Origin of the sequence: Marinomonas arctica (assembly GCF_003259225.1) — a bacterium.
In the GTDB taxonomy this organism is placed as follows: Bacteria; Pseudomonadota; Gammaproteobacteria; order Pseudomonadales; family Marinomonadaceae; genus Marinomonas; species Marinomonas arctica.
In genome coordinates, this window is record NZ_QHJF01000001.1 from 115,343 (window position 1) to 230,685 (window position 115,343).

Below are 115,343 nucleotides of genomic sequence, written 5' to 3' on the forward strand. Positions count from 1 at the left end.
GTCGTCTTTTTAGTAGAAGAACCACCTTCACCATGAAGTTTATCAAGCAACTCCTCGAACTCATCTTCCGTTATTTCATCTGAAGGAGTATTCGACTGCGCTTTTTCATCTTGGCTATCATTTATGCCAGGCGCACCACTTCCATGAAGCTGGTTTAACAACGCATCAAATTCGTCTTCAGTGATTTCATCGTCAGACTTTGGCTCTGCCTGACGTTTATCAGTAGCCTCATCTGCAGAAGTGTCACCAAGCGCATCCAACAATGACTCGAACTCATCATCAGAAATGTCAACAGATTCATTAGAGCTAGACGACGTATCTTCATCGTCCTCTTCTTCTATCTCATCTTGTTCTTCAGCAACATCGTCAATGTCATCAAGTGCATCCGTCTCTTCTTTCCCGGCAAGCTCTTCCGCTGTTGGAGGTTTTGCGTATACGCTCAACGCAGCAATCAGTTCTGGAGACGCACGCTCTGGCTCAGCACCAGCACGTACTGCATCAAACATTTCGTTCACAGCATCGAGTGCCTGTAGAACAATATCCATTAAATCAGAGTCTATTTTACGCTGCCCGTTTCTTAAAATATCAAAAACGTTTTCAGCATAATGACAACAATCAACCAACGCAGTTAACTGTAAAAAACCCGCACCGCCTTTGACGGTGTGAAAGCCACGAAAAATCGCATTCAATAGCTGTTTGTCATTAGGGTTTTGCTCTAAATCTACTAGCTGTTCGGAAAGCTGTTCTAGAATTTCACCAGCTTCTACCAAAAAATCTTGTAGAATCTCTTCATCGACCTCGAAACTCATCCTCAGCTCCTTCTAGAAACCAAGACTTGATAGCAAGTCGTCTACTTCGTCTTGACTATTCAGTACTTCAGGGTTGTTTTGTTTATTAATAGCTGGGCCATGTCCACGAGTGTCATCGTGTTCAGACTTTTTCTCTTGATGTTTAATTCCGGAGATACTATCAACGCGTCCAGCAACAGCAACGAGATGCACAAGTTTGTCTTCTACATCCCGAATTAAATCATTCACTCTAGCGATAACTTGACCAGTGAGGTCTTGATAACCTTGCTCTAGAAGAATTGTGTTGAGGTTTGAATGCAAGGTGGTGGCACTTTCATCAGCATATGACAAAAACACATCAATACGCTTATATAAGTCTCTAAACTCTTGTGGCGTTAAATCACGTTGAATTAACCGACTCCAGTCTTTTCGCAGCTCTCTCGCCTGATTTTGCAATTCACTGGCTACAGGAACACTACTGTCTACCATATCCATGGTTTTATTAGCAGCTGCACTAGTCGTTTCAATAACATAATTTAATCGATCTGACGCGTCGGTAATTTTAGTGGCAGAATCATGCCCATCCTCACCAACCACCAGATCCATTGAATCAATTTGAAAATCACGAATAGCATCATGCAGACTTCGAGTCAAACAACCCACTTCGTTGTAAAAGCTATTATGACGAGCCTCGCTCAACTCTTGGATTATTTTAATCGCCCCACTAAAGTCACCGACTTCAATGTGATTCAAGAGCTCTACCGCACCGTCTTTTACTAGGCTTTCAAATTCTACTAGTCCAGATCCCAATACATTTGACATCTAAATTCCCTATTTAGCAGCGTCTATGCGTTCGAATATCTTCTCAATTTTTTCTTTGAGAGCCACTGCGGTAAACGGTTTAACAACATAACCATTCACTCCAGCCTGAGCCGCAGCAATAATCTGATCACGCTTTGCTTCTGCCGTTACCATTAGAACAGGAATACTTTTCAGTTTTTCATCAGCCCGAACTGCACGAAGCAATTCAATTCCTGTCATACCTGGCATATTCCAATCAGTCACAAGAAAGTCAATTGTCCCACCTTGAAGTATAGGTAAGGCTGTCGTTCCATCATCTGCTTCGACTGTATTGGTAAACCCTAAATCCCGCAGCAAGTTTTTAATGATTCGTCTCATTGTCGAGAAGTCATCAACAATCAGGATCTTCATGTTTTTATCCAATGCAACCTCCACACCCCAAAGGTAATATTTCACAACTCATAATTAATCTCGCCAATCACTTAACCGAGCTCTCAATCTCATCGCCGCTTGGCTATGAATTTGACTCACTCTTGATTCACTGACACCTAATACAGCACCAATTTCTTTCAAGTTAAGTTCTTCATTATAATAAAGAGACAAAACCAACTTTTCCCTCTCCGGTAAATTATCAATTTCTTGTGCCAATTGATGCTGAAACCCTCCTTCCTCCACTAAGGAATAAGGTGCGTTTTCAACTTCCGGATCTACACTTTCTAAATTACTTGTATCAGAGTCTAGCATTTCTTCATAGCTAAACAACTGCGTCGACATAGAGGATTGAATCATTTCGTGATATTCCTCAATGCTTATCTCCATGTGAGCAGATACTTCCATATCAGACACTTCACGACCCAGCCTTGCCTCTAACTCTTTAATCGCATGAGCCACGGCTCTACCGTTTCGCCGCACTGAACGGGGAGCCCAATCACTTTTGCGCACTTCGTCCATGATCGAACCGCGGATGCGAATACCAGCATAGGTCTCAAAGCTCGCCCCCTTGGTTGACTCAAAACGCTTATACGCTTCAATTAGCCCCATCATGCCAGCTTGAATTAAGTCGTCAATATCAACGCTGTCGGGAAGACGCGCCAATAAGTGGTAAGCAATTTTTTTTACCAAATACCCATACTGCTCAACAATCGCATCAATCGAAAGCGTCGCTTTTTTAGAGTATGTGTCATATCCATTTTTGGTCTGCATAAAATAGTCTAAGCAACCTTTACCATTTAAGTTAGTTGCGCTAACTAACTGTACTACATAGTTTGGCGCAACGCTTTCAGTAATAACAAAATTTTACTAACTACCATACTTTAGTGACCCATAAAGCTGACTGTAATGCTCCGCAGTATAAACCGCCCGACTAATCAGGTTATGTGCCCTAGCTGGCTCAATATCATCCGGAATTCTTTGACCATCCGCTATATAGACAACAGGCAGACCTTCCTCAATAACTACACTAATCGCTTCACCAAGTGAAGCAGATTCGTCTAACTTACTTAAAACACAACCATCCAACTGAATTTGAGAATACACCTCAACCACTGTCTTCAATACTTGTCTCTGACTTGTGCAAGGCAACACCAGCAATTTTTTAAGGCTTGCTCTCGCACGCTTCATCATCAAGAGCTGCCTTTCGAGATTAGAATCTCTTGGATTCATACCCGCGGTATCAACAAGCACTAAAGAATAATGTGCATATTTTGCTAACACCTCATTTAAATCTGAATATTCATTAACCACTTCAACAGGAACATTTAAAATGCGACCAAAGGTTCTTAGCTGCTCATGAGCGGCGATCCTGTAAGAATCTGTGGTAATCAACACCACCCCATCAGAGCCATGCTTCAAAACGTGCTGAGCCGCAATTTTACCAATGGAGGTTGTTTTGCCAACCCCAGTAGGCCCCATAAAGGCAATACACCCCTTGAGCTCTGAAGAACTTGAGCGAACCGGAATGTAATCGGCTAAATGCGCAAGCAAACGATTCCAATCATCTTCTCGACCTTTTAAATCGATATCGTCGATTAAACGTGAGACAACAAATTCTGATAATCCCAGACCTTTTAGTTTTTCACGCGCTCGCAATTCGATGATATTTTCTTTTGGTTCCGCTCGACTCTCTGCCTGCTGACGCTGCTCGAGCATCGCTCGTACATTTTTTAACTCTAACTCCATGTCACGCAGCTGTTTGGCGCTATCGTTATTACGTATGGACAAGGTTTCTTCTAGAACAGGGTCTTCTTTATCATTGGATAAAGGCGGCATTTCAAACTGTGTTATTGGACGCTTAATCGCTTGAGGAGGTGCATTATCTGCTGGCGGAGTCTGTAATTTTGCTTTTTCTATACGCTCTAAGTAATCTGCGCTAGGGTCAGCATATTTATCAGGATGAGGCGTTGCTGGGCGCTTCGAGGTCATACTCGAAGGCAAAGAGCCGTCATAGTCCAAAGCGGCGACAATTTCTATCTCGCCAGTAGGCAGACGCTGATTTGACAAAATGACCGCATCAGGGCCAACAGCATCGCGAACCTTCCGTATCGCTTGCCGCATGTCAGGTGCTCGAAACCGCCTAATTTGCATGAATAACTTAATCCTTACAGTGTATTTTTCTTACAAATCCATAGCTTACCCGAAAGATCCAAATAAATATAGACACAATACATCACGTCAATAGCTAGTTTTTATTGGCCAATGACTCCTACCACAGTGATGCGTTTATGATCAGGCACTTCTTGATAAGAAAGAACGGACATATTGACCATACCATAACGCATAAAACGCGCCAACATTGGTCGTATGGGCGCAGATACGATCAAAATAGGCGTATTCCCCATTGCCTCTTGCTGTTCAGCAGATTGTCGCAACGACGTCTGTAATTGCTCAGCCATTTTGGGCTCTAAAATAAGCGCCTCTTCGTTTTTAATCCCCGATTGCTGACTCTGTTGCACCGTTTGCATTAGCATTTTCTCCAGCTGAGGCTCCAACGTCAAAACCGGAATCTCTTCCACACCATCCGCCAACGTTTGAATAATCAGCCTTGATAAAGACGTTCGCACTGCCGCTGTCAATATCATAGGATCTTGTGTTTTAGGCTGAACCCCCATAATGGCTTCTGCAATAGTACGCATATCCCTCAGCGGCACCCCTTCGATCAACAAATTCTGCAATACTTTTAACAGCACACTAAGGGGCACGGTATTCGGCACAAGCTCTTCTGCTAACTTAGGGTTGTATTGTTTTAGCAAGCTGAGCAATTGCTGAACTTCGTCATGACCAATCAGTTCGTAGGCATGCTTATGCATAATTTGATTAATGTGCGTCGCCACAACCGTACTCACATCCACCACGGTGTACCCATAGGTTTGCGCCTGATCTCGTTTCTTAGGATCGATCCAAACGGCATCGAGCCCAAACGATGGGTCTTTGCCTGCAATCCCATCAATTTTGCCAAACACCTGTCCAGGATCAATCGCCAAATCTTTATCGGGATGCACTTCGGCCTCAGCCAAACTCACCCCCATCAGGGTCACTCGATAAGCATTTGGCATTAAATCCAAATTATCACGAATGTGTACACTTGGTACTAAAAACCCCAAATCCTGAGAAAGCTTTCTGCGCACACCTTTGATACGCGCCAGTAGTTCACCACCTTGGGTTTTATCAACCAGTGGAATCAGGCGATACCCGACTTCCAGCCCCAACATATCCACAGGTGCCACATCGTCCCAGCTCAGATCTTTGGCTTCGGCAGGCATTGGATTGTCAGACGTTGCTTTGCTAGAACTTTTTTGCCCCTGCGTGGACTTTTTCTTTTTGTTGTATTCAAGAAAATAAGCCAAGCCTCCCAAGCACGCCGCTAGAGATAAGAAAGAAAAGTGCGGCATACCAGGCACAATCCCCATAATCGTCATGACACCTGCCGCGACATACAAGGCTTTGGATGAACCAAACATTTGACGAACAATTTGCGAGCCCATATCGCCAGACTCATTGACACGAGTCACCATGATGGCCGCCGCAGTAGACAACATTAGAGACGGCAATTGCGCTACCAAGCCATCACCTATCGTCAACAACGAATAAATCTCAACAGCCTCTCTAAAAGAAAGACCATGCTGCGCCATCCCGATGGCCAAACCACCGATAATGTTAATGCCCAGTATCAACAAACCAGCAATGGCATCCCCTTTAACAAATTTTGAAGCACCGTCCATAGAGCCATAAAATTCTGCTTCGGAAGCGATTTCCATCCGTCGTTGCTTTGCTTGTTCAGCATCGATCATACCGGCATTAAGGTCTGCATCAATCGCCATCTGTTTACCGGGCATAGCGTCCAAAGTGAAGCGTGCACTCACTTCGGAGATACGACCCGCACCTTTCGTTACAACGGCGAAGTTAATAATCATCAAAATAGCAAAGACCACAAAACCAACAACGTAGTTACCACCAATGACGACTTCACCAAATGCCTGAATAACCTTACCAGCCGCATCACCACCTTCATGACCATCCAGCAGTACAACACGCGTTGAAGCTACGTTTAAGGCCAACCTCATCAGTGTTGAGACCAGCAAGACGGTTGGAAAAACAGCAAAATCCAAAGGACGAAGGGAATACACAGCCACCAGCAGCACGACGATGGCCAAGGCAATATTGAAGGTGAACAGCACATCGAGCAAAAAAGCTGGAATGGGTAAAATCATCATCGCCAAAAGCGATAATAACAAAATAGGAATACCTAAATTCCCACTAAAAATCCCTTGAACTTGTCCTGTAAGCCGACCACGGTCAAAGTTCACACGGCATTCCTATGAAAAAACAAAACATAATTAACGACCATCCCACTGAAACTCATCAGGCACATCTAAATTTGGCATTGATTCAGGCCTTGGAGCGCCAGTACGGGCATTACGCAATTGATATACATATGCCAATAACTGAGCCACCACTTTAAATAGCCCCTGCGGTATTTCATCACCTATTTCGGTATGATGATAAATTGCCCGCGTCAACGCTGGGGATTGTATCACAGGGATATCATAGTGATTGCCCACTTCACGAATTTTCAACGCAATAAAATCACCACCCTTGGCAAGCAATATCGGAGCGCTTCCACCAGTTTGATCGTATTTTAACGCCACAGAAAAGTGTGTCGGGTTGGTGATAATAACATCCGCATTGGGCACATCCGACATCATCCTGTTCATGGCGGCTTGCCGCTGCATCTGACGAATACGCCCTCTCACTAAAGGGTCACCTTCTTGTTGCTTAAACTCATCTTTCACTTCCTGCTTGGTCATTTTGAGCTTTTCTTTATGAGACCAAACCTGAAAAGGCACATCAATCGCAGCAATTAATGCCAAGGCGAGACTGACAAAAATAAAAGACCAAATAACAATATCAACACCATGAGCAATCGATAATTCAATAGATTGAAAAGTAAGCCCCAGTGTTTCTAATAAAAAATAGTTGAGCACCAAATAAGACACGACACCAACCAATGTCACTTTGGCAATCGCCTTTAAAAGCTCAACCAAAGATTGCACAGAAAACATTCTTTTTAAGCCAGCTATTGGGTTCATTTTACTGAGTTTGGGCAGCAAGGGTTCCCAAGAAAAATTGAGGCCACCTAAAGCAATACTCCCAACGATACCAGCAACCGCTAAAACAGACATAAGCAGAATCATTGAGTCCATCATAGCCACAACAGACTCATAAAGATGAAAAATCATCCGACTCAGGTCAAACACATCTTCTCGCGCAACCAAGAAATTAAAGTCAAAGATAACCGCCAAATCTCGAACCAATAAAGTACCGGTTCCATACAAAGTGACTGCTGCGACAATCAATAGCAGAGCCGAACTTAAATCTTTCGATCGGGCAATGTTGCCCTTATCACGTGCATCCTGAAGCTTCTTACTACTGGCACCTTCGGTTTTTTCGCTGCCATCTTCGTTCTCAGCCATTTAACTGGATCCCCCATGTTGTTTTCATCCAGTCGATCATTTCTGCAAAAAACAACAAATAGATATTCAAAAAATCATCCAACATAATCCAGAAAAAGAACAATGAAAATAGCATGATAATCGGAAAACCCAGTGCAAAAATATTCAACTGAGGAGAAGCCTTAGCCACGATTCCAAATGACAAGTTAATCACCAATACAGCAATAGCCAAAGGCATCACAATAAGCAAGGCTTTTTCAAACATCCACCCACCTAACAACACCAATTGCCAATAGCGCTGACTATCAAAGCCACCACCAATCGGCCAGTAAGTAAAACTCTCTGCTAGATACTCTATCATCACTAAATGCCCGTTCGTACCCAAAAAGGCCAGTGCGACCATCGACAAATAATACTGACCAAGTGTGGCAACAGAAATACCGTTCGCCGGGTCGTTAGACATTGCAAAGCCCAATCCCGCTTTCATTGCTGCCAACTGACCTGCTAGGGAAAACAGTTGGAACAAAATCGTCACCACAAAACCCAGTACAAAACCAATCACCAACTGCTCAGCAATCAACACAATATAAGCAGGTGAAATTGGGTCATAATCAGGCACTTCGATGACTGGAGTAATAATGATGGCAACAACGAATGAAAACGCAATACGCACCCTAGGACTGACCAGACGACTGCCAAACAGAGGAAGTGCCATAAAAAAGGCGCCAATACGAAAAAATGGCAAAAGGAAACTGATCGTCAAATTGAGCAGCTGATCAGGATAAATCTCTAACATCAGCCTATTATCGTGGGAATATTAATGAATAAACTGGTCGTAAAGTCCATCAGCTTCGTTAAAATCCATGGACCTAACTGCATAATAACCAAAATGGTCACAATTAATCGAGGCAAAAAAGACAAGGTTTGCTCGTTAATTTGAGTCGCGGCCTGAAAGACACTGACAATTAAACCAACAAGCAAACTAGGCATCATCACCACACCAACAATCAGCACAATGAGATAAAAACCTTGCCCATATAAATCTAGTACTACTTGAGGATCCATAATTAAATCCCAAAACTCGCCGCTAAAGTACCCATAATCATAGACCAACCGTCAACCATCACAAAGAGCATGATTTTAAAAGGCAAAGAAATAATAATCGGCGATAACATCATCATACCCATTGCCATCAACACACTCGCCACCACCATATCGACGATCAAAAAAGGAATAAAAATCATAAAACCAATCTGAAAGGCGGTTTTCAGCTCACTGGTCACAAAAGCAGGCATCAATATGGTGAAAGGAAGTTCCTCCATGGATTGAATTGTGCCCTCTCGGCCGGCAAGCTTCACAAAAAGCGCAATATCATCTTCCCTAGTTTGCGCCAACATAAAATCCCGAACAGGAACAGACGCGGCCTCAACAGCTTGAATGGAAGTCATTTCTTCTTTTAGATAGGGCTGTAAAGCCACTTCATTCACTTTATCCAATGTCGGCGTCATGATGAAAAGCGTTAAAAACAGCGCCATACCTATCATAATTTGGTTAGATGGTGTCTGCTGTAAACCAATCGCTTGACGCAAAATAGCCAACACAACCACGATACGGGTAAAAGACGTCATCATCATTAACGCGGCAGGCAAAAGCGTTAATGCGGTCATAATAAATAGAATCTGCAGTGAAACGCTGTAATCCTGACTGCCGTCAGGGTTGGTTACCACTGTTACCGCAGGCAACCCTACTTCCGCCCATGACAATACCGGAAAGGCTATTAAAAAGAGTAGTGCATAACGAATCACAGACTATCCCCATTACTCTTATTGTCAGGCGTGTTTTCTCTATCGACTTCTTCCATCATAGAAGCAAACGACTTACCTTTAGGTGAAAAACTTCTCAAATGAGTAATTGATTGTGGCGTCACGCCAATCAATAAACGCTCCCCCTCAACTTCAACTAGCATCAGTTTTTCTTTTGTACCTAAAGATTGAACATTTACAATTTTTATCTCAGATTGCCCCAACTTCATCTGGGCAAACTGAAAGCGCTTCATCAACCAAAGACAAGCGGGTATGAAAGCAATAACAACAATCAAAGAAATGACAATTTTCCAAATAGAGGAAGCCACAAACATCTCTTGCATACCTGCGGCATAAAGAGAAGAGAAAGCCATAGAAGATATGGCAACAAAAACACATCGGATAAGAAAAGAAAAAATCAATGGCTACTACTTAAGTCGTCGAATTCGCTCACTAGGACTCACAACATCCGTTAAACGAATGCCGTACTTATCATTCACTACTACTACCTCACCGTGTGCAATCAAAGTACCGTTTACCAGTACATCCAACGGTTCCCCAGCAAATCGATCCAGCTCAACAACAGAACCCTGTGTCAACTGCATTAAGTTACGGATAGCAATTTCGGTATTCCCCAATTCCATTGAAAGCACTACAGGAATGTCCATAATCAAATCAAGATCTGACCCGACACCACCAGTTGGCACAGAGGGGTTAGACAATGTTTCAAGCTTCACTGGCTCAACTTTTTGCTCAGACATAGCAGCAGCCCATTCATCCTCAAGTTCTTCACCATCATTAGCGTCACCAGACTCCGACATCGCTGCCGCCCACTCATCCGCTAAATCGTCATCCATCCCTGCTGCATCTGGATTTTGTTCTTCTGCCATGTTATTTCGCTACCTTCGTTTTAAAACTTTCTTTCATTTGCACTGAATAACGCTCATTACTCACACCCAACTTGCCTTTGAACGTTGGCACACCATTGGCCCTAACGGTGACAAACTCCGGCATTTCTATCGGAATGATATCACCCGCTTTAAATTTTAGTACCTCACCAAGTGAAATTTTCCGATTGGCGACATTGACTGATAATTTAACATCAATGTCTTTTACATCCTGCTCCAACGATTTACCCCAGCGATCATCTTTTTCATCGACATCACTCTGCACCCCCGCATCCAATAACTCCCTTACCGGCTCAATCATTGAGTAAGGCAACGTAATGTGTAGCTCTCCACCACCGCCATCTAATTCTATATGGAAAGTAGATACCACGACGACTTCACTTGGACTTACGATGTTTGCCATCGCTGGATTCACTTCTGAACTAATGTATTCCAGTTCTAACTTTAGCACAGGTGCCCAAGCCTCAGTGAGATCCTTAAAGACCTGTTCAAGCATCAATTGCACAATACGAATTTCTGTCGGCGTAAATTCTCGCCCTTCGATTTTAGCGTGACGACCATCACCACCAAAAAAATTATCCACCAATTTAAACACTAGCTTAGCATCGAGTATGAAAAGCGCGGTACTTCTTAAAGGACGAAACTTCACCAAATTCAAACTGGTCGGTACATAGAGCGTATGAACGTATTCACCAAACTTCATAACCTGAAGACCGCCTGAGGATACATCCGCTGTACGCCGCAACATATTAAACAAACTAATACGAGTATAACGCGCAAAGCGTTCGTTGATCATCTCCAGGGTGGGCATGCGCCCACGTACAATGCGCTCTTGACTGGTAATATCGTAAGATGCCACACCGTTAGCATCTCGATTATCCTCTTCCGCTGGCTTTTCATCGGCACCATGTAAAAGCGCATCGATTTCATCTTGGGATAATAAGTCTTGAGCTGACATAATCTTATTGCATCACAAAGTTAGTAAATAATACGGCATCAATACCACCCTGCCCTGTTTCTTGCTCTAGAATACCGTTGATGGCATCAAGAGCCGCCGTTTTTAAAGCAACTTTGCCCTCAGCAGTTTGCAACTCGTCAAATGACTGACTGGAAAAAAGCAAAACAAGACTGTTACGAATCAGTGGCATATGTAAGGTTACCGCGTCAACTTGCGAGGCATTTTTTGACTTAACAGTCATATTAAGCTGTACGTATCGCTGACGACCTTCGACCATAAAATCTATGGTAAAAGCCGGGGCCAAATCCAAATAAATAGATGGCTCATTCGCTAACGCTGCGGCTTCCGCTTCAGCAGAGCTTCCACCACTACTCGGCCCACTCAATAAAAAAAAGTAGGCAGCAGCTCCTCCTCCCATTAAAACAAGAAGAAGGGCGACAATAATAATGAGCTTTTTCTTACTACCCGATTTCCCTTCTTCTGCACCAATATCTAAACCATCTTCAGCCATATCAACAAACCTTAGGTATATCAAATTCTTTCTATAAAACGAACGCTTATAGCATCCTTATTCTCGAACAGCACTCTATTCTACAAAGAATCATACGCAGCACCATCAATTTCTCGTAAGTTTACGCATAGTAGTCAACACCCGAGGCAGAAACATAAGAAACATTGTTCGTAACTGACTCATTCTCAAGATCATCATTGGCAGCTATTCCACCTTGATTCGCACCACTATTTCGGTAGTTTCCACGCTCCTGTGCACCCGACGTATCCTGTTGTGACACATCAACATCCGCTCGACTTAAATCCATACCTTGTTGCGCTAACATTTCACGCAGCCGTGCCATTTGACCTTCTAGTAAATCCCTCGCCTGGGGCGTCGCGGCAATAAAACTCACTTGAGTGTTTGAGTCACTGTCTACCGAAATTTTCACTGTGAGGCTACCAAGCTCGGGGGGGTCCAATCGAATATGCGCGGTATGACCACCATCACGGGCAATCCAAGCCACTTTTTGCGTCATTTCTCCGGCCCATCCTGGGTGCCCAGGCGGCACACTCATTGCCAGGTTCTGCTGTGGATTTTGTGCCGCAACCGTGGCCGCGGCCACTCCCACAGCGGCTCGACTAGCATTATTTTGCAAAGAACTATTTAAACCACCTGCAGCATCATCTACGGCCTTACCATCCAGCTGCGCAGACATGCGACCTATCATCGCTTCCTGTTCTTTCTTACGCAATTCAATTGGCTCATTGATTAACACGCCATCCTCCCCTAACAAAGTCTCTGCAGAGTCCGTCGTGACCTCGGAAGATAAAGAGGTATCAGTCGCAGAGCTCAATAAAGCAGATGGAGCGACGTCTGCGCGACTTTCTTTATTAGCCACATTAACCAAAACACCTGCCGCTAAAGCCGCTGAAGCGGTTTTCCCCGCGTCTAATACCGCACCTTCTGCTGTCGCTTCTTTTGGCACAGCCTTAAGCGCCGACGCGTCCATTTGAGACAACACCCAAGATAACTCACCATTACCCTGTTCTAAAGACGGATCAAGAACACTATTATCGGCATCAACAAGTGGCAGGCTGGCTTTGCCTAACAGCTCCGACGGCATTTGCTTGACGGCACCGCTGCCTAATACGCCCTCACTACCAGCCACCGCTCCCGACACTACAACCAACCCCGTCGCTTCCTTTTGCCCCACCAAAGAATCGTCCATCCCCGGAACATTGTCACCAATTGGCAACGCAGAGAGGGGATCAACATCTACTTTTTGCGACTCTTTAGGCCCACGTTGCCATTCGTTTGATTCAGGCTGCCATTCGTTTGATTCAGGCTGCCATTTTTTTGATTCTGGCTGCCATTCTTTTACTCCAGATAAAGGGGCAACTGACGCTTCAGCAGACACACTGGCACTTTGATCAGGTAATTTTTCACCTTCAAGCTGCAAAGCCTTGCCGCTTTCAGTCGTCGAATTTGTCACCGTGACGGTGTCATCCGAAGACCCTGATGCTGAATCAGCGCCTTTGCTTTCACCCTTAACCGATGAGGAAGCTTGATGTGTGGATGTTGTGGATGTGAGAGAAGATTCCGAAGAGGATGGCGTCGATGAAGCCTCGCTAGAGGCCGAAGAATCATTCGCTATTGGGTCTTTTTTCGCACTGCGAGCGTCTTTCGCATGATTAAAATCTTTTGCAAAAGCAGCACCGCTTTCTGAGGAAGCTTTAGCCAAGGCTGCTTTTTTAGGTGGTACACTTGGCGATAAAGACAATACTGTATTTGAATCTGTACGCATAATTTTCTCCGACAATGGAGAACAGTATGCAATTGCAAGGCCAATTTAATTGCTGACCTTATTTAACTATCCAGCCCCACTTGCCAATCATAATAAGCGGTCACAGCTCGCCCACCCTTGGTAAACTCCAACTTAGAGCAAAGCTGATCCAATAAAGCCAAACCGCGATTATACAATAATTCCGTATTGGATATATCGAAATTCACGCTCTTAAAATCAAACCCTGAGCCACTGTCTTCAACATACAAAACAAGTGATCGGCAATGATGGTCCGACGTTACTTTGACTGAAATCTTCACATATCCATTGGTCAGTTTAGCCAGACGACTTTCACGTTCCTCATAATATTCAGAGAAACCATCACTTGAACTTTTCTTTTCTGAATTAAGCTGCAAAACACCGTGTTCAAGGGCATTTGAGTACAACTCCGATAAGATCATGAATATCTGACTAGAAAAACTACTTAGCCCTGGCACGGTCGTCAAAATTTGCAACACGTAAGGCAAAGGATCTGTATTGCGTAACGAGTCGGCGTTTAAAACATATTCAAAGGAAAAGTCAGCAGGGGCTTCATGGTGCGCTTGTAAATATCCCCCTTCTAAAGAATCAATACCAATACTGGCATCCAGACGAACGCTAAGACAGGAAATATCATCATGGGGATTTTTCAATACTCCTTCTTTTTCTAATTGCTCAATCAACCAATCCACCGAACGGTCTGCATCAACATGACCATGGTAAAGAGGTGTGAGCACAGAATGGCAAAACATTTGTCCAGAGACATCCAGTGCTTCATAAACGCCATCCGAAAACGCCATTAACCTATCACCAGGAGAAAAGGAAACGGCTTCGATCTGAGACTCAAAGGCATCAGGAGACAAGACACCTAAAGGCAAATTTTTTGAAGTGAACCTGACGGGCTGCTTCGTGTTTTTAGAAAAAAACAACACATCTGGCAAACCACCATTCCATATTTCAATGCTTTTATTATTAACTTTAATATCAATAAACACCGCACTGCAGAACATATTGGCAGGTAAAACCCGCTTCAGACGCGCGTTTATCTCGGGAATAATCTGTCGCATCAAAAATCCCTTCTTAGTCCAATCAAAGAAAATATCAGCGAGAGGTAACGCACCAATGGCGGCCGAGAGCCCGTGTCCCGTAAAATCCCCTAACAATAGATGCATTCCGCCATTAGGCTTGTAAGCCGCCAGAATAACATCGCCATTAAAAGTATGTGTTCCATAATGAAAAGTCGATAGCGCTGGATCTTCCAAACAATTCGAGTGCGTTATATTTTCATAGACGACTTTTGCTATGTCCTGATCATTCAGCAACTGTTCATTATACGTTCGCATCGCATCACGCTGCTCTTCGAGAGTTTTTTGCATGACCAACAAACGCACAATAGCATTTAATTTTGCGGTAATAAGTGCAGGACTGTAAGGCTTAGAAATAAAGTCTGTCCCCCCAATACGCAAACAATTAGACAAGGCAATAGGATCGGACACACCAGAAAGAAAAATGATAGGAACAAACACGTCGCCAGCAATACGCTGAATTTCAAAGGCCGCCTCCCAACCATCCTTGTAAGGCATTTTAATATCCAAACAAACCAGCTGAATAGTGTGAGGATCAAACTTATCAATCGCATCCTGACCATCAACAGCAGACACTACCTTGTGACCAAATTGACTTAAAATAGCTTTTAATAAAATACGGTCAGACGGGTTATCATCTGCAATCAATACGGTTAAAATTTGCTCCATACAACATTACTCAGTGATATCAAAAAGGCGATGGAAGTTTGCAATTTTAAGAATGTCTATCACAGCCCCATTAGCATAAAGCAAACGAACCTGAGCCTTATCTCCACCCGCGTGATCCCTTAACAACAACAACATACCAAGAGCAGAACTATCTAAATAACTCACATCTGCCAAATTTACGTCATAAGACGTGGCTATAGTCACACTCGTAAAGGCTTCTTTAAACATTTTATGACAGCTGTAATCGAATCGACCATTTACTTTAATAGTCAGGCATCGTGTTGTTTTATCAAAAAAGCTTTCAACCACAGCATACTCCTTAAACCAGAGAGGAAGATTACAACCCACGCCACTCATCGTTAGATTTTTTTATTGATGCCTCTGCGTCTACCTCAATAGAAACATCAGCAGGCATTTTTTCCACCAAATCATGAATACGCTCAATCATCTCAGAGACAGACTCCCTGGCTCTTTCCAAACGTGCTATGCCTACGCTACGGTCTGACTCCAACAAAGACAAGGTCGAAGCGGCCATAGACTTCATACCCTCAATTTGCTCTTGAACCTGACTAATATCATGCTCTATATCAACAGCGAAGCGACGGCGAACAGTTTCGCTTTCTCCTTCCGTTGCAGCAAGACTATTTAACACACCTGCGCGCACTTCATTCAGATAACGATCCACCTCGCCTAACAAAAACACATCGGATGAGAGATCTTTCTCAACCAACGCCAAACGTTGCAAGACCAATTCATAACCCAATATAAAAGAGTCTCTAACCTGCCCCGAAAGCCAAGCCATTGCATTCAGCTCAGCCTTCACACTATCAAGAGCGAAAGGATTCACCGAAACAACCTCTTTAACCGATGCCTCATTGTGATCTGTTTTTTCGTCAAGTAGGGATGCTATTTGTTGTAGTTTAGTAATTTTTTCAATGGAATTTGTTCGTACTGAGGCGGCATTAAGCAAATCGAATAGTGAGGTGACTTTTCGACGCACCGCCTCTAAAGAGACCGCAAAACTTGCATAAGGAGAGTCTTGGCGCAAAACACGAATAGGCGCATTCCATACATCTTGCCCAAGTAATTTCAAACTCTGGTGCAAGACATCCAATTCCGCGATGTCTGATTTTGAGCGAATAACAATAAAACGTTGCAAGTTCTCCACTTCAACGGCTCTATCAACCCCAAAAGACGCAACACTTAACCAGTACACACCACCTGATAGATTTAACTTTAATGCTTCATCAGACAATAAAATCGAATCCGCAATACGTTCGCCTGTCGGATCATCTAGTCCCGCATCGATACCAAACAAAGATTCAAACACAGCCGTGTTGCGGAACCACAGGCGTTCAGCCCCAGCACTCAGCCAAGCGATATCACCCTGTAGGTTGGTGACCAAAAACGGCTCATCAACTTTGGCCAAGGCTTTTTCGATTAAGTTGAGATTGTCACTTTGTTGCTTGATATCGAAATCTCGCGATGCCAATTCGTTATCTACCAAATGACTTAAATCGGTAAATTCATCAACCACATTACGGGGCGGAAGTGCTGAAACATGACCGCGTTTTCGATGATCAACCACATAATGCAAAGTAGAAAACCCAGAACGCAACTGCCGACCAAAGCGAATAGACAAGGCCAAAATAACCATAGCAAGCACTAAGAAGAGCGCAATATGAATCCAAATTAACTGCTCGGCAAATACTTGACGCTCATACTCGACATCAACACGAATTTCTAGCAAAGCATCGCTCACCGCCTCTAACGTTTCAAAAGCACGATAAACCGAACGCCGCTCTTCATTCGTCAAAGAGGAAGTGTTCAGCTCCCTCTGCGATAACGTCTCCAATAGCGCAAAGGACGATGAAATATCTGCTCCAAGACTCGACTCAAAACGTTTGAGATTGAGCTCAATCAACTGATATTCACTGACCAAGACCTGATATAGGTAACTCGGGGAGTAAAAAGAATCATTATTGGCGTCATGAGCTTGGCGATCTTCCACCAGCAACCACTGCAGCCAATGCTCCTCTGCACTGTGCACCAAACTCAATAGTTCACTCAACTTTCCTTGCTGAGCATTCTGTCGCTCTAAGTTGCCATTCACTAGAAAATACATGCCAGCAAAAGTCGATAACAACACAAACAACACAATAACAACACCTTTCTGCAAGCCACTAATCAGCTCTTTCCGTGGTGCACCAAATGGTAAATGTCGTGTATTCATAATCTATAATCACTTTTAAACTAATGATAAAGAGGCTGATAATCCAGCAACAAAAGACAAAAAATTCTTCTTATCAATAATCACTGCATCCTCTTGTAAGGACATCCAATGACGTTTCTCAGCGCTGTAACAAAACTGCTCAAGAGGCAAAGCAAACTCTCGAACGTAACGAGCCTCTGGTAACGATTCGCACCAATCACAACACCAAAAAGGCAACACAATGGATTCCCCCATCCTATCAAGAATCATGGAAAAACTTGCTTTCCCACCTGAAGGCCCGAATCCATCACTTACAAAATCTTTCGAGAGCACTTTATCAAAACAATGACCGTCATGAATAATGAAAGATTTCGAACGGAATGTATCTTCGTCAATATGCACAGCAGAAAAAGGCTTCTGGTATGGCAATATCGCCAACACCAATTCCGCTTCCACCCAAAACATCCTGCCATAGACCTTGCCAAAATAATAACCATTCTTAGCAAAGCCTAGTGAATTGTCTTTTCCAGACCCACTAATCGCTGCGGGTAGACTATCAGAACGGCACAACCAAGGCTCTATCAGCGGACGATTCTCTCGACTCAGCCAAACATTTTTTACCCACGCTCGCGGTGTCGACATAACGGAACACACACCTTCTACTTCACAAATAGCGAAATAAGGCAATGCAAAGTATTGTCCTCCCTGCCTAACCACCAAAACTTGATCAATGTACTGGGGCAACAAACAAAACGCCGTCTCGATAGAACGCAATAAACATGCCGTCAACACCACTTCAGCCTCAACATCAGCGGCCACACTAAACAATAATAATGCACCGTGAGTACGCAAATCGCACTCAGTAACCGTATATGTACCAAGGCATTCTTCACGATCAAATACAAAACGTCCGAAACTGGTATCCAGTTCGTATAAAAAACACGCTAAAAAGTCACGCCCTAATCGACTTAGATAAGTCATTTCTGAATGCCTCTGCTCTGGCAAACAGGACCCAATATAAAAGGCTCCACCGTGGCGCAAAGGAAAGCATTTGGCATTGTCATCCAGCTTAATCAGTGCGTTGTCATTCGACATCGGCACCAAACGATCCGGCGACTCAAGGATACACTCGTCAGATGCGAATAGTCTGTTAAAAGGCTGATAGAATAGACGCTCAAATGTCTTTTCATACGCGCCTAACAACCGATAACGGGCATCCCGTTGCATTGATGAATGCTGAAAAATCGGCAAAAAGCTTAATTCACATAACGCTCTTAAAGACATATCCTCATTAACTGACGCTATTTGCCATTGTAATTGAGGATATTTCCTCTGAAGCCAATCCAGCGACTGCGCAGTGGTTAACCTAAACAGTCCTTTCAGCGCTCCTTCTTGGACAGCATCCAAATCAAAAGACACTCGTCCAGCGCCAGCAAGCGCCTCCAAATAAGCATCCACACCCACAGATTCAGCTTGCCTAACGTTGAATCGAGCTAGATAACTTACTTGACTAGGTAGTACCGTTTCTTCATTAATAATAGACAACACATCTTGCCAACAAGAACGCTCAACAAGCAACAGATGATACAGTGGCTCTGCACGACCTTCACCGAACTGACCCGCTATCGCTACTTGAGCAAGTGCATCAGCTGAAGACAAAAGCGCCTTATGGTAACGCGCCACATAGGGCGAGCCAGATACCAGAAGTTGCTCCGTCGCCGCTATTAGAGAAACAAGTCGCTGATGATAAAGCGAATCAGAGAGGGAGGCCTGAGTGTTTTTTTGGAAAGATAAGAGCGCTAAGTGAAGTGCTTTTAAACCACGCAGGGGAGAATGGGCATAGTCGTACAACGCCTTTTCTATCTCCGAAATTGGCAAAGACAAATCGATGATTCCATTATCCTGTCGAGCCATATTTCACCCTAGCAATAGGCTAAGCAGTTATGATAAATAACGTTTTAAGACTCGTTACATAGAGTCTAAAAAACGCCGCATGGCAAATTCGTCACTCTGACGTTGCTCTTGTTTTGCCTCAACCGCTAATTCGGCTTTGTGGCTTTTCTCTTTCAACCAGTCCATACTTTTGGTTTTCGTACGAGTTTGCAACCAGCGGCGCATACTCATATCCGCTTGCTGCTCCGCTCGACCCACTGCCGCTTCTTGCTGAACAATAGCCTGCTGAACCCGGTCTACGAAGTGCTGATAATTGGTCGTCAGGTACGCACTTAATCCAAGGAGGTTACGCTCTGATTCATATTGCCCTGCGTAATCTTTTAACTCATTCAACTTTTGCAGATCATGTTGCACTTTTGCTTTGTCGCGAGCAAGCTGCTGGGCGGCGACATCCTCTTTGCGTTTAGCAAGATCGACTAAAATTTGCATCCGACGGGATTTCTTCATTCCCCTCCCCCTATATAGACCTCATTAAGCAAGTGACAAGCAACGCAAATACAAGAGAAAACAGACCTCTGTGTTGACTGTGCAAAAATCTCTTATGAACGAAATGAATGGTAGACGTTTTTGTCAGCGTTCGTCTACTGCCCTTTTGTCATCGCGGCAACTAACGCGCCTAAGCTTTGATCAATGGTAAAACTTTCTGTCAACGACTGCTGTAAAAAATGACGAATTTCGGGCATTTGTATAATCGCTTGATCCAAGTCTGGATCACTGCCTCTGGCATAGGCTCCTACAGAAATAAGATCCTGATTTTGCTGAAACTTAGAATAAAGCTGCTTCACCCTCATAGCACCATATAAATGATCTTGGCTAACGATATGCGGCATGGCTCGAGAGATAGACGCCTCAATATCAATCGCAGGATAATGACCTTCTTCCGCTAAGCGCCTAGATAACACAATGTGACCATCCAAAATGGCCCTAGCGGCATCTGCAATAGGGTCTTGCTGATCATCCCCTTCCGTCAGAACGGTATAAAATGCCGTCACCGAACCACCACCTTCACAGCCATTACCAGCGCGCTCTACCAGTTGAGGTAATTTAGAGAACACGGAAGGTGGATACCCTTTTGTCGCAGGTGGCTCCCCAACAGACAAGGCTATTTCTCGCTGCGCTTGGGCATATCGCGTCAGAGAATCCATCAGCAACAACACACTCTTGCCTTGATCTCGATAATACTCGGCAATGCGCGTCGCCAGCATCGCCGCTCGTAATCGCATAAGAGCAGAATCATCCGCCGGCGAAGCAACCACAACTGAGCGAGCTAAGCCTTCTTCACCAAGAATTTGGTCAATAAACTCTTTTACTTCTCGCCCCCGCTCTCCGATGAGACCAACAATGGTAATGTCTGCTTCAGTAAATTTTGTCATCATACCAAGCAGCATACTCTTACCGACACCACTGCCAGCAAACAGTCCTAACCGTTGCCCTTTGCCTACGGTTAGCAGGCTATTAATAGCTTTGATGCCAACATCTAAAGGTTCACTGATTGGCTTACGTTGCAATGGATTAATAACATTACCATGCAGTGTCACCGAATCTTTGGTTTTAATGGGCCCCTTGCCATCAAGTGGCTTGCCTAATCCATTCACAACGCGACCTAATAACTCATTCCCCACTGGCATTCTACTGTCCCCAAGTAAAGGACGAACTCGTGCCCCGGGCGATATCCCTTCAATAGCTTCTGTCGGCATTAGGTAAGTCAGGTCACCTGTAAAGCCAACCACTTCTGATTCAACCCAACGATCTTTTCGAACCTGAACAGAACAGCGATCGCCTAAAGCAACCACACAACCTACCGCCTCCATGGTCAAACCAACCATACGGGTAACCTTCCCTTCAAGCTGCGGAGGTAACGCGGAAACGGACACACTGCTGAGTTTATTAAGACGTTCGGAAAGGGTTGGCATGGCAGCTAGCTATCAAGTAATGAAAGGTGACGAAGCTCTTCAAAAACCGCTTCCAGTCTTTGTTCAAGGCGCCCATCAATGTGAAAAGATTTAGAGTCAATGACAAAGCTGCCACTGACAAGTGAATCATCGGCTTCGACTTGCAAAGTGAGTCTGTTTTTCACGCCAAGCTCTTCTAGAACGACAATATCATTTGGGTGTAACCTTAAGCGAATACGCCCTTCATATTCACCAATCTCATTAAAGACTCGAGCTAATTGCTCTTTTAAAACCCGATGACCTTCTTGATGCATTTTCAGCAAACAAACATTTTCGATTATTCTTGTCATAGAGTGATACAAAATATCTTCAGCCGCAGCGCGACTTTCCTCTAGAGGTGAGGTTATTTCTTGCGCAATGTTCATCAGTAGGGCCTCGATAGACTCTAATTGAGTTTGAGCTAACTCTCGAGCCTGCGCCTTTCCCTCTTCAATCCCCAAGAGTCGACCTTCCTCGTGGCCTTTCTCAAAGCCATCAACCTCTCCCTTCGCAAATCCATCGGAATGGCCCTTTTTATGCCCTTCTTCTTCCCCTTGAATAAAACCTTCGTCATAAGCCGCGCTGCGAATTTCTTCTAGCTGAGAAGCCGTAAGTGGCTCATACACCAAAGAGTCCTGATCCACTTCTTCAGTAGTTACGACAGTATCTCTTTGGATAAGTATGGCAGGACCGGAGTGATCACTCGGTGTATTGTTCTCTAAATGAGGGAGCTCCCAACGCTCGTAAGCTGTCAGCTTACGCTCATTTTTTTCTTGTTTATCAGACATACCCTAACTAAACCATCTGCTCACCGCCGCCACCGAGGACTATCTCCCCGTTTTCAGCAAGGCGTCTGGCCACGGCCAATATTTCTTTTTGAGCTACTTCTACTTCACTGACCCGCACAGGACCTTTTGCTTCTAAATCATCCCTCAACATATCAGCCGCACGAGTAGACATGTTTTTGAAAATTTTATCTTGCATATCTGGGTCAGCCCCTTTAAGTGCAAGAATCAAGGTTTCAGATTCCACTTCCCGCAGGATGATTTGGATACCACGATCATCTACTTCTAGCAAATTATCAAAGACGAACATCAAATCCTGAATCGTATTCGCCAAGTCTTCATCCACATCACGAATAGACTCCATCAGTTCAGATTCTACCGAGCTATCGATGAAGTTCATGATGTTAGCCGCGGTTCGAACACCACCAATCGTCGTTGACTGAGTTGAATTATTTCCTGAGAACTGGCGTTCCAATATATTATTTAATTCTTGTAGCGCAGCCGGCTGCACTGTTTCCAACGCCGCCACACGTAACACAATGTCTAAACGTACTCGCTCATCAAAATTGGCAAGGATATCAGCCGCTTGATCAGGGTCTAAATAAGAAATGACAATCGCCTGAATTTGCGGGTGCTCATATCGAATCACATCCGCGACGGCGCGAGACTCCATCCATTTTAGGGTATCCAAACCCGTCGTATTACCGCCCAGCAAAATTCGGTCAATGAGACTGCCCGCTTTTTCTTCACCCAGCGCCTCTCGAAGCATATTTCGAATATACCCATCAGCGCCCAAACCTAACCCCGTTTGGTCACCCACTAACACCAGAAAATCATCCAAGACTTTTTCAACCTGATGGCGCTGAATATTGGAGAGCTGCGCCATCGTTTGACCAATCTTTTGGACTTCTTTTGGCCCCATATGCTTCAAAATTTGCGCAGCGTCCGATTCCCCCAGCGACATCAGAAGTACGGCTGCCTTTTGAACGGAACTTAACTCTGCGCCTTGGTTTTCACTCATTTACTTTCCATTACCCATTGTTTAACCACTTGAGCAACACGCTCTGGCTCTTCTGCTATCAAACCACGAATCGCATTTAACTGGCGATCAATTTTCTCAGGAGAACCGGGCACCAATATATCTTCTGCACTAACAAGAGAGACTTGATCATCTGAAATTTCATCCGTCTCATCGGAAAAAATAGCCGCTTCGGTGTCTTCGGTAACCGCAATCTTATTTTGGTCGCTAAGGGCTTTCAAGATTGGACGAACCACGACCAACAGCAATACAAGTACAAATATACCAACCAAAGTAGGCTGTATTAAACTCAAGAACCACGCCTGCTGATAAAACGGCAACTCAACCTCTGGCTCCTCTGGATCTGGCAAAGCAAAAGGCGAATTAATAACACTCACACTGTCGCCCCGAGATGGATCGTAACCAACGGCATCACGAACCAATAACGTTAAACGCCCAAGTTCATCATCGCTCCACGGTGTTCTCACAACCGCAGAGGTATCAGGGTTCAGGCTGACCAAATCATCCACCACCACCGCCACTGACAGTCGTCTCACCATACCTTGCTGACGCTTGGTGTAACTGATACTTCGATCAAGTTCAAAGTTTCGCGTTGTTTCCTCACGAGACTGTCCATTTGCTCCAGTCGAATTTCCACCTATCGGTGCCCCATTCTCATCGACCGCTTCTGGGATAGTAACTGCCCCAGGAGGCTGATTAGTTAATGCGCCCGGTACACCACTGGTATTGGCGCCAGCCGCACGACTTTCTCTTAACGTTTGCTCACTGCGTAACGCTAATAAATCAGGATTATATTGCTCATCTGTCTTTTCGATAGCGGTAAAATCAACATCTGCTGACACTTCCGCTTTAAAACGCCCCTGACCAATAACTGGCCCAAGAATGTTGTTCACTCGCTGCAATAGAACATCTTCTACCTTACGGGCATAATCAAACTGTTTGCCCGCCACAGACAACTCAGAATCCGTATCTTTTTCCGTCAATAACGTGCCTCGTTGATCAACAACGGTGACATCTTTATCGCTTAACTGGGAAATACTTGACGCCACCAAGTTCACTATCGCTTCCACTTGGCTGCGATCTAAACGTCTCCCAGGATAAAGCTCTAGAAAAACCGATGCGGAAGGTTTGCGAGTGTCTCGAACGAATACCGATTCTTTAGGAATAGCCAAATGCACGCGAGCACTTTTAATGCTCTGTAAACTTGAAATAGTACGACTTAACTCGCCTTCCAAACCGCGACGATAACGCGTTGTTTCGACAAATTGAGAGGTACCGAGCCCCTGTTCCTGATCCATGATTTCCATACCAACAATGTTGTCGGAAACAATGCCAGAACCCGCTAGCTTAAGACGTGCTTGATGGTAATAATCGGCTTCTACCAGCAAAGCGCCGGTATTCTGATCTAGTTTAAAAGGGATATTATTAACACTGAGGATTTCAACAATTTGATCGGCGTTATAGTCCGTAATACTGCTCAAAACGGGCTTATAGTCTGGCCCATTGCTCCATAAAACAGCCGCCAAGCCAATTGCGATAGATGCAGCCAAACCGACCATTAATGCAAGCTGACGGATGACGGTCAACTTGTTAAAGCCAGTCACTAACTCTAAGTAGAGCTTTTGCTCCGATTGTTCTGCAGGGACATTATCCATTAAAAAGCGCCAAGCGGTTTATTACGCCTAAATAGGCATATTCATGATTTTTTCATACGCGTCTACAAGTTTATTACGCACCTGAGTCATTGCTTCAAATGACACACTCGATTTCTGTAGACCAATCATAACTTGAGGTAAATCAACCCCTTCGTCACCGCGCTCATAAGATTGGGCTAATTGTGTAGATTCTTTTTGCAAAGCGTTTACGTTATCAACAGCATTTTTCAACATTTCTGCGAAATCGGCACGTTCAACCGTTTGGCCGCTTCCCTCTTCACCGCCCGCCTTGGCAATGTTAGACGCAGCAGAGCTCGGCGCTTGAACTTGCGACCGCATCTCCCTCATCTGGGACAACACTTGATTAATGTCTGGCCGACCAGAAATCATGTTATTCACCTAAAAAATCACATTTATATTACTGAACATAACGCACATACACAGTTTAGCATAAAGCGAATGAAAACAAGACACAAAAATCAATCGACATCTATACCGCTTTCACGCATTTTGGCAATTTTATAGCGTAAAGTTCTAGGACTAATGCCTAATTTATCTGCCACAACTTTACGTTTTCCATGCGCATCAAGCAAGGCTTGCGCAATGATACGGAACTCATGTTGCTGCACACCTTTTCCAAGAATCGAGGCCGCACTGTCTTCTTCTACCTCTGACACACTCATAACCGGTGCCAAGCTCATCATATCAAACGCGATATGATCTTCATTTATTTGTGCATTAGGGCTTAAAATTAACGCACGCTGAATGACGTTATCCAACTCCCGAACATTACCAGGCCAAGGATGCGCTTCTAATTTACTTTGAGCTGACGGCTTTAAGACCGCACCGTTGATTCGCATTTTAGCGGCATGTTTGGCCAGCAAATGTTGTGCTATCGGCAAAATATCACCTTTACGTTCACGAATCGGCAACCAACGCAGCGGAAACACATTCAAACGATAATACAAATCCTCCCTAAATCCTCCTTCGCGCACATATTCAGCCAAATCACGGTTTGTCGTGGCAATAATTCGAACATCCAACGGAATCGATTTTTTGCCACCCAGACGCTCAACTTCCTGCTCTTGTAAAACACGTAACAGTTTCGCTTGTAACCCCACGTCCATTTCAGTGATTTCATCTAGCAACAAAGTACCGCCGTTGGCTTGTTCAAACTTACCCGCCTGGGAAGACACCGCCCCCGTATAAGCGCCTTTTTCGTAACCAAAAAGAATCGCCTCCAGCATATTCTCGGGGATAGCAGCGCAGTTAATGGCAACGAAAGGTGCATTAGGACGGTTAGAATGCTGATGAATATAATGCGCGAGCACTTCTTTACCTGTCCCACTTTCACCGCAAATTAACACGGTTGAATCGGTAACAGCGACACGTTTAGCCAATTCTAACAAGGCAATACTTGCCGGATCTTTCGCAATGGGCCTAGGCGTTGATGAGGTTGCGACCTTCACTGTGTACTTAGCAATGGCGTTCAGTAACTCTTCTTCTTGAAAAGGTTTAAGAAGATAATCAACAGCGCCATCACGCATTGCCTCCACAGCATGCGCGATATCACCATAAGCCGTCATTAACATGATGGGCAATTCTGGGTAGGTATCAATAACATGACGCAACAACCCATAGCCGTCCATTCCAGGTAAATTAATATCCGAGACAACCATATCAAATGCATTATGCTTGAGGGCTATAATTGCCTCCTCCGCACTGTACACCATTTTACATTGATAGCTTGCCAGCATTAGCGTGTCTTCCAGTGCCTCAGCAAGCCCTTTGTCATCTTCTACTATTAATAACTTAACATCAGACATTTCATACCCTTACAAGAGGAAGTGTCAAACTGGCTGTCGTGCCAGCACCCTCTATACTGTCTATTTCAAATTTCCCATGATGGGCTCTTGCGATGGCTTTCACAACCATCAACCCCAACCCTGTCCCATGTTGTTTCGTGGTGACAAAGCCTTCTTGCACATGCTCTAAATGCGCTTTTGACATACCAATTCCGCGATCTTTAAAAGTCAGTGTCACATAGCCTTCATGATGACGCCAATGCAATCGCACCAAATCCCCTTCTGACTGAGCGTCAATCGCATTGTTCAATAAATTAAGCAGCGCCCCTAATAATGTTTCTTTATTGCATTGAATACAATCTGTCACCAAAAAGTCACAACCTTCCGCTTCGAGACGCATATTTTTTGGTTCACAAATTTCTTCGCAATGCTGGATCAGTTCCTTAATAAACTCATCGACAGTCAGCGTTTCGTCTAACTTTATTTCACTGCGCGAAAAGATCAACATATCCCGAATTTGTTTTTCAATATTCGCCAATCTATCCGCCAGTTTATTCGCAAAAGTTTGGCGCATAACAGGAGGAAGATCCGGCTTTTGCAAATGGCCAGCGTACAAGGTGGCTGAAGAGAGTGGTGTTCTAATTTGATGAGCTAACGCCGCAACCATTTTGCCCATATTGGACAATCTTTCGTGGTGACTCAACTTTTTCTGCAACAAATACGCTTCCGTCAAATCAACCAGAATCACCAACTGCCCTGGTACATTTCCCAACGAAGCGGTTTCTACACGAACACGACGCCCTGTCACCATACTCACATCATGACCATCGTCTTTTTGCGGGCGAAAACTTAATGGTACAATTTCACTCCAAGACTGCCCAATAAGAGAGAGATTAAACAGTCTGCCAGCTACAGGGTTTGCCATGACCACCACACCTTCTTCGTTTAACAATAAAACACCAACCGGCATGGATTCAAATAGCTGCTGAAATTGCAACACAAGTACACGATTCTTATCTTGCTCTTGGCGCTTATCCTGCTCTGACTTTTCCAGCTGTTCGTATAATCGAACCACTTCCTGTTGAAGATCTAGATAAGATTTAGCCAACACATCTGAAGACTCGGAAAACGCTTTAAACGCGGCTTTTAATTCCGCAATTTCTTCATCTTTTGTCACTAAAACTCCGATTTATCAATATTATAGCGACGCATTTTTTCAATAAGAGTGGTGCGTTGTATTTGAAGATTTTGAGCCGCTTTAGACACCACACCCTGAGTGGACACCAAGGCTTGACGAATCAGCAACGCCTCTAGATGACGAACATGTAAATTCAAATTCACCCCAGAGGCCTGAGGAAACGTATGCAACTGTTTAATCTCTTTTAAAACAGACGACAACGTTTGTGACCGCCAAGGTAAAGGGCAAAACCAGACATTATAATCCCCCTCAACCTCCATAGATTCATTCAAAGAAATCACGGGCACCATTTCATCCAATTCAAAAGACGATATTGCTTTCCCTAATACGACAAAATCAGGTAAGTGAAACGCTGTCAACGACGTACTGTGTTCGATACCAATAAAAGTTAAGATGCTGGAAACACTCGAAATTTCGTCGTCATCTAAACCACACAACCAAGCCTTCACACCATCACCTCAACCCTAAAAATGCACTTGTGATAATGTGTTTTCATCACCCATTTACAAGCCGCATCGCCAATTTTCACCATAAAAATTTTATAATTTTGACAGCATTTCATCAAACGCTTGCTGCGAATCAAGTGGATTCTCATACCAAGGCAACACCCCTAATAAAGGCGCCGATAACATATTGGTAAGGCTAGCAAGATTCTCTTCAAAACAGGGCATTTTTTCTTTACCTGAGTTTGCAACCCAACCAACCAAAGACACCCCATCACGGACAATTGCTTCCGCGGTCAAAATAGCATGATTCAAACAACCAAGCTTCATATTAACAACCAGAATGACAGGAAAACGCAACGACTTAGCCAGATCGGACAAAAACTCCCTATCATTTAAAGGCACTCTCCAACCACCCGCTCCCTCAATCAGTGCAAAATCATGGGGAGTCAGCAATGTACCTTTTATAAACCCTTCTAATCGAGAAGCCGTTACCAGCCGCCCCTCTTTCATCGCTGCAATATGGGGCGCAATCGCAGCCTCTAACACCACAGGATTTATTTGCTCATAGGACAAATTAACACTACTTGCTCGCTGCATCAGCAATGCATCACTATTACGCAAGTGATCTTCGATAAGCTCAGCACCGGCTGCAATCGGCTTTAATCCTATTGACTTAAGGCCAGCCCGTTTTGCCGCCTCCAGCAGCCCCACCGTGACATAAGTCTTACCTGCATCGGTATCAATACCCGTTACAAAAAAACGTTTTTTCACTCACTACTCCTGAATTCTAATAGGCCGATGCGCCACAACAAACGAGACTTGATAACTCAGTGGGATACCAAACTCACGACGTTGTTTTTCATATTCGCGCAAAAATGCTTTCCACTTACTGGGTGAGACAGAGGCATTAGCAGCCTCTGCAATCAGACTTGCCCCCACTTTTTTTAACGAATAAACCGCCGCCTCTGGTGAATCAAACCACATTAAAATATCAGATAACGGAGAAGACAAAAGGTTCAACCCTGACGCTTTAACACATGCTACAAGCGCATCTGATGACATATAGTCATGAATATGCTTTTTATCATCTAGGCCACACCAAGCTTTAGTAATCTCTGGCATAGAACCTTGCGAAAGTGTTGAGAAAACCACATAGCCACCAGGCTTTACGACACGATAAAGCTCTGCAAACAGATCCACAGGGCTAAGGCACCACTGAATAGCCAGACTCGAAAAAACCAAGTCACAAGACTGATCCTGAAGTGGCAATCGCTCAGCGTCAGCACAAACGTAATGGATATTTGACAAAGAGGTCGCGCCCTCTCTCGCAACAGCCAACATCTGTGGTGCCAGATCAAGCGCTATCGTGCATTTAGGCGTTAATTGCTCTGACAAGGCCGCCAATGCCTGACCGGTTCCCGTACCAAGATCCAGTACGACATCCGCCTGACTGAGAGGCAACATGGCCAAAAGTCGATTGAGAACAATTTTTTGAAAATCCGCATAAGAATCATAAGATTGCGAAGCACGATCAAAACGCTTAGCCAATTGCCGCTTATAGCTAAGCGTCGATATATCAGGGGTTATTAGCATCGATAAAGTTTTCTATATGACGTACACACGCCTCTTCATCTTCAAGAAAAGACTGATGCGCACAATTGGACAGTACAACACAGTGCTGCAAAGGGTTTACATCAGCTTGTTGTTCAAATGACTTGTTCGAAACCAACACATCCTTACCACCAAGTATGTGTAAATTAGGACGATCTAAAAGCGACCACTCACGGCGCACATCAAGCCCTTTTAGCAACCGAAGACCACCAATTAAAGCCGGTCGGCTCAAGGTTTTCACGGGTAAAAAAGCCTGTAGTTGTTTCACCAAAGCCCGTTCATTATCGGCGCCCTTGGCTTGCAACATCACAAAACGCTTTAGACCCTCTTCCGGTGATTGATCAACCAAGCTTGCAAAAGTATCGAAGTCCTCGACAGACATCGCATTGTCCCAGCCCTCTCGCTTTATAAAGCTCGGCGAAGACGACAAGGTAATCAACCCTGTCACACAACTAGAGCGACGCGCGGCGACATAAGCCGATACCATGCCACCTAAAGACCAACCAATCCACCACGACTCTTTTGGTGCGACATCAATCAATTGCTCAGATAACGCATCAATATCGTAATTAGGGCCAATGCGAGAGCGAGAAATCCACTGTTCGTCCAGCGAAATACCAGGTAAATTGGCAACAACAACATAAAAGCGCTCACTTAGACGTAAAGCAAACGAACGCATTACTTCTTTCGGCATAGCCCAACCAGATACCATAAAAATAGCTTGATTAGACGCGTCTCCAAACGCTTCTGTTTCAATACGTGCTCGCATGCTGCCCCTCTGTTACTTTGGATTTAAACGTCTTGCATTTCAAAGTGTCGCTGTTAACACCTTTTCGAGTGAATCACATAATAACACTAAATCGTCATCAGAGTGGGCGGCACTTAAGGTAATTCGCAAACGCGCACGGCCGACTGGCACCGTCGGCGGACGAATCGCCGTACACCAAATCCCAAGTGTTTTTAACTGCTCGCCAATATCGAGCGCGGCTTTACTGTCGCCCACAATAATTGGCTGAATGGCCGTATTGGAAGGCATCAGCTCAACCGGAAGCGACTGAACTCTTTGGCGAAAATACTCAATATGTCGAGCTAATCTCTCGCGCCTATCCTGACCTTCTGCTGACTGAATAATCTGCAACGACGCCAACGTCGCACTCGCAATGGCTGGCGACATCGATGTGGTATACACATAAGGCCGAGCAAACTGCGTCAGATACTCAGCGTAGTCATGAGACGTCGCCACGAACGCGCCAGCGGTGCCAAACGCTTTACCAAAGGTACCCACTAAGATAGGTAGACTATTGGCATTCAAACCCGACAGAGATAAACAACCTTTACCCTGTTCCCCTAGGCAGCCCAAGCCGTGAGCATCATCCACCATAAACATCCATTCATGCTGACGCGCTAATCTAGACAGTTCAAGCAACGGCGCCACATCGCCATCCATACTAAATACACCGTCTGTGACCAATAGCCCTGGCGTGGCAGATTTAGCCAACAGTCTTTCCGCGCTCACCACATCGCCATGCAGATAACGACGCAGCGAGGCCTGCGCCAACATTGCACCATCAATCAAGGAAGCATGATTGAGCTTATCTTGTAATACTGGGCGATTTTTATCCGCCAGCGCCGATATCACGCCTAGATTCGCCATATACCCCGTACTAAACAACATCACTCGATCGTAACCAAGCCAATCCGCTAACGCGTCCTCGAGCGCTTGATGGGGCGCTAAATGCCCACATACCAAATGCGATGAACCACCACCAACACCATACTTTAGCGCACCAAGCTGCAATGCCTGAATAACATCAGGATGATCTGCCAACCCAAGATAGTCGTTAGAACAAAAGGCGGTATAAGCTTGGTTATTAATACGAGTGTGGGGGGTTTGTGCACTGTCCAGCGTAATGGTACGACGCATCAGATTGTGTTGGCGGCGCTCTGCAAGCGCCACCAATACCCAATCCGGTGTATTAAACACTGGCTTCATAAAATAACTTCGACTCTTCTTGCTTCACAACTTGTGCCGCAATGGCTTCTACAACCGCCTCATCAGAATGTGCTTCACGTTTCTCAGGGTTGATGCCTAAAGTGGCAAACAAAGCCATATCTTTATCGGCTTCTGGGTTGCCTGTCGTTAGCAACTTCTCGCCATAAAAAATGGAATTTGCCCCTGCCATGAAGCACAAAGCTTGCGTCTGTTCATTCATTCCTTGACGGCCTGCTGATAAGCGCACGTGGGACTTTGGCATCAAAATACGCGCCACTGCGATGGTGCGAATAAACTCAAAAGTATCCAGATCTTCAACGTTTTCTAATGGTGTTCCTTCTACCTTGACCAGCATATTAATTGGCACACTCTCAGGATGCGGAGACATTTGAGACAGTTGACGCAACAGACCGACACGATCTTTTTGCTCTTCACCCATGCCCATAATGCCACCACAGCAAAGCTTAATGCCGGAGTCACGGACTCGGGATAAAGTATCAAGACGGTCTTGGTAAGTTCGCGTGGTGATTATGCTATCGTAAAACTCAGCTGACGTGTCTAAGTTGTGGTTGTAATAATCAAGCCCTACTTCCGACAAGCGCTTGGCCTGATCGTCGTTTAACGACCCTAAAGTAACGCAGGACTCTAACCCTAACGATTTAACACCTTTGATCATTTCAAGCACATAAGGAAAGTCTTTTTCTGATGGATGCTTCCACGCCGCTCCCATGCAAAAACGGCTTGCACCTTTTTCTTTCGCCAACGCCGCTTCTTCAAGCACCTTTTGCACTTCCATTAACTTTTCTTTTTCAAGCTCAGTATTGTAATGACCGCTTTGTGGGCAGTATTTACAATCTTCTGGACAAGCGCCGGTTTTGATCGACAACAGCGTACTGACTTGCACTTCGTTAGGCGCAAAGTTTTCTCTATGGACCGTCTGAGCACGAAACATTAAATCCATAAAGGGCAAATCAAATAAGGCTTTTATTTCGGCATGAGTCCAGTCAAAACGCGGTGCACTGATATTACTGGCAGACATATTCGCTACAGACACATTTGTAGACGTACTTAAAGACATAGTATCCTCGATCCATAAAAATTAATGGAGCAATACTAATGGACTGGAAAAAACTGTCAACTGAAAAAATAACAGAGGTTTACTACAGTGTATTTTTAAACCAATGCTATCTTTGTAACACAAAATGCAAAAATACCGTATGCCAAGCCTGCCTCGAAGGCCTCCCACTCAACGTAATTCACTGCCACCGCTGCAAACGCCCCACTCACCACACCAACATGCTATGCGGAAGCTGCCAGACCACTTCTCCAACATACCAACGGTGCATCGCACCTTATCGTTTCGAGGGGATTATAAAAACACTGATTCATAGCATTAAGTTTCATCAAGGAACCCACTACATACGACCACTCACCTATTTACTCAGCGAGCATCTTATTGAGTCATATGCAGCTGAAAGCTGGCCAGATCAAATCCTCTATGTACCCAGCCATCCAAGTCGAATTAAAGAGCGTGGATTTTGCCAAACAAACACGATGAGCAACCAGTTAGCAAAAAATCTCAAACGGCATCTGGGGGAAAAATGTCCCACCATCCCGAAACACAATCCATTAAAAAAAGTAAAAAATACCCAAGCCCAACATTCACTCAGCCGCAAAGAACGCTTAACAAGCCCTCAAAGCAGCTATGAGATTAATGCCCCTATCAGTAAGCATGTGGCGCTATTCGATGATGTCATGACCACGGGAAGTACAATAGAAAACTGCACCACATTACTATTAAAAGCAGGAGCAGAGCGCGTTGATGTTTGGGTGATCGCTCGAACACCCGACAAAGCACATTAAGCCGCCACTGCTATGACAATCTAGCCATCTGACCTCGCTTTGCTTTAGTATGCGCTGAACAAAGCAAGGTGGACCTTATGAAAACAGATCAAGAATACTTGGATTTAGACAAACAACTTCTCTGGCACCCGTACACATCCATGAGCCAACCCAGCCCACACTTTTTGGTCAAAAAAGCGGTTGGCTGTGACATTACACTGAGCGATGGGCGCATATTAATTGATGGCATGTCATCATGGTGGAGTGTTATTCACGGCTACAATCACCCTAGAATCAACACAGCCATTCAGCAACAACTGACACAGCTCTCCCACGTTATGTTTGGTGGACTCACTCACAAACCCGCTATTGACCTTGCCGAAACACTCATTGCCATCAGCCCAGGCGATCTACAACGGGTCTTCTTCTCTGATTCAGGTTCAGTTTCCGTTGAAGTGGGGCTAAAAATGGCCATCCAATATTGGCATACTCAAGGACAACCAAGTAAACAATTTTTTGTCACGCCCAAAAGCGGCTACCATGGAGACACATTTGCCGCCATGTCCGTCTGCGACCCTGATAATGGTATGCACCATTTATTTAGTGGCGCACTGACACAACAGTTCTTTATCTCTGCCCCCCCTACCGGACTGGAAGCTCCGATCAAACCAGAATATTTACACGAAATAAGAGCCATGTTTGAAGCGAACCACGCACAGTTAGCAGGCTTCATCATCGAGCCTGTTGTGCAAAATGCCGGCGGCATGCGCTTCTATAATCCAGAATATTTAAACCACATACGCGCTCTTTGTGACGAATTCGACATCCTTCTAATCTTTGATGAAATCGCGACAGGATTTGGCAGAACTGGAAAACTTTTTGCGACCGATCACACCAACATTTGCCCAGACATTATGTGCGTTGGTAAAGCGCTAACGGGGGGATATATGACGTTGGCAGCCACCCTAACCAATGACAAAGTTGCCCTAGGTATCAGCGAAAATGATGGCGTCTTTATGCATGGCCCAACCTTCATGGGCAACCCTCTCGCCTGCTCCGCTGCGAATGCCAGTCTATCCCTGCTGATGAGATACAATATTCCAGAAAAGATTACTCAACTCGAAAACTGGATGAAGACCGCTCTTGCCCCTTGTGCAAAGCTTGAACAAGTTGAAGAGGTTCGATGCTTTGGCGGCATTGGCGTTGTTGAATTGAAAAACTCAGTTAACTTACACAAAATACAACCAAAATTCGTCGAACTTGGTGTATGGATACGGCCTTTTGGCAAGCTCATCTACCTAATGCCGCCTTATGTTATTAGCCAACAACAAGTGCAAACATTGGCTAAAGCCATCTACCAAGTAGTAAGTGAAGAGCCTTGTTAACCCACCAGACCAGAAGGTTGAATAATAAATTGTAGGTCGGCATTTATGCCGACAAAAAGCTTATTCACTGAATCAAGCATTGCCGGCCCAAAGGCACGATCTACAAAATATTCTTTTTTACGACTTACTGCTTCATGCGTTCTGCAAGATTACCTTGCTCATACGCCTCTTCTTCAATATGGCTAATGTTGATCACGATATTTTCTGCCCTTTCAATACTGTTGATACTCAGCGCATCCACTTCTTGCATTTTATCGTTAAGATCACGTGCCACACTTGCCTGCTCTTCTGACGAAACATTAATTTGCGCCGTCATCTCAACAACACGCTTAATAGCCGCTTCGATATCACTCATCTTTTGCGCAACATCATTAACACTATCAACCCCTTGTTGAGCAACCGCCGTCCCTTTATCGATCGTACTGGTCACATCCGCGGTATTTTTCTTCAGCTCTTCTGTCATGCTGTGAATACTTTGTGTTGCACTCTGAGTTCTGATTGCCAAAGCACGAACCTCATCCGCGACAACCGCGAAACCACGCCCAGCCTCACCAGCACGAGCCGACTCAATGGCCGCATTAAGCGCCAATAAGTTGGTTTGTTCCGCAATACCACTAATGGAATTCACCACTTCATTGATACTGTCACTGCGCTCTGCCAGCACCGCCACCACTTTTTTCGCATCGGATATGTCTTGATAAACCTGACGCATAGTTTCACCCGTTTGCTGGGCAAGCAAGCGACTACCTCGAGACAACTCACCAACCGACTCCGTCGCCTCAACCGCCACATGAACGTGCTCAGCAACATGTGTCACGCTAGACAATAATTGAGAACTGGCCGCGACAACATCTTGGAAAGTATTGCGCTGCTTATTAAAGTTACTTAAATTCGCTGTCACACTGGCTTTTGCTTCAGACGCTCGTTTACGAAGTTGTTGCGCTCCTTCTTTTAGACGGTATCTAAAGGTGTTACCTGCTGCCTCTTGGTGAATTCTAGCAAACTTAATGGCCGCCTTAGCGCCGATAGTTTTACAATATAAATACTGACCTATAGGATTATGTGCCTCAGAGGACAACCCCGACACCACCGCACTCAACGATTGACTTTGATGATAGGTCAACCAAATGCCCAGCAAAGCCAAAACTTGACCGACAATCTTTAGCTCTAGACTATTTGACATCAACCCAAGCAAAGCCAATAAAACAAAACAAGACATCAAAGGCCAAGAGGAGTTAGCTAAATACGCGGCGACTTTCGTCGACATAGGCACCAAGGCCTTACCCGCATTAATACGATCATAAACCGATTGAGCGTGCTGAATTTCATCTCGAGACGCCTTGCGACGCACGGACTCATAACCCACCACCTTACTGCCATCCAACAGCGGGCTCACATGTGCACTCACCCAATAGTGATCGCCGTTCTCGCAACGGTTTTTCACCAACCCCATCCAGCTTTTACCTTGCTTTAAATTCGACCACATATCGGCAAACACAGCCGCTGGAACATCAGGGTGGCGAATGATATTGTGAGCCTTACCAATCAGCGCCTCGCGCTCAAAACCAGCCACCTCGCAGAAAACATCATTAACAAAGGTAATACGTCCTTTCACATCGGTACTGGAAACTAGAACATAGCTTTCAGGAAAATCATTTTCTTTATTTGTTACTGGCATTTTTCGCATAAATAACTCTCGATTTTATAATCATTATTTTTATCACATAGTGTGTGATTTATTATTTTTTGTTAAGCACTAAAAGTACACTAATAATGGCTTATTCGTCATCAAAATCTCGATACGCATCCGGCGCTAAATCCTCAAAGCGGGTATATTTACCCACAAACGCCAATCGACAAGTACCTATTGGACCATTACGCTGCTTACCTATGATAATTTCTGCAATGCCTTTATGAGGCGTATCTTCATGATAAACTTCATCACGATAAACAAAAGAAATCACATCCGCATCCTGCTCGATCGCACCAGATTCACGCAAATCTGAGTTTACCGGACGCTTATTCGGACGGTTCTCCAAACTACGGTTAAGCTGAGATAAGGCCACCATAGGACACTCCATTTCCTTCGCTATGGCCTTCAGAGATCGCGAAATTTCCGAAATTTCATTGGTTCGCCCTTCAGTAAAGCCTGGAATTTGCATCAACTGAAGATAATCGACCATGATCATAGCAACGCCACCATGCTCTCGAGCAATACGACGCACACGAGAACGCATTTCTGTCGGACTAATACCGCCAGTATCATCAATGAAAAGTTTACGGTCTTTTAACATTTTCACCGCAGACATCAATTTATCCCAGTCTTCTTGAACCAATTGCCCCGAGCGCATACGAGTCTGGTCAATTCGCCCCAGAGAAGACAACATACGCATCATCAAGGCTTCGGCCGGCATTTCCAAACTGAATACTATGACGGGTTTGTCGCTGATCATGGTGGCATTTTCCACCAAATTCATAGCAAAAGTTGTTTTCCCCATCGACGGACGACCGGCGACAATAATCAAATCCGATGGCTGCATACCCGCCGTCATTGCATCTAAATCCGTAAACCCTGTACTCAAACCAGTAATCGCGCCTTCTTGATGATACAGCTCATCAATTTTATCAACCGTGGCACTCAAAATATCCGCAGCAATTCGAGGCCCACCTTTCTTCTCACCACCTTCCGCGATCTGAAATATTTTTCGCTCGGCTTCATCCAGCACCTCTGCCGCAGTCATGCCTTCTGGGTGAAACGCCCGCGCAGAAATCTCATTGGTCGTAGAGATAAGTCGGCGTAAGATGGAACGCTCTCGGACAATATCGGCATACGCTGCGATATTGGAGGCACTAGGTGTTGCTTCAGCCACCTCGATAAGATAAGCCATGCCGCCAATGGATTCTAAGTCACCACGCTTGTCGAGGCGCTCACCAATGGTCACCACATCAATCGGTTCCGATTCATCGGCTAAACGTGCAATAACAGTAAAAATTAACTTATGTTCTGGACGATAAAAATCATCCGCAATGACCAGCTCAGAGACTCTTTCCCAAGCCTGGGGATCAAGCATCAAGCCACCAACAACTGAACGCTCAGCTTCAATGGAATATGGCGGTAATTTAATAGAAGCGACTTCGGAATCATTTAGTTGCACGCAAAACACCCATACAGAGACAGAAAAAACAGGAAGATTAGCTTATCACGCTAATAAAAAAAGGGCATCTTGCAATAGCAAGACACCCTTCTCTTATTCAAGAAAGATTCGCATCTCTCTTAAGTAATTTATCGAAACAAATTACTCAGCGATTACAGACAAAGTAACCGTTACAATCACTTCAGCGTGAAGTTGAACGTCTACTTCGAAAGAACCTGTGTGACGAATCGCGCCTTCAGGAAGACGGATTTCTGCTTTCTCTACCGCTACTTGCGTAGAAATAGCATCAGCGATGTCACGAGTACCGATAGAACCAAAAAGCTTACCTTCGTCGCCAGCATTCGCAGCGATAGTGAAAGTTTTACCTTCTAGCAATTGAGCACGAGCTTCAGCAGCCGCTTTACGTTCTGCAGCTTGAGCTTCAAGTTCAACACGGCGCTCTTCAAAGCTAGCCAAGTTAGCTTTAGTAGCCATTACAGCTTTTTTGTTCGGAATCAAAAAGTTACGAGCATAGCCTGGCTTAACAACTGCAACGTCACCAATACCGCCTAGCTTGTTTACTTTGTCGAGTAGAATAACTTCCATCTCGATCACCTCTAATTAATCATTAGCTATCACTTGAGTTGGACGCCTTACCTTGGATTCTAGAGCGAATATTCACAAAACTATCAATCACACAAAGTGCGACCAACACGTTCGCGAAATACACATTCAAAACAAAAAATCCCACAAGATAAAATGCGATCAGTCCAACAACCCCAATTTCTTTTTTTGCTAAAATACCATGCACTAAAGCAAGCCCCGGCAACACTAACGCAGGAATAGCAGCTTGAGACAGAATAGCAAAGGACCCACCTAAGGATTCCCCCACAAGAATCATTCCACCCAACGCCAAACTAAACGCGATCGGCAGCCTTAATTGATGAAATTCTGTGCGTAAACCGCCAGGATTATAGAGCCCTGCTTGCCACTTTCTCGCCAAAAACAGCGAAATCACAGCAATCACCACTTGAAAGATGGACACAGCCATCACCGCCTGGTTAAAGATCAAATCTTTATCGGGAACTTCAACACCTTCCGAAACCAATACTTTTTGAACCAAGGCAACAGCCAGATTCAAAACATCAGCCATCAAAAGAGGCTGAAGCAGAGTGCTAATGACTGCTAAAAAGCTGCCAGCTAATAACACCCAACTCCATGACATGGTTGATCTAAGCAAATAGGCCAACAACATCACATCGACTAACACCATAAGTGCCGTAGCATCGCCTTGGTATATCCACAGCACAAACGCTGGTAAACATCCCCAAGCTAATACAGGTATTCCTTCTTTTACACCTTTGCGAAGCACTACCAACCCTAAGATTGCAGCGGCCAGCCAAAACATCATAGGAATTAGACCAAACACCATAACACCTATTATGGCATTAAGACGTTTTTTCATTACCCAATTTGCTAAACCACTCATATAAAGCGCTTCTTCAGCCTATTAATTAAAATGGCTATCAGTGTAAGGAAGCAAAGCAATGTAGCGAGCGCGTTTGATTGCAGTCGCTAGCTGACGCTGGTAACGAGCCTTAGTGCCAGTAATACGGCTAGGAACGATTTTACCAGTTTCAGTGATGTAACCTTTCAGTGTGTCTAGATCTTTGTAATCGATCTCTTTAACGCCTTCTGCTGTAAAACGGCAGAACTTACGACGACGGAAAAAACGAGCCATGAGTGTCTCCTAATAAAAATAGATTAATCTTCAGATTCTTCAGATACTTCGTCAGAATTGTCGTGGTGACGCTCTTCACGTTGAGGAGCAGAACGACGATCTTCACGACCTTCAGAAGCTTTAATAGGAGATACGTCAGTTACCGCATCTTTACGACGAATCACCAAGTTACGGATGATGGCATCGTTGTAGCGGAACGTGTCGTTTAGTTCAGACAAAACACTGTCAGAACACTCAATGTTCATCAGAACATAGTGTGCTTTGTGAATTTTGTTAATTGGGTAAGCAAGTTGACGACGGCCCCAATCTTCAAAACGGTGAACTTGACCACCATCTTCAGTGATTAGGTTAGTGTAACGCTCTACCATTGCTGGTACTTGCTCGCTTTGATCTGGGTGAACCAGAAAGACGATTTCATAATGACGCATTTAAGCTCCTTATGGGTTCTTAGTCTCCACGCTTGCTTCCCCTGTGATAAAGCTGTGAGACAAGGAGTATTGATTTACAGGGACGCGCATTATATAGCACGAGTGGACGATAAGTAAACGAAATCAACACATCAACTCTGAAAACCATAAGAAAAGTCGCTTTCAATGGCACCATTTAAACCAAACAAGCAATAAATACGCACACTACGAAAATGTTTTACAGCTCTAATCAAAGACCATAAAATCAAATGGATTTTTGTTTGCGCTCATTTTGCTTAACCCTTTTGATGGACACCGTTTTCATGAAAAAAGTATGTTTAACACTGCTATTGGCTATTCCAGTCATTGCACAGGCCGATACCAATTTAGGCATCATTGCGGTCAAGTCAGAGCCTCTCTATAAAGACATGGACTCAGAGTCCACTTTTTTACCTAACGTTGGTTATGAGGGCGAACACTTCTTCCTTCGCCTACCGGAAATCGGCTATCGCTTTTTACCCAAACAGTCGACCCAAAACATGTCAGTGGGCTTATCTTACGAAAGCACGGGATTCGATCCCGATGACTCAAATAATGCCAATATTAGACAACTCGATGATAGGGACGCCGGCATTATGGCATTTGCATCCTATCAGCTAGGCCCAGTTACCACGAAAATCGCACAGGATGTGAGTGGCGAACATGATGGCTACTACGCACAAATATCGGCAGGATACCCTATTGCTGCTGGCGCTTGGACCGTTATCCCATCCATCGCTTATCGCTATATAGACAGTAAAATGAGCAATCACCTATTTGGTGTATCTCAAGCAGAATCAGCGAGAACAGGCGGTGCAATTAATGCCTATGATACAGATGCTATTTCTTCCGTTCGTTATGGAGTAAGAGGGATCTACCCCATATCGAAAAGCCTTAGCCTCATGCTTGGCATCAACCATACACAATTCGATAAAGACATTCTAAAAAGTCCTATCGTAGAAGATAACGCCATTACCTCTGTGTTAGCGGGTGTGAACTTGGCCTTTTAAAATAGTCGCCACTTGAAACCACGGACTAAAACGCCTTACCACAAGCCAAGGCTTCGGAATAAACCTAATGAGCAAACTTTCCAACAATAGCCAAGCCATGCTCTTTGGGCTTGGCGCTGTTTTACTCTGGTCTACGGTCGCAACAGCCTTTTCGCTGTCTCTTAGGCATTTTTCCCCGACACAACTCCTACTTGTCGCCAACATGGTGTCGCTGCTCTTTTTAGTTAGCCTAATTGTGTATAAAGGCGAAATAAAGCCGTTAATGACTGTGGCAAAACAAACGTGGAAGTCCTCTTTGTTTTTTGGTGCCATTAACCCATTTCTTTATTACTTAATATTACTGCAAGCCTACAACACCCTTCCCGCTCAGGAAGCACAAGCTATCAACTATACTTGGGCAATCATGTTGAGTTTTATGGCCGTACCCATTCTCAAGCAGCGCCTTAAACCTGCGGACTATCTCGCCGCTGGAGCCTGCTATTTTGGTGTCTTATATATTTCAACCCGTGGGCAGATTGGCTCATTAGAGTTTTCCAATGCTTCTGGTGTCGCGTTCGCTCTATTTAGCACCATTATTTGGGCACTTTATTGGCTACTCAACACAAAAGATAAGCGCCCTAGCCTAATAGGTATTACGCTAAACTTCGCCTTTGCATTGCCATTAATACTTATTTTTGCGGGTGTCACTGGAGAGCTAACCCAGTGGGATAATAATGGCTTGTGGGGCGCCATTTATATTGGCTTGTTTGAAATGGGATTAAGTTTTGTTTTATGGAACAAAGCAATGAAATTAACAACAAACGCCAGCCAAGTGGCTAACCTCATATTTTTGTCCCCTTTGCTGTCCATTATTTGGCTGTCACAATTTGCAGGAGAACCCATCCTAAACTCCACTCTCATTGGTCTAGCGTGTATTCTTGTTGGGCTGTTTGTACAAAACGTAGCGAAAAAAACCAAACAATCTACATAGGACTTTCCATGCCAGCGTTTGTTTATTTACTTTTGCCCATTTTTTTCTGGTCAGGCAACTACATTCTAGGGCGTATTACTGTCTCAAGCGGCATAGATCCCTTCTCCATTTCATTTTTACGCTGGTCCCTCGCTTGCCTAATCATTTTGCCTTTTGCTTACAAAAAACTTTGGTTAGAACGTCACATCATCATTAATAACTGGCCATTACTGACACTATTCGGGTGGCTTGGTATCTGTAATTACAATTTATTTTTGTATATTGGACTCACCTCAACCACAGTAACCAATGCCGTACTATTAAACTCCATTATGCCGGTGATGATTCTAATTACTGCCCGCATCTTGTTGGGTAGCAAAACCTCTTGGCGCCAAAACACTGGCATTTTAATCTCCACGCTTGGCGCCATCACCATCGTCAGTCGTGGCAGTTTGGAGACCTTTTTGCACCTCAGTTTTTCACCAGGCGACCTATGGATTATCACGGCCGCCATCAGCTGGGCCATTTATTCAGTACTAATCATTAAACGACCACAAGGCATGTCTTTAATCGGTTTCTTTGCTTGCACGGCACTCATCGGTACCGCCTTTCAAGCACCGCTGTTTTTTCTTTTCTCAGACAGTACCCTTGCTGATTTTAGTCTCAGCAATTGGGTCACCATTCTTTATATGGGATTGTTTGCATCCATCGGCGCATTCCTATGCTGGAATACCGGAGTACAAAAGTTGGGCGCTGCTACAGCAGGACACTTTATTCATTTACTCCCTGTTTTTAGTATTGGCCTGTCCGTGCTTTTTTTAGATGAGATCCTGCTAAGCTTTCACTATATCGGCATCCTATCAATCTTCTCAGGAATCTTTGTGGCAACCGTGCTGAATAAGAAACAGCAAAAAACAACCTAACCTCTATTGCGCGCCATTCTGGTACTGATCAATATGCTGGAAAAAATAAACAGCATCCCCAGAATGGCGTAAATATCCGGCACATGGCCCCAAATAACCCAGCCCCAAAAGCCGCTAAACACCACACCAACATAACTGACTGGTGAGACGATACTGGCTGGCGCATAGGTGTAAGCCAAATTATAAAGATACATGCCAACATACAAGGTGACAGTCACAGCCGCCACCAATGGCCACACCTCTACAGGTAAAACCAACGACTCACCTTGCAGCCACAACAAAGGCAAAGACAATATCGTCGACACGAAAAAATACACGAATAGCGTTTCTTGCCCAGAAACCTGCTGAGACAACATCCGCGTCGTCACCATGGACAGCGCCAACCCAAGAGCCGATACAAAACCGACAAGATGCCATGGGTTCAAATGATCTGGTGTTGGCTGAATAACAAATGCCACCCCAATAAACCCAATAATCAAGGGCAACCAACGCGTCTTCGGAATGCGAATCCGATGCAGCATCCACACCACAAATGGCACACACAATGGCGCGCAACTTCGAAGCAAAGATGCTTCAACAAGGGGGATGTGGTTCAACGCCCAGTAGTAAAAAAGAAAACCAATAAAGCCACCAAAGCTGCGTAGAAAATGAATTTTCCACACAGCAAAAGAACGCTTTTGCCAACGTCCGCGCATCTGCGGCAATAATATGAGGGCGCAAAAGAGACTTTGCCAAAACACTAAGGTTGATACCGCAATCATGGTTTGAGCCTGCTTGGCAGCCAATGCGGTAAGCGACATAACAAACGCATAAGCGATTGTCATTATGATGCCTTTCTTTAACAACTCGTTATCATCTAACACTAAATCGCTCTTTCTATAAACGTGAAGCGGAATGACTGTTTAACCCAATCAAACTAGATTGTCGAGCGACTGGATACGCCGACACCAAGATAATTAGAAAAAAGCGCATGAGGTTCTGGTTGAGACAATACGGACACAGGTTCATGAGCGATCACCTCTCCCTGTTCGATCAAGATCACACGCCCTCCCACCAAACACGCCTCTTGAGGCAAATGGGAAATCAGCAAGGTCGTTAAACCTAACTCATCAGTAACCTCATTGACCAAATAAAGCATTTCTTCCCGCAAAGCAGGGTCCAAGGCACTAAAAGGCTCATCCAGTAATAAAATAGGCTTCTTTCTAACAAGGGCCCGAGCAATCGCCACTCGCTGGGCTTGGCCGCCTGATAGTGCCTGAGGAAAACGTTTCACCTTATCAACAAGCTGTGTTTTTTCCAACGCCCAACTCACCTTTTCCTTTTGCTCTCGATTCAAACTCAACGAAGGCGACACCCCAATGGCAACATTCTGCCAAACGGTCAACTGCGGAAACAGATTATCGCTCTGAAACAAAGTAGAAATAGGACGTTCATAAGCCGGTAAAGACAGCAAAGACGCCTCATGAAAATACAGCTCACCGCGTCCTTCTAAATACCCTCCCAGCAAATGCAGAAGTGTGCTTTTCCCTTCACCACTACCTCCCAATAAGGTGGTCATCCCCGGCTTAATATTCACGCAATAATTGGCGTGAAAACGCTCCCAATCATATTGAAGGTTAATTTTTAACATTCACACCCCCTACTTTTCCGCCAACAAAGCGAGATGAGCCATAAAACAGCATCAAGCAAAGTAAAATCAACACCACCGCCACACAGGAACCCTCTGCCAAACGATAGGAGCCAATGAGCTGAAAAAGATACAAGGGCAAAGACACCAACCCCTGACTGCCGAACAAAGCAATCACCCCCATGTCTCCCAAAGACAGTAACAGCGCGTAACCTAAAGCCTGAGCCACATTCACGCGCACTAAGGGCCACTCAAGTCGCCACCGCGACCAAGACTGAATACCTAAGCTCAGATAGACATTTCGAAAGCGCCGCTCCTGTTGATACATCACCGGCATTAAAGCGCGCAGCACAAATGGCAACGCCATCACCGCATTCACCCACACGACAATCCAGTAGCTCGACGGCAGCCCCCAACCAACATCTCGTAACGCCAGAAACAGGCCTGTGGCTATTACCAACCCTGGTACCATTAGGATCAAATTGCCTAGATGTTCAATTTTATTTGGTAAAAAGGCCAAATATGGACGCCCCATGCAAAACCGTGCAAGCACGGCAAAGCAGATACCAAGCAACACACTCACCAAGGCGGCAGGAAGCGCAATCTGCAACGATACCAACACCGCCTGCCAAAGCGCCAGAGACTGCAAAGTTTCAAAAAATAGAGGGGAGAAAATAGGACCGAAAATGGCCACAAAAGGTGGGATTACCAGTACAAACACACACAGCAAGGCCACGCCATCGGCAAACCTTGCCCAATAAGAATCTTTGAGCGGATAACGAGTCAGCGCCAACAAGCTCACATCTTGGCGATTAACCGGTGCTATACGGTATACAAGCAACGCAAAGAGCGAACATATCATCACCTGCAGCAAAGCTAAAAAACTGGCTTTATTGAGGTCAAAATCAAACCTGAGAGCTTGATAAATCGCTACCTCCAAGGTGCTAAACTTAGGTCCACCGCCTAGACTCAACACCACAGCAAAGCTTGAAAAGCACAACATAAAAATAAGCACAAACGCTCCCGGTAAGACTTTTTTCATGTAATGCCATTCAATCCAACGAAAGGCTGTCCAACGAGTAAAGCCCAACTGCGTAGCCTGACGCCACTGACCTGCAGGAATCAAATCATACCCTTGCAACAAAAGACGCACAGCCAAAGGCATATTGAAAAACACATGCGCCAATAAAATGCCCGTTAAACCATACAAGGGAACTTGAATACCCAAAAACTGACTTAACCAACCTGAACGGCCATACACTACGACCAGTCCCAAGATGGCCACTATGGTTGGCACCACCATAGACACAGAAAACAACTGTAAGAGTGCACCTCGCCCATAAAATCGTCGGTGCATAAGACAAGAAGCAACAGGAATGGCAATGAGCAAACTAATACCACTGCTTAGCAGGGCTTGCCATAAAGAAAAGCGCACAACTCGCCAAAGATAAGGCTGCTGCAAATAGCCAAGCCAAGCATGTAATTCGCTATAGCGCAAAAGAGCCACCAAGCAGGCCGCTCCCATCAATAGGAAAAAACCGACGCCTAACAGCGCCGGTAACAACCCTTTAATAGATCGAAAAAACAACGATATAACGCCTGTTATCGCGTCGTGGCGTTTAGCCACTCATCCACCCAAGCACCACGGTGTTCAGCCACGTCTTTTGCGGACAACACTAAGTTTTTACTAGGCTTTAACGCGCTGTCAAAAGCAGCAGGCAAGGTTTCATCCAACTCAATCACTGGTAACATCCAATTTCCAGTCGCTACCGTAGATTGAAAACCAGGCTGAAGGATAAATTGCATGAACTGTTGCGCCAGAACAGAATTAGGGGCATTTTTCATCATAGCGGCGACTTCGATCTGCGGATACAGCCCTTCACTGGCCATTGCAGCCCGATACTTAGTTTCACCTTCCACAACGATATGATAAGCAGGGGATGTGGTGTAACTCAACACCACATCCGCCTCACCTTTCAAAAACATACTATAAGCATCCGACCAGCTTTTCGTCACCGTGACCGTATGGCCCGCTAAACGTGCCCATGCATCTGCAGCGTCTTCACCGTAAACTGACTTCATCCATAACAATAATCCAAGACCTGGAGTGCTGGTCCTTGGGTCCTGGTAAATCACGCGCAAGTTCGTATTATCCACCACGTCTTTCAAACTGGTTGGAGGATTTTGCAGCGTGTCAGAGTTATAAATAAAAGCAAAGTGGCCTTGATCAAAGGGCACAAAAATTTTGTCTGACCAGCCTCCAGGGACAGTAACGTTAGACGTATCGACAGAATGCTCTAGCAATAATCCGCTTTTCTTGGCCGCTTCCATCAAATTCAGATCCAGTCCCAACAGAACATCCGCTTGCGAAGACTGCCCTTCCAGCTGAACTCGAGACAAAATTCCTACAGAAGAATCTAACGCGACAAAATTCACCTCACAATCACATGTCTTCTCAAAATTGGCTTTAATCTTTGGCCCCGGCCCCCAATCCGACGCAAACGAATCGTAGGTGTATACATTGAGCGTGTCTTTAGCCAACATCAGAGGCGAGAAAGTAACGCCGACACTGACGATAGCAGCCGAAAAAAGAGTACTGAATGAGAATGTGTTCAAGGTGTCGCTCCTAAAAATAAGTGAGCGGCGTACAGGAGAAACGGCAAGATACGATTGTTTAGCTTGCTACCTCAATTCCTACGCCAGCATGATCTGGATCAGGTTCAGTGGGTTAGCGGTCAATCCGCTTCTCAGCTCTAGCCTTTAACAACCAAAGCACCCCATGAGATAAAGAGTCATTATTGTAAAGAGTCGTTCAGCGGAAGTCTATTTCCGTAAGCACTCGCGTCACTGCCCCTTGATTTTTTTCGGCAAAACGCAACGCAGTCTGCCCAAGTCGATAACGTTGTGACGATTGCCCAGCAAGATCCACCACTACACTCTCTAATTGCGCTTCGTCGTGACAACGAACAGCACCATTCACCTGTAAAAGCTGTTCAGTGATGTCTAAAAAATTAAACGTATAAGGCCCCACCAAAACCGCCTTGCCCAGCAGAGCAGGTTCAATCGGATTGTGCCCTCCTCGTTTAATCAGGCTTCCGCCAACAAAGGCTAAATCGGCAGCCTGATAATAATACATCAGCTCTCCCATCGAATCGCCAATCACAACATCGAAGTCAGACCACTGGTCTGGGGGTATTTGACTACGAAGAGCAACCCGCTCAAAAGACTGTTTGGCCAAGGCATACACCGCCTCAAACCGTTCCGGGTGACGAGGGACAAGCAACAACAACGCATTAGAAAACTTCTGCATAAGGGTTTTATGGATGCGCAATAGCGCTTCATCTTCCCCTTGATGAGTGCTCCCCCCTACCCAAACAAACCGCGAACCAAGTTGACGACGCCAATTCGCCTGCAACACTTCAGGAGGAACAGCCAAATCAAATTTAATACTGCCAGTCACCAAGACTTTTTTTGCCCCTAACGCTTCAAAACGCAAAGCATCAGCTTGAGCATGAGCCAAAAAACAATCAGGTAGCGCAAACAAAGGACGCGAAACGAGGGGAAACTTCTGATAACGCTGAAAAGAACGATCACTCAACCGCGCATTGACCACCTCAACTCGCAAACCTTGCCGCTTGGCCAGCTGCAACAAATTTGGCCAAAGTTCAGTTTCGACAATCAATAAATGCTTACAGGCAATTTTATTCAATGCACTTTTAACACTGCAACGCCAATCCATCGGCAAATAACGATGCTCCGCGAAAGGAAAAGCCTTCGCTACCTGTTCCGCCCCCGTTGGCGTCATTGTTGTCATTAAAAGACGGCGAGTTGGAAACTTTTCACGCCATTGAAGTACCAGTGGCCGAACCGCCAGCACCTCTCCCACAGACGCACAATGGATCCATAAATCAGCCTCGACAGAAGGCCAGATACCAAATGCCTCTTTTGCCCGATAATCCGTATAGGTTTTTTTAAAACGCCGAATTTTAAACAACACAACTGGCGTTAATAGCAGCAAAGCGATTCGATAAAACCACATAATTAAACTGGCGTCTCACTAAATTGCTGGTTATGAAGCTGAGCGTAAGCGCCATTCATCGCCAATAACTCACTATGAGAACCTTGCTCAATAATTTCACCGTGATCTACAACCGCGATAATATCCGCATTCTCGATGGTCGATAGTCGATGCGCAATAGCAATGGTCGTTCGATTCGCCATCAAACCATCCAACGCAGTCTGAATCGCTCGCTCAGACTCGGTATCCAATGCCGACGTAGCTTCATCCAAAATAAGAATAGGCGCATTTTTCAAAATAGCCCTCGCGATGGCAATGCGCTGGCGTTGCCCACCGGATAGCAGCACACCATTCTCGCCAACCATGGTATCTAAGCCATGATCAAGCTCCTGAATGAAATCCCAAGCATTGGCTGCTTTAGCAGCTTCTATCACACTTTCCTCAGCGGCGTTACGCAATGAACCGTAAGCAATATTCTCCTTAATGGTGCCATTAAAAAGCACCACTTGCTGATTAACCAAAGCAACATTAGAGCGCAACTCAGTTAACTTATAATCATTGATAGCCACACCGTCTATGCTTAACGAGCCATCATCAACATCATAAAAGCGAGCAATTAGATTTGCCATAGTGGACTTACCACTGCCAGAACGCCCAACTAAAGCCAACGTTTTTCCGGCGGGCAAAGACAAATTAATATTCGTAAGCGTTTGTTTCTCCGCACCGGGATATTTAAAGGACATTGAACGCCATTCAATATTACCTTTTAAAGAAGTGGCAGTGGACTGGCCTTTATCAACCTCTTCAGTCAAATCAAGAAAATCAAAAATACTGTAGGAAGCCGCAATGCCTTTTTGCAAAATACTATTTACATCCGTCAACTGACGAATCGGCTTCCCCAACATCCCAGCGGCTGTCAAAAAAGCAATAAAGTCACCAGGTGACATATGCGAACTGATAGACGGGCTCAGCGCAAACCAAATCAAAATCGCCATCATGACAGCCAGAATAAACTGCACAATAGGTATGTTCAGAGATTTGGTCATTTCCATTTTTAACTGAGAGCGGCGGTTTTCATGAGCCGCTTTATGAAAGCGCTCAATCTCGTATTCACTGCCACCAAAAATCTTGACGACTTCGTGCCCTTTAATGGCCTCTGAGGCAACATCTGTCACTCCCCCCATGGCATTTTGGATGCGAGTACTTAACTTACGAAAACGTTTTGAAGCATAAGAAACCACTAAACCAATTAATGGCACGACCAACAAAAACAACAATGACAAACGCCAGTTCATGTAGATCATATAACCTAACAAACCAACAACCGTTAAGCCTTCGCGCAATAAAACCCGTATTGCTTGCGTGATAGAACCGATAACTTGCTCTGTATCATAAGTCAACTTGGCTAACAGACGTCCCGTGGGAATCGAGTGGTAGTAACTCGAAGGCAATAGCACAAGTTTGTTAAACATGTCGGTGCGCAGATCAAAGACAACGTTATTGGCGACCTTCGCCATAAAATAGTTACCTAAGAAAGTCCCCACTCCTCGCGCAATAAAAACCCCCAAAATAGCCATCGGAATTAACAGACGGCTCTCGGAAATATTACCTGCAGAAACAATATCAACAATATGTTTTAAAAGCGCTGCCAAAGCAGGCTCCATGGCGGCATAAATGACATAGCCAATCACACTCAGCAGCAAATATATCCAAGACGAGCGTACATAACCTAATAGACGAAAATAGATTTTAACACTCGATGCTGGAGCTTTTTGCAGCGAATTTTCAGTCTCAATATTCTCTTTATCTTGCATTTATAAATTCGCTTTCTCGATAATCGCCGTCGTGGAGTATCCGTCAACAAAGGTTAGAACTTTGACCTCACCACCATGAGCCAACACATGCTCAGCGCCAACAATGGTTTCTATGGTGTAATCACCGCCTTTAACCAAAACATCAGGCGTTAAAAATTCAATAATTTCCTTGGGAGTATCTTCATCAAACCAAGTGACCCAATCAATCGCTCCCACCCCCTCAAGTACCGACATGCGGTGAATCAAGTTATTAATGGGGCGCTTCTCCCCCTTGAGGCGTTTCACTGATGCATCTGTATTCACTGCGACAATAAGTCGATCACCAAGAGCTTTGGCCTGCTTCATATAAGCAACATGTCCCGGATGAAGAATATCAAAGCAACCATTAGTGAAGACAATTTTCTCACCATTCATTTGCGCCAATTTTATTTGCGCTAATAAATCTTCTGGAGACAACACTCCAAAGTTTGTGCTGTGCGAACGTTTAAACATAATCGCTTCAAGCTGGTCTGCGCTAATCGAAGCCGTACCTAGCTTTCCAACCACATAACCCGCTGCTTGATTAGCGTATTCAACCGCATCAATGAAACGTTTACTGGTCACATACACGGCCGTCAGAACAGCGACCACAGTATCGCCCGCTCCTGTCACATCAAACACTTCTTTGGCCGCTGTGGCTAATGAGAAAGGCGGCTTGCCTTCACTAAACAAAATCAACCCTTCTTCACCACGAGTCACCAATAAAGCTTTCCAACCAAATTGTTCACGTAGTGCCTTGGCTTTTTCTTCTAACTCTTTATTCGAATGGCATTTACCTACAATAGTTTCGAATTCAAGCAGATTTGGCTTTACTAGGGTAGCGCCTTGGTAAATAGAAAAATCGTTGCCTTTCGGATCAACAAAGCTCGGAACTTTCGCAGCGTTAGACAGTTTTATGAGGGTCTGAACGTCTGCTAAACAGCCTTTTGCATAATCAGAAAAAATGACGGCGTCAGATTCTGGCAAACATTCTTCAACCACGTTCGCCAACGCCTCATTTTGTGAAAGACTGTCTTCACGCTCTTCAAAATCCAAACGAATAAGCTGTTGGTGACGACTCATTACTCGCAATTTCGTAATGGTTGGCAAGGTTTTCGAACGAATAAACCGGCAGTTTACTCCCTCTTTTTCTAAACACTGGGTAAGAATATCAGCATTTTCATCCTGACCGACCACTCCAACTAAGGTGACCGACACCCCCAGTTTAGCCAAACCAAGGGCCACGTTAGCCGCACCACCAGGGCGATCTTCAATGTTGGAAACCTTTACCACTTGTACAGGCGCTTCCGGTGAAATGCGTGAGGTACCACCATGCCAATAGCGATCCAACATAACATCCCCAACAACTAGGATGTGTTTATCTTTAAAATTTAGATACGAAGAGTTCATAGCCACATAATAATCGATTTTTAGAGACACTCATCTTATCATACTCCCTCAACAAGTTGGACATACCTAAAACATACGAAATAAGGCTTTTACACAATGCTGAATTCCGCTCTACTATCTAGCCAATCTTTTTTATTTGATGGGCTATTAAAGAATTGGTCGCTTCATGGCATCAATACAGAACAGGGTTTTAGCTATGAGAGTATGAATCATGACTGGACAATAAACGCCATTGACCGTATTCGCTTACTTACTCAATGCCGCCAACTTTATACTTTTAGCCATGCCTGCCAACGCCATCACACCAAAGATTGGCAAGCATTACTAAAGCCGCTGTTCGATTTTATTACTTCTCGATACTTCGTTGATGGTCGTTGGATTTTTTCCTTAAATGACGATTTATCGATCAAAGATCAACACTCTGACGCCTATGCTCTCGCCTTTGTTCTACTGTCCTTTAGCCACTACTACAAAGTGACAAACGATGACAGAGCACTTTTTTATATGAAAGAAACACATCAGTTTCTCTTGAACAATATGCAGGCTGAATCCGGCGGCTTTTATGAATCTTTTCCCGTTGATGTTGAACAGACTCGCCGTCAAAACCCGCACATGCATCTTTTAGAGGGCTATATTGCGGCCTTTGAAGTCACCCAAGATGCTGACTACAAAGCAACCATACAATCCCTTCTTACCTTAGCCTTAGCGCATTTTTACGATAAAAAATCCAAAACACTGCGTGAGTTTTTTAACTCAGACTGGCAACCACACCCAACGACGGGACATCTGGTAGAACCTGGCCATCACTTTGAGTGGGTATGGTTGCTTTATCAAGCTAATAAAATTTTACCTAACTCAGACTATACCGACCTTGCACAGCAACTCTGGCTAACGGCTAGCCGACATGGACTGGCAAATAACGGGGGAATTTACAACCAGATCGACGGCAACGACTACCACCCCATCGACAAAGAGAAACGTATCTGGCCGATCACTGAATACCTGAAAGCCATCACGGTTATGCCCATCGGGAAAGAAGAAAAAGTAGATCGTTTAGAAAAAGCGCTCGACTTTGTGCAACAGCACTATTTACAGCCAAATGGGTGCTGGAATGAATACCTTAATGCCGATAATACGCCAAAAGACTTTCCACTCCCAGGCACGAGCAGCTATCATATTTTTCTAGGCCTGACAGAAGTGATAGCATGGGCAAAAGCAAATAATGATTTAGAAGATTCTTTTTAAGTAAAAAAGTCTGCTTTTCAAGAGACTCTTAACAAAGACAACATAGGACATAAGTTATGTATATAGTCACTGGTGGTGCTGGATTCATTGGCAGCAATATCATTAAAGCCTTAAATAAAAAAGGCATCACAAACATCCTTCTCGTCGACGACCTGACAGACGGAAAAAAGTGTCTGAATCTATCTGACCTTGATATAGCCGATTACATGGACATGTACGATTTTTTAGAGGCCATTAAAAATGACACCTTGGGTATGAACCCGATGGCTGTTTTCCATGAAGGTGCTTGCTCAGCCACCACAGAATGGAACGGCAAATATGTGATGGACGTCAATTACCAATATTCAAAAGCCGTATTGGATTTTTGCCTAAAGCATGAAGCGGCCTTCTCTTATGCATCCTCTGCTTCGGTTTACGGTTCTGGTCCGGTTTTCCAAGAATCTCGTGAAAACGAAAAACCGCTTAATATGTATGCCTACTCTAAATTTCAATTTGATCAATATGTTCGTGCTGTGTTGCCGAAAGCGAAAAGCCAAATAGTAGGTTTCCGTTATTTCAATGTCTATGGTCCTCGTGAACAACACAAAGGCAGCATGGCCAGTGTGGCTTTTCATCTTCGTAATCAAGTACTGGCAGGCGAAAATCCGAAATTGTTTGGTGCCTACGATGGTTATGAAGCAGGCGGTCAAAGCCGAGATTTCATATATGTTGAAGATCTCGTAAACACCAAACTTTGGTTCCTAGAAAACCCAGAAAAATCCGGAATTTTTAACCTTGGTACTGGCAAAGCAGAGCCTTTCCGCACCATCGCGGAAACGGTTATCGCCCATTATAAAAAAGGCGAAATTGAATACATTCCTTTCCCTGAACACTTGAAAGGCGCTTATCAAAGCTTTACACAAGCAGACATCAGTAAACTGCGTGATGCAGGCTACAAGGGCAATTTTCGTGGTTTAGCACAAGGTGTCCAGGATTACTTAGGTTGGCTTGATACACATGGCTAAATATTTAATAGTCGGCCCGTCTTGGGTGGGTGACATGGTGATGGCTCAAAGTCTCTTTATTACACTAAAGCAGCGTGATGAAGAAGCAATTATTGATGTCATTGGGCCGAACTGGTCGCTGCCTATTCTAGCCCGAATGCCACAAGTTAGACGGGCTATTTCTCTCCCTACAGGTCATGGGGAGTGGGGCCTCAGCACACGTCGCAAGTTAGGACATTCCCTTCGTTCAGAAAAGTATGATAATGCGATCGTGATGCCAAGGTCATGGAAATCAGCACTAGTCCCCTTTTTTGCCAAGGTACCGCATCGCGTTGGCTTTACAGGTGAGCAGCGCTATCTATTACTTAACGATCGTCGCAAGCTCGATAAAAGTATCTTAAACCAAACCGTAAAACGCTTTACGTCTTTGGGATTGCCCAAAGAGCTAGCGTATCCACCTTTGAATATTCCACCTCCTACTTTAAGCGTCCATCCAGATAATCAGAAAAGTCTTTACCAACAACACAATTTATCCAATAGGCCAGCCATTGCACTGATGGCTGGGGCGGAATTTGGCCCCTCCAAACAATGGCCTATTGGCTATTTTCACGAATTAGCGAAAAACGCCATTGACTCGGGTTACCAAATTTGGGTCTTAGGTGGCCCAAAAGACGCTTCGGATGGCGAAATAATAACAAAAGGATTAGGCGAATTTGCCCATAATTTATGCGGTAAAACACAATTAGTCGATGCGATAGACCTACTTGCCGCTGCAGAAAAAGCGGTGAGCAATGATTCTGGTTTGATGCACATCGCGGCCGCTGTAGGAACAGAAGTTCACGGCATCTATGGCTCAACCAGTGAAGCGTTCACCCCACCTCTGACAGACAACAAGACCATTCATAACCTTCATCTTGAGTGCTCACCTTGTTTTAAACGGACTTGCCCATTGGGGCACACGAACTGTCAAAATCAATTAACGCCAGAAAAAGTCATCAACGCTTTAAATCTAATGCCTTCGGAATCATCACTATGACGAGCAAAATCTCAAAAGCCACTTTATCTGCGGCACTCATTGTCAAAAATGAGTCTAAAAATTTAGAGTCCTGCTTAAATAGTTTAACAGGATGGGTGGATGATATTGTCATTTTAGACTCCGGCAGTGAGGACAATACTCGAGAAATTGCAGAAAAATACACAGAACATTTTTATTTGAAATCAAACTGGCAAGGGTTTGGTTTACAACGACAAGCCGCTCAACAATATGTAAAAACAGACTATGTATTATGGATTGATGCCGATGAAATCGTTACTGAAGAGCTTAAAAACAGCATTTTAAAAGCCCTTAGTGATAACAAGACACAAACGGCCTATAGCATTAATCGTAAAAGCTGGGTATTTGGGCGCTTTATTGAGCACTCTGGCTGGTATCCGGATCGCGTCACTCGGCTTTATAAAGTCAGTGAAGGTCATTACTCAGACGATTTAGTACATGAAAAGGTACTGTTAGCAAAGGACGTGAAGCTCGAATCGTTAAAAGGTGATTTAACACATTACACTTACGATGATCTGCAGCACTACTTAGTTAAATCGGCCTCTTATGCAAAACTATCAGCAGATCAAAAGGAAAAACGTGGCAAAAAAACATCGCTAAGCAATGCTACGCTACATGCTTTTGCCTGCTTCGTAAAAATGTATTTAATAAAGCGTGGATTTTTGGATGGAAAGCAAGGATTTCTTCTCGCGGTATTGTCGGCGCACTCCACTTTTGTGAAATACGCCGACCTATGGATACGCTCTCAACCTAAGCGCCCCAGTTAACTATCAGCAAGTCCGATATATTTCTAACAAGGTATCAACGTGCTTTTTCTGATCAAAAAAATCACAAGCACGTTTTCTTGCCAAAAGAGACAAACGCTCTCTTTCATCAGCATTAGAGCTAAGGTTGTCTATCGCATGAGCAAAGGCCTCAGTATCAAATGGATCGACAACCACACCAGTATCTTCCAAAAGCTCAGGAATCGCACCATGACTTGAACCAACAATCGCTTTTCTCGCTGCCATGGCTTCAATAACCGTCAACCCAAAGGCTTCATTGTGCGAAGGGATCACTACGATATCAACGGTCTTCAACAAAAGATCAGGCTTGTTAGTGAAACCATAAAACGTCACTTTGTCTTGCAAATCGTTTTCGATCACATAAGACTCAAGCATCCGCACATATTCAGTAGATCCGCCCGTTTCAGCAGTAAGCCCACCAACAATGATTAGGTGCGCTTGACTTAATCTTAGCTGTTTAAATGCCTTCAATAGCTCTAAATGCCCTTTACCATTGGATAAACGCCCAACAATACCGATCAAAATGGCATCTAGAGGAAGAGATAACTCAGCTTTTAAATTAAACTCAATGTCTTCAATATCAGCAATTTCGGTTCCATACCACAATCTTTTTATTTTACTTTCTGGCATAGGGAGGGCTTTAACATTTCTCGCACGAGTAAAATTGCTAATGGATAAAACCAAGTCGACATTTCGATATATAAAACGATGATAAAAGTCTCTTTTTGATCGCTTAGCCCCCATGTGATCTGTATAAATCAGTTTAAAACCACACAATTTTTTTAATAAAACAGCAAGCGTCAAATCACTAGATTTGTGACAGTGAACAACATCAATTTCGCGCTGCTTAATCCACTGGGCAATACTAAACAGTTTTCGATAACCTTCACCGCGGCTCGCTAACGATAAAGTACTATCAAATGTTTCAACCATACGAGCATTCGTTGGCGTTCCAGCTTGCCCTATACCATAAACATGACAACCCTGAGACATCATGGTCGCCCCGACTCGCATAGGGTACATCTCCAACCCACCAAAACCAGTTGAAAGGCAAATATGCAGCACATTCATCTTATTAGACATTTTCAATGTATTTCCTTGATTAGAGATTCATATACCAAACTTTTATTTCTTCAAACACACTGGTCACATCAAGATCTGTCAAAGATGAATTTGGATCACTCGTGGTAAACGGCAACCAACGACCTTCTGTATTAAGCGTTTTCCAGCGTAAAGGTTTAGAAGAACGCTTATTAGGATAAAAACCAATAGTTGGTACATCTATCGCGCCAGCAATATGTAATGGCCCTGTTGACCCAGCAACAAACAAAGCAGCAGTGGCAATAGAACACATAAAATCAGCAATTCCATCATTCTTATCATACAAGCTTACATGGCCAATCAAGCCTTGCAATGCTTCAACTAAAGCTTGAGAAACAGGTGCTTCACCGGGACCGGCAGTAATCACAAAATGAAAATGGTCGAGCCCGTCTAAAAAAATAATCAATTTCACCCATTGAGCTTGCGTAAGCGTATTAGATGATCCACCAGTCACTGGATGAATAAAGCACAACTTACGATCAACGCTAACACCAATGGCATCAAGTTTATGTAACTGCTTAGTTAAATCCTCTGATGCATAAGAAAACATCGGTGAGATGGCTTTTTGAACTTTCCCTCCCAACAATTCAATAAAATAGTGAGCAAGGTCTACATTGTATTCAAATTCGGGTTTAAGTGACTTTGAACGACGCTGACTCAATCTGTGAGTATATAAAAACTGCACCCACTTCGTGGCCGGAGCAACTCTCATCGGTATCTTCGCTTGCCGAACCAAGGTGGCATTATAAGCATCTGAAAACAAACAAATCACTGCATCAAAATTATGATTTTTAAGCTCTGTAACTAAGGCTTTTTTGTTTTTGGGGTCCTTAGGATCAATAATAATGTCATCAATCCATGCGAAAGCTTGGGCTATCTCTTTTGTGTAATCAGGTACTAAAGCAATCAACGTAGCATTAGGAAAGGCACTCTTTATAGCTTGTATTGCCGGTAAAGCAAGGACAAAATCGCCAATTTTATCGTTACGCACTACTAAAATCTTATTCACTTCCGACATAAACAAATTTCCTGACATTAAGCTCTTGGCATTTGCCTAATAATGGCCTATTAATGAGTAACCATATTAGCAAGGTTTACGCTTTCACTATAAAAAAATAAGAGCTAAATCGAGTAATTAATGCTCTGCAGACAAAATCACACATATTTTAAGTAGGTTCTTTAGCGCTTTCAATAAAAAGTGTAGCCAAAACCCTCTAAGCCACACTAGTCTATTAAAGAAACAACAAGGAGTTCCACATGAAATTTGAACTGGTCGATCGTCAAGGCTACATCCCTGATCTCAACTATGGCGCGGCAGGACAAGAGCTTGCCTGCTTTATTCCCAGCGATTATCCGTTTGAGCAAGTCAATTACAATAATGGAGAAGGTGAAGCGATTATAGACAAGCACACCTGGTACTTTTTCTTTACCCAAGAAGGCATTGGCATCAAATTAATGGACGGCATTGTCACACTAAAAGAAGCAGAACATTTTTTGCACGCCATTAAGTCACACATCTGGGGGGAAACACACCAACAAGTGCAAATTTTTATGGCTGGCGCAACACCAAACTAAGCTTAATAACCTTATAAACCACTTAGCCTCTATTCGATAGAGGCTAAGTTTTGTTCGTATCAAGTCGCTAACGCTCTCAGCATTCTCTTAGACCATTGGCTCCATGATCCCACGTACACTTGTTTTGCTTCTATACCCGCATGATTTAAAGCCAAAACATTGTGGCAAGCCGTGACACCGGATCCACAATAATACACATAAGCATCACCATTATCAGACAGCCAATCTTGCCACTCAACATGCAACTGCTCAGCGGGTTTAAAGTACCCCTCAGGGTCTAAATTATCGGAGAAAGGACGGTTGATCGCACCTGGAATATGGCCCGCAACAGGGTCTATCGTTTCATTTTCGCCATTAAATCGATCTGCTGCCCGCGCGTCCACTAACTGAAATTGATTGGTTTCAAAGTTTTCCACAATGGCTTGCTCACTAATAGCCCAAGGAAATGACACCTTTATTTGAGTTGATGTTGGCGTGGCAATACTGGGGGTCACAGAGACGTCTTTGCATTGTTTGCACCATGCTGGAAAGCCACCATTCAAAACGCGAACATTCACATTTTGCTGACTGAGCATCCACCAAGCACGAGCGGCAATGGCGCCTCCCATATCATCATAAACGATGACTTGAGAATTCATATCAATACCCCAATTTTGCAACTGCTTAGAAAAAACCATTTCCTCTGGCAAAGGATGCCGGCCAGTCAACGCGGTTTCTGGCGAAGCCAACTCATGATGGACATCCACAAAAATAGCACCGGGAATGTGACCCTTGTCGTACTCTGACCTACCCTTGGAGTGATCGGTCAAATAAAACCGACAATCTAAAACAACCACATCTGGCAGCCCAAGCAGTATGGCCAGTTCATTTGTATTTATTAACGTTTTTAATAACACAGGCTTTTCCTCAGACAGTCATCCACGGTCATAAAACAGACCTTTTCTATTGGTTTAAATCTACTTTGATTCTGTAATTTTTGCTAATATTCACGACCGTTATCTTACTATTGAGTGTTTCTATGTTACGTATCGACCTAATTCTCACGGAGCAAGGCCTGGCCAAATCACGCTCACAGGCACAAACCTTTATCAGTGAAGGACGAGTATCATACAAACAAAACGCACAGTGGATAAAAGTCACCAAACCTAGCTTAAAACTCTCCTCGGATATCGAACTTAGCCTTACTGAGGATGAAGCCGATAAGTATGTCTCACGCGGGGCATTAAAGCTTGAAGGCGCTTTATTGCACACTCAATTAAACATCGAAGGCTTTCATGTCCTAGATATCGGCCAATCTACCGGAGGCTTTAGTGACTGCGCTATTCAACACGGCGCGGCAAAAGTGGTCGGAGTTGAAGTGGGTCACGACCAATTAGACCCTAGACTGCGCCATCATCAAAAAATTGTCTGCTTAGAAGGCATCAATGCACGTGACTTGTCAGCAGCAGATTTACAGGGACACTTTCCTCAAAAGGGTTTTGATCTTGCTGTCATGGACGTCTCTTTTATCTCACAAACTAAGATTCTGCCTCAGTTGCCAAATTTACTGACTAAAAATGGCCATATTATTACTCTAGTAAAGCCACAATTTGAGGTAGGAAAAGAATTTATTGGTAAAGGGGGAATCGTCAAAAACAAACCCCGTGTCGATCAGCTTGAACACGACATGAAAGCCTTTATTACATCGCTCGGTTTTGAAGTGAAATGCTATATTGAAAGCCCAATAAAAGGCGGGGATGGCAACCAAGAATTTTTACTCTGGGCGATAAAAGTATAACGGGTCAAATAATCTCATCGAAGCTAAGATGATTACTTGGTAGGATTTCTTTAGCTTCCTTCTCTTCTAGCTCAGTGATGTAATTTCTTGCCATATAGAAACCCAAACAGCCAAAAATCACCGAACCAATAGCTTGTCCAAACAATATTCCCTCTGCTCCCATAAAAAGAGAAAACACCGTAATAAGCGGCCAAGTTCCAAGCGTCGCGCGTCCGAAGTTCAGTAACGTACTATTTAAGGGCTTACCCAAATTATTAAACACCGCAATGGCAATAAACAACAAACTTTGAAAGAAAAAACTAAAGGAAACAAAGGTCGCAAAAAAACGAATAATATCAGCGCTGCCTTGTGTGGCATTGAAAGTGGCCACCAGCCAATCCTGCATCTGATACAACACAACACACAACAACAAACAGTAACCAAAAGCATAAACGACAGCGCTACTAATCGTACTGTGCATTCGATCAAACCGACCTGCACCGTAATTTTGCCCTAATATCGGCCCGACCGCCCCAGATAAAGCAAACACCCCGCCAAAGACAACGGGAATAATACGTCCTATCACTGCCACAGCGGCCACCGCATCATCGCCAAATGACGAGGTATGCTCCATGACAATCGCGTTTGCTAGCGGAGACGACATATTGGTTAACATCGCAGGAACGGCAATCACAGAAATGGACCTCACATCCTTAAAAAAGTCTATAAGGTCGAATTCACCCAACATTTTATGGATATAAACGACACCGTAATAAGACACGGCCACCATGGAAAAGCGCGCAATCAACGAGGCAATAGCAGCACCTTGCACCCCTAATCCAAAAGCAAAAATAAAGATAGGATCTAACACGGCATTGACCAGCCCACCCACTAGTGTAGCGTACATCGCACGACGCGCATCCCCTAAGGCACGCATGATTCCAGACCCTATCATGCCAATCATGACGGCAGGCATACCGATCACTAAAATCTGCAAATAGTCTGTCGCTAAGTCAAGAGTTCGACCCGTCGCACCAATGTACAACAAAATATGAGGAATATTTGACCATAAAAGCCAGACAACACCTGACGAAAACAGGATACCAAACGCCAATACATTAACGGCTCGACGCTTAGCTAATTCGATATTTCCTTCACCGATGGCTTTTGATACCAATGCGGTCGCCGAAATCGACACAGCAATGCTCAAGGAAATGGTAAAAAACATGATGGTACTGGCAAACCCCACTGCCGCCACCGCTTCTTTCTCTCCCAACATAGAAAGAAACAGCATATCGACAAGGTCTACCAAAAACATACACATCAAGCCTAACGCGCCAGTAACAGACATGCTAACCACATGCTTAAACGTTGAACCTTGCGTAAGCTTTGCCGGACCAGGCATTCGTTTCCCCTAAAAATGGCGTATCCACTATGCAACATCACAAAAGCAACGCCAAACGATACGACAAATAATAAAAAACCGGACAAGCACCCGCTCGTCCGGTTCCATATTTTCTCATGTATGAGGTTTTGAGAAAATGCTTACTTTGTGAATAACTTAATGAAGATGATTATTTGAGCGATTAAAAACGATCTTTTCAACATCAGCAAAACGCTCGGCAAAATGCACCGTCATACCGTCTTTAACGGATTCAGGCAGCTCCTCAAAATCACGACGATTCGGCTCAGGCAAAATCACTTCACTAATTTTACTGCGTTTTGCGGCAATGATTTTTTCACGAATACCGCCAACAGCGAGCACTTGACCCGTTAAAGTAAGCTCACCTGTCATCGCCAATCCTCGACGCACGGGTTCGCCTTTGGCCAAAGATAGCAAAGCTGTCGCCATCGAAATACCCGCGCTTGGGCCGTCTTTTGGCGTTGCCCCTTCAGGCACATGCAGATGCACAAGGCTCTTATCAAAAAACTCAGGGGCTTTTTGATAACTCTTCGTATGAGAAAATACGTACGAATAAGCAATTTCGGCGGATTCCTTCATCACATCACCCAGCTTGCCTGTGAGTTTCAAGCCTCGCGTTAATTCATGTACCTTGTTGGCTTCAATCGGTAACGTCGCTCCCCCCATGGAAGTCCAGGCTAAACCTGTCACCACGCCTACCCCTTGCAAGGTTTTCTCAGGTCTAAAATATGGCATTCCCAACAGCGTTTCGACATCTTTCACGCCGATATTAATACGCTCTTTTTCGCCCGTCATCAGCTCGACCACGCATTTACGCAATACCTTTTGCAGCAATTTATCTAAGCCTCGAACACCTGCTTCACGGGCATAATGCTCGATAATATGGCGCAAGGCCGCATCGGTAATGTTTAACTGCTTTTTAAGCAGCTTGTTTTTCTTTAGCAATTTTGGCCATAAATGCTGCTTGGCAATCGCCAGTTTTTCATCGCCTATATAACCAGACAAGCGAATAACATCCATTCGATCCAATAAAGGAGGTGGAATGGTGTCAAGCTGGTTAGCGGTACATATAAACAAGGCTTTCGACAAATCGATACGCATATCTAAATAATGATCTAAGAACTCACTATTTTGCTCAGGGTCCAACGCTTCTAATAAAGAAGAAGCCGGATCGCCTTGAAAAGAAGAGCCAATCTTGTCGATCTCATCCAACATGATGACAGGGTTTTCAACCTCCACATCCTTCAGGGCTTGTACAAACTTGCCTGGCAATGCGCCTATATAGGTGCGTCGATGACCTTTTATCTCCGCTTCGTCTCTCATGCCACCAAGACTAAAACGATAAAACTTACGATTCAACGACTCAGCGATCGATTTACCAATTGACGTTTTACCAACCCCTGGAGGGCCCACTAACAACAAAATAGAGCCGCCCATTTCACCGCGATGCGCACCAAGAGCTAAGAACTCTACAATGCGATCCTTTATATCCCCTAGACCCGCATGATGAGACTCAAGTACATCACGGGCTAAGGCAATGTCTAGGTTATCTTTTGAATGCACACCCCAAGGTAAGGCTGTTGCCCAATCTAAATAATTACGCGTCACACCGTATTCAGGCGAACCGGTTTCAAGAATACTCAGCTTATGCAGCTCTTCTTGAATCTTATCATTCACGGCTTTCGATAAGGTTTTTCCTTCCAATCGAGCCTGAAATGTTTCCACATCTGAGGTGCGATCATCTTTCGAAATGCCTAACTCTTTCTGAATGACTTTCAACTGCTCTTTTAGAAAAAAGTCTCGTTGATGCTTACTAATCTTATCGTTCACTTCAGCGCTTATTTCGTTCTGAAGACGCGCAATTTCTAACTCTTTTCTTAGCAGTGTCAGAGACAAATGCATACGAGCAGGAATAGATATGGTCGCTAACACATCATACAAGTCTTCCGCTTCTGCCGAGGTAATCGACGCGGCAAAATCCGCCAATAACCCCGATTCATTAAACGAGAATCGTCCCAAATATTGTCGTAGATCCTCACTAAACAATGGATTCAAACGAATCAGCTGCTTAATCGCATCCAGTATGGCAATAGAATAAGCCTTCGACTCGTCATCGTTTGACTTCACATCATTGATATAACGCACACGGGCAAGATAAGGCGCTTCTTCACTCAGCCATTCAATCACCTCAAACCGTTTCACGCCTTGTGCCAAAAACGTTAATTTATCATTTTGCTTCTCTGCTCTATGGACTCTAGCGACGCAACCTATCGCTCGAAACTCGTCAACAGAAGGCGTTTTTTTGGCTTTTTTGTCAGCATAGACCAAACCCACAGCAGCCTGAGGATGCTCCGCAATACGTTCTAATGTGTTTTCCCACTGCTCTGCATCAACCATAACCGGCTGAACTTGCGCCGGAAAAAAAGGACGACTTGAAATAGGTAAAATAAAAAGTGTGTCAGGCAACACATCATCAGGAAGTGCAAGACCTCGTGGATCACTGATCACCACACTCTCCTCTTCTGATATGACTTCATTTCCTTCTTGTGCATCTGAATATTGTTCGTCATCGTTCATACTATATTTCTCAATGAATCTAAAGGTTCAAACTTCAAAAATAGACATTCGCTACTTCTTACTGGTTATTCCATATGTAATGACAATATTTCTGAAAACAACACCACCCCTCACTTTTCCCAATCCTTACTTACTTCACCAATAACTAACCGTACAGACAGGATTAGTTATTTGGTCAATACCAACTTAGTGTTATTATAGCCGCCATGACTTACACACAACTCGATCAATCTCACACTTCCAAAGTGATCAAAAAAGGAAAGGCTAATGACCCGCGATGAACTCCTTAAGGCTTACAACGATATATTTGTGATCAAACACCCTTTTGTGAAGCACAAACTCACTAGTCTTCGCGACAAAAACACCAGCACACGTGAATTCCGAATGCTGGTAGAAGAACTCGGCACACTAATAGGCTACGAAGCAACACGCGATTTAGAAACGACTGACGTTGAAATAGAAACCCCTCTTGAAAAAGCCATGTGCCCAGTTTTAAAAGGTAAAAAGCTTTGTATCGTTACCATCATGAGAGCAGGAAACGGCTTGGCTGAGGGGGTATTGAAACTGTCGCCTTCCGCTCGAGTTGGACACGTTGGCTTGTATCGTGACCCAGAAACGAAACAACCAGTTGAATACTATCTAAAAATGCCACATTCCGTTAACGAACGTACCATTATTGTGGTCGACCCTATGCTCGCAACCGGTAACTCTGCGATCATGGCAATCGAAAAAATGAAAGCGATGGGCGCCACTGACATTCGTTTTATCTGTTTGTTTGCAGCACCTGAAGGGATTCAAGCGTTTAAAGCGGCACACCCTGATGTGGCTATGTACATAGGCTCTATCGATCGTGGCCTTGATGAACATGCTTATATTCGTCCAGGTGTTGGTGATGCAGGCGACCGCATTTACGGCACGCGTTAATCGTTAGCAACCAATATAAAACAATAAGCCGCCTTATTGATCTAAAAATAGGCGGCTTATATTATGTTGAGCAATGGCTATTACGTTGAGTAACAGCCCTTGTTTGATCATGGAAAAAGGGCTAGCTTTTTAGCGCAAGAAACGCCCCCGCACTAGCCATAATCCCCCCGGCTGTTCGGTTTAATACCTTCATTGAGCGCTCTGATTTCATAAAACGTCGCGCCTGTGAGGCGCTCACAGAAATAATCGTCAACCCCAACATAAGTCCAGCCGACGCCAGCACCGAAGCCAACACAATATCAAAGCCGCTCAATACAGTCAGGTCCATAAAGGTCGGTAAAAAAGCCACATAAAACAAAATCACTTTGGGATTAGACGCCGATATCATAAAGCCCTGAATAAAACTTGCGATTTGATTCGTTTCTGTATGCGCATCGTTTTCTGAAGAGGCGGCGGCTACTGGTGACACCCACATTTTCCAACCCAGATAAATCAGGTACGCCGCACCGGCATAACGAATCACTAAAAAAAGATCTTCCCAAGCAGACGCAATGGCCGCCAAACCAAAACACGCCATCACCAAATAGACAATATCACTCAATACCATTCCAGCACTCAAGGAAATACTGGCTCGCGCGCCTTTAGACATGCTTCTAGCCAAAATAGCAAACACACCAGGGCCTGGGGTAATGCTAAAAATAAAGATGGCCAAAAAGAACGTAATCCCACTTTCTAATGTCATAACCTGTCCTCAATTAATGCTCAACCACACCACAACCCGCTAATACCATACGAGTAATAAACTGCTTCGCCTCATCAAAGTCACTCTCGTCTAGCTCGTCTTTTTGCAGCATTATTTTCACTTGGGCATCAAAATCGGCATAAGTCTGCGTCATCGCCCAAATACTGATAAAAAGATGCTCCGTCGATACTGGCGCCATTAATCCCTTCTCAACCCACACTTGAATAGTGGCTTTCTCTCGCTTCAACTCAGTGACAAATAAGTTTCGTAGATAATCCAAAACAAAATGCTCTTCACCGATCAGCGCCATAGCAAAAATTTTCGAGGCGTTTTTATTGATACGAGATTGATCTATTTTTTCGCTAATGTAACGCGTTAAATTGCGCTTGGGGCCTTCTTCAAGATTAAACTCACTGACAGAATCCAGCCATAAGCGCAGAATGCGCTCCAACACTGCTTCTAGTAAATCTTTTTTAGAGCGATAGTAATAATGCACATTGGCTTTAGGGAGACCCGCTTCATCAGCGATCATTTGCGTCGTTGTTTTCGCAAGCCCCTGTCGCGCAAAAACACGCTCAGACGTTTCCAGAATAAGAGCTTGATTTTGCGCACGAATATGCGCTTTTAACTGATCTTTTGGTCGTTTATCTTCACTCAATGGTTGGCCTCACAATGTATTTTTTACTAAAGGGGGGAAAGTAATAGATATCGACTTATCATCCTGCGCGATACCAGCGGAAGGATAACATTCTTTAGAATTGACACGAAGCGATAAGAAAAATCAGCCTAAAAAAAAGGGAGCCGAAGCTCCCCATTTCCCCTCGTAGCAGAGACCTTCATGACTATAGGCATTCGTCACTGGGCTAACTGCTACACCACGTTGGCACTGTAATCGAGGCGCATAAAAAATGCGCATCTCAATGTTCTTTAAGGTTACTTCTGACAGCAACCTTAAGTGAAGGTATGAAGATTAAAGCCACATACACTCACTTTTAAATAAGTAGATTCATTATTAAACAAGAGACATTGCGGTGCAATAGGTGGAATGAAAATAATTGACCGATTGATCAATTATTTTAGATTACGGTATTTTTCTAGGCAAAGTGGACTTGGAAACACGGTTTCTTCCTTTCTTTTTTGACTGATACAAGGCGTCATCAGCTCGTTTTAGCACAGAATCTGGCGACTCACCTTGGCCCGCAAAAGCAACACCAAGACTGGCTGTCACGTTAACCTCTACGTCCTTTTTCTTTTTAGGGTCAAATACCTTAACAAAAGTGGCCTCAATATTCTTACGCACCAATTCTAAAACATGCTCAACATCCCCAAGGTGTCGACCTCGGAATACAATCGTAAATTCTTCCCCACCATAACGAAATGCCCGACCAGGGCTAGCATGTTGCTTCAACACAGACGCCACGCTTTTCAGCACTTTATCGCCCATATCATGGCCATAAGTGTCATTGAATGACTTGAAATGATCCACATCGACCATTGCAATAGCGTATTGTTTAGGCAGCCCAACAAGTTGCTCATTTAATGCGCGCCGACCTGGTAACTTAGTCATATCGTCTAAATACGCCATTCGGTGACTTTCCATCAGTAAAAACCAAATCCACAACAGAAACTGCGCAGACAATAAAGCATCAAACTGAACACTGGATGAAACAAAGTGACTAATGATCAGCAGACTGACGATACTCACCAACCCACTAGCCAGAAAGACCTCCCCACTCAACCACCAAGCGAGACCTATCGCCGACAAGCTAACAATCAATACACACCAGAGTAAAATAGTTGACCAACTCACGCTGGTGTTAAAAAAAGTACTATCCAAAAAGGCAAAAGACACCCAGCTACGTTCTATCGCATAGCACCAGCAAACCAACATAAACACAAACAGAATACGATTTGCCGCAAAGCGATTAAAAAAACCTCTTTCTGGCACAAAACTTAGCAAGGCAATGCAAAAACACGACACCACCAAATACGCTGTTAGTGACGCCTGTTGATCAAAATCCCCATACAGTTTGGGAATCAAAAGCAACAAGATAAGGATTAACACTCGGCCTTTGTTAAAGTGCCAAGCAAGGAGAATCGCAACACCGGATAAGATAAACGGCAATAAAGGCAGCAAACTAAACCACAAAGGTGGCAACGCACTAACATACAAACTAGCGTAGATACTGACTAGAAGAATGAAGCAAGGCACTAACAATGAACTTAAACGTTCGGACATAAAAAAATCAAACCCATCGAATCATTCGATTAAATACGACCAATATATTGCCCCGAAAACGATTCATTTTCATCAATAATAATGTGAATTCTAAATTAAAGGAAAAAAAAATGGGATTACTTGTCGACGGAAAATGGGTTGATCAGTGGTATGACACAAAAGCAAATCAAGGTAAATTTGTTCGCAGCGAGTCGGCGTTCAGAAATTGGATTTACCCAAAAAATACGTATAACTCAAATGATGCTGGTCATTTTCCTGCTCAAAAGGGACGCTACCACCTGTACATTTCACTCGCCTGTCCATGGGCGCACCGTGCCTTAGCATTCATCAAGCTCAAGCAGTTAGAAGAGATTATCAGCATCAGCTGCGTGCACCCTGACATGCTCGAAAATGGCTGGGAGTTTAAGCAAGATCGTCATTTTGACGACCCAAACGTGACGATGGGCGACCCATTGCATCATTTTGATTTTGCTTATCAGCTCTATACCAAAGCAGAACCCAATTACAGCGGTAGAGTCACCGTTCCGATTTTATGGGACAAAGAGCGTCAAACTATAGTGTCTAATGAATCGGCAGACATCATCCGCATCTTTAATCATGCATTTAATGACATCACAGGCAATACCCTCGATTTTTACCCCGCAGAAAAAGCGGCAGAGATAGATGAGATCAACGAACGTATTTACAACACGGTCAACAATGGGGTGTATAAATGCGGCTTTGCCACAACTCAAGACGCTTATGAGGAGGCATTAACGCCTCTGTTTGACACACTGGACTTCTTGGAAATACGTCTATCAGATCGCCTTTATTTGCTCGGGGATGAACAAACTGAAGCAGATTGGCGGCTCTTTACCACCCTCATTCGTTTCGATGCGGTCTATTTTGGTCACTTTAAATGCAATATAAAGCGCATTTTAGACTACCCACATCTTAATGCGTATTTGAAACGTCTTTACGAGGTGCCCAATATAGCGAGCACGGTCAATTTACAGCATATCAAACGCCATTATTACTACAGCCATAAAACCATCAATCCCACCCAGCTTGTTCCTGCCGGACCTGCTACACTCTTTAATTGAGAGTGAGAGGACTAAAAAGGGAATTAAGGTAAATTCAAGAAGCCTAAGTTTAAAGTCTATTAAAGTGAGTGCTTTTTAAGGATAATACGCTCACTTTTTATTCGCTTTAGCCAGCCATAAGTAGCGCTTGCTAGAAAAATATAAATACTTGAGAGTTGTGGCTTATGGAAAAAAGAATACTGTGGACTATCTCCTTTGCACTGATATTTATTCTGTGGATAAAAGCAGGCCCTTTTAAAAGTGATGCCGAACGCTCCTATAAAGAAGAAGCCCCAGAATCAAGAGAGTCATCTCAAGACGCTGAAGAAGCAACCTCGAACGAAAAAAGCTACTTTAAATCACACCCCATAGAAACCAGCCGCCCAGATTTTGCGGCTATCACAGACATCAGTGAACGCAAAAACGCATTTTTTGACTACTTGTCTCCGTTTGTAAATGAAAAAAACAACCTTATTTTAAAAGACCGTGAACGCTTAATCGCTTTACTCAACAGCAGTAAAAAGTTGTCAAATAAAAATAGAAAATGGATCTCTTCTCTTCGGCAAGACCTGAAACTAAAAAAACTTGATAATTATTCAAAAGAAGACATTAAAGTTCTGCTGAGTCGACTAGATATTATTCCTGTTTCCCTAGTATTAGCCCAGGCCGCAAATGAATCCGCGTGGGGAACTTCCCGCTTTGCGACAGAAGGAAGCAACTATTTTGGACAATGGTGTTTTCGCAAGGGCTGTGGCCTAGTGCCAGAATCAAGGGACAGCGATGCGGATCATGAAGTTCGCAAGTTTAACGATGCCCGTGAGTCTGTCTTTGCGTACATAGACAACTTAAATACAAACGCAGCCTATAAAGAATTGCGAGCGGCGCGCGCCGAATTACGTGACAACAACGAAGAAATTACAGGCCTAGGCCTAGTACATGGTTTACAACGTTATTCAGAACGTGGCCAAGCGTATGTTGAAGAAATAGAAGGTTTAATTAATTATAACAAGTTGTGGCGTTTCAATCGCTCCCAACAGACAGCAGAGCCACAATAAATCCAACAAAGCTCTCAGCCTAAACAGGCCTATATGTAATAAAATGCAATTTATTGTTACGAAATTATCATACGCGGGGTGGCTAAGCATCACCCCCTTCATTACAATATCGTAATATTTCACCCACTCATCAAACGAGGAAATTCAATTGGCCCGTTTACCTGTTATTGTTGGCTTTGGCGGAATCAATTCGGCTGGTCGTACCTCATCACATCAAGCATATCGTCGAATTGTCTTTGATCTTCTGCCAAATTCAATCCAGCAGGATGTTATACTTGATCTTGCGACCATCACCGACATGGCTGAACACAAAAATGGACTTTGGCACACAAAAAGTGGTGAAGCGCTAGACGCTGCCGCACTGATTGATAGTATTGGTGAATCTCTACTTGCACGCACTCTGATTCGTCGCATTCACCCAAGCCTATTCGACGTAGATCATGTGGTATTACACAAATCGACGGTATTACAAGCCAATCAATCGGAAGAGAAATTAAGTTTTACCATTAAAACAAGATCTCTTCCTAGTGATCGACCGACCAATTGGCAGGTAACTGAAATATCGGACAGTTTGAGTGAAGTTGTCGTCGATGGTAATTTGGAAACCTTCATAAAGGACACTAGGCCGTTGTCCGTAAAAGCAGCCGGTCAGCTGCCAACAGGCTTTGATCCGTCCAAATTATACCAAAGCCGAAACCACCCTCGCGGTTTACAAATGACGGTATATGGCGCTTCTGATGCCATTAAAAGCAGTGGGATTGATTGGGAAACCATCCGCAGCAAAGTGGCTCCCGATCAGATGGCTGTCTATGCGGCTAACTCCATTGGTCAAATGGACGATCTTGGATTTGGCGGTATGTTAAAATCGGCCTTAATGGGCAAACGTACCACATCCAAACATTTGCCTCTTGGTTACGCTCAGATGCCAGCCGACTTTGTTAACGCCTACATACTAGGCAGTGTGGGTAATGTAGGGACTGCTATTGGTGCTTGTGCCACTTATTTCTTCAACTTGGAAAAAGCCATTGACGGTATCAAATCGGGCAAGTTCCGCGTTGCTATGGTCGGTGGCAGTGATGCGCCTATCACACCCGAAATTATCGAAGGATTTAGAACAATGGGAGCGCTGGCGGAAGACACCGCATTGTTGGCTCTGGATCAAATCACCAACCAAGAAGAACCAGACCACACTCGTAGCTGTCGACCATTTGCTCAAAACTGCGGTTTTACGATCGGAGAATCAAGCCAATGGACCCTGTTAATGGACGATGAACTCGCCATTGAACTGGGAGCGCAAATATTTGGCGCTATCCCAGCGGTCTTTTCTTATGCTGACGGACATAAAAAATCCATCTCGGCACCTGGTATTGGCAATTATTTAACCATGAGCAAAGCCATGGCGTATTTGCAAAATATCATTGGCAATGATGGTTTAACGCAACGTACCTTTATTCAAGCGCACGGTACAAGCACGCCACAAAACCGCATAACAGAATCTCATGTGCTTAGCAAAGCGGCGACCAGCTTTGGTGCAACAGGCATACCTGTTGTGGCCATGAAAGCCTTTCTTGGGCACTCCCAAGGAACCGCCGGTGGTGATCAACTTCATTTATCGTTGGGTGTGTGGAAAGATGGTATTTTGCCAGGTATCACGACATCACATGAAATCGCAGACGATGTGTATCAAGAAGGCTTAAAGTTTCAACTAAAACACGAAGCTTACGGAAAAGACTATTTTGATGCAGCTCTCTTAAACTCAAAAGGGTTTGGAGGCAACAACGCAACAGCCGTTTTGTTATCACCCAACCAAGCGATGAAGATGCTAAGTAAACGCTACACAGCGGAGCAACTTGATGCTTACCAAACTAAAAAAGCAGAGGTTGTTAACGTGGCAGAAGAGTACAACCAAGCAACGATTCGAGGGGAAACCTTACCAATCTATAAGTTTGGCTTTAACGTACTAGGTGGTGAAGAGTTAGAGATTACAGACAAAGAAATCCGCTTACCAGGCTATGAAATGCCGGTCGATCTCAACACAGAAAATGAATTTAGTGATCTAAGCTAAGCGGTTATTCGCAGTAGAGTTAACCAACACGGCTAGAATTTTGTGTTGGTTAACTCTTGCTGTAAAAACGTTAACAATAATCGCGTTTTTCTAGACATTAACTTTCTTTGTGGATAGATAGCGTAAAAGTTAAACTCATAACCTTTATAACTCGGCAACATATTAACCAACTCCCCCGACTCAATGTATTTAGCCACCAAAAAATCTGGCTGATAAATAATACCAAGCCCTGCTAACGCAAATCGTGTCAATGCACTGCCATTGTTCGCCCTCAACGCACCAGAAACACTTACCGTTCGAGACACGCCTTCGCTATCGGTTAGCGACCAACGATCTGGGATCTGAGAATTATTATAAAGCAGACAGGAATGATGCTTTAAATCCTCTAAATCTTTCAGTTCTCCTTTTTCTAAAATATAGCTTGGTGACGCGCAAACAAACCCCGTTAGATGACACAGGGGCCGGGCCACAAATTGATCACCGCCTAAATCACCACCTCGAATCGCGATGTCCACCCCAGACTCTGTCATATCAACACGCTTATCGGTGAAATCTACATCCAATTCAATTTGTGGATATAAGCGGCTAAACCGATCTAACAAAGGCACAATATGAGACAAACCAAAGTCCATAGGCACACTGATCTTTAACAGGCCTTTTGGCTTTTGCGTTAACTCACCAATTTCATTTTCCGCTTCCTCAATGGCATCAAGTATCGCCATACAATGCTGATAATACTTACGGCCAGCGTGTGTAATGCTAATATTACGCGTATTTCGCTGCAGAAGCTTAGTACCTAACTCCTCCTCAATAGAATTGATATAACGCGTCACCATAGGACGAGAGATCGCCAGCGTCTCACTGGCTAATTTAAAACTTTCTGCCTCATACACACGACAAAAAACCTTCATAGCCTGTAGTTTATCCATTCACTCACCCATTAAACTGAAAGTTCCCCTATTATCATTTCTTTTTAGTTAATATTGAATTGTTTTTTGATTGGATTATTTATTAATAAAAACACTCTAGACTAGAGTCATCTTTAAACTAGACACAAGGAAAAACAAAATGAAAGTATTCACTATCAGTGCCCTTGCTCTTGCCTCAAGCATTACCATGGCAGCCGATTATAAAATTGATCCCGCCCACTCTGCCGTTACTTTCGAAGTAGGCCACTTAGGTGTGAGCACCACTGTAGGACGCTTTAACACGTTTGAAGGCGATTTTTCTTATTCTGACGATGGCAAATCAGGTAACGCAAACTTTGTGATCAACACCGACAGCATTGATACCAATCACGAAGCTCGTGACAAACACCTACGCAGCCCAGATTTTCTTAACGTCAAACAATTCCCAACACTCACTTTCAAAAGTACTTCCTTTGATGGCGAAACGTTAACAGGCGAACTAACCCTACATGGCGTTACCAAAACCGTTAGCTTTGATGTCGACAAAGTAGGCGAAGGCAGCGACCCATGGGGTGGCTACCGTGCAGGCTTTGAAGCAAGTACTGAAATCAACCGCAGCGATTTCGGCATCACTTACTTTATCCCCGGTGTTTCTGATAAAACAGAAATCGATGTTTATGTGGAAGGCATCCGCCAATAATTCGCTAAGGAAGCAAACATGTATCAAGAAGCCAGTAATACAAACCTGCTGATGTTATTGCATACGGCGGTTTACCCTTTTATCGCCGCACTCATAGTCAGCTTTGTCGCTGGTAAATTGTTACGTGCCTCATCGTACCTTGGTTATCTTGGTGGATTCATTGTCGGACTCAGCCTGATTCATTCAGGCCTGAGTTTTCCACCAAACCAAGCCATTGATTATTACGCAGTAACGATAGTCATTGGCATAATATCGCTGTTGTGCATCAGTAAACTAAAAGTGCCAGCTATCACAAATAGCGCACTTTTTCTTCTGTCCGGACTATCGTTTTTCTTTTTGCTAAATCCTGTACTAAAACATGCAGGTTTTATAACAAGCTTAAGTTGGGCGGCAGCCTCCTCGCTGATCGTCGTGTGTTATTACCTTCTCTCTCCTAAAACACAAAAATCATATCAATATGAAACGCGTAGTTTAGGTAACTTTCTTTCGCCTATCGGCTTGATGATTGTGGCTGGAAGTGCTGCTCCAGTGGTGTCCATTGGCGGCAGTTTGTTGATTGGGCAATTACTAGGAGCGTTCGCTGCGGCCATGTTGGGTTATGTTATAGTCAGTTACTTAACAAAACACACTCAACACAACGTTTATATCCCAGCGCTTTTAATATTGGGTGGGCTGATTACACAAAGTCATATCCTGGCCGATATTCCTTTACACGTCATGCTAATGCTAAGTGCCAGCCTATTCGTCACACCACTGATTCTGTTATTTACAAACAAAATCAGTCACATTGTGGTCAGTCAAGTGGTTATTAGCGGCATAATCAGCGCATTTAGTTTATGGCTGATTTGGCCGGAAAGCAGCTTGTATTAGTTTGTCGATCTCTAGTTTTTAAATATTGATCGAGAAGAGCGCCATAGTGGCAGTATGATTGCCGCTATGACGCTATTAACGGCGCCATAAGACAACAAATACCACACCTCAGACTCATTGAAATGAAGCTGCATGCTGATAAAAAAATGATTCGGTAAGACTATAAATAACCACATGCCTATTACTAAAAAAAACTGACCACTCCCTGAGATACCCTTGACCCTTGCAAGTATCCAAGCGGTAAAAAATAGGCAAGTGAAACAAGAAAACACAAATAACAAGATCATCCCAGTAGAAGGCTGTGCAGATACATCCTCCCACACAGGTCGGCCTAAAAATTTAACTGGCGTTGAAGCATACCAAACCACGCCAGCAAGCACTTGGAGAATAAAAGCCAACACAACCGCTTTATAATTTATTTTGTACACGTCATCCCCTATGATTCCGTCTGCTTAAAAAAGTAAACAACTAGCAGCTACTGCCAGCTTGATATAATTCTTTGACTAAATTGCGTAATTTAGATCGCCATGGGCGCTGCTTTACACCAAAATGATTAAATATTTTTCGACAAGACAGCGACTGCCGCTTCATCACCACCATATCCGGCACTTCGGGGAACGCATCACTGATCGCTTCTACTTCAACCTGTGCTTTGGGATCAAATTGGCTTGATGTCGCGACAATCGCCTCGACTAACCCCACCCAACTGATCTCCTCAGCACAGCAATAATGGTACACACCTTTATTTTTCGCACCATAGTGACCTTGCTTCACCACGGACAAAATGACCCGAACCAAGTCGGATACGGGCGTTGGACTGCCGATCAAATCGTCTTTATAAGCAAGGTTAACGCCATCTTGAATAAGTCCAAGGGTTCTGCAGACAAAGTCATCTCCTTTTCCACTAAACAACCACCCAGTGCGTAGCACGATGTTCTCAGGATGACTCAAGACAATTTTCTCGGCTTCAATTAATGCTAAGGCGTAAGGGTCTGAGCTGTCTGGCACATCAACTTCAGAGTAAGGAACGTCCTTACTACCCGAAAAAACTCGCGCGCTACTCAGCATTATCAAGGACGCTCTACCCTGCTCACTCAAGTAGCGTAGCGTCGATTGAAACTTTGTATAATCACTCTGCAGCGCGTGACGAAGACTTAACGCATCGATGACAACATCAAACGACATAGCATCTAATTCCGCCCTCCTTGTTACATCCAGCAACAATGACTCTTCTGGGCACAACCATTCAAACTCATTTCTGCCTGCAGAAAGCGATAATAAAGATGACCCCACCTCAGTATTACTGCCTAAGAGGAGAATGCGAATAGGGGCATTAATATCTTGTATATTATTCAAAGTAAGTCCTCACGCCACTTAGGAAAAACCCTAAGTAGATTATCATATGTCTGAGCCGTAATCTGTTCGACACTCTCATCTCTTATTATTGCCGCACTCTGTGCAATCAAAGGAATAGAGAGAGGTGTATTTGTTTGCCCCTGAAACCCCTGAATCGGCATATCAGGCGAGTCAGTTTCAAGAATAAAATCCCGACTATCCAATGAGGCCAATACTCTATGCGCCTTTTTTGCTCTTGGATAGGTAATAGTTCCGCCAATTCCCAACACAAAACCCAATCCTAAAAAACGCTTAGCCTGTTCAAGACTACCATTAAAAGCGTGCACCACTCCGCCTTCTTTAAATTCCGCGTCACGCAAGCATTTAAACACTAGATCATAACTTTTCCTAGCGTGCAAAATAACGGGTAATTTCAACAATTTAGCAACTTGTAACTGGCGCGAGAAAAAATCCACTTGGGTTCTCATATCTACCGCATTAGGCCAACAATCTAAGCCTATTTCACCCACAGCAACCACCTTACTTTTCTCACATTGCGCACCCAGTAAATCTATCTGACTTAGCAAAGCCCCTTCCAAAAAATAAGGATGCAATCCATAAGCTGCACGCCATGATGGGTAAGACTCAATCAGAGACTCTAATTTTGACCAGCTTGCATGAGTGGTTGCTGGCACCAAAAAACCCACCACCCCTTGCTCAAGACAACGCCACATTAAGGCATCGCGAGACCCATCAAATACATCAAAATCAAAGTGACAATGGCTATCAATCAACATACACAAAAGATTACATGATTTCAGAGGACAAGTGCTAAATTATAAAGCAATCAGACATAAAAAAGCCGCGCATTTAGCGCGGCTTTTTAAAAATAATGCGGAGGCGCTTAAAGAGAAGGACCCGCTTTCACAATAGACTCTGAGACTGAATCAAACTTTTTAAAGTTTTCAACAAATTGGGAGATTAAGTGCTTAGCTTGCGCCTCATAAGCCGCCTGATCCGACCATGTTTTCCGTGGATTTAACAAAATACTATCCACACCTGGCACCTGAGTTGGCACATCAAGATTGACATCCGCTAGATGCTCTGTTTCTGCATCAACTAACACACCAGACTGAATCGCTGCAATCACTGCACGGGTCGTTGGAATGCTAAAGCGTTTACCACCTTTACCATGTGCGCCCCCCGTCCAACCAGTATTGACTAGGTAAACCTTGCTACCAAACTCCTCAATACGCTTAATCAAAAGATCCGCATACACATCAGCTGAACGTGGGAAGAAAGGCGCTCCAAAACAAGTGGAGAAAGTTGACTTAATGCCTGTACCAGCCCCCATTTCAGTGGAACCAACCAGTGCGGTGTAACCACTCAAAAAATGGTACGCAGCCGCCTCTTTCGTCAAAATAGAAACAGGAGGCAGAACACCAGTTAAGTCACAGGTTAAAAAGATAATGGCATTCGGTTCACCAGCACGATTACCTGCTGCACGCTTTTCAATGTGCTCCCGAGGGTAGCCAGCACGACCATTTTGAGTCAAAGACGTATCGGCGTAATCCGCCACACGAGTCTTAGGATCTAGTACCACGTTTTCAACGATAGTACCGAATTTAATCGCATCCCAAATAATTGGCTCATTTTTTTGCGAAAGATCGATGGTTTTGGCGTAGCAACCGCCTTCAATATTGAAAACCGTATCTTTCCCCCAACCGTGCTCATCATCACCAATTAGAAAGCGCTCAGGATCGGCAGACAAGGTAGTTTTCCCGGTTCCAGACAAACCAAAGAATAGAGTGACATCGTCTTCTGTACCAACGTTAGCCGCACAATGCATTGGCAATACATCATAAGCTGGCAACAAGTAGTTTTGCACAGAGAACATGGCTTTTTTCATTTCGCCAGCGTAACGCATACCCGCGATAAGCACTTTGCGCTCAGCAAAGTTCAAAATCACGCAACCATCTGAATTAGTGCCATCACGTTCCGGCTCACAAACAAAATTTGGCGCATTTAAAATTTGCCACTCACCTTTGTCAGAAGGATTATAAATATCAGGGCGAATAAATAAATTACGCCCAAACAACTGATGCCACGCTGTTTCAGTGCGCATAATGACAGGCAAATAATATTCATCACCCGCACCAACATGAATGTTAGACACAAACGACTCTTTACCATCCAAATAAGCGGCAACTCGATCCCATAAAGGAGCAAATTTTGCCTCTGGGAAGGGTCGGTTAACAGGCCCCCAATGAATGCTATCTTTGCTGGACGCCTCTTCTACGATAAAACGATCCATAGGAGAACGACCAGTACGAGCGCCTGTTTCAACCACAAGCGCGCCATTATCGGCAAGCACACCTTCGCCATTTTGCAAGGCTTTTTCAACCAACTGCGGCGTCGTTAAATTTGTGTGAATAGTTATTACGTCTGATGCGGAGTTCATGTTGCTAGATCCTCTGAACTATAAAGATTGTCTGGTCATATTTATTATTATGCGAAAGTTTTTTACTGTGAAAAGGATAGTAACAAAACAATCTAAAAAAAAATATTGTTATAACAATATGTTATTTTATTACCATTTTGAAACTTTAAAAAAAACCATAACCCAATGAAAAATAAAGATTTTAATCAAAAAATCGCATTGACATGGCACCAACCTATCCTGCAACTCCTCATACAGCCTAATATTTTTGTAGTTTTCTTTCTTTTTTGTTGCCTTCCTACTAAATGGGAAAGTTCTTACTCATTAGCAACATCATAAAAACGCCCCTATAGAGAAGCGAATTACGGAGAAAAAGCCACCTGAAAAGTAAGGTTTCTATTAAAAAAGATCAAAAAAACACAATTATTTGAATTTTTCTTACCTCTAATATGTCCTGAATCCCGCCGCTTCATGGTAAGATTATTTCTTCAATTCCCCTCCAATTGTCCAAAAGGTTGATCAATATTTATGTTAAAAACAAATCAGAACTGCAATATTGGGTTTGTCGGCCTGGGTGTCATGGGTAAAAACTTGGCCTTAAATTTAGCTGACCATGGCTACCGAGTTGCAGGCTTTGATCTTGACGCGCATAAAATACAAGACGTTTTAGACACCGAAGCGGCTGAACGCCCAGAATCTTCCAAAGAAGCGCGAATCATTGGCTGTACCAGTATGGAAGACATGCTGTCAAACCTAGTCAAACCTCGTGTGATTGTGGTTTTAGTACCGGCAGGAAAACCGGTTGATATTGTTTGCCAAAGCCTAATTGATGCAGGATTAGAAGCGGACGATATCGTCGTAGATTGCGGAAACAGCCAATGGACAGACACCATTCGTCGTGAAGCAGAATACAAAGAAAAATTTAAATTCTTTGGCACAGCCGTATCAGGCGGTGAAGTCGGTGCTCGCTTTGGCCCATCATTAATGCCAGGCGGTGATGCTGACTCTTGGAAATACCTACAACCCATGTGGGAAGCCGTTGCGGCCAAAGTCGATGAGAATGGCAAGCCAATTGAAAGTAATACACCAGGCAAGCCTGTGACCGAAGGCGAACCATGTACCGCTTACTTAGGACCAAATGGCGCTGGCCACTACGTTAAAATGGTTCACAATGGCATTGAGTATGCTGACATGCAGCTTATTTGTGAAGCTTATCACTTGCTACGTTCTTTACTTGGCTACGAGCCAGAAGAAATTGGCAAGTTATTTGAAAAATGGAATAAGGGTGTATTAAACAGCTACCTTGTTGAAATCAGCGCCGACATTCTACAGCAATATGACCACAAAACAGGCGCCCCCCTTGTTGACATGATTCTCGACAGTGCTGGGCAAAAAGGCACTGGCCGTTGGACATCGATCAGCGCGACACAAATGGGTGTTCCAGCTGGCATTATCAGTGAATCCGTTTACGCCCGCGCACTGAGTACATTAACCAGTGAACGCGAACATGCAGCAGGCATATTAACCGCCGATGTAGAAAGCGGCGACATTGTCGCAGAAGAGGTAGAAAAAGCGATTGAAGAGGCCCTATATTGCGCAAAAATTTGCGCTTACGCACAAGGTTTCCAAATCATGCGCGCGGCTCAAAAAGAATACGACTGGACGCTCAATTTCAGTGATATCGCAAAAATCTGGCGCGGTGGCTGCATTATTCGAGCCTCTTTCCTACAGAAAATTGCCGACGCATTTGATCACAATCATGAGCTTGAGAACCTGCTACTAAGCGATTACTTCGCCGACGCTATGGCTAAGAAACAATCAGGTCTGCGTAAAGCGGTTGTCCTTGCGGCGCAATCCGGTGTTCCAACCCCCTCTTTCTTCTCGGCATTGGCTTATTTTGATGGCTACCGTTCAGAGGTGCTACCGGCTAACTTATTGCAAGCACAGCGCGATTACTTTGGCGCCCATACTTATGAGCGAGTAGACGCAGAACCAGGTCAAAAATTCCACACGTACTGGCAAGAAAAAGGTCGTCCGGAACGCAAAGCGTAAGGCTATTTTCCGACTAAAAAACGCTGACTTAGCAATAAGTCAGCGTTTTTTTATGCAACTTAAAAAGTTGGCGCCTGCTTTTAACAACGCCTTGTCAGCACAGTAGTCATTACTTCATTTTCTTTTCCATCGACGTCAACATCCCTCTAAGCATACCCAGTTCCTGTTGGTCCAAACGCGAGCGCTGAAATAAACGGCGAAAGCGCGTCATGACTTGCATCGGCATCTCTGGGTCAAGAAACTCCGTCTGCAGCAATACTTTTTCTAGATGCTCAAGCAAGTAATCAATTTGCTCCACATTGGCCGCTGGCACATCCCATTTACTCGCAACCACAGGCGCATCTTTCATCAATAAGCTCTTCATGCGTAACTCGTAAGCAATGACCTGTACCGCGGCACCTAAATTTAATGAGCTAAAGGTCTCAACCGAAGGAATATGCACGTGATAATTGCAACGCTGCAATTCTTCATTGGTTAATCCACGATCCTCACGACCAAAAACAAACGCGGTGAGCAAACCTTCATCAAACACCAAATCTGCCGCCTGTCTTGGGTCAACCAAAGGCCAAGGAATATTTCGTTCACGAGCACTGGTGCCAATGACCAATTGGCAGTCGGCCAAAGCTTCTTCTAGTGTTTCCACCACAACGGCATTGTCTAAAATGTCCGTCGCACCCGCTGCACGGCTAATGGCCTCTTCACTCGGATACACCTTTGGGGCAACAAGATAAAGATCCGCTAACCCCATATTTTTCATGGCACGAGCAGCGGCACCGATGTTGCCAGGATGCGAAGTATTAACAAGGACAATTCTTACTGTATTTTGCATTTTATAAGTTACCAGTGATAGCCATCAAACAATGCCGCGTATCTTAACAGATATTTGTCCCAAAGCCGCAAACCGTTCAGTTTTTAACCAAAATACCACTGGCAAAAAGCGCACTGTTAGGCTAGAATTCGCGCTCTTATTTATAGGCGCTCGGTGATATCGCTCACGTCGTTTAAGCCATTGATTTAGTATCATTCGGCTTGAAGTGAACAGATAGCCCCTAGATGCCCGCTCTTTAACACTTTATTTGGCAACTTATCGTCTTTATTGACGGTATGTGCATTTTAATGACGAAATAACTGACGGTAAATTATGCAACCTAGAATCAATGTCGCACTCAAAGCAGCTCGTGCCGCTGCAGAATACATAGTTCACTCGCAAGAGAAACTACTGTTTGATAAAGAACAAGGCCAATCCGCTGAACAAGTTTATCAAACCGTTTGCTCAGGCGCAGAACGCAGCATTGTTTACTACCTAGAAAAAGCTTACCCAGCGGATACCATTACCACTCGCCTGCAAGGCACTGTACAAAATGGTAACGAAGGTGAATGGATCATTGATGCCATCCAAGGACAGCACTTATTCTCACGCGGCCTAACAGGTAACGTGATTACGATGAGCTACTTAGTTGCCGGTAAAGTGGAGCACGCTCTCGTGCTAAACCCTCACACCAAAGACGAATTTTACGCCAGTAAAGGTCGTGGTGCTTACCTAAACAATTCACGCATTCGTAGCAGCTCTGCACGCACTTTAGAAAAAGTAACGGTAGCGGCTCAATTTCCTGCCACAGATCGCCTTATGCCTTATCTGTCTGGTCAATTTGCGGTACTAACTGAAATAGCGGAGCAAGGCGCTCGTGCTGTTATGCAAGATTGCCCAGCATTGATGCTTGCTAACGTTGCCGCTGGCCGTCTGGATGCGGCTTGGGGCATTAAACTTCAAGAATGGGAAATGCAAGCACCGCTATTCATTGCAAAAGAAGCGGGTTGTTTGTTCGCAGGTTTTGATGGCTCACCCAGCATAGACAAAGGTGATGTACTATGTGCAGCACCTCGTTTGTTTAAAGTCTTGTTGCCTACATTAAACAAACACCTTAACTAATACGAATACACAGACAAAAAAGGGGCTCTTTTCTGACACAGAAAAGAGCCCCTTTTTATTTAACACATTCTTTCTAATGCTTGTGATGACAGTGTTCGTGATGATGGTCATGCAAATCTTCTTCATCATGATGGTGGTCGTCACATGGGTTGGTTTCCCCAGGGTAATACAAACCAATATCCTGACGAATCTCATCCAACGTCGCAATCAATTCTAAACTGTCCTGCCAACTGTGATTAGGACTTTGAATTAACCCTTCCGCCAGGCAACGATTTACCTCATCCACCTCAAACTGATAGCCATTACCAGGGAAATCAAATTCCACCGCACGCTCTTTGTTATCCGCAGTCACAATACGGCAAGATTTCGCCTTAAACCACTCTGAATCAATTTCAATGTACCCTTTTGAACCTGACAAGATGGCTCGGTTTGGGTTATGAGAGATCAGAGAGACATCCAGTGAGGCAAGCTGCCCCCCTTCCCAACCCAGCAAGATCTGTTCAAACAAGTCAACATTGGTATCGCCAATCACCGCTTGGTTTTGCACAAAATCCGGTTTACCAAAAAATAATTGCGCCAAGAAAACGGGATAAATACCAATGTCCAGCAAGGCACCACCACCCAGCTCAAGATTAAGTAAACGGTGATTCGGATCCGTCGGCCCAATAAAATTAAAACTGGCTTGAATGCTGTTCAAATTACCTATTTCACCCTCTTCAACCCACTCAACAACCTGCTCGATAACAGGATTAAAGCGCGTCCACATGGCTTCCATGACAAAAACATCATGCTCTAAAGCCAAATCATAAAGCTCTCTAGACTGCGCCTCATTCAGTGTAAAAGGCTTTTCACACAACACCGCCTTACCGGCTAGAATACAAGCTTTTGTCAAATCATAGTGATACACATGAGGCGTGGCTATGTATATGGCATCCACCTCATTACTATTGATCAATGAAAAATAATCAACAAAAGCCAACTCAATATCAAATTCCTCTGAAAACGCGTCAGCAGATGCCTTATCACGAGAAGCCACAGCACGAAGTTCGCCCGCTTTGACATGACAAAAATCACCCGCAAACGCATGCGCGATTTGACCTGTACCAATAATACCCCAGCGTACTTTCTTCATAGGATTCTCCCCACCGCCATAATCAACAGCATTAGCATTCCAACTCTCACTAAGAGACATTTTCATCATGTAACGAACGACGCCAAAGCGCGTCTATTTTTAACACAATATTAGCAAGCACAATCATAGTGCCAAAGTTCTATAAGTTTGACCTCAAAAAGCACTAGAGTCCACTGGCATTTTCAAGCTCTTGAATGCGTTCGTTTAATTTCTCTACCTGCGCCTCTAACTCAAGTACCCGCTCTTTCAATTGCTGTGTATATTCCTCATTAGACACCGACACATTGGCTTGAGGGCGTTCAGATTCACTACAAAAGCACTCTTGATAACGTTGCTCACGCTTACCAGGCTCTCGCGGCAGTTGGCATACATAAGGGCCGCCTGTTTTCGTTTGTAAAGACTGTAATGCCGATGCCACTTCATCAAGGGACTGAAAACTATGTAAGCGTCCACTGCGCGAGCGCAACTCACCTGGAGTCTGGGCTCCTCGTAAAAAAAGCAAACAAATAATAGCGGTTTCGGCTGACGATAACTGCAAATCAGAAAATTCCGTATTGCAAAACCTGTGTTGATATTTACTCACGCGACTGTGTGAACCGGTGATTTCCGTTACCAAACCACGGTCCACTAAGGCGTTTACAGCATCTTGCACCACCGACTCTGATAATTGAGTCACCGGCTCACGATTAGACTTTTGATTACAGGCATTGACTAAGGCATTCAAACTAAGAGGGTATTGATCTGGCGTGGTAATCTCTTTTTCCAAGAGACAACCAATCACACGCATTTCGATAAAATTCACTTCATGATAACTCATAAGACTCCCTAACAGCTTTGGTCTATTCAGCTTGACTCTATCGGGTCATTAACGATGCCTTTTGAACGTCTTAAAAGGCATCAGCAATACTTCTTTGAACGATGTAGGTTGGTATGTTTTCGTACTTGGCAATCCTATTGTTAAGTGTTCGTCTCCATCTAAGGCTTGCGCTCTTTTGCTTAGAAAAAGCACATCCCAAATGCTCAAGAAAAAACCAAAATTACTGTTTGCTTCAAGATCTACCCTTGAATGATGAATACGATGCATGTCAGGCGTCACAAATAATCGCTGCACCCTGTTTTCAATACTGGCTGGCAACCTTGCATTCGTATGGTTAAACATCGCCGATGCATTCAATAAAATATCAAATATCAATACCGCTTCTAATGGTATACCAAACAGCCAAATTGCGACGGCTTTAATACACAAAGACAAGAGAATCTCAATGGGGTGAAAACGCACCGCAGAACTAACGTCTAATTCAGGGTCAGAATGGTGCACCCTATGAATGCGCCACAAAAAAGACACCCGATGAAAGAGTCTATGCTGCCAATAAATCAGACAATCCAACAGCAAAATACTCAATAAAACAATCAGCCAAAACGGCAGCTCAAAAACAGACAATACACCAACGTCTTGATTCATGACTGCAACAATCGACAGCAGCACAGGCTGCACCACTCTTACACACAACGCACCAATCCCTAACAAAAAGAGATTATGACGCCAGCGTTGACGCCACTGCAGCAAGGTTCCTCTTGGACGACGCCATTGCCATATTAATAAGGCACTAAACACCGCAAGAAAGACACCAAAACGCAAACTAAAATCGATCACATAAAACCTTGCACGATTAATGCCTCTTCAATACGAGTCATGGCTTGATCAAGAACAGCTTGGGGACAACCAAAGTTTAGGCGAACATAATTAGGATTACCAAAATCTTTACCATCGGATACCCCTACCCCAGCATCCAAAAAAAACTGGTGCGGATTATCCAATGACAAAGCGGAAACATCGATCCACGCAAGATAAGTCGCTTCCAAATGCAGCATTTTCATGGGTGTCGCAGCGATTCTGTTAGCCAAAAAGTCGCGATTATTTTTCAAATATTTCAACAATGACTGGTGCCAAGCGCGCCCATCTTCGTAAGCGGCAATGGCTGCGGTCAAACCCAACAGGTTAGGCGATGGGATCAAACCGGCTTTTTCCTGATTAAAAGTGTGTCGTAACGAGGGATTCTCAATCACCGCAAAAGCATAACCTAAACCAGCAAGATTAAATGTCTTACTTGGCGCCATTAAGGTAATGGTTCGATTCGCGGCATCTTCATTCAAACTCGCAAAAGGCACATGAGGCACATCGTCCAAAATCAAATCGCAATGAATTTCATCGCTTACGACGATAAGATCATATTTTTCGGCCAGAGCATGAATACGTAATAATTCTGCCTTGGTATAAACACTTCCACCTGGGTTATGGGGATTACACAAAAGGATCATTTTACTGTTTGGATGGGCACAGGCATGTTCAAATTGCACCATGTTTGGCACCCAGCGACCATTTTCAACCTGCATATCGACACTGAGCAGCTCACGTTTTGCCGTCAATGGCGCCTTGGTTAAATGATAATAGACAGGCCCTGGAACAACGATGCCATCCCCTTCTTTTGAGAAGACACGAACGCTCAAATGCAACGCACAAACCAAGCCGGGTAAGTGCACTAAATGCGCACCGGAAACGGACCAGTCATAGCGATATTTTAAATGCGACTGAATGGCACTGACTAAGGCTTTTGGTGTGTGCGTATAACCATACACACCTTCACTAACCCTTTGATTTAATGAATTTTTAACACAATCTGGAGCATCAAAGTCCATGTCTGCGACCCACATAGGAATCACACTTTCAGGGTATTTAGCCCACTTATCACTGCTCATATCTGATCGATCAATTAGGGTATCAAATACCGACAAAGAGACATCCATTAAATCACACTCCCATCATTCATTTAGTCTTATAATTAACACAATCTTAACGGTTAATTCCAGCCATAAATAACCTCACAGGAAATGAAAAAATACAGAATCAAGCTGACACATTGAAAACGAAATAGAGTAAAAAATCCTCATTTCTTATCTTAAACCGACATAATACCAGACAAAAAAGACTAAAAAAAATTTTAAAAGCCTTAATTACCTTTAAAATCAAAAGGTTAAATTACTTAGAGAACTAAGTTTTTGATTTGTCAAGGGTTGACCTAAATTGCACAATCAGCCTAGTATAGTTTTCATTAAACGGCTGTTTAATAAAAAAGGATCCATGATGCCAAAAGTTGGAATGCCTGAAATACGTAAACCTCAGCTCATCGAGGCAGCCATAAAAGCCATAGACAAGTACGGTTTTGCAGGTGCAACCGTCAGTGTTATTGGTAAAAAAGCGGGAGTTTCTCCAGCCATCATCAATCACTACTTTGGTGGTAAAGATGGCCTCTATGAAGCAACCATGCGAAGCCTGATTCGTGAATTTTTTGAAATTTTATCCAAAGAAGTCACAAAAACGAAAAACAAATCAGCTAAAAGTAAAGTGATGGCCATTGTTAGAGCCAGTTTTAGTCAGTCCCAAACGCATCCTCAAGTAGTCAAAGCGTGGATGGGATTTTGGGCATCAGCCATGCACACACCGTCTTTGTATCGATTACAAAATGTGTATTCTAGGCGACTACAGTCTTCGCTCGTGTGTGTGTTAAGAGAAGAGTTTGACGTGAAAAAAGCTCGCGGCATCGCTCTCACCGTCGCCGCACTGATTGACGGCATGTGGCTACGGGGTTCATTAGCCGGTGGTATCAACAAACAAGAATCGGCCGAACAGATACAAGATTACTTAGATTTGGTGTTTCAAAATAACACCTAACAACATCAGATAAAAATCGCTTTGCTAGGCACCTCAGGCCACATAAAAGCAAAGCGTATACGACATTATCATCATATTTTTTAGGCAGCCTACAAACCAACACGCTGCTAAACGCTTTAGGAGTTCACGCTCAGTGCCGTCACTAGGCACTGTATTTGCTCATTGATTTTGAGTTCAATAGAAAGAGGGTAAGGGTATGTTTAACAATATAAAGAAGACGGCCATCGCCGTTAGTATCGCCAGCGTTTCTGGTTTAACTGTGGCAGCAGAATGCTCCATGGTACGTTTTTCTGATGTCGGCTGGACAGACATTACGGCGACAACGGCCGTTGTCAGTGAAATCAGCAAAGGCCTAGGCTACGAAACAAAAACGCAATTACTGTCTGTTCCAGTCACCTATACATCACTCGCCAATGGCGATATTGATATATTTCTAGGCAACTGGATGCCAACCATGCAAGCAGACATCGAGCCTTACCTAAAAGCAGGTACAGTAGAAGACCTAGGCCCAAACTTGGTTGGTGCAAAATACACGTTGGCCGTCAGCAAATCTGCCTACGACGCTGGTGTTACCGACTTTTCTGATATTGCAAAACACCGCAAAGAGTTTTCAGGCCGCATCTACGGCATCGAGCCGGGCAATGACGGCAACCGTATTATCCAAGACATGATTGATTCGAATGCTTTCAACTTAGGCGATTTTCAACTGGTTGAATCCAGTGAAGCCGGCATGCTTTCCCAGGTCAGCCGTAATGCACGCCGCGACAAATGGATTGCCTTTTTAGGTTGGGCACCACACCCCATGAACGCCAACTTTGAAATGGAATACCTGTCTGGTGGAGACGATTTCTTTGGCCCTAATTTTGGCGGTGCCAATGTGCACACCAACGTTCGTAAAGGCTACCTTCAAGAATGTCCGAATGTCGGCAAACTTCTCACTAACCTAACCTTTTCTCTGCCAATGGAAAACGAAATCATGGGCGCCATTTTAGACGATGGCAAAAAACCGGATCTTGCTGCGAAAGAATGGTTAAAAGCCAACCCTGACGTACTCAACACTTGGCTTGAAGGCGTCACTACAACCTCTGGTGGCAACGGCCTAAGCGCTGTGAAATCACACCTAGGTCTATAATCTTTTTTCTACCAGCACTTACTCACACCCTACGCAACACACTCTGCGTAGGGTGCTTCATCGAACTATCGGGAGAACACATATATGAATTGGCTGACGGATAATAAAATCCCTCTTGGCGCTTGGATGGAAAGCTTTGTCGATTGGCTAGTTTCAGCAGCTTCCGTATTCTTTGACTTCATTTCTATTACACTTGAGACCATCATCTACACGCTAGTAGACTCGATTCTATGGGCTCACCCACTGGCGGTGATCGCGGTCATCCTCATCGGCGTATGGTTCCTACATCGCAATATTGGTTTGCTGGTGTTTATTGCCGCCTCTTTTTTATTGATCATTAACATGGGCTACTGGATCGAAACGATTCAAACCCTTGTTCTGGTTGTGACGGCCACCACCATCAGTGTCTTAATTGGTGTGCCTATTGGTATTGCTGCCGCGCACCGTCCTTGGTTATACACCATGCTACGTCCGGTTCTCGACTTAATGCAGACAATCCCTACGTTTGTCTACCTTATTCCGACGTTGATTCTATTTGGCTTAGGCTATGTACCAGGCTTAATCTCCACCATCATTTTCGCTATCGCCGCGCCGATCCGTTTGACCTACTTAGGCGTTAGCAAGGTTCCCAGTGAATTGATTGAAGCGGGATTAGCGTTTGGTTGCACAAAGTCAAAGCTACTTTACAAAGTCGAACTACCCGCTGCTATGCCCAACATCATGGCCGGTATCACTCAATGTATCATGCTGTCACTTTCTATGGTGGTTGTAGCGGCTCTTGTTGGTGCAGACGGCCTCGGAAAGCCCGTCATTAGAGCATTAAACACGGTGAACATTTCCCAAGGTTTTGAAGCGGGTGTTGCCATTGTATTGGTGGCCATCATGCTAGACCGCATTTGTAAATCACCAGCAACGAAAAACGAGGGATAATTTATGTCTGTTGTAAAAATTGAAAACGTCGACATCGTCTTTGGTGACAATAAAGCAAAAACACTTCCGCTTATGGATAAGGGTCACACCAGAGATCAGATCCTTGGCATGACAGGTGACGTTGTTGGGGTGCAAAACGCCAATATCGAAGTCAATGAAGGAGAGATCTGTGTCCTGATGGGTCTGTCTGGATCGGGCAAATCCACCCTGTTGCGTGCTGTTAACGGCTTAAATAGAATCGCTCGTGGCCGTTGCCTTGTAAGAGACGGCGACATCATGGTCGATATGGCAAAATGCGACGATGCCACACTACGCCACATGCGTACTCGTCGAGTGTCCATGGTATTTCAAAGCTTTGCCCTAATGCCATGGCTTACCGTGTTAGAAAACGTGGCCTTCGGCTTAGAAATGCAAGGCATGCCTAAAGCAGAGCGGCTAAAAAAAGCTCGCGAACAGCTTAAAATGGTCAGCCTAGACAAATGGGCGGACAAAAAACCAGACGAATTATCAGGTGGTATGCGCCAGCGCGTAGGCCTAGCACGAGCCTTTGCCATGGATACCGATGTATTATTAATGGACGAGCCGTTTTCAGCACTGGATCCATTAATTCGTTCCCAGCTACAAGATGAATTGATTGAACTGCAAAAGCGTCTCAACAAAACCATCATCTTTGTTAGCCACGATTTAGACGAAGCCCTCAAAATTGGCAGTAAAATCGCCATCATGGAGTCCGCTAGAATCATCCAAGAGGACACACCAGAGCAAATCGTGCTTAACCCATCCACAGAGTACGTAGAAAGGTTCGTTGCCCACACCAACCCGCTCAACGTGCTGTGTGGCAATTCTTTAATGACACCTCTGGCTCAATTAGCCGTCAAAGAGGATCGTATTTCCGTCAGTGACGACATTTGGCTGACTCTGGAAAATGGCAAATTAGCGTCGGTACAAGGACCAAAAGGCGATATCCCAACCGCCCGCTGGACACCCGAAACCATCCTCGCCAATGTGCCGGAGAACACAGTGTTCATCGTACCAGCCAACATCGCCATGCGAGATGCGGTAGAACTGCGTTACCACTCAAACATGTTCATGGTATTGGAAGACAAAGACCAATGCATCGGCATCCTCAACGACCATAATTTTTACCACGCTCTATTGGGTAAACACTTTGGACGTGAAGAAGTGGCAGCGTAATGATTCGCTGTTGATGGAATACAAATAACACGCGAAATAAAAAGGCCAGATGTTCAACATCTGGCCTTTTTATTTCAATCACCATTCAAATCATCAGACGTTCAGCAGAAGATGCTCCCGTTCCCAGGAGCTGATCACTCGGTTGAAGGTTTCAAACTCACTGCGTTTGACTCCCATGAAGGCTTTGACAAAATGCTCGCCCATAATGTCGCAAAGTGGTTGGCATTCCTCAAGCAGACGCAAACCTTCTTCCAACGTTCGTGCAATTTCGACTTCTTCCGAAGGCGGTGTTTTGCCTTCTACCGGTTCGGTTGGCTGTAATTTCTGTTTAATACCAAGATAACCACAAGCCAAAGTCGCCGCAATCGCCAAGTAAGGATTGCAATCGGCGCCGGGAAAACGGTTTTCAATGCGCGTTCCTTCTGGTGCAGAAAATGGAATCCGCAATCCAGCAGTACGGTTATCAAATCCCCATTGCATGTTAATCGGCGCCGCCATTTCAGGGGAAAAACGACGATAAGAATTCACGTTAGGGGCAAAAAAACTAATCGCATTCGGGGTGTATTTTTGCAGCCCCCCTAAATAGTTATAAAACAATTCGCTTGGACTGCCGTTGTTATCAAACAAATTTTTGCCCGTCTTGCTGTCCACCAGACTTTGATGAATATGCATGGCACTGCCCGGCTCGTGTTGCATGGGTTTGGCCATAAAAGTTGCGTACATGCCATGCTTCATCGCAGCTTCTCGTAACGTACGCTTAAAGACAAACACCTGGTCAGCTAAATCCAATGGGTCACCATGAATAAAGTTGATCTCCATCTGCGCGGCTCCCGACTCATGAATCAGCGTATCCACGTCCAAACCTTGTGCCTCACAATAACTGTAAAGCGTATCAATCACAGGGTTAAACTCATTCACAGCGTCAATACTATAAGAGCGACGTGAGGTTTCTCGCTTACCTGAACGCCCTACGGCTGGCTTTAATTCGTAATCTGGATCGGTATTAGGATCGATCAAATAAAACTCTACCTCAGGGGCAATAACTGGTGTGATCCCCTCTTTTGCATACAAAGCCAAAATGTTGCGCAAAATGGTACGACTCGACAAAGGATGCAACTGACCGCTTTTATCGTAACAGTCATTAATAATTTGCGCTGTTGGCTCATCTGCCCAAGGCACTAAACGAAAGGTATTTGGGTCCGGATGCAACTCCATATCTCGGTCACTGGCGTCCACCAGCTCATAATGGTTGTCCGCCCAATCCCCCGTCACACTTTGTACGAGTATGGTTTCAGGGATACGCCCAAATAATTCTGCTAAAAACTTATACGTTGGATAAAACTTGCCACGGGCATTGCCGGTCATGTCCGCCAACGTCGATTCGATTTCAGTAATAGAATGTTCTTTCAAAAAAGCTTCAAACTCTGTCATAACTCACCTTATGCTACCTGCCTTTTTAGGATACGGAGCCAAAATATTACGTATTGCGATCTTACTCTATTGCTCTATCATTCACACTAAACTGGCACTATTTTGTTAACAGACTAAAACACTCACACAAAATAGTCATACCAAAACAACGCATTAACTTAACAAGCCTTTATTGCTGTTTGTTTTCATAGGAGCCCAACGTTTGAACACACACGAAGCAACCTACTACGCGGCGAGCGCCAATCAACGGACAGATTACCCCACTTTACACGGCGAGCAAGAGGCGGATATTTGCATTATCGGTGGTGGTTTCACGGGGGTATCTGCGGCGTTACACCTTGCCGAAGCTGGCTTTAATGTCAGCTTAGTCGAAGCCAATAAAATTGGCTGGGGCGCGTCAGGTCGCAATGGTGGGCAACTGTGCCAAGGCCACAACATGAGCCACGAGACCATGGTCAAGCACGTAGGCAAACACATAGCCGATCAGCTTTGGCAAAGCTCTGTCGATTCCGTCGCCCTAGTCAAAGACCTAATCAAACGTCATGGCATAGAATGTGATTTAAGCGATGGCGTTTTACACGTCGCCAGCAAACGCCGTCACGCAGAGGACTTTAAAAACGAAGTTGAGTACAAGCATACGCAATTAACTTACCAAGACGTGAATTATCTCAACGCAGAAGAGGTGTCGACATTACTCGGCACAGAACATTTTTATGGCGGTGAACTCTACCGTGACGGCGCCCACCTCCACCCACTTAATTTTGTCTTAGGGATGGCCAAGGCAGCCACACAGCATGGCGCCACGCTTTATGAAAACACCGCAGTCCTGTCCTATCAAACAGGAGAAAGACCCGAAGTGGTGACCGAACAAGGTAAAATACGCTGCCGCTACTTACTCTTCGCCTGCAACGGCTATTTAGGCAAACTCAATCACTCAGCCGCGAAAAAAATCATGCCGATTAACAATTTCATCATAGCGACCGAGCCGTTGAGCGATGACATTGCCAATCGCATCAATCCAGAACGTTTGGCTGTCGCGAATTCTCAATTTGTGGTGGATTATTTTAGACTATCAGCCGACAACCGTTTACTGTGGGGTGGCGGTGAGAATTATCGTCAACGCTTTCCAAACGACATTGCCAGCTTCGTCAAAAAGCACATGCTTAACGTGTATCCAGAATTGGCGAATCATAAGATCGATTATGCTTGGGGAGGCACGTTAGCCATCACACTAAACCGTATGCCACACATCGCCAGACAAGAAGCCAATGTGTTTGTCGCACAAGGCTATTCTGGACACGGTGTGGCGTTGGCCACCTATGCCGGTGCGCTGTTTGCTAAAGCCGTACAGGGTTCACTAGAAGGCATAGACGCGTTTGAGCGCCTGCCGATGAAAGATTTCCCCGGCGGCACTCTATTGCGTTGGCCAGGACTGGTCGCTGGCATGCTGTATTATTCGACGCTGGACAAACTCCCTTAAAACGGGCGCCGTCTTCATTCTACTGCTTTAGAAACTGACCAATCCACTTCATTAAGTGCGCAGATTGGATTTCTCCATCAACCAGCGAATCACGGGCAAGCATGGCTTGCTCGTGCGTCAACTGCTGACCATCGTATAAATCAATCAGAGCTTTTTCATACACCTTAGAAAATTCGGGATGGCCTTGAAACGTCAAAATATGCTGATCATAAAGCAGACCTGCGTTTTCACAAAAATCAGAACGTAAAATGACTCGCGCTCGCGCAGGCTTTTCCACCACCTGATCTTGATGAAAAGCACATAAAGCCAATTCTTCTGCCTCTGGCAACACAGGCAAAGACTCACAGACGGTATAGTGATGCACGCCCACTCCCCAGCCGCCTTGATACTTCTCAACACGACCACCCAATGCCCGAGCAATAACTTGATGACCAAAACAAATACCCACTAAAGGCCGCTGCATCTGATCAATGTCTTGGATAAGATCACATAAACGCAGAATCCAAGCGTCATCGGCATACGCATCGGCTTTAGAGCCAGTAATCAGCCAAGCATCACATTCTTGTGCACCGTGAGGAAAGACCCCTAGGCGCACATCGTAAGTAACAAAGTCGAAATCCCTTTGCTTTTTCCCAAGCTGTTCAGCAAACATATTCGCATAAGAGGGAAACTCACCCAATAAAGAATCCGGGGTGATGCCTGCCGCAAGAATACCTATTTTCATTCATTTGTCCTTAAACAACGGTTTCTCAATACAAAGCTGCATACTATTTATTGACATCGTTATAACGACTCTGTCTGTGCAAAATCACTATCGCAGCAATCACCGCGATCGACACAGCGACAATCATTAATGTTGCCAATGCGTTCACCTCGGGTGTCACACCTAGGCGTACTTTTGAAAAAATCACCATCGGCAAGGTACTGTTACCCGGACCCGACACAAAGCTGGCAATGACCAGATCATCCAGTGACAGGGTAAAAGACAGCAACCAACCAGAAATTATCGCTGGTGCAATCAAAGGCAACGTGATCAGGAAAAACAAAGATGTCGGTTTCGCTCCTAAATCCATGGCCGCTTCTTCTAGGGTTTCATCTAACGACGCCAGACGAGATTGCACCACCACGGCCACATAGGCCAAACAAAAAGTCGTGTGAGCAATCACTATGGTCATTACACCACGCCCTGCAGGCCAACCAAACATGTTTTCCAATGACACAAACAACAGCAACAGAGACAAACCTGTAATGACTTCTGGCATCACCAGAGGCGCTGTCACCCAACCTGTTAGCATGGCTTTGCCAACAAACTTGCGCATTCGACTCAAGACAAAGCCCGCTAAAGTGCCCAGCACAGACGCCAGCGTGGCGCTGATAAAGGCAATCTTTAAACTTACCCAAGCTGCGCTCATGATCTGTTCATTTCGAAACAGCTCTGCGTACCACTTTAATGACCAGCCGCCCCATACCGTGACCAGTTTCGAGTCATTAAAACTGTACACAATCATGGCAATAATCGGTGCATACAAAAACACAAAACCCGCACCAGACATAAATTTTAAGGTCAAAGAATTACCCTGTTTCATTCGACCTCCTTATTGCTATTGCGCACATACATAATCGGACCCACTAAGACAATCAACATCATCACAGCGACGGCCGACGCCATAGGCCAATCACGGTTTTGGAAGAATTCATCCCATAACACACGACCAATCATCAAGGTGTCGGACCCACCCAACAGAGCCGGGATCACATATTCGCCAACCGCCGGAATAAACACCAACAAACAACCCGCAATAATGCCTGCCTTCGCCAACGGCAAAGTGACCAAGAAAAAGGATTGGTACGGTTTAGCCCCTAAATCCTGAGCCGCATCGATCAGATTCAAGTCCATCTTTTCTAACGAGGTATAAAGCGGCAAAATCATAAAAGGCAAATAGGTATACACAATGCCCAAATACACCGCAAACTCGGTCTGTAATATTTGCAAAGGTTGATCAATGAGACCTGTCGCCATCAAAACATCATTCACCAAGCCATCTTTTCTCAGCAGTACCATCCAAGCGTATACACGCAACAAAAAGGACGTCCAAAACGGCAAAATCACCAAAGCCAACAATATAATGCGCTTCGTGGGACCACTACGCGCAATCAAATAGGCAATTGGAAAGCCAATCAACAAGGCAAAAAACGTCGAGATAGCAGCAATTTTTAACGAGCTTAAATACGCATCCAAATAGAAGCGCGACTCGAATAGATACAGGTAATTACCAAAATTAATCTTAAAGGTAAGATACGCACTGCTCGAGTCCCATTGTAATAACGGCGAATACGGTGGAATGGCAATGACCGCTTCTGCGAGTGATATTTTAAATACCACCAAGAAAGGGATAAAGAAAAACGCCGCCAACCACAACATGGGAACCAAAATAACCGCCGCACGTCCGAGGCGAAGCTCAGACAAGCGCCAAGTCAAACGGTGTTTTTTCTTGTCTATTGTCGTCTCACTCATCATGACATCAATACCACGCAGCTGTCTGGGTCCCAGGAAAGATACACATTGTCTTCCCAAGTTAAACGGCTACCCATCTCACGAGAAACGTTAGGCTGAGTGATACGCAGTTCTTTACCAGAAGCAAGACGCACCTTAAACACAGACTGACTTCCCATGTAAGCCACATCAGAAATAATGCCCATGGCACCATTTACTTCGATGTCTACAGGCTCACGGCTGATATAAATTTTTTCAGGTCGAATAGCCACGCTGACTTCTTGATTAGGCGCACAACTGATGCCGTGATCCACTTGCAGCAAGGCATCTAAGTCTGGGCTTTGAATCGACACACTATCACGCTCATCTTCCACGACAACGCCGTCAAAAAGATTCACATTGCCAATAAATTCCGCGACAAAACGACTCTTAGGGTATTCATAAACTTCATGAGGCTCAGCGGTCTGAACTATTTCACCGTTGTTCATGACACCAATACGCGTGGCCAAGGTCATCGCTTCTTCTTGGTCATGGGTCACCACCACAAAGGTAATGCCTAGCTCATCTTGTAAACGCATCAGTTCAAACTGAGTTTCCTCACGGAGTTTTTTATCCAGTGCGCCTAACGGCTCGTCCAATAGCAACAACTTTGGGCGTTTAACCAAAGCACGAGCCAAGGCCACACGTTGACGCTGACCACCCGACAACATATGAGGTTTGCGCTTCGCCAAATGCCCCAGCTGCACCATGTCCAAAATTTCGCTCACCCGTCTATTCACTTCTGGGCTTTTTATACCCTCACGTTTTAAGCCAAACGCCACATTGGCTTCCACCGACAAATGTGGGAACAAAGCATAAGACTGGAACATCATATTGACTGGACGCTCCCAAGGTGGAATGCCCGTCATATCCACACCATCAATTAAAATACGACCCGATGTAGGCTCTTCAAATCCAGCCAACATTCGCAATAAGGTACTTTTCCCTGAACCAGAACCACCCAATAAGCAAAAAAGCTCATTTCGATAAATATCCAAGGACACGGAATTCACCGCCGTAAACTGACCAAACTGCTTGGTAATTTGTTCAATTTGCACAAAAGGTTTTGCGTCTTGTTGACGCCATGTCGGCACAGATTTCGTCTGTACAGCAGAGGGATTGGGAAAAGCAGACATAACCTACGACCTATCAAAATGAGCGAGAAAAAATAGCGGAGCCAGAAAGCTCCGCCGATACGTCGACTAACGACCCGTTTTAATGTTAGTCCATGCACGCGTTAAAGAACGATCAAAACGCGCAGTATGAGCCACTTGCACATAAAGCTTATCCTTCACCGCTTGGGTAGGATAAATGCCCTTATTCGATAGAATTGCTTCATCTAACAATGGCTCAGCGGCTTTATTGGGCACGGCATAATACACATAGTTAGAGATAGACGCAGCTACTTCAGGACGTAAAATATAATCAATAAACGCCAACGCGGCTTCTGGGTGTGGCGCGTCCGCTGGTACGGCCATCAAATCAAACCACACCAAGGTCCCTTCTTTTGGAATCGAATAATTGATCTCAATACCTTGACCCGCTTCTTCTGCACGACCTTGTGATTGCAGAATGTCTCCGTTGTAACCTACCGCGACACAGATTTCGCCGTTGGCTAAATCGGAAATATAGGTACTAGAGTGGAAGTATTTGATGTTTTGACGCGCCTCAGTCATCAATTTCGCAGACGCTGTTAATTCATCCCCATCCTCTGAGTTAGGGTCCACGCCACGGTAATTATGCACAATAGACATAATTTCGGCTGGCGAATCCAACACAGCGATACCACAATCTTTCAGTTTCGCCGCAATCGCTGGGTTAAACAGTACATCCCAAGAGTCCAACTCCGTGGTGCCTAATCGCTCTTCGATCATCTTAGTATTGTAGCCAATACCAATGGTTCCCCATGCGTAAGGAATATTGTGCTGATTGCCCGCGTCATGTTTTTCGATTTGCTTAAGTAAAGTCGCGTCTAGGTTGCCCACATTACTCAACTTACTCTTGTCTATTGTCTGGTAAACACCCGCTTTCACTTGGCGCTCAAAAAAAGAATTCGATGGCATTACCACATCGTAACCAGAACCACCTGCCATCATTTTGGCTTCTAATGCTTCGTTACTGTCATACACATCATAATTCACCTTAATGCCGGTCTCAGCGGTGAATTGCTCTAACGTACCTGGTGCCATGTAATCGGACCAGTTGTAAATATTAACCACTTGCTCTGCAGAAACCGTTGCAGAGCAAGCCGCGCATGCGAGCATTAAACCAAGTGTCTTCTTTTTCATTGAGGGATCTCCCAATCAGCTAATAAAATTGGCCGAAGCCTATTACAACCTTTTTATAGATATGCTTCGTATTCCACATCAGAAATACGTCCGTAAATTTTTTCCTGCTCTTGTTCCTTTACCGCAGTAAACACTCTGACAAAGGTTTCTCCAAGATACTCACGCATAAATGCGCTGTCCTGAAAGGCTTCCGTTGCCATTTCCCAACGATTAGGAAGTGCTTCATAACGCTCAGAAAGCGAATAAGCGTCTCCCTCTATCGGCTGAGGTGGCAGCATCTTGGTCTCAATACCATGTAATGCTGCTCCCAATATCGCCGCGAGCACAAGATACGGATTCGAATCCGCTCCAGCCACTCGATGCTCAATACGGCGTGCTTCACATTCACTGTCTGGAATGCGCACCGCCACCGTTCTATTCTCATAGCCCCAACTGGCAAAAGTAGGAGCATGAGCGCCATTTTGAAAACGTCGATATGAATTCATATGAGGCGCAAACACCAGCATGGATTCAGGCATGTGATTTAACAAACCAGCCACCGCATGGCGCATCATCAACGAACCGTCTTCATCACCGCTATCAAATACATTACGCCCAGTATCATCCAGCAAACTAAAATGCACATGCATACCGCTGCCGCTTTTTTTAGCATACGGTTTTGCCATAAAAGTCGCCCCTAAACCATTGCGACGTGCCACCCCTTTGATCAGGCGTTTAAAGAGAATCGCATGATCGGCGGATAATACTGCGTCATTGGTGTGTTGCATATTAATTTCGAACTGGCCAGGCCCTAATTCAGACACAATGGTATCCGCGGGGATACCTTGGGCTTCACAGGCCTGACGCACCTCAGTAAAAAACCCCTCTAGACAATCCATTTCATCAATGGAGTAACAATCAATTTCACTCAAACGGCGACCATTGCCGTCACTGATAATGGGTTCTTCTGGTCGGCGCTTGAATTCCGACTCGCCATCAAGAAGATAAAATTCCAACTCAGTGGCCACCACAGGCGTTAACCCCAAGGCTTTATAGCGCTCAACAATACGCACTAGCAATTGGCGTGGATCAGGATAAAATGGCGAGCCATCCATATTGTACATCATCGCCAAAATCTGTCCGCGGGGTGACTCAGCCCAGGGCACAGAGGTAGGTTCGTCATACACAGGCAAACAAACGCCATCGGTATCACCGGTTTCAAACACCAGGCCATTACCCAAAACATCATCGCCCCAGTTGTCAAAACCAATCACCGATTGTGGCAACTTAACCCCTTGAGTCATCACACTTTCAAGCCCACTGGCGGGGATACGTTTGCCTCGAAGATTGCCATTTAAATCAGCAATAAATAAATCAAACTCTTTATTGTCTTTATTCCCTTTATATATTTCCGACATACAACATACTCTTCTAAAAATACGCTTCTAAAAATACGTTTAAAAAACGGGAGAATGCAAAAAATCAGTTGCTGAAAAATGTTAGATACCCAATTTGTCCCTCAGGCTGTAATACATGGCCCCCATGGCGGTATAAGGCACGCGCAAAAAACGCCCACCAGGGAAAGGGTATTGCGGCATGCTGGCAAACACATCAAAACGTGACCTATCGCCTTCTATGGCGTCCGCTAGAATTTCCCCCATCAAATGCGAGTTCGTTACCCCATGACCAGAATACCCTTGGGCATAATAAAGATTGTCGCCGATCTGGCCTACTTGTGGCATACGCATCATTGTCAACAAAAAATTCCCCGTCCACGCAAAATCTATCTTTACATCCTTGAGCATAGGATAAGTTTTGAGCATTTTACGACCAATTATAGCCTCTATTTTTGCGGGTTCACGGGCACCATAAGTAGTACCGCCGCCATAAATCAAACGCCCATCTGCCGACAAACGGTAATAATCCAATAAATAATTGCCATCTTCGACACAGTGATCCGTCGGCAAAAGTTGTTTCTGTAATGCCTCAGAGAGCGGTTCCGTCGCAATCACCTGAGTGCCACAAGGCATGGCTTTCTTCTCCACGTCAGGAAGCAAACCAAACACATAGGCATTTCCCGCCACCACCAGCGTATTGGCGATAACGACACCGTCTGCCGTAATAGCTTTAATCGGCTTACCATGCTCAATTCGAATCACTTTCGAATCCTCATAGATCACCCCGCCTAAGGATTCAAACGCCCGTGCTTGGCCTAAAACCAAATTCAACGGCTGAATATGGCCACCATGTTTGTCCAACAGGCCTCCCACGTAACGCTCTGTACCAATGTGATCTTGGATGCCAGTGGCCGACAGCAGCGTCAAACCTTCATGACCATGGGCTTCCCACAGGGCTTTTTTGGCTTTTAGCCCCTCAAATTGCTTAGCATTGCAGGCGGCAAAAATATTGCCAGACTTAAGGTCACACTCGATACCGTACCGCTCAACACGCTGACGAATCAGAGCTTGACCCGAAAACGCCATTGCAGCCATTTTTTGGCCAATTTCTTCACCGTATTGCTGGGTAATGTAGTCTATATCGCGGTTAAAGCTATTTACAATCTGGCCACCATTTCGGCCAGAAGCGCCAAAACCAATTCGGCTGCCTTCTAAAACCACCACCTTTTTGCCTTTTTCGGCAAGGCTCAACGCCGTGGAAATACCGGTAAATCCAGCACCGATAACACACACATCAAAGCGTTGCTCACCACTCAGTTTCGGGCGCAGCACTTTATCATTGGCAGAATCAGCGTAATACGAGTTCACATGAGTAGGCGCGGACATAAATGAAGTACTCCTTTAAACATCAAAGACGAATCCAAGTATTCTTAATCTCGGTATATTTCTCTAACGCGTGCCACGATTTATCACGGCCATTACCGGAGGCTTTGACACCACCAAAAGGCACCGTTGTATCGCCATCGCCCCACGTATTAATCCACACCATGCCAGCTTCTAAGCGTCGGCTCACTCGATGCGCCCGCGATAAGTCATTTGTCCAAAGAGCCGCACCCAAGCCATATTTAGAATCATTCGCTAATGCAATGGCTTCTTCTTCTGTATCAAAACTCATTACAGCAAGGACTGGGCCAAAAATTTCTTCCTGTACAAAGCGCATCTGGTGATTCGCCTGTGAAAAAATCGTTGGTGACATAAAGAACCCTTGGCCTGTTTGGTATTCAGGCACACCGCCTAATTCCAACTTAGCCCCCTCGTCTATCGCACTTTGAATAAACCGAGACACGGTTTCAAATTGATTTTTGTCCACCAACGGCCCCATTTTGGTGCTCGGATTTAATGGATCTCCAGGCACATACTCACGGGCCGCATTCAACAGCTCGGCCATAAAAACGTCTTTAATACGGCTGTGTACATACAAACGCGAACAGGCAATACACACTTCCCCCTGATTGGTAAAAATAGCCGTGGCAGCGCCTTTTGCAGCGGCTTTAATGTCATTACAGTCATCAAACACCAAACAGGGGGATTTTCCTCCCGCCTCCAACCAAACACGCTTCATATTCGATTGACCCGCGTACTGCATTAACATACCAGCCACACGGCTAGAACCCGTAAACGCCAAAGTACCCACTCCATGATGCAACGCCAGCGCTTTGCCTGCGGTATGCCCAAAACCAGGTAACACATTAAACACCCCATCAGGGACACCCGCCTGCGTGGCTAACTGTGCAATTCTTAATGCACTTAATGGCGACTTCTCAGACGGCTTTAAAATAATGCTGTTGCCCGCCGCCAACGCCGGTGCGATTTTCCACATCACCATCATTAGAGGATAGTTCCAAGGGGTAATAATCGCCACAACCCCCAATGGCTCACGACTGATGAGTGCAAGATTTTGTGAATTCGTGGGGGCAATTTCACCATACAACTTATCAATACACTCGGCGGACCAACGTAAACAGTCTAACGAATCAGGCACATCAATATTCACCATCTCACTGATGGATTTCCCCATGTCTAGAGTATCTATCAGCGCCAATTCATCTTGATGCTGCTCAAGCAAATCGGCCCATTTTTGCAACACTCGCTTGCGTTTCCCTGGCGCCATCTCAGACCACACACCAGATCGAAAACTGGCTTGCGCGGCCGCCACAGCCAAATCCACATCTGCGCTGTCGCAACTGGCTACCTGAGCCAATAAAGACTCATCGGTCGGATTAATGCAATCAAAGGTCTCGCCACTTTGTGCTGCTACAAACGCCCCATTAATATACGCTTGGTTTGGCAACACCAGATGTGATCGTAACGCTTGCCATTCTTGATAGGTTTTCATATTTAGGTCCTCTCATAAGCGGGGAATAAACCGCTCTATAAACTAAGTCGTACTCACAAAATGAAAAGTAATAGTTACTTATTATGTTATCGCTGAAACCTGCTCGCATGGCAACCTGTATGATGAATACTTAATTGTCATACAATTACCCTATAATAAATATATTGGCATAAAAATTGATCTCCATAATTCAAATAACATAAATGTCATAATGCGTTCTGAAAATGCCCGCTTTCTTTGCTATCTTTTACTAGGGTGATTATTGATTGCATTCGAAGATTCTCTTGGTATAGTCGGCGCAAATAATGATCAACCCCGACTATTTATGACGTTTTTATTAAAAATACGCTCAGCTCAATAAGGACACTGCATGTTAAAGCAAACCCTGTTTCCCATCTGGAGCCTGCTCTTCGGTATTGCCATTTTGACCATGGCGAGCGCCTTGCAAAACTCATTGATTGGTATCCGGGCCTCTATCGAATCCTTTAATACCTCGGCAACGGGGTTAATCATGTCGGCTTATTATCTAGGTTTCATTATCGGTTCGTTGTTGGTGCCGAATTGGATCAAGAATGTTGGTCACATCCGTGTGTTTGCAGCCGTTGCCTCTTTGGCATCGATTACCATTTTAATGCAGTCCGTCATTGTCAATCCTTGGTTCTGGATGTTGATGCGAATGTGTACTGGCTTGTGTTATGCCGCGCTCTTTATCGTAACGGAAAGCTGGTTAAACGACATTGCGACCAATAAAACCCGTGGTCGTTTGTTTTCGATTTATATTATTGAGCTATGGGCGAGCCAGACACTTGGACAAGTGTTGCTTAACTTGGCGTCACCAAGCGGCTATGGCTTATTTATTTTATCATCGGTATTAATTTCATTGGCCTTGGTGCCTTTGCTATTAGTACGCACACCGTCTCCGACGATTAGCATCCCTGAAAAACTCAATATTATGGGGTTAATCAAAACCGCGCCCTTGGGGGTGACGGGGGTAACCATTGCAGGGGTGACTTCTGGCGCGTTGCTAGGCTTAGGGGCGCTGTACGCTAAGACGAGCGGCATGAATGTGGGGCAAATATCCCTGTTCATTGGTGCCAGTTATGTTGGGGGTATGCTTCTACAATGGCCTATTGGACGATTATCTGACCGCCAAGATCGACGTGTGACGATTCTTTGGGTGGCCATTGTTGGTGCGATTGCGGCGTTTATTGTGCCACTTGGCAGCACGCTAAACAGCCAAGTCGTCATGATGATCGGGATGTTTTTCATCGGTGCTTTCACTTTTCCCATGTATTCCTTGGCCTCATCGCACATTAACGATCAGCTGCGACCAGAACAAATCTTGTCTGCCAGTAGCGGCATTATCCTATTAAACGGTGTTGGCGGTATGACAGGGCCATTGCTGGCGGCCATATTTATGGATTGGGTTCGTCTTGATGCTTTGTTCTGGTTTGTTGCCGCAATGAACCTGAGTGTTGCACTGGTGGCCTTGTATCGAATCAACTACCAACCTGCTATGAACATCGAAGAGCAAGGGGACCAGATCCCTGTCGCCTTGACCGTATCTTCTGTGGCAACCGCGGAAATGCTTGCCGAAGCCGATTCTTCATCGAACCATGAAGAGAAAAGCCACGAAGTGGAAATCAAACTGTAAGCACCTTGATGCTTCTATCACACACAACGCTTGTTCAATTAGGACAAGGGTTGTGTGGCTATTTTTAATGCGATACTCCAAATTAAAATCGCATTAACGCGGTTAAACCAGCGCCAGAATGACGCTTTCTCGAGCCACTTAGCGCAAAGCTTGCCAACAAAGGCCAGAGATAGAAACCACAATACGGACGCCACTACCCCACCCAATACGAACGCCCATTTTTCCCCTTGCCATTGATTTGCCAAGCTGCCCATTAAGATCATGGTGTCTAAATAAAAATGCGGATTCAGCCAAGTCACCGCAAAGCCCATCATCGCCAAGGGCCACAATGCCAGTCGCTGGCTGTATTGCGCTAAAATCAACTGTTCCTCTTGGAAAGAAGCACGCCATTTCCCCAAAGCAAACCACACCAAAAAAGCCACACCAGCCCAACGAGACAGCGTTAAAAGCCAATCGTGGCTTTGTAGAATCAGACCCAAGCCAAACGCCCCCAGCGCAATGGAAATGGCGTCACTTACGATAAACAACAGCGCAATCGGAAACGCATAATGCCGCTTCAATGCTTGCTCTAATAAAAAACTATTCTGCGCGCCTACCGCGACGATCAAGCCGCCACCGGTAATGGCCCCACTCAAAAATGCCAACATCACGTTATCCTATTGCCTGTAATCTCGATAGCGCTTGATATTACGGAAGACAAACACTAAATTAAAATTAATTAAACTTAAATTATATTAGTAAAATTAATGTTAGATTATAAAGCACTCACCAGCCTTCACGCTGTACTCAAGTTTCAAAGTTTTGATAAAGCCGCTGAATACCTTCACCTTACACAGTCCGCGGTGTCTCAGAACATCAAACGTTTGGAGCAAGAATGCGGACGGCCACTGTTGATTCGTGCCAGACCAGTGGTTGCTACGCCGCTTGGCGAACAGCTACTGGCGCATTTCAACAAAGTCACCATGCTCGAAGAAGGCTTGCAAGAAGCCATTCAAGGTCAACAGGCCACACAACCTATCAATATCGCGGTAAACAACGATGTGCTCGCAACCTGGTTTACAGACGTTGTCTACCAATTCTCAGCGTCAGACAACACCAAACTGCACATCAAAGCCGCCGACCAAGCTAAAACTCGTGCCCTCTTACAAACCGGCGAAGTCGTTGCCTGTGTCAGTCAAATCGGCACACCAGTCGCAGGTGGGGATTCTATTTTTCTTGGCAATATGTATTATGAGCTGGTCGCCACACCCAGCTTTATTGAAGAGCATTTAAAAGGTGATCTTAGCGCGGCAGCGGTCCTAAAATCTCCCTCTTTGATTTACGACGAACACGATGAACTCTGGGCTCGATATCAAAACGAATGTTTAGACGTGGCAACGGACATTAGCCACAGCCATTGGTATCCTTCTTCCCATGGCTTTGTTGAATTGGTTATGAGTGGCACAGTCTGTGCTTTAGTACCTAGTATTCAAATTAAACAGAAAATAAAAAGCAAGAAACTGATATCCTTGCTGCCAAACAAGCGACTGGCCTTGCCACTTTACTGGCATTGGTACAAACTTAATTCACCTGTATTAGATCGGTTAACCAAGGTGATACGAACTGTCACGCGAGATGCTCTATAATGCAGGAATGCAGGCATCTATCGAAACAGGCTGGCATGCACTACTGTTGAACAGCCATTTTTTGGGCCGCCATTTTACAACAACATTTTAAGGAAAAACTATGATTCGCAAATGTCTATTCCCTGTCGCTGGCTATGGCACACGCTTTTTGCCTGCCACCAAATCCATGCCAAAAGAAATGCTTCCGATTGTGAACAAACCCTTGGTGCAATATGGCGTTGAAGAAGCCGTCAAAGCAGGTTTGGACAACGTTACTTTTGTGACAGGTCGTGGTAAACGCGCCATTGCAGACCATTTCGACATCAGCTATGAACTTGAGCACCAAATCGCAGGCACCAGCAAAGAAAAATACCTCGATGAAATTCGTTACCTAATCGATAACGTTAACTTCTCTTTTACTCGTCAAAACAACATGTTAGGTCTAGGCCATGCCATCCTTACCGGCGAACCACTGATCGGTGACGAAGCCTTTGGCGTTGTGTTAGCAGACGACCTTTGTTTCGGCGAAGACGATGGCGTCATGGCACAAATGGTTAAACTTTATAACCAATTCCGTTGCACCATCGTTGCCATCGAAGAAGTACCAGAAGACGAAGTACACAAGTACGGTGTGATTAAAGGCGAATCCATGATGGAAGGCTTGTATCGTGTTACCGACATGGTGGAAAAACCGTCCAAAGAAGAAGCGCCATCGAACCTAGCGATCATTGGTCGTTACATCCTTACTCCGGATATATTTGACAAAATTCGTAACACACCACCAGGTCGTAACGGTGAAGTGCAAATTACCGACGCTATTTTGCAACAAGCAAAAGAAGGCTGCGTATTGGCTTATAAATTCAAAGGCAAACGCTTTGACTGTGGTAGCGTAGATGGCTTCGTAGAAGCGACCAACTTTTGCTACCAAAATATCTACAAAGACCCGACTGCTGAGTAATATTACTCACAATCGAATTTGCACCAAAATAAAGCAGAAATAAAAAAACCAGTGTTGTCGGGCTAAAGCCACGACCTACAAAATCAAACTGTAGGTCGTGTATTTATGCCAACAAAAAACTCATCAAACCAAAACCCTAAGCCGCTGAGCGTTTTTTCACCCACATCACAATGCCTTTTTGCAGCAAGATAAAGAACAGTAACAAACCACCCACCGCCAATTTTGTCCACCAGCTGTTTAGCGAACCATCAAAGGTAATTAACGTCTGAATAATGCCTTGAATCATGCCGCCTAAAAACGTACCAAACACATAACCCACGCCACCCGTTAACAAGGTTCCACCAATCACCACCGCCGCGATAGCATCCAGCTCCACCCCAACCGCCGCTAACGGGTACGCAGAACCGGTGTAAATCGCAAAGATCACCCCAGACATAGCACTGTAAAAACCACTTAGGGCGTAGATCTTAATAACGGTCTTTTTCACCGGCACGCCCAACAAGGCCGCCGAATGACTGTCTCCGCCCAAGGCATAGACACTCATTCCAAAACGCGTGCGACGGGCAATGAGGATCCCTATGATCAACAACACCAACATGGCCATAGCGATAAAAGTCAGTCCCCCCCGCCCTGGCAAAGGCAAATAGACGTCCGACAAACCCGTAATAAACGGATGACTGATAGGCACCGCATCTAGGTTAATCAGATACGCCAAACCACGAAATAAAAACATCCCCGCCAAGGTCACGATAAAGGCTTGAATCTCGAAAAACGCAATGATGATCCCCATCAGCGTACCAAACGCCACACCAACCAATAATGCGATAGCGATGGCAAACAAAGGATGTATGCCAGCCGTGGAAATAAGATACGCCATCAATACGCCCACAAACGCAATCATTGAGCCCACGGACAAATCTATGCCACCAGAGAGAATGACAAAGGTCATGCCAATGGCGGTAATGATCAAAAACGCGTTATCCGTCAGCAAATTGGAAAACACCAAGGTGTCACGAAAGCCCTTGTATTCATACACGCCATAACCATACAACAGAATGAACACCAGTAAAGTCGCTAAAATAGGCAAATTACGTTCATTGATCATGGTGTGGTACTCCCTTTAACAGCCTTCTGTTTTTTCAGGAAAAAACCAGAAACCCATTGCCGCGTTTTCGGTGACTGAATCAGCAACACCGCCAAAATAATGGTCGCTTTTACCACCAAATTGTATTGCGCTGGCAAGCCACTGGTCAGAATAGCGGTGGTTAGGGTTTGAATAATCAACACACCGACAATCGTCAATAATAAATAAATACGCCCGCCCGCTAACGAAGCACCAGCCAACACCACCGCCAAAATCGCATCCAGCTCCAACCACAGACCGGCGTTATTGGCGTCTGCCCCACGAATATCAGCCGCCAGAATAATGCCACTCAAGGCCGCACACAGACCAGAAAACACATACGCCGACATCACGAGCAAGCGCGCCTCAATTCCCACCAAACGACTGGCTCTGACATTCGCCCCAACCGCTTCAATAAACAAACCCAGCGCAGTTTTTCGCATCACCACCAAGGTCAGAATAATCATACCAATGGCAATCCACACCCGAATTGGAAACGCCAAAAAGTAGCCATTACCAATCGCGTCCAACACCTCGGAATGGAAGGTAACGATTTGCCCTTCGGTAATCATCTGTGCAATACCACGACCCGCCACCATCAAAATTAACGTGGCAACAATGGGCTGAATGGAAAACACCGACACCAAAATACCATTCCACAATCCACACAACATGCCAACACCTAAGGCACACATAATCACCAGCCAAACAGGCCAATCGGTATTCACCGTCAACACCGCCGTCACCGCGCCAGAAATCGCGATCACCGCCCCAACGGAAAGATCAATACCACGCGTACCAATGACCACCGCCATACCTAAGGCCACCAATGCCGTGGGCGTACCGCGATGCAAAATATCCACCAGACTGCCAAACAAATGACCATCCACAACCTGAATGCTCAGAAAACCCGGTGTGACCGACGCCGTGATCAAAATAATCAGCACCAGCGACAATAAGGGCGCGAGCGTTTTTTGATGCTTATGCAGAAAATGATTCTTTTTCATAGGAACAACTACTTTGAATACTTGCTAATAAAGAGATTGATTGAGACGCAAATAGAACCAGCCAACAAGACGCGTTCAACGACATATTAACTGGCGATTTGGCGCAATATGGCTTGTTCAGAGACATCCTCGCCGTGAAGTTCAGCTATTTTCTGGTGGTCTTTCATCACCACCACACGATGAGCAAACAACACCAATTCTTCCAGTTCGGAAGACGCCACCAGCAACCCCATGCCCTGTTCACACAGCTCTTTGATGATGTGAATAATCTCGTGATGGGCGCCAATATCAATGCCGCGAGTGGGTTCATCTAAAATCAACAACGCAGGATGCGTAATCAACCAACGGGCCAGAATCACTTTTTGCTGATTACCGCCACTTAACTCACCAATAGGCTTATCCATATCCGATGTCTTGATCGCCAAACGCTGGATCATGTCTTCAACCAAATGTTGCTGCTCCGCCATAGAAATGGGCGACCACCAACCTCTGCTCGCTTGCAAAGCCAAAATCATGTTTTCTCGGACACTCAATTCCGCCACGATACCGTCTTGCTTACGATCTTCAGGGCAATAGCCCATGCCCACTTGAATCGCCCGACGTAAAGACGATTTTGTCAGCGAATGTTTACCCAGTGTCACATCGCCTTGATCGGCCTTCACCGAGCCGTACGCCAATTCACACAACTCGGTACGACCAGAACCTAACAAGCCCGCCACACCGACAATTTCCCCAGCCGCAATACGCAAATCCAACGGCTGCAGGTAACGCTGTTTGCCGACATTATTAAGCTGTAATAAATCAGCACGCTCTCGTTGAATCGAATGATCATGGGCCGTTGGCGTAAGATCTTCTAGAGATTTCCCCACCATGTGACTGACCAACTCGGAACGCGTCAGCTCAGCCGTTTGGAACGTACCAACACACTCGCCATTGCGTAACACAGTAATGCTATCGGTAATGCTGTACACCTGATCCAAGAAATGCGTGACAAAGATAATCCCCAACCCTTCCGCTTTTAGACGCCTCATCAGAGCAAACAACTGCTGGATTTCATCGCTGTCTAAACTGGCGGTTGGTTCATCTAAAATCAGCATTTTGGCTTGCGTACTTAACGCCCGCGCAATCGCCACCAACTGCTGAATAGCAATCGAATACGTATCCAGCTGGCGCAATGGGTCTATATCCAAACCCACTTGAGCTAATAATTCTCTGGCACGGATTTCAGCTTTTTTCCAGCTAATCAGACCAAAGGTTTTTTCTTGATGTTGTAAGGTCAGGTTTTCCATCACCGACATGGTCGGAATCAAGTTCACCTCTTGATAAACCGTACTGATCCCCAAACGCTGAGCATGGCCACTGTCTGACGCACTCATCAAACGGCCATCTAAGACAATCTCGCCGCTGTCACGTGGATAAACCCCTGTCAGCACCTTGATCAGCGTCGATTTACCTGCGCCGTTCTCACCCAGTAACGCTCGAATCTCACCCGATTGAACCTGCAAAGACACGCCATTAAGGGCTTGAACGCCAGTAAACGATTTGGATAAATGATTGATTTCGAGTAAAGGACGAGGGGCACCTTGTGCCTCTTCCACTACCGACGTTGCCTTGATTAAATATGACATGATCCGCGGTCTCCGTTTTCGCTAACATAAATCAACAAAAGCACAACGTACCTAGGCCTATGCCAACAAGTCGTCAAATTTCAACGAGTTAGCAGATTTTAGTACCTAGGTACGTCACGATATTATTTACGCTTCGCGTATTCCGCCGCCGCTGTGTCTGGAAGGTAAAGTGGGCCGTTTGCCTTGATCCACTTGTCTACGGATTCGCCTTTCTGAGACGCTAGAATCGCATCAAAAGCAGGACCACCAAGATGAGGGTTTAACTCAATAGTCGCATTGGCCTCACCATCGGCCATGGCTTTAAAGATATCTGGCACCGCATCGATAGACACAACAATAATGTCTTTACTTGGCTTGATACCCGCTTCTTTCATCGCCAAAATTGCACCCAATGCCATGTCGTCATTGTGAGCAAACAGGGCACAAATATTCTTCGCACCGCCTTCGGCTTTCAAGAAACTTTCCATGACTTCTTTACCGCCAGCGCGAGTAAAGTTGCCAGATTGAGAACGAATAATGGTCATATTCGGGAAGTTACTGATCACAGAGTCAAACCCTGTTTTACGATCAATCGCCGCAGACGATCCCACCGAACCTTGCAGCTCAACAATATTACAACGACCATTGGTCTGTGCTGCCAACCAAGAAGCCGCCAGCGCGCCCTCTTCTTTAAAGTCAGACGCCACTTTGGTTAGGTACAAACTTGGATCTGCCGCCACACCACGGTCGATCAACACAACCGGAATGTTAGCCCGTTGTGCTTCTTTTAACACTTGATCCCAGCCCGTTTCCACCACAGGCGCCAGCAAAATACCATCAACACCCTGTGCGATAAAAGAACGCACCGCCTTGATTTGGTTTTCTTGCTTTTGTTGCGCATCAGAGAATTTCAGATCGTAACCACGGCGTTCGGCTTCCGCTTTAATCGACTCCGTTTCAGACGTTCGCCAACCACTTTCCGAACCAATTTGCGAAAAACCGACGGTTAAATCTGCTGCCAGCGCCGACGCGGACAACACAGGAAGCAACACAGAGAAGGTCGTCACCACCGCTTTACGTTTAAACGCACTAAGCCAAGGTAACGGATGACGAGTAGAAAGAGATTGCATACTAGATTCCTTTTATTTTTGTTGTGATCAGTACTGAGAACAACCCAGCGGAGACACCAACCAAGCCATACTCTGCCATTGAGAATATAACTCACTTCCTGCGCTTTCAAATGCAAGTTACAGCAAACTGCATATCAATATTGATATGCCAAAAGGTAACAAGATGCTTTTTTTACTCCTCCTACTCGTAAGCCTTACGCCAAATACAGCTGACTTAACCAAATACTGACTGGCACAGTCACCACAGAAAGCAAGGTTTGCATAGTGATATAAGCCGCCATTCTATCGGCATCGCCCCCCAACTGACGAGCAAGCGCATACGCCGACGTCGCCGTGGGCACCACACCAAACAACACCGCCACCAAAGCCGGCAACCCTCGCACTTCCAACCACCAGCACATCAGGCCGATCACCAGAGGAAACACCACAAACCGCGCCACCGACGACATCACAAACGTCATCCCAACAGACCGAATGGTCTCAAAACGCACACTCGCCCCCACCGCCAACAATACCAATGGCAACGCCGCCTGAGACACCATCCCCACCACATCCGATAGCAAAATAATGGGCGTTAAGCCAAGCAAATTCAGACCACTACCCAACACGATAGAGACGATCAACGGATTGCGAATCAAAGCACCACTTAACAAACGTGGTAAGGAGGTTGACGACGAACGATCTGCTGAAGACGGCCCATGCATTAACGTCATGGACACCACCAAAAACACATTGATAGAAGGAATCAACACCGATGCCCCCAACGCCGCCAACACCAACCCTTCGTTGCCATACACACTGCCAGCCAATGCCAACATCACAAACGTGTTAAAACGCACCCCCGCTTGCAGCATAGACGACGCCGTCGGCGCCACCACCTTCATCAACCAAGTGCTGACAAACACAAATACCGCGGTCACCAACAACGCAAACAACAAAATAAAAGCGTACTTAGGCAACAAAGGATTAGAAAAGTCTATCTGCGAGGTTTTATGAAACAACAAAGCCGGAAACAGCACCCAATAGGACAACTTATCAACGCCCTGCCAAAACCCCTCCATAGGAAAACGCCAACGCTGACACACGGCCCCCGCCACCAACAACAAAAAGACCGGAAGAACCGAAAGAGAAAGAGAAAACACACACACCCCTTTAAATCGTCAAACAAGACGATCACCAGATAAACGCCATTATTACACCGGCAAAAGCTGCCAATCCTGTATCGCCAAACGCTCAACAAACCACGACAAACCTCGCCCAGGTTCGTCTTTTCGCCACGCCAAATACGCCATCTGATTGGGCCTTGGTAACTCACATTGACGTAACACCAAACGCCCAGAATTCAGTTCATCGATAATACGATGTTTCGGCAAATACCCCACACCCAAGCCCAAGCATTGCGCCTGAATTTTACTGCGCATAGTATCGACCCTAAGCACCTGACGACTCTCAAAAACCCCACTACTACGCGCTGGCAAAATTTTTGAACTGTCCGCCACCACAATCGCCGGATATTGGCGCAACTGCGCTGCTGTAATCGGCCCGTCGGTCAGAGCCAACGGATGCGTGGGCGACACGGCAAACACAAACTCGATCTCACCAATGGCACGAATATGCACATTACCTTTTGGCAACTCCCCTGTCGCCCCAATCACCAAATCGACCCGATCGTCTTGCAACGCATCCCAACCACCACCAACCGCCTCTTCTGACAACGTCAGCTCAACAGGCCGACTCTGCGACAAAAACTCCCCCACCACCGACATCAAAGGCGACTCCAAAAGCACCGTATCACGGGCAATTCTAAGCTTGGGCTCCCAGCCAGACTCAAACTGCTTGATCGAATCTTCTAAACGCATCGCCGCTTCTAAAATCGCGCGACCTTGCTCCAACACCAAATGCCCCGCCGGCGTCAGCACCGCTTTTTGCCGAGATCGGTCAAACAACGCCACCCCCAAATCCTCTTCCAGCTTCTTCACCGTATAAGTCAATGCCGACGGCACCTTGAACAACGCCTCCGCCGCCGCGGCAAAACTGCCCAACTGATGAATCGCCTCCAAAACGCGCAATGCTTCCAACGTGACCGCGTACGCCATAGCCCAACCTTCATTCAAATTTTTTGAAATACTAGCTCAAAACCTTCCAATTTTCTTTCTTTTTACCACCCACTACACTCACTTCATACACCGCACTTCATTAAGACTTGCGAGAAAAAATCAGGAGACAAACAATGATCACACTACGCAACGCAAAAGACCGTGGACACGCCAACTTCGGCTGGCTAAACAGCCACCATACCTTTTCCTTTGGCAACTACTACGACCCACAACACATGGGCTTTTCACACCTACGCGTCATCAACGACGACACCGTCACACCTGGCGCCGGCTTTGAAACGCATGGTCACAGAGACATGGAAATACTCAGCTTAGTACTGGAAGGAACCATCGCCCACAAAGACAGCGCAGGCAACGTAAAAGAACTGCCCGCAGGCGAATACCAACTGATGTCCGCAGGCAAAGGCATTTATCACAGCGAATTTAACGCATCCAAAAACGACATGCTCAAATTCCTACAAATTTGGATACAACCAAACCAACTGGGCGGACAACCCGGCTACCAACAAAAAGAATTTAGCCAAGCACAAGGCTTCACCACCATCATCACACCCGATGGCAAAGATGGCACGCTGCACATAAAACAAAACATGCAACTCATCCAACTGATTCTTGAAGATCAACCAACCGCCACCTGGCAAGCCGACAGCAACCGCCACTACTACGTTCACCTCATCGAAGGCGAACTCTCCCTAGGCAACGGCATCACCATGCACCCAGGCGACGGCGCAAAAATCGAAGACATAACCGAAATCAACTTCGAAAAACTGAGCGAAAAACGCGTCAAAGCCCTACTGTTCGACCTAGTGTAATCAACAACATAAATACTGACCTGCAAGATATTGATCTAACAGATATTTTGTAGGTCGCGGCTTCAGCCCGACAAAAAATCCTTCACCAACCCCTAGATCAACATAAGGGAGGCACGACCGTAATCTGCCACAACGGCCTATAAAACGGAGGGGGGGTTAGATGAATTTTC

At 44.8% G+C, this 115,343-nt stretch carries 109 protein-coding genes and 1 riboswitch (2 of these 110 running past the window's edge); of the genes, 28 read left to right on the top strand and 81 right to left on the bottom strand.

Features of this window, described 5'->3' with window-relative positions; all coding sequences use genetic code 11:
• From DK187_RS00575 to bioB, 33 genes are all read right to left on the bottom strand, one after another.
• Positions 1-809, bottom strand: the 5' end (the start) of a protein-coding gene (locus DK187_RS00575; RefSeq protein ID WP_111605382.1) for a chemotaxis protein CheA. 1,477 nt of this gene lie to the left of the window's left edge; 809 of the gene's 2,286 nt are visible here — the first part of the coding sequence; its start codon is at positions 807-809; its stop codon lies off the left edge, out of view.
• A gap of 12 nt (positions 810-821) precedes the next feature.
• Complete coding sequence (locus DK187_RS00580; protein WP_111605383.1) at positions 822-1,610, bottom strand: protein phosphatase CheZ; 789 nt, start codon at positions 1,608-1,610, stop codon at positions 822-824.
• 9 nt (positions 1,611-1,619) lie between these two features.
• Positions 1,620-2,000 carry a chemotaxis response regulator CheY gene (locus DK187_RS00585; protein ID WP_204355562.1) on the bottom strand — a complete coding sequence of 127 codons (381 nt, stop codon included), beginning with the start codon at positions 1,998-2,000 and terminating at the stop codon, positions 1,620-1,622.
• 54 nt (positions 2,001-2,054) lie between these two features.
• The gene (locus DK187_RS00590) at positions 2,055-2,792 is read right to left on the bottom strand and encodes an RNA polymerase sigma factor FliA (protein ID WP_111605384.1); all 738 of its coding nucleotides are present in this window, start codon (positions 2,790-2,792) and stop codon (positions 2,055-2,057) included.
• Between the two features lie 96 nt (positions 2,793-2,888).
• A complete protein-coding gene (gene flhF, locus DK187_RS00595; RefSeq protein WP_111605385.1) occupies positions 2,889-4,172 on the bottom strand; it encodes a flagellar biosynthesis GTPase FlhF in 1,284 nt (427 codons plus the stop codon).
• Positions 4,173-4,273: 101 nt separating this feature from the next.
• A complete protein-coding gene (gene flhA, locus DK187_RS00600) occupies positions 4,274-6,391 on the bottom strand; it encodes a flagellar biosynthesis protein FlhA (RefSeq protein ID WP_111605386.1) in 2,118 nt (705 codons plus the stop codon).
• A gap of 30 nt (positions 6,392-6,421) precedes the next feature.
• Positions 6,422-7,558, bottom strand: a complete 1,137-nt coding sequence (gene flhB, locus DK187_RS00605) for a flagellar biosynthesis protein FlhB (RefSeq protein WP_111605387.1) — start codon at positions 7,556-7,558, stop codon at positions 6,422-6,424.
• Entirely contained in the window at positions 7,551-8,333 is a 783-nt protein-coding gene (gene fliR / locus DK187_RS00610; protein ID WP_111605388.1) for a flagellar biosynthetic protein FliR, read from the bottom strand. The genes flhB and fliR overlap by 8 nt, the downstream gene beginning before the upstream one ends.
• The gene (fliQ, locus tag DK187_RS00615) at positions 8,333-8,602 is read right to left on the bottom strand and encodes a flagellar biosynthesis protein FliQ (protein ID WP_111605389.1); all 270 of its coding nucleotides are present in this window, start codon (positions 8,600-8,602) and stop codon (positions 8,333-8,335) included. Before fliQ ends, fliR begins: the two co-directional genes overlap by 1 nt.
• 2 nt (positions 8,603-8,604) lie before the next feature.
• Positions 8,605-9,342 carry a flagellar type III secretion system pore protein FliP gene (gene fliP / locus DK187_RS00620; protein ID WP_111605390.1) on the bottom strand — a complete coding sequence of 246 codons (738 nt, stop codon included), beginning with the start codon at positions 9,340-9,342 and terminating at the stop codon, positions 8,605-8,607.
• Positions 9,339-9,674 (bottom strand): flagellar biosynthetic protein FliO, encoded by a 336-nt coding sequence (gene fliO, locus DK187_RS00625; protein ID WP_223232391.1) that lies wholly within the window; start codon positions 9,672-9,674, stop codon positions 9,339-9,341. Before fliO ends, fliP begins: the two co-directional genes overlap by 4 nt.
• Positions 9,675-9,767: 93 nt before the next feature.
• Entirely contained in the window at positions 9,768-10,229 is a 462-nt protein-coding gene (gene fliN / locus DK187_RS00630) for a flagellar motor switch protein FliN (protein ID WP_111605391.1), read from the bottom strand.
• 1 nt (position 10,230) lies between these two features.
• Entirely contained in the window at positions 10,231-11,205 is a 975-nt protein-coding gene (gene fliM, locus DK187_RS00635; RefSeq protein WP_111605392.1) for a flagellar motor switch protein FliM, read from the bottom strand.
• Between the two features lie 4 nt (positions 11,206-11,209).
• Positions 11,210-11,716: a flagellar basal body-associated FliL family protein gene (locus DK187_RS00640; RefSeq protein WP_111605393.1), complete on the bottom strand. Its 507-nt coding sequence runs from the start codon at positions 11,714-11,716 to the stop codon at positions 11,210-11,212.
• A gap of 121 nt (positions 11,717-11,837) precedes the next feature.
• Positions 11,838-13,502: a flagellar hook-length control protein FliK gene (locus tag DK187_RS00645; RefSeq protein ID WP_111605394.1), complete on the bottom strand. Its 1,665-nt coding sequence runs from the start codon at positions 13,500-13,502 to the stop codon at positions 11,838-11,840.
• A gap of 62 nt (positions 13,503-13,564) precedes the next feature.
• Positions 13,565-15,274: a fused response regulator/phosphatase gene (locus DK187_RS00650; RefSeq protein ID WP_111605395.1), complete on the bottom strand. Its 1,710-nt coding sequence runs from the start codon at positions 15,272-15,274 to the stop codon at positions 13,565-13,567.
• Positions 15,275-15,280: 6 nt separating this feature from the next.
• Entirely contained in the window at positions 15,281-15,583 is a 303-nt protein-coding gene (locus DK187_RS00655) for an STAS domain-containing protein (RefSeq protein WP_223232218.1), read from the bottom strand.
• Between the two features lie 28 nt (positions 15,584-15,611).
• Positions 15,612-17,507 (bottom strand): hypothetical protein, encoded by a 1,896-nt coding sequence (locus DK187_RS00660; protein WP_111605397.1) that lies wholly within the window; start codon positions 17,505-17,507, stop codon positions 15,612-15,614.
• A gap of 15 nt (positions 17,508-17,522) precedes the next feature.
• A complete protein-coding gene (locus DK187_RS00665) occupies positions 17,523-19,400 on the bottom strand; it encodes a hypothetical protein (RefSeq protein ID WP_111605398.1) in 1,878 nt (625 codons plus the stop codon).
• A 54-nt stretch (positions 19,401-19,454) separates the two neighbouring features.
• Entirely contained in the window at positions 19,455-19,886 is a 432-nt protein-coding gene (gene fliJ, locus DK187_RS00670; protein WP_111605399.1) for a flagellar export protein FliJ, read from the bottom strand.
• 134 nt (positions 19,887-20,020) lie between these two features.
• Positions 20,021-21,352, bottom strand: coding sequence for a flagellar protein export ATPase FliI (fliI, locus tag DK187_RS00675; RefSeq protein WP_111605400.1), 1,332 nt, complete (start codon positions 21,350-21,352; stop codon positions 20,021-20,023).
• A 5-nt stretch (positions 21,353-21,357) separates the two neighbouring features.
• Complete coding sequence (locus DK187_RS00680) at positions 21,358-22,158, bottom strand: FliH/SctL family protein (protein WP_111605401.1); 801 nt, start codon at positions 22,156-22,158, stop codon at positions 21,358-21,360.
• Between the two features lie 7 nt (positions 22,159-22,165).
• A complete protein-coding gene (gene fliG / locus DK187_RS00685) occupies positions 22,166-23,176 on the bottom strand; it encodes a flagellar motor switch protein FliG (RefSeq protein WP_111605402.1) in 1,011 nt (336 codons plus the stop codon).
• Entirely contained in the window at positions 23,173-24,849 is a 1,677-nt protein-coding gene (gene fliF, locus DK187_RS00690; protein ID WP_111605403.1) for a flagellar basal-body MS-ring/collar protein FliF, read from the bottom strand. The genes fliG and fliF overlap by 4 nt, the downstream gene beginning before the upstream one ends.
• Before the next feature lie 27 nt (positions 24,850-24,876).
• The gene (gene fliE, locus DK187_RS00695; RefSeq protein WP_111605404.1) at positions 24,877-25,239 is read right to left on the bottom strand and encodes a flagellar hook-basal body complex protein FliE; all 363 of its coding nucleotides are present in this window, start codon (positions 25,237-25,239) and stop codon (positions 24,877-24,879) included.
• An 89-nt stretch (positions 25,240-25,328) separates the two neighbouring features.
• Complete coding sequence (locus tag DK187_RS00700; protein WP_111605405.1) at positions 25,329-26,675, bottom strand: sigma-54-dependent transcriptional regulator; 1,347 nt, start codon at positions 26,673-26,675, stop codon at positions 25,329-25,331.
• A gap of 1 nt (position 26,676) precedes the next feature.
• Positions 26,677-27,831 (bottom strand): sensor histidine kinase, encoded by a 1,155-nt coding sequence (locus tag DK187_RS00705; RefSeq protein ID WP_111605406.1) that lies wholly within the window; start codon positions 27,829-27,831, stop codon positions 26,677-26,679.
• Positions 27,831-28,301, bottom strand: coding sequence for a helix-turn-helix domain-containing protein (locus tag DK187_RS00710; RefSeq protein ID WP_111605407.1), 471 nt, complete (start codon positions 28,299-28,301; stop codon positions 27,831-27,833). The genes DK187_RS00705 and DK187_RS00710 overlap by 1 nt, the downstream gene beginning before the upstream one ends.
• Before the next feature lie 90 nt (positions 28,302-28,391).
• Complete coding sequence (gene bioD / locus DK187_RS00715; RefSeq protein WP_111605408.1) at positions 28,392-29,069, bottom strand: dethiobiotin synthase; 678 nt, start codon at positions 29,067-29,069, stop codon at positions 28,392-28,394.
• A gap of 3 nt (positions 29,070-29,072) precedes the next feature.
• Positions 29,073-29,891, bottom strand: a complete 819-nt coding sequence (gene bioC / locus DK187_RS00720) for a malonyl-ACP O-methyltransferase BioC (protein WP_111605409.1) — start codon at positions 29,889-29,891, stop codon at positions 29,073-29,075.
• Positions 29,875-30,678 carry an alpha/beta fold hydrolase gene (locus DK187_RS00725; RefSeq protein ID WP_111605410.1) on the bottom strand — a complete coding sequence of 268 codons (804 nt, stop codon included), beginning with the start codon at positions 30,676-30,678 and terminating at the stop codon, positions 29,875-29,877. Before DK187_RS00725 ends, bioC begins: the two co-directional genes overlap by 17 nt.
• 39 nt (positions 30,679-30,717) lie before the next feature.
• Positions 30,718-31,902 carry an 8-amino-7-oxononanoate synthase gene (gene bioF / locus DK187_RS00730; protein ID WP_111605411.1) on the bottom strand — a complete coding sequence of 395 codons (1,185 nt, stop codon included), beginning with the start codon at positions 31,900-31,902 and terminating at the stop codon, positions 30,718-30,720.
• Positions 31,886-32,941 carry a biotin synthase BioB gene (gene bioB / locus DK187_RS00735; protein ID WP_111605498.1) on the bottom strand — a complete coding sequence of 352 codons (1,056 nt, stop codon included), beginning with the start codon at positions 32,939-32,941 and terminating at the stop codon, positions 31,886-31,888. The genes bioF and bioB overlap by 17 nt, the downstream gene beginning before the upstream one ends.
• 77 nt (positions 32,942-33,018) lie before the next feature.
• Here bioB and DK187_RS00740 point away from each other — a divergent pair, with 77 nt between their 5' ends.
• Together DK187_RS00740 and bioA are read left to right on the top strand one after the other, a co-directional pair.
• Positions 33,019-33,765 carry a ComF family protein gene (locus DK187_RS00740; protein WP_111605412.1) on the top strand — a complete coding sequence of 249 codons (747 nt, stop codon included), beginning with the start codon at positions 33,019-33,021 and terminating at the stop codon, positions 33,763-33,765.
• Between the two features lie 77 nt (positions 33,766-33,842).
• Positions 33,843-35,129: an adenosylmethionine--8-amino-7-oxononanoate transaminase gene (bioA, locus tag DK187_RS00745; RefSeq protein ID WP_111605413.1), complete on the top strand. Its 1,287-nt coding sequence runs from the start codon at positions 33,843-33,845 to the stop codon at positions 35,127-35,129.
• 124 nt (positions 35,130-35,253) lie between these two features.
• Here the strand turns inward: bioA and DK187_RS00750 are convergent, their stop codons facing one another.
• The 6 genes from DK187_RS00750 to rpsF all read right to left on the bottom strand — a co-directional run bounded on the left by DK187_RS00750 (position 35,254) and on the right by rpsF (position 40,432).
• Positions 35,254-36,816 carry a methyl-accepting chemotaxis protein gene (locus DK187_RS00750; protein ID WP_111605414.1) on the bottom strand — a complete coding sequence of 521 codons (1,563 nt, stop codon included), beginning with the start codon at positions 36,814-36,816 and terminating at the stop codon, positions 35,254-35,256.
• A 91-nt stretch (positions 36,817-36,907) separates the two neighbouring features.
• On the bottom strand, positions 36,908-38,284 hold the full coding sequence (gene dnaB / locus DK187_RS00755; RefSeq protein WP_111605415.1) for a replicative DNA helicase: 1,377 nt from the start codon (positions 38,282-38,284) through the stop codon (positions 36,908-36,910).
• A 141-nt stretch (positions 38,285-38,425) separates the two neighbouring features.
• On the bottom strand, positions 38,426-38,869 hold the full coding sequence (gene rplI / locus DK187_RS00760) for a 50S ribosomal protein L9 (RefSeq protein ID WP_111605416.1): 444 nt from the start codon (positions 38,867-38,869) through the stop codon (positions 38,426-38,428).
• A 22-nt stretch (positions 38,870-38,891) separates the two neighbouring features.
• Positions 38,892-39,752 (bottom strand): hypothetical protein, encoded by an 861-nt coding sequence (locus DK187_RS00765; protein ID WP_111605417.1) that lies wholly within the window; start codon positions 39,750-39,752, stop codon positions 38,892-38,894.
• Between the two features lie 21 nt (positions 39,753-39,773).
• The gene (rpsR, locus tag DK187_RS00770; RefSeq protein WP_013662377.1) at positions 39,774-40,004 is read right to left on the bottom strand and encodes a 30S ribosomal protein S18; all 231 of its coding nucleotides are present in this window, start codon (positions 40,002-40,004) and stop codon (positions 39,774-39,776) included.
• A 23-nt stretch (positions 40,005-40,027) separates the two neighbouring features.
• On the bottom strand, positions 40,028-40,432 hold the full coding sequence (rpsF, locus tag DK187_RS00775) for a 30S ribosomal protein S6 (protein WP_111605418.1): 405 nt from the start codon (positions 40,430-40,432) through the stop codon (positions 40,028-40,030).
• Positions 40,433-40,734: 302 nt separating this feature from the next.
• On the opposite strand from rpsF, the gene DK187_RS00780 reads away from it, so the two are divergent.
• The 3 genes from DK187_RS00780 to DK187_RS00790 all read left to right on the top strand — a co-directional run bounded on the left by DK187_RS00780 (position 40,735) and on the right by DK187_RS00790 (position 43,332).
• Positions 40,735-41,460 carry a MipA/OmpV family protein gene (locus DK187_RS00780; protein WP_223232219.1) on the top strand — a complete coding sequence of 242 codons (726 nt, stop codon included), beginning with the start codon at positions 40,735-40,737 and terminating at the stop codon, positions 41,458-41,460.
• A 67-nt stretch (positions 41,461-41,527) separates the two neighbouring features.
• Positions 41,528-42,430: a DMT family transporter gene (locus DK187_RS00785; RefSeq protein WP_111605419.1), complete on the top strand. Its 903-nt coding sequence runs from the start codon at positions 41,528-41,530 to the stop codon at positions 42,428-42,430.
• Between the two features lie 8 nt (positions 42,431-42,438).
• The gene (locus DK187_RS00790; RefSeq protein ID WP_111605420.1) at positions 42,439-43,332 is read left to right on the top strand and encodes a DMT family transporter; all 894 of its coding nucleotides are present in this window, start codon (positions 42,439-42,441) and stop codon (positions 43,330-43,332) included.
• Here the strand turns inward: DK187_RS00790 and DK187_RS00795 are convergent.
• The 7 genes from DK187_RS00795 to hldE all read right to left on the bottom strand — a co-directional run bounded on the left by DK187_RS00795 (position 43,329) and on the right by hldE (position 52,219).
• On the bottom strand, positions 43,329-44,195 hold the full coding sequence (locus tag DK187_RS00795) for a DMT family transporter (protein ID WP_111605421.1): 867 nt from the start codon (positions 44,193-44,195) through the stop codon (positions 43,329-43,331). The genes DK187_RS00790 and DK187_RS00795 overlap by 4 nt on opposite strands.
• 53 nt (positions 44,196-44,248) lie before the next feature.
• Positions 44,249-44,962 carry a thiamine ABC transporter ATP-binding protein gene (locus DK187_RS00800; RefSeq protein ID WP_111605422.1) on the bottom strand — a complete coding sequence of 238 codons (714 nt, stop codon included), beginning with the start codon at positions 44,960-44,962 and terminating at the stop codon, positions 44,249-44,251.
• Entirely contained in the window at positions 44,949-46,586 is a 1,638-nt protein-coding gene (gene thiP / locus DK187_RS00805; RefSeq protein ID WP_223232220.1) for a thiamine/thiamine pyrophosphate ABC transporter permease, read from the bottom strand. Before thiP ends, DK187_RS00800 begins: the two co-directional genes overlap by 14 nt.
• Positions 46,562-47,575 (bottom strand): thiamine ABC transporter substrate binding subunit, encoded by a 1,014-nt coding sequence (gene thiB / locus DK187_RS00810; RefSeq protein ID WP_204355561.1) that lies wholly within the window; start codon positions 47,573-47,575, stop codon positions 46,562-46,564. Before thiB ends, thiP begins: the two co-directional genes overlap by 25 nt.
• A gap of 57 nt (positions 47,576-47,632) precedes the next feature.
• Positions 47,633-47,749: riboswitch (TPP riboswitch) on the bottom strand.
• A gap of 22 nt (positions 47,750-47,771) precedes the next feature.
• The gene (locus tag DK187_RS00815) at positions 47,772-48,998 is read right to left on the bottom strand and encodes a 3-deoxy-D-manno-octulosonic acid transferase (protein WP_111605423.1); all 1,227 of its coding nucleotides are present in this window, start codon (positions 48,996-48,998) and stop codon (positions 47,772-47,774) included.
• A gap of 2 nt (positions 48,999-49,000) precedes the next feature.
• Complete coding sequence (msbA, locus tag DK187_RS00820; protein WP_111605424.1) at positions 49,001-50,791, bottom strand: lipid A export permease/ATP-binding protein MsbA; 1,791 nt, start codon at positions 50,789-50,791, stop codon at positions 49,001-49,003.
• Positions 50,792-52,219: a bifunctional D-glycero-beta-D-manno-heptose-7-phosphate kinase/D-glycero-beta-D-manno-heptose 1-phosphate adenylyltransferase HldE gene (gene hldE / locus DK187_RS00825; RefSeq protein WP_111605502.1), complete on the bottom strand. Its 1,428-nt coding sequence runs from the start codon at positions 52,217-52,219 to the stop codon at positions 50,792-50,794.
• Between the two features lie 96 nt (positions 52,220-52,315).
• On the opposite strand from hldE, the gene DK187_RS00830 reads away from it, so the two are divergent.
• The 4 genes from DK187_RS00830 to DK187_RS00845 are packed head-to-tail and all read left to right on the top strand — an operon-like array spanning position 52,316 to position 56,268.
• Entirely contained in the window at positions 52,316-53,464 is a 1,149-nt protein-coding gene (locus DK187_RS00830; RefSeq protein ID WP_111605425.1) for an AGE family epimerase/isomerase, read from the top strand.
• Positions 53,465-53,520: 56 nt separating this feature from the next.
• Positions 53,521-54,468 carry an ADP-glyceromanno-heptose 6-epimerase gene (rfaD, locus tag DK187_RS00835; RefSeq protein ID WP_111605426.1) on the top strand — a complete coding sequence of 316 codons (948 nt, stop codon included), beginning with the start codon at positions 53,521-53,523 and terminating at the stop codon, positions 54,466-54,468.
• Positions 54,461-55,483: a lipopolysaccharide heptosyltransferase II gene (gene waaF / locus DK187_RS00840; RefSeq protein WP_111605427.1), complete on the top strand. Its 1,023-nt coding sequence runs from the start codon at positions 54,461-54,463 to the stop codon at positions 55,481-55,483. Before rfaD ends, waaF begins: the two co-directional genes overlap by 8 nt.
• Positions 55,480-56,268 carry a glycosyltransferase family 2 protein gene (locus DK187_RS00845; protein WP_111605428.1) on the top strand — a complete coding sequence of 263 codons (789 nt, stop codon included), beginning with the start codon at positions 55,480-55,482 and terminating at the stop codon, positions 56,266-56,268. Before waaF ends, DK187_RS00845 begins: the two co-directional genes overlap by 4 nt.
• A gap of 3 nt (positions 56,269-56,271) precedes the next feature.
• Here DK187_RS00845 and DK187_RS00850 read toward each other — a convergent pair whose 3' ends face one another.
• Complete coding sequence (locus DK187_RS00850; protein ID WP_111605429.1) at positions 56,272-57,369, bottom strand: glycosyltransferase family 4 protein; 1,098 nt, start codon at positions 57,367-57,369, stop codon at positions 56,272-56,274.
• A 19-nt stretch (positions 57,370-57,388) separates the two neighbouring features.
• Positions 57,389-58,405 (bottom strand): glycosyltransferase family 9 protein, encoded by a 1,017-nt coding sequence (locus tag DK187_RS00855; protein WP_162623460.1) that lies wholly within the window; start codon positions 58,403-58,405, stop codon positions 57,389-57,391.
• 239 nt (positions 58,406-58,644) lie between these two features.
• Between DK187_RS00855 and DK187_RS00860 the strand changes: the two genes are divergently transcribed.
• Entirely contained in the window at positions 58,645-58,962 is a 318-nt protein-coding gene (locus DK187_RS00860; protein WP_111605431.1) for a hypothetical protein, read from the top strand.
• A 59-nt stretch (positions 58,963-59,021) separates the two neighbouring features.
• Here the strand turns inward: DK187_RS00860 and DK187_RS00865 are convergent, their stop codons facing one another.
• Complete coding sequence (locus DK187_RS00865) at positions 59,022-59,858, bottom strand: sulfurtransferase (RefSeq protein ID WP_111605432.1); 837 nt, start codon at positions 59,856-59,858, stop codon at positions 59,022-59,024.
• Positions 59,859-59,980: 122 nt separating this feature from the next.
• Here DK187_RS00865 and DK187_RS00870 point away from each other — a divergent pair, with 122 nt between their 5' ends.
• Positions 59,981-60,739 (top strand): TlyA family RNA methyltransferase, encoded by a 759-nt coding sequence (locus DK187_RS00870; RefSeq protein WP_111605433.1) that lies wholly within the window; start codon positions 59,981-59,983, stop codon positions 60,737-60,739.
• A gap of 4 nt (positions 60,740-60,743) precedes the next feature.
• Here DK187_RS00870 and DK187_RS00875 read toward each other — a convergent pair whose 3' ends face one another.
• Together DK187_RS00875 and lon are read right to left on the bottom strand one after the other, a co-directional pair.
• Positions 60,744-62,123 (bottom strand): MATE family efflux transporter, encoded by a 1,380-nt coding sequence (locus DK187_RS00875; protein ID WP_111605434.1) that lies wholly within the window; start codon positions 62,121-62,123, stop codon positions 60,744-60,746.
• 156 nt (positions 62,124-62,279) lie between these two features.
• Complete coding sequence (gene lon, locus DK187_RS00880) at positions 62,280-64,718, bottom strand: endopeptidase La (protein ID WP_188322911.1); 2,439 nt, start codon at positions 64,716-64,718, stop codon at positions 62,280-62,282.
• A 267-nt stretch (positions 64,719-64,985) separates the two neighbouring features.
• Between lon and upp the strand changes: the two genes are divergently transcribed.
• Positions 64,986-65,642 carry a uracil phosphoribosyltransferase gene (gene upp, locus DK187_RS00885; protein WP_111605435.1) on the top strand — a complete coding sequence of 219 codons (657 nt, stop codon included), beginning with the start codon at positions 64,986-64,988 and terminating at the stop codon, positions 65,640-65,642.
• 121 nt (positions 65,643-65,763) lie between these two features.
• Here the strand turns inward: upp and DK187_RS00890 are convergent, their stop codons facing one another.
• From DK187_RS00890 to DK187_RS00900, 3 genes are all read right to left on the bottom strand, one after another.
• Positions 65,764-66,384, bottom strand: coding sequence for a LysE family translocator (locus DK187_RS00890; protein ID WP_111605436.1), 621 nt, complete (start codon positions 66,382-66,384; stop codon positions 65,764-65,766).
• A 13-nt stretch (positions 66,385-66,397) separates the two neighbouring features.
• Positions 66,398-67,042 (bottom strand): TetR/AcrR family transcriptional regulator, encoded by a 645-nt coding sequence (locus DK187_RS00895; protein ID WP_111605437.1) that lies wholly within the window; start codon positions 67,040-67,042, stop codon positions 66,398-66,400.
• A gap of 423 nt (positions 67,043-67,465) precedes the next feature.
• Positions 67,466-68,623 carry a GGDEF domain-containing protein gene (locus DK187_RS00900; protein ID WP_111605438.1) on the bottom strand — a complete coding sequence of 386 codons (1,158 nt, stop codon included), beginning with the start codon at positions 68,621-68,623 and terminating at the stop codon, positions 67,466-67,468.
• Positions 68,624-68,733: 110 nt separating this feature from the next.
• Between DK187_RS00900 and DK187_RS00905 the strand changes: the two genes are divergently transcribed.
• The 3 genes from DK187_RS00905 (at position 68,734) to DK187_RS00915 (ending at position 72,804) form a co-directional block, all read left to right on the top strand.
• Entirely contained in the window at positions 68,734-69,705 is a 972-nt protein-coding gene (locus DK187_RS00905) for a glutathione S-transferase family protein (RefSeq protein ID WP_111605439.1), read from the top strand.
• A gap of 164 nt (positions 69,706-69,869) precedes the next feature.
• On the top strand, positions 69,870-70,739 hold the full coding sequence (locus DK187_RS00910; protein ID WP_111605440.1) for a glucosaminidase domain-containing protein: 870 nt from the start codon (positions 69,870-69,872) through the stop codon (positions 70,737-70,739).
• A gap of 148 nt (positions 70,740-70,887) precedes the next feature.
• The gene (locus tag DK187_RS00915; RefSeq protein ID WP_111605441.1) at positions 70,888-72,804 is read left to right on the top strand and encodes a beta-ketoacyl synthase; all 1,917 of its coding nucleotides are present in this window, start codon (positions 70,888-70,890) and stop codon (positions 72,802-72,804) included.
• 32 nt (positions 72,805-72,836) lie between these two features.
• On the opposite strand, the gene DK187_RS00920 is transcribed toward DK187_RS00915, so the two are convergent.
• Positions 72,837-73,733 (bottom strand): LysR family transcriptional regulator, encoded by an 897-nt coding sequence (locus DK187_RS00920; RefSeq protein WP_111605442.1) that lies wholly within the window; start codon positions 73,731-73,733, stop codon positions 72,837-72,839.
• 139 nt (positions 73,734-73,872) lie between these two features.
• Between DK187_RS00920 and DK187_RS00925 the strand changes: the two genes are divergently transcribed.
• A complete protein-coding gene (locus DK187_RS00925) occupies positions 73,873-74,412 on the top strand; it encodes a YceI family protein (protein WP_111605443.1) in 540 nt (179 codons plus the stop codon).
• A gap of 18 nt (positions 74,413-74,430) precedes the next feature.
• The gene (locus tag DK187_RS00930) at positions 74,431-75,282 is read left to right on the top strand and encodes a hypothetical protein (protein WP_111605444.1); all 852 of its coding nucleotides are present in this window, start codon (positions 74,431-74,433) and stop codon (positions 75,280-75,282) included.
• An 11-nt stretch (positions 75,283-75,293) separates the two neighbouring features.
• Here the strand turns inward: DK187_RS00930 and DK187_RS00935 are convergent, their stop codons facing one another.
• The 4 genes from DK187_RS00935 to DK187_RS00950 all read right to left on the bottom strand — a co-directional run bounded on the left by DK187_RS00935 (position 75,294) and on the right by DK187_RS00950 (position 79,078).
• The gene (locus tag DK187_RS00935) at positions 75,294-75,710 is read right to left on the bottom strand and encodes a hypothetical protein (RefSeq protein WP_111605445.1); all 417 of its coding nucleotides are present in this window, start codon (positions 75,708-75,710) and stop codon (positions 75,294-75,296) included.
• A 40-nt stretch (positions 75,711-75,750) separates the two neighbouring features.
• Positions 75,751-76,638 (bottom strand): SDR family oxidoreductase, encoded by an 888-nt coding sequence (locus DK187_RS00940; protein WP_111605446.1) that lies wholly within the window; start codon positions 76,636-76,638, stop codon positions 75,751-75,753.
• The gene (locus DK187_RS00945; RefSeq protein ID WP_111605447.1) at positions 76,635-77,414 is read right to left on the bottom strand and encodes a TatD family hydrolase; all 780 of its coding nucleotides are present in this window, start codon (positions 77,412-77,414) and stop codon (positions 76,635-76,637) included. Before DK187_RS00945 ends, DK187_RS00940 begins: the two co-directional genes overlap by 4 nt.
• Before the next feature lie 107 nt (positions 77,415-77,521).
• Entirely contained in the window at positions 77,522-79,078 is a 1,557-nt protein-coding gene (locus DK187_RS00950; protein WP_111605448.1) for a phosphoenolpyruvate carboxykinase, read from the bottom strand.
• 507 nt (positions 79,079-79,585) lie between these two features.
• Between DK187_RS00950 and gndA the strand changes: the two genes are divergently transcribed.
• Entirely contained in the window at positions 79,586-81,109 is a 1,524-nt protein-coding gene (gndA, locus tag DK187_RS00955) for an NADP-dependent phosphogluconate dehydrogenase (RefSeq protein WP_111605449.1), read from the top strand.
• A gap of 109 nt (positions 81,110-81,218) precedes the next feature.
• Here the strand turns inward: gndA and DK187_RS00960 are convergent, their stop codons facing one another.
• Positions 81,219-81,938 carry an RNA methyltransferase gene (locus DK187_RS00960; protein ID WP_111605450.1) on the bottom strand — a complete coding sequence of 240 codons (720 nt, stop codon included), beginning with the start codon at positions 81,936-81,938 and terminating at the stop codon, positions 81,219-81,221.
• A 312-nt stretch (positions 81,939-82,250) separates the two neighbouring features.
• Between DK187_RS00960 and DK187_RS00965 the strand changes: the two genes are divergently transcribed.
• Positions 82,251-83,039: an inositol monophosphatase family protein gene (locus DK187_RS00965; protein ID WP_111605451.1), complete on the top strand. Its 789-nt coding sequence runs from the start codon at positions 82,251-82,253 to the stop codon at positions 83,037-83,039.
• A gap of 73 nt (positions 83,040-83,112) precedes the next feature.
• On the opposite strand, the gene DK187_RS00970 is transcribed toward DK187_RS00965, so the two are convergent.
• The 4 genes from DK187_RS00970 to DK187_RS00985 all read right to left on the bottom strand — a co-directional run bounded on the left by DK187_RS00970 (position 83,113) and on the right by DK187_RS00985 (position 86,976).
• The gene (locus DK187_RS00970) at positions 83,113-84,240 is read right to left on the bottom strand and encodes a Gfo/Idh/MocA family protein (RefSeq protein WP_223232222.1); all 1,128 of its coding nucleotides are present in this window, start codon (positions 84,238-84,240) and stop codon (positions 83,113-83,115) included.
• Positions 84,241-84,334: 94 nt separating this feature from the next.
• Positions 84,335-84,988, bottom strand: coding sequence for a YceH family protein (locus tag DK187_RS00975; RefSeq protein WP_111605452.1), 654 nt, complete (start codon positions 84,986-84,988; stop codon positions 84,335-84,337).
• Positions 84,989-85,036: 48 nt separating this feature from the next.
• On the bottom strand, positions 85,037-85,825 hold the full coding sequence (locus tag DK187_RS00980; protein WP_111605453.1) for a sterol desaturase family protein: 789 nt from the start codon (positions 85,823-85,825) through the stop codon (positions 85,037-85,039).
• Positions 85,822-86,976, bottom strand: coding sequence for a MalY/PatB family protein (locus tag DK187_RS00985; RefSeq protein WP_111605454.1), 1,155 nt, complete (start codon positions 86,974-86,976; stop codon positions 85,822-85,824). The genes DK187_RS00980 and DK187_RS00985 overlap by 4 nt, the downstream gene beginning before the upstream one ends.
• A gap of 334 nt (positions 86,977-87,310) precedes the next feature.
• Between DK187_RS00985 and betI the strand changes: the two genes are divergently transcribed.
• The 4 genes from betI to choV all read left to right on the top strand — a co-directional run bounded on the left by betI (position 87,311) and on the right by choV (position 91,157).
• Positions 87,311-87,901 carry a transcriptional regulator BetI gene (gene betI / locus DK187_RS00990; RefSeq protein ID WP_223232223.1) on the top strand — a complete coding sequence of 197 codons (591 nt, stop codon included), beginning with the start codon at positions 87,311-87,313 and terminating at the stop codon, positions 87,899-87,901.
• Positions 87,902-88,097: 196 nt separating this feature from the next.
• On the top strand, positions 88,098-89,033 hold the full coding sequence (locus tag DK187_RS00995) for a choline ABC transporter substrate-binding protein (protein ID WP_111605456.1): 936 nt from the start codon (positions 88,098-88,100) through the stop codon (positions 89,031-89,033).
• 84 nt (positions 89,034-89,117) lie between these two features.
• Positions 89,118-89,963 (top strand): choline ABC transporter permease subunit, encoded by an 846-nt coding sequence (gene choW, locus DK187_RS01000; protein ID WP_111605457.1) that lies wholly within the window; start codon positions 89,118-89,120, stop codon positions 89,961-89,963.
• A 3-nt stretch (positions 89,964-89,966) separates the two neighbouring features.
• Positions 89,967-91,157, top strand: coding sequence for a choline ABC transporter ATP-binding protein (gene choV, locus DK187_RS01005; protein ID WP_111605458.1), 1,191 nt, complete (start codon positions 89,967-89,969; stop codon positions 91,155-91,157).
• 93 nt (positions 91,158-91,250) lie between these two features.
• Here choV and DK187_RS01010 read toward each other — a convergent pair whose 3' ends face one another.
• On the bottom strand, positions 91,251-92,588 hold the full coding sequence (locus DK187_RS01010; protein ID WP_111605459.1) for a glutamine synthetase family protein: 1,338 nt from the start codon (positions 92,586-92,588) through the stop codon (positions 91,251-91,253).
• A 202-nt stretch (positions 92,589-92,790) separates the two neighbouring features.
• Here DK187_RS01010 and DK187_RS01015 point away from each other — a divergent pair, with 202 nt between their 5' ends.
• Positions 92,791-94,068 (top strand): NAD(P)/FAD-dependent oxidoreductase, encoded by a 1,278-nt coding sequence (locus DK187_RS01015; RefSeq protein WP_111605460.1) that lies wholly within the window; start codon positions 92,791-92,793, stop codon positions 94,066-94,068.
• A 19-nt stretch (positions 94,069-94,087) separates the two neighbouring features.
• On the opposite strand, the gene DK187_RS01020 is transcribed toward DK187_RS01015, so the two are convergent.
• From DK187_RS01020 to DK187_RS01055, 8 genes are all read right to left on the bottom strand, one after another.
• On the bottom strand, positions 94,088-94,792 hold the full coding sequence (locus DK187_RS01020) for a glutamine amidotransferase-related protein (protein WP_111605461.1): 705 nt from the start codon (positions 94,790-94,792) through the stop codon (positions 94,088-94,090).
• A 43-nt stretch (positions 94,793-94,835) separates the two neighbouring features.
• Positions 94,836-95,654 (bottom strand): ABC transporter permease subunit, encoded by an 819-nt coding sequence (locus tag DK187_RS01025; RefSeq protein ID WP_111605462.1) that lies wholly within the window; start codon positions 95,652-95,654, stop codon positions 94,836-94,838.
• A complete protein-coding gene (locus DK187_RS01030) occupies positions 95,651-96,586 on the bottom strand; it encodes an ABC transporter permease subunit (RefSeq protein ID WP_162623461.1) in 936 nt (311 codons plus the stop codon). The genes DK187_RS01025 and DK187_RS01030 overlap by 4 nt, the downstream gene beginning before the upstream one ends.
• Positions 96,583-97,737 (bottom strand): ABC transporter ATP-binding protein, encoded by a 1,155-nt coding sequence (locus DK187_RS01035; protein WP_111605464.1) that lies wholly within the window; start codon positions 97,735-97,737, stop codon positions 96,583-96,585. Before DK187_RS01035 ends, DK187_RS01030 begins: the two co-directional genes overlap by 4 nt.
• Before the next feature lie 66 nt (positions 97,738-97,803).
• A complete protein-coding gene (locus tag DK187_RS01040) occupies positions 97,804-98,889 on the bottom strand; it encodes a polyamine ABC transporter substrate-binding protein (protein ID WP_111605465.1) in 1,086 nt (361 codons plus the stop codon).
• A gap of 53 nt (positions 98,890-98,942) precedes the next feature.
• Positions 98,943-100,286 carry a glutamine synthetase family protein gene (locus DK187_RS01045; RefSeq protein ID WP_111605466.1) on the bottom strand — a complete coding sequence of 448 codons (1,344 nt, stop codon included), beginning with the start codon at positions 100,284-100,286 and terminating at the stop codon, positions 98,943-98,945.
• Positions 100,287-100,367: 81 nt separating this feature from the next.
• Positions 100,368-101,651, bottom strand: coding sequence for an NAD(P)/FAD-dependent oxidoreductase (locus tag DK187_RS01050; protein WP_111605467.1), 1,284 nt, complete (start codon positions 101,649-101,651; stop codon positions 100,368-100,370).
• 22 nt (positions 101,652-101,673) lie between these two features.
• Complete coding sequence (locus tag DK187_RS01055) at positions 101,674-103,161, bottom strand: aldehyde dehydrogenase (protein ID WP_111605468.1); 1,488 nt, start codon at positions 103,159-103,161, stop codon at positions 101,674-101,676.
• Positions 103,162-103,531: 370 nt separating this feature from the next.
• Here DK187_RS01055 and DK187_RS01060 point away from each other — a divergent pair, with 370 nt between their 5' ends.
• A complete protein-coding gene (locus DK187_RS01060; RefSeq protein ID WP_111605469.1) occupies positions 103,532-104,815 on the top strand; it encodes an MFS transporter in 1,284 nt (427 codons plus the stop codon).
• A gap of 38 nt (positions 104,816-104,853) precedes the next feature.
• Here DK187_RS01060 and DK187_RS01065 read toward each other — a convergent pair whose 3' ends face one another.
• Positions 104,854-105,462: a LysE/ArgO family amino acid transporter gene (locus DK187_RS01065; protein ID WP_111605470.1), complete on the bottom strand. Its 609-nt coding sequence runs from the start codon at positions 105,460-105,462 to the stop codon at positions 104,854-104,856.
• Between the two features lie 99 nt (positions 105,463-105,561).
• Between DK187_RS01065 and DK187_RS01070 the strand changes: the two genes are divergently transcribed.
• The gene (locus DK187_RS01070) at positions 105,562-106,440 is read left to right on the top strand and encodes an ArgP/LysG family DNA-binding transcriptional regulator (protein ID WP_111605471.1); all 879 of its coding nucleotides are present in this window, start codon (positions 105,562-105,564) and stop codon (positions 106,438-106,440) included.
• Between the two features lie 100 nt (positions 106,441-106,540).
• Positions 106,541-107,377, top strand: a complete 837-nt coding sequence (gene galU, locus DK187_RS01075) for a UTP--glucose-1-phosphate uridylyltransferase GalU (protein WP_111605472.1) — start codon at positions 106,541-106,543, stop codon at positions 107,375-107,377.
• Between the two features lie 136 nt (positions 107,378-107,513).
• Here the strand turns inward: galU and yjfF are convergent, their stop codons facing one another.
• The 6 genes from yjfF to DK187_RS01105 all read right to left on the bottom strand — a co-directional run bounded on the left by yjfF (position 107,514) and on the right by DK187_RS01105 (position 114,340).
• The gene (yjfF, locus tag DK187_RS01080) at positions 107,514-108,482 is read right to left on the bottom strand and encodes a galactofuranose ABC transporter, permease protein YjfF (protein ID WP_111605473.1); all 969 of its coding nucleotides are present in this window, start codon (positions 108,480-108,482) and stop codon (positions 107,514-107,516) included.
• Entirely contained in the window at positions 108,479-109,507 is a 1,029-nt protein-coding gene (locus DK187_RS01085) for an ABC transporter permease (RefSeq protein WP_111605474.1), read from the bottom strand. The genes yjfF and DK187_RS01085 overlap by 4 nt, the downstream gene beginning before the upstream one ends.
• Before the next feature lie 86 nt (positions 109,508-109,593).
• A complete protein-coding gene (locus DK187_RS01090; protein ID WP_111605475.1) occupies positions 109,594-111,135 on the bottom strand; it encodes a sugar ABC transporter ATP-binding protein in 1,542 nt (513 codons plus the stop codon).
• Between the two features lie 122 nt (positions 111,136-111,257).
• Positions 111,258-112,244: an ABC transporter substrate-binding protein gene (locus tag DK187_RS01095; protein ID WP_111605476.1), complete on the bottom strand. Its 987-nt coding sequence runs from the start codon at positions 112,242-112,244 to the stop codon at positions 111,258-111,260.
• Positions 112,245-112,438: 194 nt separating this feature from the next.
• Complete coding sequence (locus tag DK187_RS01100; RefSeq protein WP_111605477.1) at positions 112,439-113,386, bottom strand: AEC family transporter; 948 nt, start codon at positions 113,384-113,386, stop codon at positions 112,439-112,441.
• Between the two features lie 51 nt (positions 113,387-113,437).
• A complete protein-coding gene (locus DK187_RS01105; protein ID WP_111605478.1) occupies positions 113,438-114,340 on the bottom strand; it encodes a LysR substrate-binding domain-containing protein in 903 nt (300 codons plus the stop codon).
• Positions 114,341-114,474: 134 nt separating this feature from the next.
• On the opposite strand from DK187_RS01105, the gene DK187_RS01110 reads away from it, so the two are divergent.
• The gene (locus tag DK187_RS01110; protein WP_111605479.1) at positions 114,475-115,173 is read left to right on the top strand and encodes a pirin family protein; all 699 of its coding nucleotides are present in this window, start codon (positions 114,475-114,477) and stop codon (positions 115,171-115,173) included.
• 156 nt (positions 115,174-115,329) lie between these two features.
• On the opposite strand, the gene DK187_RS01115 is transcribed toward DK187_RS01110, so the two are convergent.
• Positions 115,330-115,343 carry the final stretch of a type II toxin-antitoxin system RelE/ParE family toxin gene (locus tag DK187_RS01115; RefSeq protein WP_111605480.1) on the bottom strand. It continues 298 nt past the right edge of the window, so the window shows 14 of its 312 coding nt (coding positions 299-312); its start codon lies off the right edge, out of view; it ends in the stop codon at positions 115,330-115,332.

Bases quoted from the DNA above. Each gene is read 5' to 3' on its own strand.
- fliO (WP_223232391.1), bottom strand. From the start codon at position 9,674: ATGTTTGTGGCTTCCTCTATTTGGAAAATTGTCATTTCTTTGATTGTT.
- DK187_RS00905 (WP_111605439.1), top strand. From the start codon at position 68,734: ATGGGATTACTTGTCGACGGAAAATGGGTTGATCAGTGGTATGACACA.
- fliI (WP_111605400.1), bottom strand. From the start codon at position 21,352: ATGCCAACCCTTTCCGAACGTCTTAATAAACTCAGCAGTGTGTCCGTT.
- DK187_RS00580 (WP_111605383.1), bottom strand. From the start codon at position 1,610: ATGTCAAATGTATTGGGATCTGGACTAGTAGAATTTGAAAGCCTAGTA.
- DK187_RS00870 (WP_111605433.1), top strand. From the start codon at position 59,981: ATGTTACGTATCGACCTAATTCTCACGGAGCAAGGCCTGGCCAAATCA.
- lon (WP_188322911.1), bottom strand. From the start codon at position 64,718: ATGAACGATGACGAACAATATTCAGATGCACAAGAAGGAAATGAAGTC.
- bioF (WP_111605411.1), bottom strand. From the start codon at position 31,902: ATGAAGCCAGTGTTTAATACACCGGATTGGGTATTGGTGGCGCTTGCA.
- rpsR (WP_013662377.1), bottom strand. From the start codon at position 40,004: ATGGCTCGTTTTTTCCGTCGTCGTAAGTTCTGCCGTTTTACAGCAGAA.
- DK187_RS00975 (WP_111605452.1), bottom strand. From the start codon at position 84,988: ATGAGTTATCATGAAGTGAATTTTATCGAAATGCGTGTGATTGGTTGT.
- DK187_RS00790 (WP_111605420.1), top strand. From the start codon at position 42,439: ATGCCAGCGTTTGTTTATTTACTTTTGCCCATTTTTTTCTGGTCAGGC.
- flhB (WP_111605387.1), bottom strand. From the start codon at position 7,558: ATGGCTGAGAACGAAGATGGCAGCGAAAAAACCGAAGGTGCCAGTAGT.
- DK187_RS01105 (WP_111605478.1), bottom strand. From the start codon at position 114,340: ATGGCGTACGCGGTCACGTTGGAAGCATTGCGCGTTTTGGAGGCGATT.
- upp (WP_111605435.1), top strand. From the start codon at position 64,986: ATGACCCGCGATGAACTCCTTAAGGCTTACAACGATATATTTGTGATC.
- flhF (WP_111605385.1), bottom strand. From the start codon at position 4,172: ATGCAAATTAGGCGGTTTCGAGCACCTGACATGCGGCAAGCGATACGG.
- DK187_RS01060 (WP_111605469.1), top strand. From the start codon at position 103,532: ATGTTAAAGCAAACCCTGTTTCCCATCTGGAGCCTGCTCTTCGGTATT.
- DK187_RS00830 (WP_111605425.1), top strand. From the start codon at position 52,316: ATGCTGAATTCCGCTCTACTATCTAGCCAATCTTTTTTATTTGATGGG.
- DK187_RS01025 (WP_111605462.1), bottom strand. From the start codon at position 95,654: ATGAAACAGGGTAATTCTTTGACCTTAAAATTTATGTCTGGTGCGGGT.
- fliE (WP_111605404.1), bottom strand. From the start codon at position 25,239: ATGATTTCTGGTCGGCCAGACATTAATCAAGTGTTGTCCCAGATGAGG.
- DK187_RS00645 (WP_111605394.1), bottom strand. From the start codon at position 13,502: ATGCGTACAGATTCAAATACAGTATTGTCTTTATCGCCAAGTGTACCA.
- rplI (WP_111605416.1), bottom strand. From the start codon at position 38,869: ATGGAAGTTATTCTACTCGACAAAGTAAACAAGCTAGGCGGTATTGGT.
- fliF (WP_111605403.1), bottom strand. From the start codon at position 24,849: ATGGATAATGTCCCTGCAGAACAATCGGAGCAAAAGCTCTACTTAGAG.
- DK187_RS01020 (WP_111605461.1), bottom strand. From the start codon at position 94,792: ATGAAAATAGGTATTCTTGCGGCAGGCATCACCCCGGATTCTTTATTG.
- DK187_RS00995 (WP_111605456.1), top strand. From the start codon at position 88,098: ATGTTTAACAATATAAAGAAGACGGCCATCGCCGTTAGTATCGCCAGC.
- DK187_RS01055 (WP_111605468.1), bottom strand. From the start codon at position 103,161: ATGAAAACCTATCAAGAATGGCAAGCGTTACGATCACATCTGGTGTTG.
- galU (WP_111605472.1), top strand. From the start codon at position 106,541: ATGATTCGCAAATGTCTATTCCCTGTCGCTGGCTATGGCACACGCTTT.
- DK187_RS00650 (WP_111605395.1), bottom strand. From the start codon at position 15,274: ATGGAGCAAATTTTAACCGTATTGATTGCAGATGATAACCCGTCTGAC.
- DK187_RS01050 (WP_111605467.1), bottom strand. From the start codon at position 101,651: ATGTCCGCGCCTACTCATGTGAACTCGTATTACGCTGATTCTGCCAAT.
- DK187_RS00815 (WP_111605423.1), bottom strand. From the start codon at position 48,998: ATGTGGTTTTATCGAATCGCTTTGCTGCTATTAACGCCAGTTGTGTTG.
- DK187_RS00850 (WP_111605429.1), bottom strand. From the start codon at position 57,369: ATGTCTAATAAGATGAATGTGCTGCATATTTGCCTTTCAACTGGTTTT.
- DK187_RS00930 (WP_111605444.1), top strand. From the start codon at position 74,431: ATGTATCAAGAAGCCAGTAATACAAACCTGCTGATGTTATTGCATACG.
- fliR (WP_111605388.1), bottom strand. From the start codon at position 8,333: ATGTTAGAGATTTATCCTGATCAGCTGCTCAATTTGACGATCAGTTTC.
- DK187_RS00925 (WP_111605443.1), top strand. From the start codon at position 73,873: ATGAAAGTATTCACTATCAGTGCCCTTGCTCTTGCCTCAAGCATTACC.
- DK187_RS00845 (WP_111605428.1), top strand. From the start codon at position 55,480: ATGACGAGCAAAATCTCAAAAGCCACTTTATCTGCGGCACTCATTGTC.
- DK187_RS01035 (WP_111605464.1), bottom strand. From the start codon at position 97,737: ATGTCTGCTTTTCCCAATCCCTCTGCTGTACAGACGAAATCTGTGCCG.
- DK187_RS00910 (WP_111605440.1), top strand. From the start codon at position 69,870: ATGGAAAAAAGAATACTGTGGACTATCTCCTTTGCACTGATATTTATT.
- DK187_RS00985 (WP_111605454.1), bottom strand. From the start codon at position 86,976: ATGGATGTCTCTTTGTCGGTATTTGATACCCTAATTGATCGATCAGAT.
- fliN (WP_111605391.1), bottom strand. From the start codon at position 10,229: ATGGCAGAAGAACAAAATCCAGATGCAGCAGGGATGGATGACGATTTA.
- fliM (WP_111605392.1), bottom strand. From the start codon at position 11,205: ATGTCAGCTCAAGACTTATTATCCCAAGATGAAATCGATGCGCTTTTA.
- DK187_RS00585 (WP_204355562.1), bottom strand. From the start codon at position 2,000: ATGAAGATCCTGATTGTTGATGACTTCTCGACAATGAGACGAATCATT.
- DK187_RS00785 (WP_111605419.1), top strand. From the start codon at position 41,528: ATGAGCAAACTTTCCAACAATAGCCAAGCCATGCTCTTTGGGCTTGGC.
- DK187_RS00680 (WP_111605401.1), bottom strand. From the start codon at position 22,158: ATGTCTGATAAACAAGAAAAAAATGAGCGTAAGCTGACAGCTTACGAG.
- DK187_RS00740 (WP_111605412.1), top strand. From the start codon at position 33,019: ATGGACTGGAAAAAACTGTCAACTGAAAAAATAACAGAGGTTTACTAC.
- DK187_RS00665 (WP_111605398.1), bottom strand. From the start codon at position 19,400: ATGGCTCGACAGGATAATGGAATCATCGATTTGTCTTTGCCAATTTCG.
- DK187_RS00950 (WP_111605448.1), bottom strand. From the start codon at position 79,078: ATGAACTCCGCATCAGACGTAATAACTATTCACACAAATTTAACGACG.
- DK187_RS00750 (WP_111605414.1), bottom strand. From the start codon at position 36,816: ATGCGAAAAATGCCAGTAACAAATAAAGAAAATGATTTTCCTGAAAGC.
- betI (WP_223232223.1), top strand. From the start codon at position 87,311: ATGATGCCAAAAGTTGGAATGCCTGAAATACGTAAACCTCAGCTCATC.
- choV (WP_111605458.1), top strand. From the start codon at position 89,967: ATGTCTGTTGTAAAAATTGAAAACGTCGACATCGTCTTTGGTGACAAT.
- bioA (WP_111605413.1), top strand. From the start codon at position 33,843: ATGAAAACAGATCAAGAATACTTGGATTTAGACAAACAACTTCTCTGG.
- fliG (WP_111605402.1), bottom strand. From the start codon at position 23,176: ATGAGTGAAAACCAAGGCGCAGAGTTAAGTTCCGTTCAAAAGGCAGCC.
- DK187_RS00900 (WP_111605438.1), bottom strand. From the start codon at position 68,623: ATGTCCGAACGTTTAAGTTCATTGTTAGTGCCTTGCTTCATTCTTCTA.
- DK187_RS00945 (WP_111605447.1), bottom strand. From the start codon at position 77,414: ATGTTGATTGATAGCCATTGTCACTTTGATTTTGATGTATTTGATGGG.
- DK187_RS00800 (WP_111605422.1), bottom strand. From the start codon at position 44,962: ATGTTAAAAATTAACCTTCAATATGATTGGGAGCGTTTTCACGCCAAT.
- DK187_RS00660 (WP_111605397.1), bottom strand. From the start codon at position 17,507: ATGAATACACGACATTTACCATTTGGTGCACCACGGAAAGAGCTGATT.
- hldE (WP_111605502.1), bottom strand. From the start codon at position 52,219: ATGAACTCTTCGTATCTAAATTTTAAAGATAAACACATCCTAGTTGTT.
- DK187_RS00590 (WP_111605384.1), bottom strand. From the start codon at position 2,792: ATGCAGACCAAAAATGGATATGACACATACTCTAAAAAAGCGACGCTT.
- yjfF (WP_111605473.1), bottom strand. From the start codon at position 108,482: ATGATCAATGAACGTAATTTGCCTATTTTAGCGACTTTACTGGTGTTC.
- DK187_RS01010 (WP_111605459.1), bottom strand. From the start codon at position 92,588: ATGACAGAGTTTGAAGCTTTTTTGAAAGAACATTCTATTACTGAAATC.
- DK187_RS00855 (WP_162623460.1), bottom strand. From the start codon at position 58,405: ATGTCGGAAGTGAATAAGATTTTAGTAGTGCGTAACGATAAAATTGGC.
- fliJ (WP_111605399.1), bottom strand. From the start codon at position 19,886: ATGAAGAAATCCCGTCGGATGCAAATTTTAGTCGATCTTGCTAAACGC.
- DK187_RS01040 (WP_111605465.1), bottom strand. From the start codon at position 98,889: ATGAAAAAGAAGACACTTGGTTTAATGCTCGCATGCGCGGCTTGCTCT.
- bioC (WP_111605409.1), bottom strand. From the start codon at position 29,891: ATGCTAATAACCCCTGATATATCGACGCTTAGCTATAAGCGGCAATTG.
- msbA (WP_111605424.1), bottom strand. From the start codon at position 50,791: ATGCAAGATAAAGAGAATATTGAGACTGAAAATTCGCTGCAAAAAGCT.
- DK187_RS01070 (WP_111605471.1), top strand. From the start codon at position 105,562: ATGTTAGATTATAAAGCACTCACCAGCCTTCACGCTGTACTCAAGTTT.
- bioB (WP_111605498.1), bottom strand. From the start codon at position 32,941: ATGTCTGCCAGTAATATCAGTGCACCGCGTTTTGACTGGACTCATGCC.
- rpsF (WP_111605418.1), bottom strand. From the start codon at position 40,432: ATGCGTCATTATGAAATCGTCTTTCTGGTTCACCCAGATCAAAGCGAG.
- DK187_RS00875 (WP_111605434.1), bottom strand. From the start codon at position 62,123: ATGCCTGGTCCGGCAAAGCTTACGCAAGGTTCAACGTTTAAGCATGTG.
- DK187_RS01085 (WP_111605474.1), bottom strand. From the start codon at position 109,507: ATGAAAAAGAATCATTTTCTGCATAAGCATCAAAAAACGCTCGCGCCC.
- DK187_RS00725 (WP_111605410.1), bottom strand. From the start codon at position 30,678: ATGCGAGCACGTATTGAAACAGAAGCGTTTGGAGACGCGTCTAATCAA.
- DK187_RS00890 (WP_111605436.1), bottom strand. From the start codon at position 66,384: ATGACATTAGAAAGTGGGATTACGTTCTTTTTGGCCATCTTTATTTTT.
- DK187_RS01095 (WP_111605476.1), bottom strand. From the start codon at position 112,244: ATGCAATCTCTTTCTACTCGTCATCCGTTACCTTGGCTTAGTGCGTTT.
- fliQ (WP_111605389.1), bottom strand. From the start codon at position 8,602: ATGGATCCTCAAGTAGTACTAGATTTATATGGGCAAGGTTTTTATCTC.
- DK187_RS01065 (WP_111605470.1), bottom strand. From the start codon at position 105,462: ATGTTGGCATTTTTGAGTGGGGCCATTACCGGTGGCGGCTTGATCGTC.
- DK187_RS00700 (WP_111605405.1), bottom strand. From the start codon at position 26,675: ATGTCTGATGTTAAGTTATTAATAGTAGAAGATGACAAAGGGCTTGCT.
- DK187_RS00965 (WP_111605451.1), top strand. From the start codon at position 82,251: ATGCAACCTAGAATCAATGTCGCACTCAAAGCAGCTCGTGCCGCTGCA.
- DK187_RS00765 (WP_111605417.1), bottom strand. From the start codon at position 39,752: ATGAGTGGTTTAGCAAATTGGGTAATGAAAAAACGTCTTAATGCCATA.
- DK187_RS00640 (WP_111605393.1), bottom strand. From the start codon at position 11,716: ATGGCTGAAGATGGTTTAGATATTGGTGCAGAAGAAGGGAAATCGGGT.
- DK187_RS01090 (WP_111605475.1), bottom strand. From the start codon at position 111,135: ATGTCATATTTAATCAAGGCAACGTCGGTAGTGGAAGAGGCACAAGGT.
- DK187_RS01110 (WP_111605479.1), top strand. From the start codon at position 114,475: ATGATCACACTACGCAACGCAAAAGACCGTGGACACGCCAACTTCGGC.
- DK187_RS00780 (WP_223232219.1), top strand. From the start codon at position 40,735: ATGAAAAAAGTATGTTTAACACTGCTATTGGCTATTCCAGTCATTGCA.
- DK187_RS00970 (WP_223232222.1), bottom strand. From the start codon at position 84,240: ATGATGAAAATGTCTCTTAGTGAGAGTTGGAATGCTAATGCTGTTGAT.
- DK187_RS00920 (WP_111605442.1), bottom strand. From the start codon at position 73,733: ATGGATAAACTACAGGCTATGAAGGTTTTTTGTCGTGTGTATGAGGCA.
- rfaD (WP_111605426.1), top strand. From the start codon at position 53,521: ATGTATATAGTCACTGGTGGTGCTGGATTCATTGGCAGCAATATCATT.
- DK187_RS00960 (WP_111605450.1), bottom strand. From the start codon at position 81,938: ATGCAAAATACAGTAAGAATTGTCCTTGTTAATACTTCGCATCCTGGC.
- DK187_RS01045 (WP_111605466.1), bottom strand. From the start codon at position 100,286: ATGTCGGAAATATATAAAGGGAATAAAGACAATAAAGAGTTTGATTTA.
- DK187_RS01030 (WP_162623461.1), bottom strand. From the start codon at position 96,586: ATGATGAGTGAGACGACAATAGACAAGAAAAAACACCGTTTGACTTGG.
- choW (WP_111605457.1), top strand. From the start codon at position 89,118: ATGAATTGGCTGACGGATAATAAAATCCCTCTTGGCGCTTGGATGGAA.
- DK187_RS00860 (WP_111605431.1), top strand. From the start codon at position 58,645: ATGAAATTTGAACTGGTCGATCGTCAAGGCTACATCCCTGATCTCAAC.
- gndA (WP_111605449.1), top strand. From the start codon at position 79,586: ATGTTAAAAACAAATCAGAACTGCAATATTGGGTTTGTCGGCCTGGGT.
- waaF (WP_111605427.1), top strand. From the start codon at position 54,461: ATGGCTAAATATTTAATAGTCGGCCCGTCTTGGGTGGGTGACATGGTG.